Consider the following 115343-nt stretch of genomic DNA (forward strand, 5'->3'; position numbering starts at 1 on the left):
GCTTGGGGGAGCCGGCCCAGTGGAAGGCTGCGGTGGCTACGGAGGAGGTGACGGTGTGGTCGGGGTGGGTGTTGATGGCGCCGTCGCCGCCGAAGGTGATGATGACGTGAGGGCGCAGGATGCGGATGCGCTGGACGAGGTCGCCGGCTAGGTTGGAGAAGCTGGCGAACTCGAGCTGGCCGTCCTGGTAGTCGAGGACCTCGTACTTTTGGAGGCCGAGGAGTTTGCAGGAGGCGGCGAGCTCGGCGCGGCGAAGCTGGCCGAGCTCGGTGGTGGTGGTGGCGGTGCCGTGATAGGAGCCGGCGCTACCGTCGGTGAGGCAGATGAGGCTGGTTTCGATGCCACGCTGGGCCGCTAGGGCGAGAGCTCCGCCGAAGGCAAAACATTCGTCGTCGGGATGCGCTGTGATGCAGAGAAGTCTGAGTGCCACCGAAGGTCCTCCGGAAGATTGGATGCAGTAGAACAGGGGATAGAGTGTAGGGGATAGAGTGTAGAGAAAACCAAGGCCACCTAGGGTTCGTGCCGTTCTCTCTATCCTCTATCCCCTACACTCTATCCCCTGCTCTTCGAGGTCTTCGACGAAGAGGTCGCCGGATTCGATGAGGGTGTCGAGGGCGGCGTTGGGGTCGGAGGCGGCTACGGGCGCGAAGGTTTTGCGATGCAACGGGCAGGGGCCGTGTTCGCGGAGGGCCTTGCGGTGTTCGGGGGTGGCGTAGCCTTTGTGCGAGGCCAGGCCGTATTGCGGGTGGATGAGGTCTAGCTCGCGCATGAGGGCGTCGCGATGGACTTTGGCGATGACAGAGGCCGCGGCGATGGAGAGCGAGAGGGCGTCGCCGTAGAAGAGTCGGGTCTGCGCGCAGGGGTGGGTGAGCTGGGCGAGGTCGAGCAGCATGGCGTCGATGAGCAGGTGGTCGGGGGAGGTGGAGAGTTGCTGGACGGCCTGCAGCATGGCGAGGCGGGAGGCCTGGTAGATGTTGACGCGGTCGATGGTCTCGGCATCGACTTCGGCGACGGCGAAGCAGAGGGCGACTTTGCGGATCTTGCGGTCGAGTTTTTCGCGCTGCTCGCGGGTTAACTGTTTTGAGTCCTTGAGGCCCATGCGGGAGAGGGTCGCGAGCTTGACGGGGAGGATGACGGCGGCGGCGACGACGGGGCCAAAGAGGGCGCCGCGGCCGACTTCGTCGACACCTGCGATGAGGGTGTAGCCGTGGTAGCGGAGGGCCTGCTCAGCGGCGTCGGAGCAGATGAGCTGCTTGAGCATCTGCTGTTTGGCAGTGGCTTTGGTGACGCCGGCGACCTTGGGGATGTGGAAGAGAGTGGCCATCGTGTGCGCCCGTGAGCGGAATTTAAGTGTAGCGGGATCGGATGTGGATGAATTTGTCGTGAACGGGCAAGGGCTGCGTGGCGGGGAGAGCTGGAACGGGAAGGGGTTGTGCCGAAACAGGACTGACGGGCAGAGGGAGTAAGCCTGTAGTTACTGGCGAAACGCAAACTTTTGTCCTATGCTTGCTCCACCTATACCTGAGCACGTGAACTACGGATTTAGCTGGAGATGGATGCATGCGAATTGATGGAAGCTTGAGACTGCTGCTGGTCGGCATTCCGATGTTGATGGTGGTACAGGTGTTAGCTGCGCAGGATGCGACTCCGGCAGCGGCTCCCGCTGCTGCGACGGTGCAGGATGCGACTCCAGCGGCGGCTCCCGCTGCTGCGACGGCGCAAGCGGTGCCAGCTCCGCAAGCGGCGACGACCGCAGCGCCACAGGTAGCGGCGCCCGTGAAGGCGGATCCTAAGGCGGCGAAGGCCCAGGCTGCGGAAGAAAAGAAGGAAAAGAAGGCCGAAGAGGCGAAGAAAAAGATCTATACCGGACCGAATACGGTGATCGTGCTGGCGCCGACGCCGATGCTGGATGAGATAGGAACGCAGCGGTTAGATCCCGATGGCCAGCCGATGTTCAACCCGGCAGTTCGACAGCAGCGGGATAAGAAGGGGCATCCGCTGTTCGACGACAAGGGCAAGCCGGTTTTCCAGACGGCGACCGAGCTGGGATACGACGAGAAGGGGAAGAAGATCCACTTGTCCAAGGTGAAGCCGCCGAAGATGACTCCGGTGACCATCGCGCGGGGGACGTTTACCGTGGACGGAATGATCGGCAAGGCGGAGCTGAACTACACGATTCCTGACTTCAAGTACATGTACCTGTATGCGCCGGGGATTGGGACGCTGGTGGTGTCGAATGAACCGTTCGCCGGGGCCACGCTACAGAAGAACGCGTTCAATGACAAGACGCTGACCATAACGACCGGAGACCATCACCTGCAGGTCGCGTCTGATAATAATCTTCTGGGCAAGAAGCCGTTGCCGGCGTATGTGCTGCTGGACCGCACCTTCGTTCTGCCGACACCGTACCCGGTGGTGGGCTATGGCGGGTTGACGAAGGCGCCGTATGTTTGGCCGGGAAGCCATGAGAATGCGGAGTTGAAGGGCGCGTTTGTGAAGCCGCCGCCAATTCCTGTGAACCTGCAGCCGGTGTTGCTGCTGACGCCGTGCCCGGCGGGACAGATGCGGCGCGCGGCTCCTCCGGTTTTGCCGGGAGAGAAGGCTCCGCCACAACCCTGCGTGGTGATTCCTAAGGGATCCGCGACGCTATCAGGGCCTGCGGCGAAGAAGCAGGTGGCTGCGCAGACTCCGGCGGCTGCGCCAGTACCGGCTACCGCAGAAGCTGTTCCTGCACCGAATGCGGTGACGCCTTCACCGGCTCCAGCGCCACAACAGTAGAGGTAAAGTTTGAGGCAAAGAAGAGGCGACCCATCGGGTCGCCTCTTTTGCTGCGAATAGGTTGCGGAGACTACGCGGTGCGCTCGACCTCGCGCAGACGGGCGGCCTTGCCGCGCAGACCACGGAGGTAGAAGAGCTTGGAGCGGCGAACCTGGTAGGAGCGGAGCTTCTCGACCTTGTCGACGACCTTGGAGTTGTAGGGGAAGATGCGCTCGACGCCCTGGCCGAAGCTCATTTTGCGGACGGTGAAGGAGCCCTGGGGGCCCTTCTTGATGGCGATGACCATGCCTTCGAAAGCCTGGAGACGCTCTTTATCGCCTTCCTTGATCTTTACCTGAACGCGGACGAGGTCGCCGGCGGCAAATTCGGGGAGGTCGGTGCGCTGGAGCTTGTCGGCCAGCTTCTGCATGATGGGATGGATAGACATGATGGATTCCTTACGTAAAGTCGCAGGATTCAGTTTACATCAGTTTGGGCAGATTTTGAAGGCTTTTCCACACGGATTCGTGGGGGTGGCTTGCGTTTCTTGACAACGCAGAGGAGGTCGACAAGAATCTGGATACTTTCAATCTCAATTCAAGACGGAAAACTCATGGCCACCCTGGTATCTCCTGCGAAACGGATCCGGAGCGACGACATCTTCTTTCCCGCCATGTCGCTGGTTATCTTCGGCGTGGTGTTCTATGGCTTCGCGCAGAGTTATTTCCTCGCCGGCATGATGCGGGCGAAACTGCCCAACGTGCTAGTGCACATCCACGGAGCGATCTTCGTGTCGTGGATTCTGCTGCTCATCGTGCAGAACTTTCTGGTGGCGGCGCGTAAGGTGAAGTGGCACATGACGCTGGGGGTGCTGGGCCTGGTTTTGCCGCCGCTGATGATCGTATTCGGCGTCTTGACGCTCTTTGATTCGATTCGGCGAAATGCTACTGGCCTGCCACCTCAACTACTGCTGGTTGGCGATCTTGAGGAACTGATTGTGTTCGCTGTGTTGATCACATGGGCCATGATCGTCCGCCGCTCACCGGCTGCCCACAAGCGGCTGATGATCCTGGGCACGATGGGCATTCTTGGACCAGCGATCAATCGTTGGCCCTTTCCCGAAGCGATTCGCCTGCCCGCGACGATCGTGATCACCCTGGGCCTGCCGTTTATTGTGGTTGCTTACGATCTTTGGTCTATGCGCCGAGTGCAGCGGGAGACGCTCATTGGAACATCGCTAATCCTTGTGGTTGCCCTCACTCTCATTCCAGTTGTGAACCTGCCGATCTGGCAACCCGTCATCAACTGGATTCTTCGCGCGTAGCGGTCATTTTTTCCAGACTTGTCGACAAATGAAGTTAGCTTTGCGGCACGGAAGTTTTCTCTGCCTTCGCGTCCTGCGCGGACGGCGAGGGCTTTCACGGCGGGGAAACGTCTTAGGGTGCGATGGCTGGACTGCGAAACTCTTTGGAGTTGTTGGGCGTCCATTACCTGTATGAAGCAGCTGTTTGCAGTTGCGCTGATGGTGGTGGTGGTGGCGGCTCCGGCTTGCGCACAGCACGGTGGTGGTGGACATGGTGGCAGTGGTGGAGGATTCCATGGTGGCGGGTTTTCTGGTCGCGGTGGGTTCGCTGCGCCGGGTGGTTTTTCGGGGGCGGTGAGTCGGGGTGCTAGCGGCGGGAGAGTGTATGCGCCGCGGTATGGCGAGCAGAGCGGGGCGTTCGGTGGCGGTCCAGTTGTGGCGAATGCGCGGCCGTCGTTTTATCACGGCGGCTGGGAGCGGCGGCATGTGTATGGAGTGCGGTATGGGTATGGAGTTGGGGTCGGAGGTGTGGGGTATGGCGGGGCGGGTTATGGATGGCTGGGTGCGAATGATCCGGGATATGACTCGGGGTACGACTCTGGGGATGACCCTGGAAACGCTTCGGGATACGGGTCGGGGTATGGAGACGGCGGGTCGTACGATGTTGGGCCGTATCAGGATGGGTCGGGTGTAGCGGCGGAGGGGTATGGAGCGCCGGGTGGGGAGCAGGTGTCGGGTGCGGAGGAACCGCCGGTGCCGTATGCGGCGGAGGCTGCGGAGCCGGGGAGCGGAGAGGGGGCCGGTGTTGCGCCAGGTTCCTTGGTTGCACGGACTTCGCCGGATGCGCGCGGTTCGTCGGTTGCGCAGCCTTCGTTGTATGACAATGACGCCGTGACGCTGATCTTCAAGGATGGGCGGGCGCCGGAGAAGATCTACAACTATGCGATGACGCGCACGACGCTCTATGTGACCGATGCCAAGCGGCAGGAGATTCCTATCGCGGCGCTGGACCTAGCGGCTACCGAGAAAGTGAATCACGCGGCGGGCGTGCGGTTTCAGCTGCCGGTAACGCAGTAAGGGCGCTCTGTCTTCAGGACAATTTGTGTTTGCCGGCTACTTCGTATCCACCGTTGCGGGGATGGTTTTGAGGTGCCCGCTGGACGCTGGGGTACAGTCGGTTTCGCTGGAGGCGTGGGGGTGGGCGGACTTGAGGTCCTTGCTGGTGAAGTTGTAGGAGCGTAGCTTGGCGCAGGGTTGACTGGTCTGCGGGAGGAGGGCTGCGTCCGGCTTGAGAAGCGCCAGTTCCTGGGGTTGAGGCTGTAGGCCTAGCGGCTGCGTGCTGGGGTGTAGTACCAGCACATTGATGTCATTTTGCGAAGCCTTGAGTTGAAGCGAGCCGAGCCCGGGGTTGGTGAGCTTGAGGGTCGAGGGCGTGGAGGGTGCGAGCGACGGCGATTGCGAGGTTACAAGGGGGCTTGCCGGGGAGGGTGTGTCTGGAGATAGGAGCGGGCTGCGCGATTGGGCGGCGGCTGGAAGGATGCAGGCTGAGGTGAGGAGGCTGGCGGCGAGAAGACGAAGTGGCTGCATGGGCGGTCCCTCTGGTTGGGAGTTTAACGCTGCGGAGGGTTCGTTGGTGAGCGGGTTTGCAGGAATTTTTAGGGCAGATCGGGGGGTGGGCAATACCCGAGGCTAGCAAGGTACTCGCGGTCGTCGTCGGAGAGGTCGGCGGTTAGGAGGAGGTCGGGACGGTTGGCGAGGGTTTTTGCTAGCGCGGCCTGGCGGCGCCAGCGGCGGATGGCTAGATGGTCGCCGTTGCCTAAGACGTCGGGGATGGAGAGGCCGAGGAAGTCGGCTGGGCGGGTGTAGTGGGGGTAGTCGAGGATGCCGTTGGAGGAGTTGGTGGAGCGGGGTGGGAGTTGCGCGGCGTTCGGTTCGGTGGCGGCCCGGGTCCGAGAGTCCGGACCCGGGGCACCCGCGTTGGGGGCGGATGGGTCGCCTTCGCCGAAGCTTTCGTAGCGGCTGGAGTCGGCGTGGCCGAGGACGCCAGGGAGTAGGCGGACGGTGGCGTCGAGGAGGATGGCAGCGGCTAGCTCGCCGCCGGAGAGGACGTAGTCGCCGATGGAGAGCTCTTCGTCGCAGAAGAGTTGGGAGACGCGCTCGTCGACGCCTTCGTAGCGGCCGCAGAGGAGGACGACGCGATCGAGAGTGGCGAGGCGGCGGGCGGTGGACTGCGTGAAGCGCTTGCCCTGGGCGGAGAGCAGGATCACCGTCTCGCGCGCGGTGTCGCGTGTGGGCTTGGGAGTGAGGGCGAGGAATTCGAGGGCTTCGTGGATGGGTTGGGGCTTGAGGACCATGCCTTCGCCGCCGCCGAAGGGACGGTCGTCTACGGTGCGGTGACGGTCGTGGGTGAAGGTGCGGAGGTCGTGGATGTGGGCGCTGGCGAGGCCGGTGCGGAGGGCTCGGGAGACTACGCCGTGGCCAAGGATGCCCTGGTCGGGAAGGGCGCCGAAGAACTCCGGAAAGATGGTGAGGATGTCGAAGCGCATAAGAGCAGAGTGTAGAGGATAGAGTGTAGAGCGTAGAGGGTGGGTAGTGCGAGGAAGGGCCTAAGCGTTAGGGTCTTCGGAGTCGGGGGCAAACTCTTCGGGGCCGGTGAGGAGGCCTTCGGGGAGGTGCATGGTGATGCGGCGGGCGGCGATGTCGATGGTGTCGATCCAGGCGAGGACGAAGGGGACGAGGATGGGTTCGGCGCCGGGGGGCTGGTCGGCTAGTTCGATGGAGAGGAGCGGGGCGGCGTCTTCGAGGCGGGTGCGGCCGTCGGGGGCGGTCGCGAATTCCACGTCGGTGACGGTGCCGGCGGGAGTGTTGGGGGAGGCAGCGTCGTAGAGGGTGCAGCCGAGCAGGTCGCCGACGAAGAAGGTGCCGGAGTCGAGGGGTGGGAGCTGGTCGGTGGGGATGAAGAGCTGCTGGCCTGCTAGGAGTTCAGCGGCGGAGATGCTGTCGCAACCGGAGAGCTTGAGGACGACACGGCCGGCGTTCTTGCCGGTGGGGAAGAAATGCTCTTCGATGTGCAAAGGGAGGGTGTTGGGTGCAGGGGCAGAGGCATTCGCGGGCGCGAGGAGGACTTCGCGGTTGGGTGCGAAGAGGTTGGGAAGATCGCTGAGGGGGTCGGCGAGGAGTTCGCCGCGACGCCCTTGCGGGCGTAGCAGGCGAGCGATGGGAAACCAACCTGAGGTGGAGATGCCGGTCAACGCTGTGGGCCTCTGGAATAGCGCAAAAAGACTCTGGGAGCGCGGACGGGAAGAGGCATGGTGCGAAGGAGGCTAGTCGCGCTCAGGGTAATTGTTGGAGTCGTGAGGGTGGTCGGTTCGGCCGGCCTCGACGATATCGAGCGAGAAGCGGCGCTGCAGTTTCATACTGGCCGCACCAAGGATGGTACGCAGAGAGCGCGCGGTGCGACCCTGCTTTCCGATGACCTTACCAATGTCGCTGGGAGCGACGTGGAGGCGAAGTACGGTTGCGTCCTGGTCGGTAAGGACTTCGACCCGAACTGCATCGGCATCATCGACGAGGGCCCGGGTAATCTCCGTCATTAGAGCTTGCATTTCCGAGACAGCGCGATTGCTGTCGGGGACTGCGTTGGGATCAGACACACATACACCTCAAGAGAGTAGTTAACGCCGGCACTACATTGGGGAGCCGCTCTCTTCGATGGAAGGGTCTCGTCCGTTACCGCTCTGAGGTGTTGCGCGCCCGGGCTGGAAATCTGATGTATTCCGCTGCAGAGGTCTACAACTACGTCAAAACGGCAGTGTTGGCTTAGTGTGAGTTTACTGCAACACGGAGGGTGGAGGCGGTACTCTTTAGATTCTCTTAAAAACCACGGAAGTTACTGCAAGATGGTTACTTATGCCGCGTTCGTTGCTTCGGGTTCGGGTGTGGAAACGGTGGGCTGGTGCTTGGCCAGAAGCTTGCCGACGGTCTCGGAGAGCTGTGCGCCTTTGCCGGTCCAGTAGTCGATGCGGTCGCGCTTGAAGTCAACGCTAGCTGGCTCGGTGCGGGGATTGTAGGTGCCGACCACTTCAACCGAGCGGCCATTGCGGGCGCGATCCTTTTCGATGACAACGACGCGATAGTGGGGCTGCTTACGGGCGCCAACGCGCGCCAAACGAATCATCAACACAGGGTAGATCCTCTCAAAACTCGAATGTATTCAGATAGCCGTCAACGGAGCTGGACGCACCTTGTATCCAAGGTACAAATCCAGGGGTCATGATCGGCACGACCGACGGACGCGAAAGTCCGAACACCTAAGTATCGCGGATTTCAGAAGGTTTAGCAATGCTGAAATCGAATTTTTGGCATGATTTCGGTGCAAAATCTCGGGAGGGTGGGCCGAGGCTGATGCGGGGGTGGGGGCTATACAGGAAGATTCCCGGGGGATTCCCGCAGGAATCCCTGCCCAAAGGTAGCTACCGTGCAGTAGAATTCTTTGGTAACACCACCATTGAACGATTTTGTTGTAAAGAACGATTTGTAGTAACTCCCGGAAGGAGGGTCGGTGGCGACCCTGTACCGATCCTACGAAGCCATACCAGTACGTGCCGCGGTGCGCTTTCCGCTGCGTCTGGAGATAGTGCTTCGCACTGCGGATAAAGACTACCCGGGCATTACCGAAGATGTGTCGGCAAATGGGCTGCTGTTTGCTGCAAACGAGCTGCCGCCGGTCGGGACCGAAATTCGATTTGAACTGACGATGCCGGCAGCGGTGATGGGCGGAGTGAACGATGTTCTGCTTCACTGCCTGGGACGGATCGTTCGACATCAGCGGATTGCCGACAAAGAAATGGCAGCCGCAGTCATCGATGAATATTCATTTAGGGGCTGAGTTGTTATGAGTGATGAGTTGGCGGATAGCGAGGCAATGGATCACCAGGACGGCCTGTCAGGCTCGGGCGATGGCGACGAGGTCGAATCGGGTGATCAGGACTCTGCGGGTGGTATACGAGTCATCCTTGCGGATTCTCAAGCGATCTATCGCGTGGGTATGCGGAAGGTGTTTGCGCTCGAAGACGATATTCGGGTGGTGGCACAGGCAGAGACGCTGGAGAATCTTTACGCGGCACTGCAGCACTTTCCTACAGATGTTGTGTTGCTGGAAGGCCACCTGATTGCGGGAACGGTGGATGCGATTCCGGAGTTCATGCGGCGGGCGCCTCATGCGAAGTTGATTGTGCAGATTTCGTCGACGGACGAGGGCAATACTGTTGAGCTGTTTCGACGCGGGGTGCGTGGCGTTGTGCCGCGATCGATCTCTCCTGAATTGCTGGTGAGGTGCGTGCGCAAGATTGCGGCGGGCGAAACGTGGATCGATAACCAGTCGATTAGCTGGGTGATTGATGCGTATCGCGAGCAGGCGTCGATGCTGACGAATCCGAGGTCGCAGCCGCGGCTGTCGGATAAAGAGCTGGCGATCATTGCGTGTATCACGCGGGGCATGCGGAACAAGGAGATTGCGTACCAGATCGGGACGACCGAACAGGTGGTCAAGAATTATCTGCGCAAGATTTACGACAAGCTGGGGGTGGCGGATCGGCTGGAGCTGGCACTGTATTGCCTGCACCACAAGATTCTGCAGACGCATCCACAAACGACGGAGGCAGCACCCTTTGTGGATCCGGGAATTCCGCTGCGGGCGAAGCTATAAATCACTGAGCAGGATCGGAATGTTGACGGGGGCTGCTGGAAGATGACAGTACTGCAGCCGTTACGCTCGTTGAACTCGGCGCAGCGGCGCGCGTATACGGCGTGCTTCCTGGGGTGGACGCTGGATGCGTTTGATTTTTTTCTTCTGACATTTTGCCTGGACGCGATTGCTGCGACGTTTCATGTGAGTTTGGCTACTGCGGCGAAAGCGATCTTCTGGACGCTGTTGATGCGGCCGGTGGGGGCGCTGGTGTTTGGCGCGCTGGCGGAGAAGTTTGGGCGGCGGCCTACGCTGATGTTGAACGTGGTGAGTTATTCGGTGTTCGTGATGGCGTCTGCATTTGCGCCTACGTTTGGATGGTTTCTGGCGATGCGGGCGCTGTTTGGCGTTGCGATGGGAGGGGAGTGGGGCGTGGGCGCGGCGCTGGCGCTCGAGAGTTTGCCGGCAGAGGGGCGCGGATTTTTTTCGGGATTGTTGCAGGAAGGATATGTGATGGGCAGTATGCTGGCGGCGCTGGTGTACTTGCTGTTTCCTTACTTGCATGGGACGGGAATGTTCACTGCATGGCGGGTGCTGTTTCTGATTGGGGCGGTGCCATCGCTGCTGTTGCTGCTGCTGTTGCGGAAGGTGGATGAGTCGCCGGCGTGGTTGGCGCAGCGGCAGGCGGCGAAGTTGAAGGCGAAGGAGGCGAAGCGGTCGAGGGTGGTGGAGGTGTTGAAGTATCTGCCGAGCCTGTTGGCGCTGACGGTGTTGATGACTGCGTTCATGGCGTTCAGTCATGGGACGCAGGATTTGTATCCGACATTTCTGAAAGTTGATCATGGGATACGGGGAGTGGCGCTGTCGACGATTGCGATTGTGGGCAATGTGGGTGCGGTGTTTGGGGGGATATGGTTTGGGAGCTACTCGGAGCGGGTGGGGAGACGGCGGGCGATTATTACGGCGGCGCTGCTGTCGATCCCGATGATTCCTTTGTGGGCGTGGAGTCATACGGCGGTGATGCTGGCGGTGGGCGGATTCCTGATGCAGTTCATGGTGCAGGGGGCGTGGGGAGTGATCCCGGTGCACTTGAACGAGATGTCTCCGCCGGCGGTGCGGGCGATCTTTCCGGGGCTGGCGTACCAGTTGGGGAATGTGCTGTCGTCGCGGAATAGTGTGTTGCAGGCAGCGGCGGCTACGAAGTATTTTGGCGGGCGGTTCGCGCCGGTGTTGGCGATTACGGTGGTGATCGTCGCGGTAATTGTGGTGGTGGTGACGGCGCTGGGGCGCGAGGCGAAGGGCGCGGATTTGTCGACGCTGTGAGGTGAGGTGTAGCGTCTAACATCGTTGAGGGAGAAATTGTATGGATACGTCGGTTGTAGATTCGCGGAAGGCAGAATCGCGGGAGCTGGTGGCGGCTGCGCCTTATTTGATTGAGCAGGACTGGGCAGCATATACGCCGGAGCAGCACGCGATCTGGACGGAGCTGGTGACGCGGCGCATGCCCCAGCTGCGGGAGCACGCGTGCAGTGCTTATCTTGAGGGCTTCGAGCAGATTGGGCTGCAGGAGGACCGTCTGCCGGTACTGAAGAAGGTTAGCGAGCGGTTGCAGCCGCGGACGGGTTGGAATTCGACGGCGGTGAGCGGGTTTCTGCCGGCGGATGCGTTCTTCGAGATGCTGGCGGCACGGAAGTTTCCGACGACTACCTGGATTCGGAGTCGAGACGCGATGGAGTACACGCCAGAGCCGGATATTTTTCACGATGTCTTTGGGCATGTGCCGATGCATGCGCATCCGGTGTTTGCTGATTTCCTGGAGCAGTATGGGAAGGTGTGCGCAGGACTGAAGAGTGCGGAGGCGCTGGAGCAGATGGGAAGGCTGTTCTGGTTCACGGTGGAGTTTGGCGTGATCCACGAGGCCGGGAAGATCAAGGTGTATGGGAGCGGGCTGATCTCGTCGCACGGCGAATGTACGCATGTGGTGGAGCGTGGTGCGGGGCTGGAGATTCGAGAGTTTGACGTGGACCAGGTGCTGAATACGGTGGTGGACGTGAGCAAGATGCAGCCGGTGCTGTATGCGATTGAGAGCTTCGAGCAGATTTATGAGGCGGCGAAAGAAGCGGAGTCTCGGGTGGGGTGAGGGAGAGCCGCAGAGATCGCAGGCATGAGAGCGTGATAGCATTTCCGCATCGTGATTCCTAACCGTCGAGATCAATATAAGCAGCAACTCTTTGCGTTAACGCCTGAGGATGGAAAGACTGTCAGCAATCCATCTCTGCGAGATGCGATGAGAGAAACCCTTACAGACGACGATCTGACAGATGAAGATTATTGGGATTTAAGAAATTCGCTCATCGATGAAGGAAAGCTCGAAAGAGCGCGCGGCCGAGGCGGTCTAGTCCGCCGTGTACTTTCTGTCGCTGAGGTGCCAGTCGTCCCTGATTCTCTTGTTTCCGCAGCATCGGACTTGAGCGGTGCTGTTACGGCTCTCGTTCCTGTATTACTGGAGAGTTCTTTATATGAACCGTTTCAGAAAATTATCCAGACGGGCTATGTTCTTGATAACGATTTAAAGCCTTGGATATGCGAGATTACGGCAGCGCAGGGGCGGCGCAATACTGGTGGATTGTGGACTAGACCAGACGTTACGCTAATTGCGGAACAGACGTTTGTCTATTTTCCGGGAAAGCTATTCGAAGTAATTACTTTCGAAATCAAACCAGATATTGGAACGGCGATGGAAGGCGTGTATGAAGCTGCTGCTCACTCTGCATTTGCCCATAGAAGCTACCTTGCTTTTCCCGATTCGGATGAATATGAAAAAAGCCCATTGTTCGACCGTATTCGCGACGAATGCGAGAGATTCGGGCTTGGTCTCATATTGTTTGAAGACGTCGCGAACTGGGATACATACAGCTTCGAAGTGTCCGCGGAACGCAAGGATCCTGACCCAGGTTCCGTGAATGACTTCATAAAGGTGCAGATCAGCGAAAAGGGCAGGGAAGAGATACAGCGGTGGTTCAGATAGCCAGATGTTCCTTCGGACTGGGGCTTACAGGTGATTTGTTGGGGGGAGCCTCAGTTGACACGGTGAAGGGTGCGAATGTTTGACGTTGCGCGGGTGCGCGACTAACCTCGAACCATGAGTGGTTTACGCAACGCAGCTTGTTGTAGATGTCCAAGGCGGGTACTCGGACGCAGCTGCTTGTTGAACGATCAATGAGCGAAGGCTGAGCGTTATCCCGAGTGCCCACGAATTGGATCGTGGGCCTTTGTGTTTGGACTGGAGAAGATCTTGAGTGACGTGGTGAAGGCTGGTGCAGGTGTGGCGGCGAAAGAGACGAAGGCGCAGCGGTCGGAGCGGCTGAAGCTGGAGAAGAATCCGTGGGCCGCGTGGGACGAGGTGCGGACGTTTGCGCGCGAAGGTCGCGGCAGTGTGCTGCCGGAGTGGGCGGAGTTCTACTTCAAGTGGTGGGGCGTGTATACGCAGGGCGACGGCGCGGGCGTGACTGGTGGCGTGGGTGGTGTGGGCAAGGCGACTGAGTATTTCATGATGCGTATTGGTCTGCCGAATGGTCTGCTGACCGCGAAGCAGTTGCACACGATCGCGGACATCACGGAGAAGTATGCGCGCGGGGTTGCGGACATTACGACGCGGCAGAATATCCAGCTGCACTGGCTGACGATTGAGGCGCTGCCGGAGATTGTGGATGCACTGACGGCGATCGGGTTGAGTCCGAAGGGGGCTTGCGGGGACGTGGTGCGGAATGTGACGGGGTGTCCCTTGGCAGGGTTGGATGGGCATGAGTTGCTGGATGCGTCGCCGCTGGCAGTGGAGGTGGCAGAGCTGCTGACGGCGAATCCGGAGTTTTATAACCTGCCGCGCAAGTTTAAGATCAGCGTGACGGGATGCCCGATCTGGTGCAGCTATCCGGAGATTAATGATGTGGGATTGACCGGGCTGAAGCGCGTGAAGGATGGGAAGGAAGAGGTTGGGTATAGTTTGCGCGTGGGTGGCGGGCTGTCGGCTGAACCGCATCTGGCGGTGCGGTTGAATGCGTTTGTTCCACAGGATAAGGCGCTGGCCGCGGTGAAGGCGGTATGCACGATCTTCCGCGAGCAGGATGTGTTGCGCGAGAGCCGGACGCATGCGCGGTTGAAGTATTTGTTCATGCGGCATGGGTGGACGGCGGAGACGATGCTCGCGGCGATTGAGGAGAAGATTGGGTTCACGTTTGATGCTTGCGACGAGGGATCGATTGCCGAGGATGTGTATCGCGACCATGTGGGCGTGCATGCGCAGCGGCAGGAGGGGTTGAGTTATGTCGGCGTGACGGTGCTGAATGGTCGATTGGATCCGGCGCAGCTGCATGCGCTGGCGACGCTGAGTGAAGAGTATGGCGATGGGCATTTGCGCGCGACGATTGGGCAGAATATTGTGCTGGTGAATATTCCTAGTGCGAAGACGGCGGAGGTTGTCGAGAAGATTGCTGCACTGGGGTTGGAGGTGCAGCCGAATGTGTTTTATCGCGGCGCGGTGGCGTGTACGGGGACGGAGTTCTGCAAGCTGGCGATTGCGGAGACAAAGGGTTTTGCGAAGTGGTTGGTGGGAGAGATGGAAGAGCGGCTGCCGGAGTTCGATCAGCAGCTGCGGCTGCATGTGACGGGCTGCACGAATAGTTGCGGGCAGAGCTGGATTGCGGATATCGGGCTCGAGGGAAAGAAGTTGAAGAAGGATGGGAAGATGGTCGACGCGTTTTACTTCTGCGTCGGCGGCGCGGTGGGAGAGTATGCGGGGATTGCTCGGCAGATTGGGTATAGGGCTGCGGCGGAAGATTGTCCGGAGGCGATTGAGCGGCTGCTGCGCGGGTATTTGAAGGGGCGCGGAGACGGGGAGAATCTGCGCGCGTATTTCCGGCGGACGAGTGATGAAGATTTGCGCACGTTGTTGGCGGGCGGAGTTGTGGAGGCGGTGGAGAGGGATCCGTCGCCGGGGCGTGTGCCTACGAACGTTGGCTAAAGCGAAGTTGTCAGTTGTTAGTTCTCAGTTCTCAGTTGTTGAAGGGGCGGGATGAGTTTGTTTCCGATTTTTCTGAAGCTGGCGGCTCGGCCCTGCGTGGTGGTGGGGGCGGGGAATATTGCTGAGTCGAAGATTGAGAGTTTGCTGGCGGCGGAGGCTAGCGTGACGGTGATTGCGCCGGAGGCTTTGCCGCGTGTGCAGGCATGGGCGGAGGCTGGTGAGCTGCGTTGGGAGCAGAGGGAATATTGTGCGGGGGATTTGTCAGCGGCATTCCTGGTGGTGGCGGCTACGGCGACGAATGCGGTGAATCGCGCGGTGTTTGCGGAGGCTAGTGCGGCTGGGATTCTTTGTAATGCCGTGGATGACCCTCCGTTCTGCGACTTTTATTTTCCTAGTGTAGTGCGGCGGGGTGAGTTGCAGATTGCGATTTCGACGGCGGGGGAGAGTCCGACGCTGGCACAGCGGTTGCGTAAGGAGATTAACGCGCAATTGCCGCTGGACACGGGTGAATGGCTGATGGAGCTGGGGCGGCTGCGGCGCGAGGTGACGGCTGTGGAGCCAGTGGGGGATGAGCGGAAGTTGCTGCTGCATGAGTTGGCGTCGAGAGAGGTGTGTGGGTTTGATGGTTGTCCGTCGAGGATGCGGGCTCGGCAGCATGCGCGGGAGCATGGATTCGCGGCGGTCCCACCCAGGTCTGAAAATCCAGACCTGGGGCACCCGGATCGTGCGGAGGTGAAGGCATGACCGTCGCGGAGAAAGGCGTGATGTACCTGGTGGGGGCGGGGCCGGGGGATCCGGAGCTGCTGACGGTGCGGGCGCTGCGGCTGCTGGAGTCGGCTGACGTGGTGCTGCATGATGATTTGGTGCCGGCGGAGGTGTTGGCGCTGGTGCATCGGCATGCGCTGGTGACGAGCGTGGGCAAGCGTTGCGGGCGGCCGCGGATTACGCAAGCTGGGATTCATGCGCTGATGATTGAGTCGGCGCGCGCGGGACAATCTGTGGTGCGGTTGAAGAGTGGAGACCCGCTAGTGTTCGGACGCGCGGGCGAGGAGATTGCGGCGCTGCGCGCGGCGGGCGTGCGGTTTGAGGTGGTGCCGGGCGTGACGGCGGCGTTTGCTGCGGGCGCGGCGCTGGGGTTGCCGCTTACGGATCGGAGGAGTGCGAGCAAGTTGATCTTCTGCACGGGACATCATGCGGACGGGAAAGACTCGGCGCCGATATGGAGTGGGAGGCTGCCGGACGATGCGACGCTGGTGGTGTATATGCCGGGGCGGGACCTTGGGAGGATTGCGCGGGAGTTGCGGGAGGCGGGGGTGGCGGAGGATGTGGCGTGCTGCGCGATCTCGCATGCGGCGACGGCGCGGCAGAGTTTTGTGGCTGCTCGGCTGGATGGATTGGACGAGATGGAGTGTGGGCCGGCGCCGGTGGTGTTGTTGGTGGGTCGTGCGATGGCCGGGTTGGTCGAAGGTAAGGCCTCGCTTGCGGAGAAATTGCGTGTGATCGAGGAGTTGGCTGTGCGGCTTGTTTCTTCCGATGCTGAGTAGGGTTGGCTAATCGAATCTAATGCGAGGCGCAATGGTATAACGGACGCTATGTTTGGCCGAGCAGCGAAGGCGCCTGTCAGTGAAGACGATCGGCTTTGGGTAGATGAAGGGTTCGAACGCTTGTCTCGAATATTGGGGCGGAGGTGGATGCTGGAGGCTCGCGTGATGCGACCGACGGCGGAGGACTTCCCGGATCGGTTTGATGGATCGGAAGCAGCGTTGCAACTCATGTTTTTGCGGGTGGCAGGGTGCATGGGTGTTGACCCGGACAGCGTCGAACTCCAGGTGTTTTCGGACTCTGCGGAGTCAACGCTGGAATCGATTCCCTTTGCTGCGCATAGGAGTTCGTCGCCGGGTGGCGTCTATGTCGAGCCACCTAATCAAAAGAAGTTGGTGGCGGTTCATCAGCGTCAGCTTCGCGACCCGGTAGCTTTGGTTGCGGTTCTTGCACATGAACTCGGCCACGTCATTTTGCTTGGAGGGGGACTGGTCGATCGGGAGGCTGAGGACATGGAGCCACTCAACGATTTATTGACCGTGTTTCTTGGCTTCGGAATCTTCAACGCGAACGCAGCCTTTCAGTTTTCGCAATATACAAGCACGGATTCGGAAGGATGGTCTGCGCAAAGGCTGGGGTATCTTCCAGAGCGCGTTTGGGGATACGCACTTGCCAGATTTGCGATAGAACGCGGCGAAGATGATCCTGAATGGTCGAGGTTTCTGGCAACGAGCGTCCGCTCGTATTTCAAGAGCTCGATCAAGTGGCTTCGCGCAAGTACGCGGACAGGTTGAGCGCTAGTGCTTCGGCGCGGACTCGTTGAGGAGTTGGACGAGGTAGTTCTGCCAGATGGCGGCCATGGTGTGGGTGCCGTGGCCGCGGGTTTTGTCGGAGATGGGGATGAGGACGAATTTGGCGTTCGGCATTTGGTGGACCATTTTTTCCGCGATGCCTAGCTCGGGAGGGTTGATGAAGTCGTCGGCGGAGTTGATGTACATGACGGGGACTTTGATGCGGTCGAGGTGGGGGCTGGGGTCGTAGTTACGGCTGGCGTTGACGTAGTAGATGAGGTTGTTGGCGTCGGTTGTGGCGACGGTGCGGGCGAGATAGTTGTCGACGTAGGCTTCGGCCTGCTGGCGGGTGGGGAAGTTGGTCTGCATGACGAGGGGCGCGGAGCCCATGATGAGCAGCATCTCGTTGGCGGTGCGCAGGCCTTCGGTGGGTTCGGTGGTGTAGTTGCCGTCTTTCCAGGCGGGGTCGCGCTCGATGTTTTCTATGGCCATGTAGCGCATCATGCGATTGCGGCCGGCGAGTGGAACGGGGAGGCAGGCGAGGGGCATGAGGGCGTCGGCGAATTCGGGATAGGCTTCACCCCAGACGAAGCTTTGCATACAGCCCATGGAGGTGCCGAGGATGAGGCGGAGGTGGTCGACGTGGAGGCCTTCGAGGAGCATCTGGTGTTGGGAGCGAACCATGTCGTCGTAGTCATATTGCGGGAACTTCATGCGCAGGCCGTCGGAGGGTTTGGAGGATTCGCCGTGGCCGATGTCGTCGGGAAAGATGAGGAAGTATTTTGTGATGTCGAGGGGTTGGCCGGGGCCGAAGAGGATCTTGGAGAAGTTGGGGTTGAAGAGCGAGTGGGCATCGCCGCCGGTGCCGTGGAGTAGGAGGACGGCGTTGTCGACGTGGCCGCTGGTATCGCGGTGGGGCGCGCCGAGAGTGAGGTAGTGGAGTTTGAGTTGGGGGAGGGTTTCGCCACTGCCGAAGTGGAAGTCGTGCGCGATGTAGTCGCCGGGCGTGCCGGTGTAGGCGGGCGCGGGTGCGGGCGTGCTTGCGGGCGCTGACATGGTCTGCGCAGTAGCGGCAGTGGCGGCGAGGAGGGCAGCTGCGATAAGCGGCTTGAACATGGGGGCTCCGGGGTGCGGCGATGCGGATGATTTTAGCTTACGGGGATTTGGGCGGTGGGTTGGGGTTCGGGGATTTGGGGCTCGGGGGTACGGGAGGGGACTAGGCGCTGGCGCAGGCGGAGGAAGGGGAACTCGATGAGCTTGGTGGCGAGGATGCCTAACGGGATGGCGAGGATGTAGGGAAGCAGCGTGGAGGTGGCGGCGGCGAGGGAGTGGGGGACGTGGTCGACGGCCCAGTTGACGGGGCGCTCGACGCTGACGTGCCAGAGGTAGATGCCGTAGGAGTAGATGCCGATGCGGGCGATGAGGCGGTAGGGGCTGGTGTGCGTGGGCCTGCGGCGGTAGAGAAGGAGGAGGAGGGCGGCGGCGGCGTAGTCGACGAAGGTGATGAGGAAGGGCGAGGTGAGGGCGTCGGGTTCGGGATAGGCGTCGCTGTCGACGTAGAGACGCCAGAGACCTATGGCGACGATGGTGAGGAGGAGGAGGCGCTGTTGCTGGAGCTTCTGGAACCACTCGGGCCAGAAGGTGTGGATGGCGGCGAGGGCTACGCCGAGGAGTAAGCCGTCTAGGCGGGTGTGGGTGTAGAAGTAGACCGGTTGTGCGTGCGCGGAGAGGATGGCGCGCAGGGCTTCGATGGAGAGAGCGAGCGTGATGCAGGTGGTGAGGAGGGTTGTGGGCTTCCAGTGGCGCGCGGTCCAGAGTGCGAGGAGGGCGGCGAGCGCGAGGTAGAACTGCTCTTCAACAGCGAGGCTCCAGGTGTGCGCGAGGCTGGAGGGAATGTAGTTCTGGATGTTGAGAAGGTTCTGCCAGAAGAAGCTGCTGAGGGGGCGGACGTGGAAGAGCGTGGCGACTAGAAGGAAGGCGTAATAGCCGGGCCAGATTTTGAAGGCACGGCGCTTGAGGAAGCGCGGCGAGTCTACGCTGCCGGTGCGCTGCCACTCCTTCATGAGGAGGCCGCCGACGAGGAAGCCGCTGAGGACGAAGAAGACGTCGACGCCAGTCCAGCCAAAGCCCTGGATGCGGTTGAGGATGGGCGAGGTGATGAGGAGATTGTGGGGGCGGTAGTGGAAGATGAGCACCATCAGGATGGCGATTCCGCGAATGAAATCGAGTTCGATTTCACGGCGGGTGGTTCCTGGTGGTGGGGCCATAGCGAAGGATAGCATCGCGCGGGCGTGGAGTTGTGGCTCGGTGGAGGGCTTTGAAATGCAGGGGTCTCTCCACTGGGCATGACGATGAGGCCGTCATGCTTCGGTCGAGATGACGGTCGTCGTGGGAGCACGAAGAAGGGCGCGAAGGGATTGCCTTCGCGCCCCGTTGTTGCGTGGCGAAGCTAGTTGGTTTTGTCTTCCTTGGTGTCGGTTGGCGGCGGTGCGGGATGCTTGGCGAGCGGGTTGGTGATCTCGTCGAGATAGTCCTTGGTGCCGTCTACGCGAACCATGGTGGGGTAGCGTTCGCCGTCGTGGTAGTCGACGTTGACAGGGTTGATGTACTGCTCAGACTGCACGAGGAAGTGGATGGGTTCCGAGCTTTGCGGGCCACCGGTCTTCGTGGCGACGAGGGCCTGGTGGACGGCTTCTGTAGAGAAGACGAGGCCGTTGACGGCAATCAGCTTCTGGCCGGGAGCGAGCTTGGCTTTGTCGGCGGGACTGCCCCAGCGAACGTCGTAGATGGTGCCGTCGGCGCCGAGTTGTAGGCCGAGCGAGTACCAGACGAAGGGACCGGCGCCGCCGCCGCGACGACTGCCGCTGTGCATGAGAGCGGAGAGGCTGTCGGAGGGGTGATCCTGGTAGACGATCTTGTAGCCGCCGCGGGTGATGCCGTCGAAGTCGGCGTGCGGATTCACAACGTCGACGTGGTCGTGGATGAAGGTGGCCCAGTCATACTTGACGACGGTGTTGAGGTCGGCGACTAGCTCGTCGCGGTTGTAAGTGACGATGAGCGGGCCGGTGTTGCCGCCTTTGCCGAGGAAGATGTGGAGGAAGTCGGTGAGGGACTTCTGGTCGTTGGTGAGCTCGCGGATCTTGGTGTCGGCGTCGAGCCAGAAGAGCTCGCCCTCCTGGTAGTAGTCCTGACCGCGACGCCAGTTGGACCAGGCGGGACCTTCGGAGCGGAGGATACTGGCGGCGATGGCGGTGTCTTCGGTGGGACGCCACTCGCGGCCGGACTTGTAGTCGAGCTGCGCGGCGGAGAAGGCGAGCATGTCGCGGTAGGCGGCCTGGGATTTGAGGCCGGAGCGCGCGGCGAGGACGTTGCCGAGGTACTGCGTCATGCCCTCATAGACCCAGAGCAGGGAGCCTTGCTGCATCTTGGAGAAGTCGTCCTGGTAGAGGTTGTAGGGGCGGCGGTATTTTCCGTTCCAGGAGTGAGTGAATTCGTGGGAGAGGAGGTCGGATTCGCCGAGCTGTCCCTTCTGCGACTCGAACCCTTTCTCTCCTACACCGTTGTCGGAAGACTGGCCGTGCTCTAGACCCTCACCGCCGGTGAGGTCGGAGAGGGTGAGGAGGAAGTGGTAGACGTGGTAGTGGCGCGAGTCGTAGGCAGCGCCGGTCTCGCGGACGAGGTTGGAGATTTCGTCGAGGAGTTGGGGGCGGAGGTTGGAATCGTCGGGCTCGTCGGAGACTACATCGATGTAGTGCTTGGGCGAGATCTCGGGAGCCAGGGCGAACTCGTGGAAGTTCTCGCCGGCGATGACGGGGGAGTCTTCAAGCTGCTCGACGGTGGTGGGCTGAAACTGGGTGGTGCCGCCTACCTTGGCGTTGGGGTCGTAGGCGCTTGCGGGGGTGAGCGCGGTGCCGATGCCCCAGCCGGCGGGGACGGTCACGCTGGGTTGGATGGCGATATCGCGGACGGGGATGTTGGCGGGATAGAGCATGAGCTTTTCCCACTCGAGGACGGCGATTTTGTCGTCGGCGCGTGAAGTGACGATGCAGTCGAGATGGGCGTGGAGGGTGGTGACGCCCTTGGGGACTTCGACGTGGTACTCGTAGAGATTCTGATCGTCGCGACGCCAGTAGATGGGCTTGCCGTCGACGCTGAAGGCGACGCCTGTGATGTCGGAGACGGGGCCGGTGGGGCGATGGTTGCCGGGTATCCACTCTGGTGTGATGAAGGTCGCGGGACCGGGTTTGACGGGGAGATCGATCTCCGCGTGGTAGAGCTTGCGGGGAGCTTCGGTGATGTCGGCGGTGATGCGGATGGGGGTCTGGCTGAAGGCTGGAACGGTGAGGGCGATTGCGGCGGTGAGGAGCAACGGCGTACGGAGCATCGTGTGGGAAGCCTCTCTAATTCAGGTATAGAAAGGATACGCGATGAGGGCACCAGAAGACGCGGGGTCCTGCGCGGACGGCGAGGGTTAAGATCGCCGCCGCCAGTCTGGGACCAGGCCCAGGCAGTCGTTCTGTGCGGACGGCGAAAGTTAAAGCTCACGGGAGGGCGAATGGGCGTCTAACTATGGAGTCACGATTTTCTTGTGGTCCAGTCAAGTGGGTGTTGGGTCAATCCGAAACGAACTTCGAGCCGATTCCTGAGGAAGTGAAGATGAAAGAGAATATTACCAACCGCCCTGATGCTGAAGAAGCCCTCGATGCTGAACTGATCGAGAAGCACGTTAATACTGCACCGCCTGATGAGTTGAAAGACGCAAAGATTGATACGAGCGCATTGCCCAAAGGGATGCGGGAGAAAGTCGAGACCGTGGAAGTCTCAACCTTGACCCCCAAGGGGTAATGTCGCCCCAATCGAATGAGGCAGCCCTCCTGGATTAGGGAGGGCTGTTTGCATGCTCATTCTTGCTAGAGGTGAGTGCTAGGCGAGGGCCTGCTCGATGGCAGTGGTGATCTTGGGGTCGTCGGGCGGGGTGTCGGGGGCGAAGCGGGCGAGGACGTTGCCGTCGCGGCCGACGAGGAATTTTTCGAAGTTCCAGAGGAGCTCGGGGAGTTCGTTGGGTGGGGGAAAGCCGTTCTTGGCCGAGTAGTTGGTGAGGTTTTCGCGCCACGGGCCATGGGGGATGTGTGTGGGTGCGGCGGCGATGAGCGCGGCGTAGAGCGGATGCTTGTCCGGGCCGGTGACGGGGATCTTGGAGAAGAGCGGGAAGGTGACGGGGTAGTCGATGGAGCAGAACTTAGCGATCTCCTGATCGGAGCCGGGTTCCTGTCCGGCGAAGTCGTTGGCGGGAAAGCCGAGGATGACGAGGCCGCGATCTTTGTACTTCTGGTAGAGGGCCTCGAGCGCGGTGTACTGCGGGGTGAGGCCGCACTTGCTGGCGACGTTCACGATGAGGAGAACTTTGCTGGAGTAGTCGGCGAGGGTGGCGGGGGAGCCGGCGATGGTGGTGACGGGGATGGTGGCGAGGGTCGACATGGAGATAGTTTAGCGCGTGGGGATGGGTCGGATGGCTATAGTGTTTAGGGGTTGACGGAGGCGCGAGGCGATGCGGGCGAAGAACTGGAGTCGACGAGAGGTGATGAGGACGGGGGCGAGGGTTGGGATGGGCGCTGTGGCGATGGGCGCGGTGGGGAAGTTTGCGGCGGCGCAGCAGATGCCGGCGCCTCAGCCGTTGGACGATGAGGGGATTCGGCTGGTGACGACGACTGCGGACAGTGCGTGGCAAAAGGGATTGCTGTTCAAGCCGGCGTTTGGATGGGACCTGCTGAATCTGAACGTGGGGGAGGCGGTGGGGCGGCCGATGCAGGGGTTTGGCGGATGCTTCAACGAGCTGGGATGGACGTCGCTGAGCGCGTTGAGCGCGGAGGATCGCGAAAGCGTGATGCATGAGCTGTTCGATCCGCAGGCGGGGGCTCGATTTACGTATTGCCGCATGCCGATTGGGGCGAATGACTACGCGACGGAGGCGTACTCGTATGCCGAGACGTCGGGGGATTTTGAGCTGAAGCACTTCAGCATCGAGCATGATCGCGGGACGCTGGTGCCGTTTATCCAGGCAGCGCTGAAGAAGCAGCCGAAGCTGCGGCTGTGGGCTTCGCCGTGGTCGCCACCTAGTTGGATGAAACGGAATAACTTTTATGCGGAGGCCAAGGCGCGGCCGGGGCTGAAGGAGAATGGGATTCGTCCGGACCAGGTGGGGCAGGAGGGCGAGGATATGTTTCGCCTGGAGCTGCAATACCTCGAGACGTATGCGCGGTACTTTGCGAAGTTTGTGGAGGCGTATGGGGCGGAAGGGATTCACGTCGGGATGGTGATGCCGCAGAATGAATTTAATTCGGCGCAGAATTTTCCGAGCTGCACGTGGACGCCGCAGGGGCTGGCTGCGTTTCTGCGGTATCTCGGGCCGGAGATGAAGAAGATCGATGTGGATGTGTTCTTCGGAACGCTGGAGCGTGGCAATCCGAAGCTGCTGGAAGCGGTGATGAATGACAAGCAAGCGGCGCAGTGGGTGAAGGGCGTGGGCGTGCAATGGGCGGGCAAGAATGCGCTGCCGGCGATCCATCGCGAGTATCCGGAGCTGCCAATCTTTCAGTCGGAGCAGGAGTGCGGCGATGGGTCGAATAGCTGGAGCTATACGGGATACTGCTGGCAACTGATGAAGGATTATTTCCGCAATGGTGCGTGCGGGTATATGTACTGGAATATCTCGACGCCCGCGGGAGGGATGAGCACCTGGGGTTGGAATCAGAACTCTTTGGTGAGCGTGGATGAGGCGGCGAAGACGTTTCGCTATAACCACGATTACTATCTGTTGAAGCACCTGACGCACTTTGTAGACGTGGGTGCGCGGCTGGTGGAGGTGTCGGGTACGTGCGATGACGCGCTGGGGTTTTTAAATCCGGATGGGACGAGTGTGCTGCTGGTGCGCAATGAGCTGCCGCATGCGCAGCGAGTCCAGGTGCAGGTAGGGGCGCGAGCGGTGATGGTCGAGCTTCCGCCGGACTCGGTTGCAACGCTGACGATAAAGGGATGAGAGGACGGACGGCACGTAAGACGGTTGGTTTGCGATGGCCTGTTGCCAACGCGAGGATTCGTTCGTCAAATCATGGAGTGGCGTGGAAACAGGTATTGTTGAGGCTGGATGGTTTCGAGTTGGTGATCGTGTCGAAGATGGATAGTGACCGTTGGGCCGGGTGCAGGGGTGTGGCGAGTTGCGCGGCGGTGGCGCTGGTGGCGAGCGTGTTTACAGGGAGCGCGGCGGCGCAGGTGACGGCGTCCGTGTCGGTAAACCCGGTGGCGTTGGTGCGGCGGGCGGTGCAGTTGCGGCTGGAGGAAGAGAAGAGCCATCGACCGGTGCGGTATGTGCTGCGCAAGACGGACGGAAATCATGAGACGACCAAGGAGATCATCGAGACCAAAGATGGCGACGTGGCTCGTCTGGTCGCGATCAATGGTCGGCCGTTGACCGCTGAGCAGGAGCAAACGGAGATGAACCGGCTGGATTCGCTGCTCGCGCATCCGGAGATGCAGGAGCGGCGGCGCAGGAGCGAGCAGAAAGATGCTGCGCGCATCGATCAGCTGGTGGGCATGCTACCGGACTCGGAGGTTTACAAGCTGGAAGGGATGGTGAGTTGTGGCGCGGTCCAGTGTTATCGGTTGAGCTTCACGCCGAATCCAAAATTTGAGACGCCGAACATTGAGGCGGAGGTGCTGCGGGGGTTTGCGGGCGAGGTGTGGATCGAAGAGTCGCAGCAGCGGCTGGTGCGGCTCGACGCTCACCTGGTGAGGGAGGTAAGCGTCGGGTTTGGAATATTGGGGCGGCTGAATGAGGGTGGAACGCTGGAGCTGCAGCAGGAGTTTGCGGCCGATGCGCAGGAGTGGCAGCCCACAGTGCTGAAGATGAATCTTAGTGGGAAGGCGTTGCTGGTGAAGACCGTGAACATCAGGATTAATGAATTGGCGAGCGACTTTTCGCCCGTGCCGCCGGATCTGGGGTATCGCGACGCGATTGCGATGCTGAAGAAGCCGAGCACGCTTGGGACGCAGCAGTAGAGCGGGTTGGGCGGCTGATGTCGAAGGTGAGGTGGAGAGCATGCGCGGAGTTAAGCGGTGGCTTCGGTATCTTTTCGATCGGCAAGAGGGTGCGACGGATCAGCTGATTGCGCGCTGGTTGTTCTTACGTGCGATGGGGGCGATCTATTTTTCGGCGTTCCTGGCGCTGGCGTTTCAGATTCGCGGAATGATTGGGGCGCAGGGGATTCTGCCGGCGGGAGAGTACCTGGAGAAGGTGCGGACGCTGGGCGGGTTGCGGCTTTGGTATGCGCCGACCGTGCTGTGGTGGGGCAGTGGGAATCATGCGCTGATGGCGCTGGTATGGGTGGGGCTGGTGGCGTCCGTGCTGGTGGTGGCGAATGTGGCGCCGCGGATTTCGCTGGCGGTTTGCTTCGTTTGCTTCCTTAGTTTCATTGCGGTGTCGCAGGACTTTGGGCAGTACCAGTCGGATGGAATGTTGTTGGAGGCGGGGTTTCTGTCGCTGTTTGTGGCGCCGGGAGGTTGGTGGCCGGGGTGGGGAAGAAAGAGCCTGGCGATTCGCGCGGCGTGGTTGCTGCTGCTGTGGGAGTGGTTTCGGATTTACTTTGAGTCGGGCGCGGTGAAGCTGTTGAGCGGCGATCCTACCTGGCGCAACCTGACCGCGATGTACGAGTACTACCAGAATGGGCCGCTGCCAACGTGGATTGGATGGTATCTGCAGCATCTGCCGCTGTGGTTTCAGAAGGCGACCGCAGGTGCGACGCTGGGCATGGAGCTTGTGTTGGTGTGGATGGCGTTTCTGCCGCGGCGGTGGAGGATTGCTTGCTTCTGCATCGTGACGGTGTGGCAGGCGGTGGTGATTGCTACCGCGAACTATGCGTTTCTGAATTACCTGGTGCTGGTGCTGGCCGTGTTGCTGCTGGATGATGGGACACTGCGGCGGTTTGTTCCGGCGCGGTGGCGGCCTGGCATGGAGATTAAGAGTGAGCGCGCGGTTGCGGATGCCAAGCCGCTGAAGGGATTGTCGGGGTTGGGTGTCGCTGTGGCGGCAGTGCTGCTGACGTGGATTGCGTATGCGACGACGGTCGAGCTGGTGTGGATGTTTTGGAGGGGGGCACCGCTGCCGAGCTCGCCGGTGGCTGCACTGGAGCCGCTGCGGATTGCGAATCAGTATGGATTGTTCGCCGTAATGACGCCGCATCGGTATGAGATTGAGTTTCAGGGGTCGAATGATGGGAAGACGTGGACGCCGTACACGTTTCGATTCAAGCCGCAGGATGTGTCGGAGCGACCGAGGATCTATGCGCCGTATCAGCCGCGCTTTGATTGGAACCTGTGGTTCGCGTCGCTGACGACGTGGCAGAGTGCGCTGATCGTGCCGTTGACGGAGGAGCGGCTGCTGGAGGGCGATAAAGATGTGCTGGGGTTGTTTCGTGGCGACCCGTTTGCTGCGCAGCCTCCGAAGTTCGTGAGGGCGGTGTTGTGGCAGTACTGGTTCAGCACGCCGGAAGAGAAGCGGACGCAGGGAGTCTGGTGGACGCGCAAGCTGCTGGGCACGTATGCGCCGACCGTTGTTCGGCTCCCCGATGGGCGATTTGTCGAGGTGCAGGCGCCGACACTCGATGGTCCGCCTTAGGATGGATAGGCAGACGAAAGTGATCGGAGAAGTGAATGAAGGTGGGGTGGTTCTTAGCGGCGATCTTAGGGGCGGCGACGTACGCGGGGGCACAGCACTTGCCGGATGCACCCGTACCGCCGGCCAAGCCTCAGGCAGCGAGCCCGGCTGAGGCGAAGGGTGTCTGGAAGCGGTGGGGAGATTTCTATCGGGATGACTGGAATGGATCGGCTGCGAAGGCTGCCGCTGCGGCGCCGGCGGCTCCGAGGCGCGGGTTGCCATCGCCACTGGATTCCCCGCCGTTTCCGAGCGCGGACTGGTCGTATGGAGGGTCGCCGACGATTGGGGAGTCGGACGGGAATGTGTATCCGCTGCAGACCGCGATCAATGGCGCGAAGGGGCGCACGAAGATTTATGGCTGGGTGTCGCCGGGCGTGAATCTGAGTACGTCGCGCGATCGAAACGCGCCGGAGACGAACGACATTTATTCGAATCGGCTGGAGCTGCAGCAGGTGGTGGTGTACGTGGGGCGGCTGCCGGACAGCGTGCAGCGGGACCATGTTGATTGGGGATTTCATCTGACGTCGTTTTTTGGGACGGATTATCGGTCGACGACGGACCTAGGATACTTGAGCTTTCAACTGCTCGATCATGATCATCAGTATGGGTTTGATCCGGTGCTCGAGTATGTGGATGTGTACTTTCCGCATGTGGCCCAGGGGATGAATCTACGCGTGGGGCGATTTATCTCGGTGCCGGGGATTGAAGCGCAGCTAACGCCGAATAACTACATGTTCAGCCACTCGCTGCTGTACTCGGTGGACCCGTTTACGGATACGGGGGCGATTGCTACGGTGCGGTTGAATGATCAGTGGACGGTGCAGGGCGAGATCTCGGCGAGCCATGATGTGGCGCCGTGGACGCCGGATGCGAAGCCGTCGTTTACGGGGTGCGTGGACTACACGACGAAGAGCGTGAACGACAACTTCTACTTGTGCGCGAATGGGATCAACAACGGGACGTATGCGTACAACAATCTGCAGATGTACGACGGCACCTGGTATCACAAGTTCAATAAGAGCTGGCACATGGCGACTGAGGCATACGCGATGTACCAGACGGACGTGCCGAGTGTGCATGGAGTGGGTGGGCTGCCGCCGATCGTTCCGGAGAAGGGAACGAATGGAGCGAACTGCGCGCTGGGCGAGGTGAGGTGCATTGCGCCGGAGTGGGCGGCAGTGAACTACATCAACAAGGAGCTTGGGACGCACGATTATCTGTCGCTTCGGACGGATTTTCTGGACGACAAGAAAGGGCAGCGAACAGGGTATGCAGGGAAATACAGCGAGGAGACGTTCTCGTGGAATCACTGGATAGGGACGACGGTGCAGATACGGCCGGAGATTCGGTTTGACCATGCGTGGGACAACACTGCGTATGACGTGGGGACGCGCAGGAACCAGTTCACGGTGGCGACGGATGTGGTGTACCACTTTTGAGCGGTGGGATGTATTGAGAAGGTCAATGCGTGGGTTTGACCTGCAGGGGAAAGCCGGACTAGAGTTTCGCGTTGGGTGATGACGGTCACGGTGCGTGCTGTGGCTTGAGGACTTGAATGCTCTCTAGGCCTCGGCACGCGAGTGGACGTCTTGAGCCCTGAATCATGCCAACAGAGAGAGAGAGGCAGACGTACGATGACGACGCGCCGTGATTTTCTACAGAGGACCGCGATGGCTGCGGGATGTGTAATCAGCCTTCCACGCAATGCATTCGCAGGGCAGGACCCGGGCAACCTGAACTATGGCGTGCAGATTTACATGGTTCGGCGACAGGCGCCGAAGGATCTTGCGGGGGTACTCAAGGCGATCCAGCAGATTGGCTTCACGCAGATCGAGTTGTATCCGGTGGTGTATGACCATCCGGCGACGGAGCTGAAAAAGATTGTGGACGATTCGGGGCTGGGGCTGGTGTCGGCACACTTCGACTATGCCGGGTTTGAAGACAAGATTGATTACGCGAAGCAGCTGGGGGTGAAATACATGGTTTGCCCGATGCTGCCGGAGGATCAAAAGACCTCGACTGCGGGGTTTGAGAAGGCTGCGGCGGACTTCAATGCGTGGGGTCTGAAGGTGAACCAGGCGGGGATGAAGTTCGCGTTTCACAACCATTGCTACGAGTTCAAGGTGCAGGAAAACGGAATCACCGGCTGGCAAACGCTGATGCAAGCCAGTGATCCAACGCTGGTGAACCTCGAGCTGGATATCTATTGGCTTGTGCAGGCAGGCCAGAATCCCGGCGTGGTGATGAAGACGTACAAGAATCGGATCAAGCTGATTCATCTGAAGGACCGGACGGCGGGAGCGCCGACTGGATTTACGACGGGACCGGAAGGGCAGCACTTCACGGAGTTAGGGAAAGGCTCGATCGACTGGCCAAAGCTGCTGATGCAGGCCAAGTGGCAGGGGATACGGTATGCGTATCTGGACCAGGATGAGACCTCCGGCCCGGTGATGGAGAGCATGGCGGCGAGCTTTGCCTACCTGAAAGGCGTCAATATCTAGCAGCTTGAATCGGAGGACCGGAAGCGGGTTAGTAGACGCTGCCGCATGGGAGAAAGGCCGTTAGCGGTCGGCAGGTCATGAACTGTTTGGATTTGTCTAAATTATCGACAGGTTTTATGGGATGAAGCTAACCAGCGGATAAGGGAACCATAGAAGAAAGATCGGGAAGTATCGAAAATCGCCTCGGGGGGATTGACAGAAGTGTCGTAGGATATCTAACGGTGCGCCGTGTTCGAACAGCGGCCAGCCGCGGCAGGTCCGCGCGATATTTTGCGAGGTTTATGAAGCTTTTTGATGTAATGTTTGGCAGGCCGTTGGCGTCCGATGAGGCGCATAGCGCTCAGATTAGTCCAGCGGTGGGAATTCCGATTTTCGGTCTGGATGGTCTGACGAGCGCAGCATACGGGCCTGAGGCAGCAATGACGCTGCTGATTCCACTGGGGATCTGGGGAGTTCAGCACTATCTGCTGCCGATCTTTGGACTGATTCTTACACTCCTGACCATCCTTTATTTCAGCTATCGGCAGACGATTGTGGCGTATCCGAACGGCGGTGGGTCGTTCACGGTGGCAAGCGAAAACCTGGGTGATCGGGCAGGGCTGTTTGCAGCGGCGGCGCTGATGATCGACTACGTGCTGACAGCAGCGGTAGGCATCTCAGCCGGCGTAACCGCGCTGGTGAGCGCGTTCCAGGAGACCAAGTACGGGCCGCAACTGCATCAGCACCAGATGGGGATGTGCCTGGTCATCCTGGCGGCCATCGCGCTGGTGAACATGCGCGGCGTGAAGGAGACCGGCTTCGTCTTTCTGGTGCCGACAATTCTGTTTGTGGGAACGCTGCTGACGACGATCGGGGTGGGCGTGTTCGAGGCGCTTAGCACGCACGGTCATCCGATAGCGCACTCGATGCCGCCACCGCCTGTCGACAACCCGACGACCAAGCTGGCGGGATGGTTGTTGTTGTACCTGCTGCTCAAGGCGTTCTCGAGTGGATGCGCTGCCATGACGGGTGTCGAGGCGGTATCGAATGGTGTGACGGCTTTCAAGGAACCGCGCAGCAAAAATGCCAACATCACCCTGACGGTGATTATCGGGATCCTGATCATCCTGCTCTTTGGCCTGAGCTACGTGGCGCGGGCGTATGGCGTGACGGCCATGGATCCGAACGCCACGACCTATCAGAGCGTTCTCTCGATTGAAGTGGCCGCAGTGTTTGGCCGGCAGTGGTTTTACTTCCTGACCATGGGTTCCGTGCTTGCAGCACTTTCGTTCAGCGCGAATACCGCGTTTGCGGATTTTCCACGCATGGCGCGCGCCATTGCCGGCAAGGATTATCTGCCGCACGTTTTCCTGCTGCGCGGTCGCCGGCTGCTGTTCTCGCATGGCATCTATGCGTTGACCGGGCTGACAGCGCTGATCCTGATCATCTTCAGGGGCGTAACCGACTCCCTGATTCCGCTCTATGCCATTGGCGCGTTCCTGGCCTTTACGTTGAGCCAGGCCGGAATGGTGATGCACTGGCATAAGACGATGGACGCTCCACATCGGCTGATCAAGATGTTTGTCAACGGGCTGGGAGCTACGGCCACGGGCGTGACGTTATGCGTCTTGCTGTTCTCGAAGTTCCTCGAGGGCGCGTGGGTGACGGCTCTCCTGGTGCCGATCCTGATCTGGCTGATGATGGCCGTGAAGCGGCATTACACGAGGGTGCGTGCGGAGACGATTGATCCGACGCCGCTGCGGCTGACCGGTCTCGAACCTCCGATCGTTGTGATCCCGATGGCAAATTGGGACAAGGTGACCGAGAAGGCGATGCGATTTGGGATGCTGATGAGTCCGATGGTGAAGGTGGTGCACGTGGACTCGGATGACTCGGACACGCTGGGCAAGGTATGGGAAGAGATGGTGCTGATCCCGGTGCGCGCGAGCCACATGGCCGAGCCGGAGCTGGTGACGGTGAAGAGCAGCTTCCGCACGATTCTGTCGCCGCTAATGGATTATGTGCTGAAGCTGGAGGAGGACTTTCCCGGGCGGAAGATCGCCGTGCTGCTGCCCGAGTTGGTGGTGCGGCATTGGTGGGAGAACCTGCTGCATGGACAACGTGTGCAGCTGCTGAAGCTGTTGCTGCTGCTGAAGGGAAACCAGCGGATCGTGGTCGTGAATATTCCCTGGTACCTGTAGGGCAGTAAGTATTGAAAGGCTGGCGCGCCGCTCCTTGATGGGGCGGCGTTACTTTTTATGCGAGGGAGCGCAGGCGGGCTACCGCGGCGGGGATGATCGCGAGGGCGCGGTCGATCTCTGCTGCGGTGGTGAGGCGGGAGAGGGAGAGGCGCAGGCTGGAGCGGGCTTCGGCGGGGCTGAGGCCCATGGCGAGCAGGACGTGTGAGGGCTCGGTGGCTCCGGATTGGCAGGCGGCGCCGAAGCTGGCGGCGATGCCTTGCATGTCGAGCGCGATGAGTAGGGCTTCGGCGTCGACGTTGTCGAAGCGGAGGTTGGTGGTGTTGGGGGAGCGGTGTTCGGTTGAGCCGTTGACGTGGGTGTTGGGGACGGCGGCGAGCAGGCCTGCCTCGAGCTTGTCGCGGAGGGCTGCTAGCTCGCCGGGCGCGTCGGAGGCTAGCCACGACTGGGCGAGTTCGGCGGCGCGGCCGAGGGCTACGATGCCTGGGACGTTTTCTGTGCCGGCGCGGCGCTGGCGCTCCTGTGGGCCTCCGTGGAGTAGCGGCGCGACGTGGACGCCACTGCGGACGAAGAGGATGCCCGTGCCTTGCGGGGCGTACATTTTGTGTCCGGAGATGCTGAGCAGGTCGACGTTCTTTAGCGCGCCGGTGAGGTCGATGGAGAGCTTGCCGGCGGCCTGTACCGCGTCGGTGTGGAAGAGGATCGCCGGGTTGTAGGCCTTGGCGATGCGGGCTAGCTTGCCGATGGGCTGGATGGCTCCGGTTTCGTTATTGGCGAACATGATGGAGACCAGCTCGGTGTCGGGGCGCAGAGCCGCTTCGAAGGCTTCGGGGTCGATGATGCCGTTGCTGGTGGGAGCGAGATAGGTGACCTCGGCGCCGCGGCGGCGGAGGGCCTGCGCGGTATAGAGGACGGCGTGGTGCTCGATTTCGGTGGTGAGGAGGTGGGCGGGCTGGCGCTTGTCGAGGTAGGGGGTCAGGACGCCGTCTAGTGCCAGGTTGTCGCTCTCGGTGCCGCCGGAGGTGAAGACGATTTCTTTCGCGGAACAGCCGAGGAGGCGGGCGATGGAGGTGCGGGCGTGGTCGACGGCGGAGCGGGCGCGCTGGCCGGCGTGGTGTGCGGAGCTGGGATTACCGAAGGTTTCGGACCAGAAGGGACGCATGGCCTCGACCACCTCGGGAAGGACGGAGGTGGTGGCGTTGGCGTCGAGGTAGATGCGGTCCATAGGTCGATTGTATGCGGATGGGGGTGCCCCCCCTCCCCCCACCCGGTCATACCTTCTCTGTAAGTCTCACAAAACACATTGGTTAGCCTGGCAAGTGCCCTTGGGAGCTACCTGTAAAGTAGTGCAATCACTTGGGTTAAGGGCAAAAGTACCCTCATCGAAAGAACTTAGCCCGCCTGATGGTGTGGGGGGACGGAGGATGTTGGGGGACTTATTCAATTGTAGGCCGTCGGTGGGGGTAACTATGCCAAGTTGCGGAAAGAGAAATCGGCTGTGGCAGCAAGGGTTTGGCGAGGTTTGGTGGGTGGTGGGGGGTTGACATGCGGATTTTGGGGTGTTTTCGAGGGTGATTCGGTGAATTTATTTTGGTGGGGTGGGGCGCACGCTTCGCGAGCGCTGGAAGCAGGTTCCTCGCTCCGCTCGGAATGACAGAAAGAAAGGCAAGGGCAGAAGCAGGTCCCGGAGGGAATTACAGAAAAAAGGCAAGGGCTTTGACGCGGAGGGCGCCAAGTTTGCCAAGTTTCGCGACGTAGAACCATGGACGGCGGCAGTAGATTTCCGAAGGGGATGACAGAACGAAAGGCAAGGGCAAGTGCCAATACAGGGGTCTCTCCACTTCGGTCGAGATGACGGGGTCTGGGTGGCTAATGGCAAGGGTAAAAAGGACCTCACGGCTGCGCGGTGGGGCTGCGCGACCGTGAGGCTTTGGAGAAGGGGGTTACTTGATTTGTTCGATGAGCACGGCGATGTCCATGTGGCGGGCGGTATTGGGGATGTCGATGGTGCCGAGCATGAAGGGTTTGTCCAGGGTGAGGACGGACGTGCCGTCGAGGACGGACTGGCGCACGACTGGCTCGGTGACGCCGGCGATGGTGACGGGCTGGTCCAGACTCGAATCCTCGACCTTCGACCGCAGGCGGACACCATTGCCTGACACTGCGATGGTGGCGTCGAAGCTCATGCCGATGTCGAGGTAGGTGAACTGGGTTTGCACCTCGGAGCTAGGAGATGTGGCGGCAGCGCCGTTCGAATAAGTGCCCGTGGCGATTGGAATCTTGTTTCCTTCCTTCATGCTGGTGTGCTCTCCGTCGCCGAGCAGCATGGAATAGTGTTCGGTGCTAAGAGTTTTGCCGGCTTCAAGTTCTGTGAGGGTGTAGGTAACGCGGTAGGTCCTGATTGCGCGGTCGAGGTCATGGATGATCTTGTCGGCGAGGTTAAGCTGAGCGAGCGGAGCTTCGATGATGATGGCTTTTTGTGAATCGACGTAATAGATCTTTACGGTTGGGCAGAGCAAATTGCGGATGGCAACCATAACCTCAGTGCCTTGAATCTGCTGGTTCACATTGGTGAGGTAGAAGGTGCGTGTCTCGGTGGGGGCGTTGATCATCGCGACGCAGGGATTCGGCTTTGCGGCCGCTGGCAACGGGCTTGAGGAGTTGTTGTCCTGCGCCCTGGCGGCGAGGGTGAGAGGAAGAAGGCAGGCGGCGAGGACCATGAGGGATCGTGCGCCTATGCGGCGGGATTGGGTGCGAGTCATTGGGTGAAGCTCCGTTCGTTGGGTTTTTAGTTGGAAGGGTTGGAGGTTGGCTCTGCAGGGGCTGACGTGGGGGCTTCCTGCGGTTGAGACGCGGTGGTGGGCTGAAGCGCGTCGGCTACGGCGAAGGGGGCGAGAAGGCTTTTGACATAGCTCTCGACGCTTGCGTGTTCGCGGGCTTCGGCGGCGGCGCGAAGGTTGGGGGCGCGGGCGAGGTCGAGCTCGGCTAGTTGGATGGGTTGGCCGGGGCGGGTGGCGGCTTGGATCAGCTTCTCCTGCGCGGTGAGAGGCATTGGCGGTGCGGGACGGCTGGGGGCGAGGGTTTCGGCGAGGGCGATGGCTTCGGGGTCCTGCGCGGACGGCGGGAGTAAAAACCGTGCTTCCTGGAGGGGGGCATGAGACCCGAGGCTGAAGCCTCGGGGGACCTGGTTGGTGGCGGCTACTGCAGAGAATCCCTCGGCGGCTAAAGCTGGATTGCTGGGGGGCGTGGTAGGGCGAGACTGTAGTGCCGCGCCATTAAGGCTGGCGCTTGATGAAGGATCGACGATGACTGGTGTGGTCCGCGCGGTGGTGGCGGGGGCGGTGTGATGGAAGAGGGTGATGGTTATGAGAGCCAACAGGATGGTTAGAGCAGCGGCGGCTACTGGGTAGCGTCGTGCCCGCGCGAACAAAATGCGGGGGTCCTTCACTGCGCTCAGGATGACGGGGAAAGGCGAGGTGGTGGTCGGTTGAGCTGTCGTGACACTGCGGGCTTCGGCGGCCTGGGCCAGGCGGGCGGCGATGCGCTGTTCGAGGCCGGTGGGGGGCTCGGTGATGCGCAGGGCGTCGAGGACCTGGTCGATGCGGGCGTCGGGATGCGCGTTCGGATAGGTGTGGGTGGTTTGGGAATTCATGCGGAGGTTCCTTTCTCGAGCCGTTCGCGGAGGCGGGTGCGGGCTCGGAAGAGCAGGGCGCGGACGGCGGATTCGGAGCGGTGGAGGATGGTGGAGATCTCGGTGATGCTGAGCTCGTCGATGGCGGAGAGTAGCAGGGCGTGGCGCTCGGGTTTGGGGAGGCGCTCGATTTCGCGGAGGGTCGCGGTGATCTGGCGGGCGTCGGAGAGGGCCTGGTCGGCGGGGATGGAGTGGGCGACGAGGGATTCGGCGAAGGGCTCGTCTAGCTGGTCGGGACGGATGCGGCGGCGGCGATCGATGGCCAGGTTCCAGGTGATGCGGACGAGCCAGACGCGGAGGTCGCGGATGTCGGGGAGCTTCTTCTCGTGTTCAAGAACGCGGAGGAATGCGTCCTGGACGACGTCTTCGGATTCGGCGCGGTTGCGGAGGATGGAGTGGGCGACGCGGAAGAGCAGCGCGGAGTATGTCTGGACGAGCGCGGTGATGTCGGTCTCCGATGGGGCTTCTGCGGAGACAAACGCCACGTCCCACTGCCTTTCCCAGTGGCTGGGTAAATCCAACCGACCGCTCGACGCCATGTTTAACCTCTATAGGCAAAGACGGGCGAGTGCGAATTTCGCTCGGGAATATTTTTATGCTGTGGGAAAGGGGTACTGCTAGGCTGGATGTGCTTTTGGAATGGAATTTGAACCGAGGTGATCGCAATGCGTTTAAAGATGATGACGATGGGTTTGGCGCTGAGTGCTTGTTGTTTGGCAAGCGTTGGTTCCGTGGCGGCGAGCGCACAGATGAAGATGGATGAGCCGATGAAGATGGGTGCGACGTCGCCGGCGAAGGCGCTGGATGATCTGCTGAATTTGTATGAGAACGATGCGATGGGTGTGGTGAAGGCGATGCCCGCGGACAAATATAACTTTGCGCCGTCGGTGGCGATCTTTGTTCCGGGGCAGGGCGTGAAGTTCGGGACCGTGCGGACGTTTGTGCAGCAGGTAACGCATGTGGCGGAGGCGAACTACTACTTCTATTCGGCCGTGGGCGGTATGAAGCCGGACGTGGATGTGAAGGCGATTGAGACGATCACGACGAAGGATCAGGCGGTTGCCGCCTTGGCTGCGTCGTTCGCGTTTGCGCATAAGGCGATCGCGACGATCACGCCGGAGAATGCATTTGAGCCGATCAAGCCTATCGACGGCCAGAGCACGCGCGCGACGCTGGCGGCCTTTGGCGTGGCTCATGGCTACGATCACTATGGGCAGCTTGTGGAGTACCTGCGGATGAATGGGATTGTGCCGCCGGGAAGCAAGTAAGGCAGGGGATAGAGGATAGGGGATAGAGTGTAGAGAAGACGGGCTGCCTCTGCGGAGGTGGCCCGCTTTGTTTGGTTGGTGCTAGGTTGATGGGGTGAGGTGTCGGGATGGTGGATGCGGGGCGGGTGATCGCGAATCTGGAGGAGCTGCGGGCGTTGACTGCGGATGAGTCTGGGGCGCAGCGGGTGGCTTGGTCGCCGACCTGGCTGAACGCTCGGGCTTGGTTTGAGGGGAAGCTGAAGGGCATTAGCGAAGCGACGGGCGCGGAGCTTGAGGCGCATTATGATGCGGCGGGAAATCACTGGGTGACGCTGGTGGGAGCGAGTGAGCGGGCGCTGGTGGTGGGGAGTCATTTGGATTCGGTGCCGAATGGGGGATGGTTGGATGGGTGCCTGGGGGTGATGGCCGGACTGGAAGTGTTGACGCATGCGGCCGAGATGTATGCGGGGCGGCCGCCGGTAACGGTGAAGCTGGTGGATTGGGCGGACGAAGAGGGTGCGCGGTTTGGGCGGAGCTTGTTTGGGTCGGCGGCGTTTGCGGGGAAGGCTACCGTGGAGGCGGATCGCGGGCGGACGGATAAGGATGGCGTGACGCTCGAGGCTGCGCTCGCAGGGTGTGGTGTGGATGTTGAGCGGGTGGGGGAGGCCGTTCGCGAGCAGAAGAACTTGGCTGCGTACCTTGAACTGCATATTGAGCAGGGGCCGATTCTCGAGCGGCTGGGAAAGTCGCTTGCAGTGGTGCAGGGGACGAAGGGCGTGGAGCGGTGGGCGATTACGTTTCGGGGGCAGGAGGCGCATTCGGGATCGACGCCGATGGAGGTGCGGCGAGATGCGCTGGCAGCCGCTGCGAAGTTGGCCTTGGAGATTCGGCCGATTGCAAAGAAACATTCGCAGGCCGTGGCGACGATGGGGAGCGTGAAGACGTTTCCGGGGATCGTGACGGCGGTGGTGGGTCGGTGCGAGACGACGCTGGATATGCGGGATCTCGACGCAGAGGTGTTGGCGCAGATGTTGCGTGAGGCGCGCGCGGCGAGTGAGCGGTTTGCGCAGGAAGAAGGTTGCACGGTGGAGTGGGCGAAGATCTGGTCGATTGAGCCGATACCGTTTTCGGAGCCGCTGATCGCGCTGGCGGAAGAGGCGATCGTGGAGACGGTGGGGACCTGCGAGCGGCTGCCGAGTGGGCCGCTACATGATGCGGCGGAGGTTGCGCGGCTGGGAATTCCTACGGTGATGATGTTTGTGCAGAGTCTGAATGGGCTCAGCCATAATGCGGCGGAGGATACGAAGCGCGAGCACCTGGAGCAGGCGGTGGAGGCGTTCGTGCGGCTGAGCGAGAAGACGATGGAGTGGATTGCGCGGTCGTGAGATGTAGGAGCCGGCAGCGGGACTCCCACTTTTGATGCGGATGGTGCATAATCTAACCTTCATCCGACAGCCCCGGCATCCTGCAAGCCCGGATCAGGGCTGGCAGCGGATTTGAGAAGGAGATGTGCGCGTTCCCATGAGTGAGGCGACCAACTTTTTTTCGAAGGCAGGGGTATCGGCGGAGGTTGCAGAGCGGTTTGCGGATCTGCATCCGCCGCTGGAGAAGACCGCTGCGGTGACCGAGGCGCTGCGCTGTTTGTACTGCTTCGATGCGCCGTGCATGGGGGCTTGTCCGACGCATATTGATGTGCCGAAGTTCATCAAGAAGATTGCGAGTGGCAACCTCGAGGGGTCGGCGCGGACGATTCTTGAGGCGAATATTCTGGGGGCGAGCTGTTCGCGGGCTTGCCCGGTGCAGGTGCTGTGCGAGGGCGCCTGCGTGATGCATCGTTACAACAAGCAGCCGATTGAGATTGGCAGGCTGCAGCGGTTTGCGATGGACGCGCTGCATGCGTCGGGCGATCCGCTGCCGTTCACGCCGGGTGCGGACACAGGCAAGCGTGTGGCGTTGATTGGTGGTGGGCCAGCATCGCTAGCTTGCGCGGCGGAGTTGCGCAGGCGTGGGGTGCGGGCGGAGATCTTCGATGCGCGGCCGCTGCCGGGTGGTTTGAACACCTATGGCATTGCGGAGTACAAGTTGCCGCTCGCCGAGAGCCTGCGCGAGATCGACATGCTGGCTGAGCTGGGCGTGGAGTTTCACTTCGAGACGATGGTGAATGCGGCGAAGCTTGCGGAGTTGGAAGCGAGCTATGATGCGGTGTTTCTTGGCATGGGATTGGGTGCCATCCACAAGCTTGGCGTGGCGGGCGAGGAGCTTGAGGGCGTGACCAATGCACTCGATTTTATTGCGGGATACAAGAGTGGGACGCTCAAGGATGTGCCGTCGCGAGTGGCTGTGATTGGTGCGGGGAATACGGCGATCGACGCGGCGAATGCGGCGGTGCGGCTGGGCGCGAACGAGGTGCATATGGTGTATCGGCGCGGCTCGGAGCAGATGTCGGCGTTCGGGTTTGAGTATGAGCACGCGAGGAAGGAGGGTGTGCGGTTTCTGTGGCATGTGACTCCGGTGAAGGTGGTGGGCGAGAAGAAGGTGGAGGCGCTGGAGCTGGCGCAGCTGGAATCTGCTGAAGATGGTTCACTGGTGCCGAGGGCCGGTCCACACATTCTGCTGGAGGTGGACCTGGTGGTACTGGCGATCGGTCAGGCGACGCATGCGGAGTTTGTGAGCACGGCGGCCGGCAAGGATGCGGGCAAGGTGCGGCTGGAGCGTGGGCGAATCGTGATCGATCGCGAGACGGGGCAAACGTCGAACCCGAAGTTTTTTGCGGGAGGCGATTGCACCAACGGAGGACGCGAGGTGGTGGACGCAGTTGCGGATGGAAAGCGGGCGGGGATTGGGATTGCGGTGTGGTTAGAGGGTCAACATGCCAACGCTTGAAACTACGTTTGCGGGAATTAAATGTTTGAATCCGTTCTGGCTGGCCAGCGCGCCGCCGACGAATTGCGGCGAACAGATTATGCGCGCGTTCGATGCGGGGTGGGGCGGCGCGGTGTGGAAGACAATTGGCGAGCAGGTAACGAATGTGAGCTCGCGCTACTCATCGATTGATTGGAACGGGCAGAGGATGATGGGGTTCAACAATATCGAGTTGATCAGCGATCGACCGCCGGACGTGAACCTGCGCGAGATGGCGGAGGTGAAGCGCCGGTATCCGAAGCACGTGGTGATTGCGAGCCTGATGGTGGAGAGTAAGCGCGAGGTTTGGCACGAGATGGTGCAGCGCGCGGAGGATGCCGGCGTCGATGGACTTGAGTTGAATTTTGGATGCCCGCATGGGATGAGTGAACGCGGCATGGGATCGGCTGTGGGGCAGGTGCCCGAGTATTGCGAAGAGATTACGGGTTGGGTGAAGGAGAAGGCGCGCACACCGGTGATCGTGAAGTTGACGCCGAATATTGCGGACATTCGGATGCCGGCTCGTGCGGCGAGACGTGCGGGAGCAGATGCGCTGAGTGCGATCAATACGATTAATTCGATTACGGGGATTGATCTGGAGACGCTGGAGCCGCGGCCGAATGTGGATGGAAAAAGTTCGCATGGCGGGTACTGTGGGCCGGCTGTGAAGCCGATCGCGCTGAACATGGTGCAGCAGGTGATGAGCGATCCGCTGGCGGCGCTGCCGATGAGTGGCATCGGTGGAATCGGAAGCTGGCAGGATGCTGCGGAGTTCGTACTGCTGGGCGCGGGAACGGTGCAGGTGTGCACGGCGGCGATGCACTATGGGTATCGCATTGTCGAGGACATGGGCGATGGATTGCTCTCGTGGATGCGGCGCAAGGGGTATGAGACGATCGATGATTTCCGCGGACGGTCGCTGCCGAATATGCGCGACTGGAAGCATTTGAATCTGAACTTTCGTGTGGTCGCCGAAATTCACGCGGATAAGTGCATCGGGTGCCAGCTTTGCTACACGGCCTGCTGGGATGGAGCGCATCAGTGCATTCATCTTGACCGCGTAGATGGCGGGATGGAGCAGCCTGTGATGGGGACTGATCCGAGGTATGCGCAGCACGAGGCGAATCCGCACGGTAAGCCGACTCCGGCGATGGTGTTCGCGCAGTCGGTGAAGACGATTGTGACTACGCCGATTCCGAAGCTGGACCTGGATGGTGAAGGGGCGAGCAGCGCGGTCACGCCGCTACAGAGAATTCCGCGTGTGGATGTGGATGAGTGCGTGGGCTGCAATCTGTGCTCGCTGGTTTGTCCTGTGCCGGAGTGCATCACGATGGAGCGCGTTGAGACTGGACTGTGTCCTGAGACGTGGGCGGAGCGCGTTGCGAATGCGGAGAGTGCGAAGGCGTAGGGAGGGGCTATGGGAATCCTGATCAAGAATGGAACGGTGGTGAGCGCAACGGAGTCCAGGAAGCTGGATGTGCTGGTGTCTGGCGAGATGATTGCGCGCGTGGGGGTGGGGATTAATGAGAGCGGCCACGACGTGGTGGACGCGACGGGGCTGCTGGTGATGCCCGGCGGGATCGATGCGCATACACATCTGGATATGCCGTTTGGTGGGACGACGTCGGCGGACGATTACACCACCGGCACGCAGGCGGCGGCGGTGGGTGGGACGACGATGTTGATTGACTTCGCGCTGCAGAGCCAGGGTCACACCATGCGCGAGGCGTTCGATGTGTGGCGGGCGAAGTCGCGCGGAAAGGCTTGCGTGGATTACTCGCTGCACATGGCCGTGACGGATTTGGGGCCGGGCGATGGGGCGCACGGATTGCGCGAGATGGAAGAGATGGTCGCCGAGGGCATTTCGAGTTTCAAGTTGTTCATGGCGTACCCGGGCGTGTTGATGATTGACGACGGGCTGATGTTCAAAGTGATGCAGAAGGCTGCAGCGCTGAACGCTCTGTGCTGCGTGCATGCGGAGAATGGCAGCGCGATCGATGTGGTGGTGGCGCAGATGATTGCGGAGGGAAAGACGGAGCCGCACTATCACGCGCTGTCGCGGAGCCCGAAGGCTGAGGCGGAGGCTACGCATCGCGCGATTGCGTTGGCGGATATGGCAGGGGCGTCGGTGTACATCGTGCACCTGTCGAATGAGGATTCGCTGGCGGCGTTGAAGTTCATGCAGGGGCGTGGCGCGAAGGCACTGGCCGAGACTTGCATTCAATATTTGGTGCTGTCGATTGAGGACCAGATGCCGGGCGAGAGCTGGGAGGAGGCGAAGTATGTGTTCACGCCACCGCTGCGCGAGAAGTGGAATCAGGAGCCGTTGTGGGAGGCGCTGGCGGACGGATCGCTTGCGGTGGTGTCGACCGATCATTGTCCGTTTCGGTTTGCGGATCAGAAGGAGTTGGGGCGTGGAGACTTTCGCAAGATTCCGAATGGCGGGCCGGGCGTCGAGAATCGGCTGCAAATTCTTTGGCACTTCGGCGTGAATGCGGGGAAGATTTCGCCGGAGAGATTTGTCGCGTTGATGGCGACGAATCCTGCGAAGATTTTTGGCATGGAGCGGCATAAGGGCCGGATTGCCGAGGGGTTGGACGCGGATATTCTGCTGTGGGATCCGACGGCGGAGTACACGATTTCGGCGGAGACGCAGTGCATGGCGACGGACTACTCGATGTTTGAGGGGTGGAGGGTGAAGGGGAATGCAGCGAAGGTGTGGTCGCGCGGCGAACTGGTGGTCGACAACGTTGCGCAGCCGGGCAAGTTTTTGGGAGCGACGGGACGCGGACGGTTCGTGAAGCGTGAAGCCAATGGTGGAGGGATGGGTTGAGGCCGTTGGCGAACGTCACGATGGACAGCGACGAGTTTGCGGAAGAGTATGCACCGGACGCGCGGCTGTACAACGATGATCTTGCGCCGACGATGCCGGCGCAGCGCACGTGGGGGACGTACAACTACGTTGCACTTTGGTTTTCGATGTCGATGGAAGTGACGACGTACATGCTGGCGGCGAGCTTGATTGCCGGCGGCATGAACTGGAAGCAGGCTGTGGGGACGATCCTGCTGGGAAATCTAATTGTGCTGGTGCCGATGCTGCTGAATGCGCATGCGGGCGCGAAGTATGGGATTCCGTTTCCGGTGTTTGTGCGGGCGAGCTTCGGGCCGGTGGGGGCGAATATTCCGGCGATGCTGAGGGCGATTGTGGCGTGCGGGTGGTTTGGGATTCAGACATGGATTGGCGGGCAGGCGATTGCCGCTATGGTCGCGGTGCTGTGGCCTGCGACTGCGCAGATGCCGAGCGTGACGTGGGTTTGCTTCCTGGGATTCTGGGCGCTGAACATGGTGGTGGTGTGGCGCGGTGTGGAGTCCATACGCTTCCTACAGAGCTTTTCGGCGCCGCTGATGCTGGTACTCGGATTGGCGCTGCTTGGCTTCATGCTGCACAAGGCCGGCGGCTTTGGGCCGATGCTTTCGACGCCGAGCAAGTTCACGACTATGCATGGATTTCTGAAGTTTTTCTTTCCTTCGCTAACGGCGATGGTGGGGTACTGGGCTACGCTTAGCTTGAACATTCCGGACTTCACGCGGTATGCGAAGAAGCAGGAATCGCAGATTGTGGGGCAGGCAATTGGGCTGCCGGTGGCCATGGCGCTGTACTCGTTTATTGGGATTGCTGTTACATCGGCATCGACGGTGGTGTTCGGTGAGCCGATATGGAATCCGGTCACACTGCTGGGACGATTTCATGAGCCCTGGATTGCGTTTCTCGGGCTGGTGGGGCTGCTGATCGCGACGATGAATGTGAACATCGCGGCGAACGTGGTTTCGCCTTCGAATGATTTTTCGAACCTCGCGCCGAAATTGATCAGCTTTCGTACGGGCGGGATGATCACCGGTTTCCTAGGGCTTGCGATGATGCCATGGAAGCTGATGGCGACGTTTGGGAGTTATGTGTTTGGGTGGTTGGTGGGGTACTCCGGACTGCTGGGGCCGGTGGCGGGAATTATGGTGACGGATTACTTTTTGATTCGCGGGACGCGGCTGGATACGTACTCGCTCTACCGGCGGGGCGGGATATACGAGTACAGGAATGGATTGAATCCAGCGGCGATTGTTGCGCTGGTGCTGGGCGTGCTCGCAGCGCTGGTGGGTAAGTTCGTGCCGCGCGTGGCGTTTCTTTATGACTACGCATGGTTTGTCGGATTCTTCCTTTCGGGAGCAATCTATTACTTGATGATGATTGGCCATCGCACGGCGTTGGCGGAAGCGGAAGGTTTGAGATATGAGTCCTAGCGATGTGTTGGAGAAGGGCGCGGCGCTAACCTCCGATGAGGTGGTGCAGATTACGCGGGAGACGAACTATGGCACGTGGAGGTTCCAGAAGGGTTGGAACCCTATGCACATCGTCGATGCGGAAGGTTGCTACATCACCGATGCGAATGGGAAAAAGTATTTGGATTTCTCGTCGCAGCTGATGTGCATGAACCTGGGGCATAAAAATGCGGCGGTGATTGAGTCAATCAAGAAGCAGGCGGAGAATCTGGCCTATGCGATGCCTGGCTATGCAACGACGGCGCGCGCGGAGTTGAGCAAGCTGCTGCTTGAAGTGCTGCCGAAGGGGTTGAACAAATTCTTCTTTACGACTTCGGGCACGGACGCGAATGAGGCGGCGTTCAAGATTGCGCGGATGTATACGGGCAAGACGAAGGTGATTGCGCGCTATCGGAGTTATCACGGGTCGACGGCAGGAGCGATTGCGGCGACGGGTGATCCGCGGCGTTGGGCGATGGAGCCGCGCGGCAAGGGGCCGGGAATTATTTTTGGACCGGAGGTGCACTGCTACAAGTGTCCGATCAAGCATACCTATCCAGAGTGCGGCGTTGCTTGCGTGGATTATCTCGAGCACATGATTCGCAATGAGAGCGATGTGGCGGCGGTGTTGGTGGAGCCGATCGTCGGGACCAACGGCGTGATTGTGCCGCCTGAAGAGTACATGCCGAAGCTGCGCAAAGTTTGCGACGAGACGGGTGTACTGCTGATTGCCGACGAGGTGATGAGCGGATGGGGACGCGCGGGTGAGTGGTTCGCGATGAACCTTTGGGGCGTGACACCGGATATTCTGACGACCGCGAAGGGGATTACGTCGGCGTATGTGCCTTTGGGATTGTGTGCGACCAGTGAGAAGATTGGCGACTTCTTTCAGGATCATTACTTTGCCCATGGGCACACATATGAGGCGCATCCGATGACGCTGGGGCCGGCCGTGGCGACGATCAACGAGATGAAGCGGCTGAAGCTCGTGGAGCGTGCGAAGGAGCTGGAGCCGTTTGTTGCGGAGAAACTGCAGGCGTTGAAAGCCAAGCATAAGAGCGTCGGCGATGTGCGCGGAAAAGGGCTGTTCTGGGCGGTCGACCTGGTGAAGAATCAGACGACCAAGGAGCCGTTCAACACGTATACGGATAAGGTCTCGGGCAAACCGCTGCTGGTCGATCAGATTGCGGCGAAGACGCTGGCCGATGGGGTGATCATTCAGGCGTGGGTGAGTCACTTTGTGATTGCGCCGCCGCTGATCGTGGAGAAGGAAGAGATCGAGCGCGGAATTGCGACGCTGGATAAGTGGCTGCACCTTGCGGATGAGCTGGCCGATTAGGAAGTGCGGGCCTGGGATGCGGATCGCGTCCCAGGCCGTGCCTATTTCTTGAGGTGCTTGCGCAGGGCGAGGAGCTCGGCGCGGTGTTTTGGTGTGGCCTTGGGGAATGAGAGCTTGAGGCTCTTGATGGTGTCGAGGACGATGCTGGAGATGATGAGCCGCGCATTGTTCTTGTCGTCGGCCGGGACTACGTACCACGGGGCGTGCTCGGTGCTGGTGGCGTTGAGGCAATCTTCGAAGGCATCCGTGTACTGATCCCAGTACTGGCGCTCTTTCATGTCGGAGATGCTGAACTTCCAGTTCTTTTTTGTGTCGTCGATGCGCGCGAGGAAGCGCTGGCGCTGCTCTTCCTTGGAGAGATGCAGGAAGAATTTAATCGTGCGCGTGCCGTTGTTGTAGAGGTGGCGCTCCATGTCGACGATGGAGCGATAGCGGTCTTTCCAGATGTTCTTGTCGTTGCTCAACTCTTCGGAAAGACCTTCGGATTTAAGGATCTCGGGGTGGACACGGACGACGAGCACCTCCTCGTAATAAGAACGGTTGAAGATGCCGATGCGGCCGCGTTCGGGAAGCCGGAGGTAGGTGCGCCATAGAAAATCGTGCTCGAGCTCGGCGGCGCTGGGCTGCTTGAAGCTTGAAACGTCGCAACCCTGCGGGTTGATACCGCTCATGACGTGGCGGATGGCGCCATCCTTGCCGGATGCATCCATGCCCTGAAAGATGAGTAGGAGCGCATAGCGGTCGGAGCCGTAGAGGAGTTCCTGTTGATCGCTGAGCGCAGCTGTCTGTTCGCCGAGAACGGCGTGGTACTTCTTTTTGGATTTGTAGAAGGGTTCGATCTTCGTTGGTGTCTTGGTGAGTTTGATGTTGGTATCGGGATGCACTCGGAATTTGTCGGAGTCGATCGTCATGGTTTCCTTGAGGTGATTAGGTGTTTTGACTATTGGAGAATTCGCCCGTCTGATCTGAGCGACCTTTGGTCTCTACGGATCAGGATTGCAATTCTTTTGATGTACTTTAGCGTCGCACGTTCTAGGGTTTGGTGCGGAGTTCGATGCGCTTGTCATTCGCGGATACATCCCAAGGTAATCGAATAAGTTGTTGACAGTCTTTAGTTAGCGGAACATGATTGACCGCAGTTCCAACCACAAAAGAATATGACTAATCCACGATAGGAGAAATCCACCATGCGTAGATCGGGAATTCTATTTCTCACGCTTGCTTTAGGCGTGTCGATACTTGCGGTCAGGGCACAGGCGCAGTCAGTGAGGACGCGGCATGTCCGGGAAGCGGTTTCGAGCGGGGAGGCGCAGCCTGTTGGACGGCTTGCCTCGGGCCAGATCATGAATCTGAACCTGGTATTGCCGTTGAGCGATCCAACGGGCCTGAAGAGCTTTTTGAGTGACGTGTACGACCCGAGCAGCTCGTTGTTTCACAAGTTTTTGACGCCGACCGAGTTTACTGCAAAGTTCGGCCCGAGCCAGGCGCAGTATGACGCCGTGGTGCAGTTTGCGGTTAGCAACGGATTCACGGTAACGGGTGGCTCTCGCGATGCGATGGATGTCCAGGTAAGGGGACCGGTTTCCGCGGTGGAGAGCGCGTTCCACGTGCACATGGCGACGTATCAGCATCCGGCGGAGAGCCGGGAATTTTATGCTCCGGACAACGAGCCTACGACCGATCTGCCGTTTGAGTTGTGGCATATTTCGGGACTGGATAACTACTCCATTCCACACCGGCTGCTGGAGAGCCGCAGCGATTATGCCGCGGCGCATGGGATGGATGTGAAGGATGTGGTGTCGCATGCGACGACCGGATCGGGGCCGTCGGCTTCGTTCCTCGGGAGCGATATGCGCGCTGCGTATTACGGCACAGGATCGCTCACTGGCGCGGGACAGAACCTTGGGTTGTTCGAGTTCGAGGGAACAGATCTTGCGGATCTTACGACCTACTACAAGAACGTGAAGCAGACGAACAACGTGCCGGTGTCGGTGATCTCGACTGACGGAACCAGCACGTCGTGCGTGTACACGAGGGCTGGCGGTGACTGCGACGATACGGAGCAGACGCTGGACATGACGCAGGCGCTGGGTATGGCACCGGGGCTGTCGAGCCTGGTGATGTATGTGGGGTCGACGGACACGGCCATCATTGGAGCGATGACGACGCATAGCCCACTGCCGACGACCATCGGCTGCTCGTGGGGATGGACGCCGGCTGACCCTTCGACGCTGGATCCTTACTTCGAAAAGATGGCGGCGCAGGGTCAGAACTTCTTTGCGGCATCGGGCGATAGTTCAACGTGGTCGAAGAGGAACGAGGCCTGGCCTGCGGACGATGACTATGTTGTTTCTGTCGGCGGAACGGACTTGATCACGGCTAGCGCGGCTGGCCCGTGGAAGTCGGAGACGGCCTGGGCGGACAGCGGTGGCGGCATCTCGCCGGATAAAATCGCGGTTCCGTCGTGGCAGAAGTTGTCGGGCGTGATCAATTCGAGCAACAAGGGATCGACGACGTATCGCAATGGGCCGGATGTGTCGGCGAACGCGAACTTCACGTTCTATACCTGCGCGGACCAGAAGGCTTGCCAGGCCAACGAATACGGCGGCACGAGCTTCGCGGCTCCGATGTGGGCGGCATATATCGCGCTGGTGAATCAGCAGCTGGCTAGCCAGGGCAAAGGGACGATCGGGTTTATCAATCCGACCATCTATGCGCAGAATGTGACGTCGGTGTATGACACGGACTTCCACGATATTTCTAGCGGGAAGTCTGGAAGCTACTCGGCTGTTACGGGGTACGACCTGGTAACTGGATGGGGAAGTCCGAACGCTGGACTGCTGGCGGCGCTGGCACCCTAGTAGACGGTACGATGTGAGCGGCGGCCCGGTTATTGTCCGGGCCGTTGCTTGTTTGGCGAGGGAGCAGGGTCGAACTTCGCGAGGCGCTTACGAATGACGGCGCAGGCTTCGGGATTTTGATCGATCAGGATGGCGTTGCGGCCGTTGCGTAGCGCAGCTTCGCCGGTGGTGCCGGAGCCGGCGAAGAAGTCGAGGACGGTGTCGCCGGGATTGCTGTGGACGCGGACGATGCGCTCTAAAATTCCCAGAGGTTTTTGCGTGGGGTAGCCCGTTTTTTCCTTGCCGTTGGTTGGAACGATGGTGTGCCACCAGACGTCGGTGGGGGTTTTGCCGCGGGCTGCTTTCTCAGCGCCGACCAGGCCGGGCGCCATGTAGGGGATACGGTCGGAGGCGTCGAGGTGGAAGGTGTAGTGCTTGGGATCCTTGGTGTACCAGAGGATGTTGTCGTGCTTGGCAGGCCAGCGCTTCGTGGCGCGCGCGCCGTAGTCGTAGGCCCATATGATTTCGTTCTGGAAGCAGGCGCGGCCTGCACCACCAGCTTGGGCGAAAACTTCGTCGAGCATGACTTTGCAGTAGTGGACCTCGCGCGGGTCGATGTGAAAGAAGAGAGAGCCGGTGGGGGCGAGGACGCGGTGGGCCTCGATCATGCGCGGGCGGAGGAAGGCGAGGTAGTCATCGAAGATGTCGGCGTAGATGGGCGCGGAGGCTAGCGTTTCGGTGCGGTAACGGTTGCCGCCGAAGCCGGTGCGGTCACCGTCGGCGTCGCGAACGGTGCGGATGCGGGTACGTTTTTGGGTGACGCCGGTATTGAAGGGCGGGTCGATATAGATGAGCTCGACGCTGGCGTTGGGGAGCGCGCGCAGGGCGGTGAGGTTGTCGTCTTGAAGGATGCGAAGGGACGTGCTGGGCAAGGCGTGGCTCCGGAGACAAGTCTAAACTCGTTTGCGTTTGAGCAGCGGACGAGTTGGACGCACATAGTGGGGACCTCAGGGGCTAAAGCCCAAGCGGGCGGTCTTGTTTTATGGCACGACTGAACTCATGCCCCTTCGATTCTTGCTGCGGTGAGTGGCGAGTCTTGAGTTGTGGTCCGCGGACGTATAGTGGAGGGTGCGTAAGTTTGGCGGTTGAGGGAGATGTTGTATGGGCGTGACGGAGCATCGGCTGGGAGTGGTGGGCGCGGGAACGATGGGGAACGGCATTGCGCATGTGTTCGCGCGTGCGGGGTTCGATGTATCGCTGTATGAGATGAGCGAGCGGGCGATGGAGAAAGGGCTGGCGACGATTCGCACGAATCTTGACCGCGAGGCCGCCAAAGGGAAGATCGATCCGGCTGAGGCGCCGAAGATCTTTGCGCGGATTCGCCCGGTGCATCGGCCGCAGGATTTGAGTGGTTGCACGCTGGTGATCGAGGCCGCGACGGAGCGGCTGGTGGTGAAGCAGGAGATCTTTCGCGAGCTCGACGAGCTGCTGGGGCCGGAGGCGATCCTGGCGACGAATACCTCGTCGATCTCGATCACCAAGCTGGCAGCGGGCACGGGAAGAGCTGCGCAGGTGATCGGGATGCACTTCTTCAACCCGGTGCCGGTGATGGCGCTGGTGGAGGTGATTCGGGGGCTGCAGACGTCGGACGCGACGTTTGCGACCGTTCGCGAGCTGGCGCTGTCGGCTGGAAAAACGCCGGTGGAGGTGAATGATGCTGCCGGGTTTGTGAGCAACCGCGTGCTGATGCCGATGATCAACGAGGCAATCTTTGCGGTGATGGAGGGCGTAGCGACCGCTGAGGCTATCGACGAGATCTTTCGCCTAGGGATGGCGCATCCCATGGGGCCGCTGACGCTGGCGGATTTTATTGGGCTGGATGTTTGCCTGGACATTATGCGGGTGCTGGAAGACGGGATCGGCGACCCGAAGTACCGGCCGTGCCCTCTGCTGGTGCGGATGGTGGACGCTGGCTGGCTGGGACGGAAGTCGGGGCGCGGCTTTTATCAGTACCAATAATTTTGGGGAGGAACGCTTGGCGGACGAGTTGTATTTTGAGGATTTGCAGCCGGGGATGAAGATTCGCTCCATTCGCAGCTACGAGGTGACGGCGGAGGAGATCAAGCAATTTGCGGCGAAGTACGATCCGCAGCCGTTTCACCTGGACGAAGCGGCTGCCGAGAAGACGTTCTTCAAGGGGCTGGCGGCGTCTGGCTGGATGACGGCGGCGATCACGATGAGGCTACGCGTGGAGTCGATGCACGTGGCGGGTGGGATGATTGGCGCTGGTGTGGATGAGATCAAGTTTACCCAGCCGGTGCGGCCGGGGGACTGGCTGCGGACGGAGACTGAGATCCTGTCGGCGCGGCGGTCGACTTCGCGGCCTGAGATTGGGGTGGTGAAGTCGGTGACGCTGGTGTTCAACCAGCGCGACGAACTGGTGATGCGGTCGGTGGTGAACTTCATTGCGCCCTTAAGGGCGTAGTGCTCAGTTCTTAGTCGTCAGTTCTCAGTTTCCCGGGGGCGGATCGTCGTTGCTTTTCCGGAGAACTGACAACTAAGAACTGAGAACCTTCTCGAGAACTCCCGCTGGTTCCCGGGCGATTTAGTCACAGGCTGGGGGCGTATTTTTAAGTAGTGCGGATGACGGTGCTGGCATCGGGGTCGAAGGGCAATGCGACGGTAATCGCCGCGGGCTCGACGCGGATCCTTGTGGATGCGGGGATGTCGTGCCGCGAGCTGATGAAGCGGATGGCGCAGGTAGGCGAGGATCCCGAGGATCTGGACGCGATTCTCATCACGCATGAGCATTTGGATCACGTGGCGGGGCTGTCGGTGCTGGCACGGCGACTGAAGATTCCAGTGTTCTTTACCGAAGGGACGCACAGGGCGTGGGTGCGGATGCTGACGCCGCGGACCACGATGACCTATGCGAAGTGGCTGGACACCGTGCAGCGGGAGAAAGAGGCGCGCGCCGACCATGCTCCCGCGCACACGGCGCTTATGACCGAGATCGACCCGGATGCCGCGGATGATCCTATGGAGGCCGAGGCTGCCGAGCCCTGTGCAGTCGCCGAAGCCGAGAGTCCGAAGGTGAAGGCCGATCCCGCGTTTCTGCCGGCCGTGGAGTACTTCCGCGCCGGGCACGGATTTTCGATTGGCGAGATTGACGTCAACCCCTTCACCATTCCGCATGATGCGGCCGATCCCTGCGGATTTGTCTTCCATGCGCGGTCAGAGTCGATTCGGATGGCTATTGCCACTGACCTCGGCTATGTGCCGCCAAACGTGAAGATGGCGCTGCGGGGGGTGGATGTGCTGCTCCTGGAGTCCAACCACGACCTCGAGATGCTGAAGGACGGCCCCTATCCGTGGAGTGTGAAACAGCGGGTGCTGAGTCGGGTCGGGCACTTATCCAACGCGGCCTGCGCGGAGTTTCTGCTGCGCGATTACGACGGCGGCGCGCACACGATCGTCCTTGGACACCTGTCGGAGCAGAACAACCTGCCGGAGCTGGCGAAGCTGGCCGCTGAGCAGGCAATTGGCGGACGGATGACTTTGCTGGGCAATCGGGTCGTTTTGGCGGTGCAGGACAGCCCGCTGGAGCCAATCTGCCTCTGACGGCGTAAGGTTCGGAGGCGTATAGTGTGCGATCGTTGGTACCGATTTTCGCACAGGCGCAGAATCGACTAGGATAGTTGGAGCATCCATAGATTCATGGCTACACAAAATTCCCACGCTCGCGAATCTGGTCAAGAAGCCTGCAACGATCCGGTTGTGGGGGCGATTTTGTCGGGATGGCGGTACGATATCTCCGGAATCTCGCCGGATCTGCGGGTGGACTATGAGGCGCATCTGTACAACTGCGCTCACTGCCGCAAGCGCCAGAGGGTCCATCGCACCTGGGACGTGATGCTGCTGGCGATCACAACGCTTTCGTTTGCCGCGTTTCTGCTGGCCGCGATGGTAATGCACCGGGTGGAGGCGATCAGCCACATCAACAACGTGCAGCACCTTCATCTCCATGACCAAGGCATCCCCTCGCTGTTGAGGATTCCCAGCAGCATATCGATCAGCCTGGAAGCGCTGGCCATCGTCGGCGTACTGATTTCCATGATGTTGTGGACGCTGGTTACGATTACGACACCGATTCCGAGCATGGTCGCAGCCCTGTTTCGCGAGCGCATCTCGCCGGAACTGCGTGAGCGCCTGCGCAAGCAGACGGTTTGAGCTAGAACGAAGCCCGACATTGTGACCAACTCTTCCCAGACGGATGCTCCCCCTTCATCGCTGACAGATGGTTCCCCGAGCGGTGCTTTGCGGATGGAAGCAGCTGAGCTCTCTGTGCGCCGCAGATCGAGAACGCGCGTGCCGCTGTGGAGATACCCCGCAACCTATCTGCTGATGGGCATCAACCTCGCGGTGTTTGCGATGATGTTCCCGTTCGGGCCGGTGATGGGGCTGATCCATCAGCACGCGTGGGGGAGCATCCTTACGGCGCCGTTCGATGTTGATACCATGATTCGGTTTGGAGCCAGTGCGTCGCCCCTGATCCAGGCAGGGCAGTGGTGGAGACTGGTTACGGGCGCGTTTGTACACGTAACGATTCTCCACATCGCGCTCAATATGTGGTGCCTTTGGAACCTTGGGCTCTTTGGGGAGCCACTGCTAGGCAAGCGCGGATTGATTGCGGTTTACCTTCTCACAGGAACAACCGGGATGATGTTCTCTTATGCATGGAGCATCGCGTCGGGACAGGTGGCTCTCGTGGCCGGCGCCTCGGGGGCAGTGTTCGGCATCGCGGGGATCTTGATTGTGCTGTTATCCAACCGCAAGCTCCAGGTGCCGTGGGAGGAGTTGAAAAGCCTGCGTCGCCAGGTGATCTTCTTTGCGGTCGCCAACCTGGTGATTGGCATGACACCGAACATGCTGGGGATGGCGTCGCCAGGTCAACTGAAGCTGGTGCACCTGGATCTGAACATGCTGCCGCGGATCGACAACACGGCGCACGTGGGTGGGTTTCTCAGCGGCCTGGCACTCGGGTTGCCACTGTTTCCGCGCATGAACTCGGGCAGGGCGAGCTATCGGGCACGACAGACCGTGACGTTTGTGTTCGCGACCCTGCTGCTTTGTCTCTTCGGCTATGCGCTTTCGAACTTCGCTCACGGCAGATCCTAGATCGCGATGAACGTCCCGCAAGCTGAAAAAAGCCAGGCGGGTTAGCCTGGCTTTTCGCGAACAGTGAAGTTTCTCTTTAGCTGATCGAAACAGTAGCGGTAGCAGCGAACTTACGCACCATGGCGAGGAGAAGCTTGCGATCGCTCTCGTTGAGATTCGCGGAGTAGCGCTGAATCTGGGTGAGGAAGCGGATCTCGTCTTCGCTCAGCGTGACGCCGTAGGTCTCTTTGACCGGGTCTTCAGAGAAGAACTGGCTGAGCGGCATATCGAGCGATCCTGCGATCTTCTGGAGCGTTTCGAGGGAGGGAACCGTGTGCCCGTTCTCCACCCTGGAGAGGTAACAACGCAACAGCCCTGTGCGCTTCTCAATGTCCCCTTGCGACATACCGCGCTGCAGGCGGAAGTCGCGGATGGTAGCCCCGATATTGATCGGAGTCGGCTCGGATGCAGCGAACTGCTCTTCCAACGTTACTGTTTGCATATTTGCCATTGACGGTAAAGTAACTATACCAAGTGAGCGTGGCAAGCGCTAAGTGCACAATATTGCCGCACTTGTACCAATCAAGATTCGTGCCCGACACGGAACTAACAACCAGTGGTAGCCCAATGGTCTCTATACCCTATCCCATGTACATGCCGCCATTTACATCCAGGGTGTGGCCGGTGATGTAGCCGGCAGCGTCGCTGGCCAGGAAAGCGACTGCGGCGGCGATGTCGGCATCGCTGCCATACCGCCCCAGGGGAATCTCGCTGAGGATGGTCGCTTTATGGGTTTCGGGCAGAACGTCGGTCATGGCGGTCTGGATGAAGCCCGGAGCGACGGCGTTGATGGTGATGTTGCGGCTGGCGAACTCGCGTGCCAGCGACTTGGTGAGGCCGATCATGCCGGCCTTCGATGCGGCATAGTTGGCCTGGCCAGGCGAGCCTATCTCTCCCACCACGGAGGTGATGTTGATGACTCGTCCCCAACGACCTTTCATCATCGACGAAATAACGGCCTGGGTGAGCAGGAAGGCGCCGGTAAGGTTGGTGCGCAGGACGTCGTCGAAGTCGGCGAGCTTCATGCGCAGGGCGAGGCCGTCCTTGGTGATGCCGGCGTTGTTGACCAGGATGTCGACCTTGCCGAGGTCGGCGAGAACGGACTTGGCGCAGGCCTTGATGGATTCCTCGCTGGAGACGTCGAGCGCGTAGGTGCGGGCGGCGCCGCCGGCAGCGGTGATCTCGGTAGCCACGGCTTCGAGCTTGTCGGCAGATCGTGCGGCGAGGGCGACGGTTGCGCCGGACTTGGCGAGTTCGAGGGCGCAGGCGCGGCCGATGCCCTGCGATGCTCCGGTAATCAAGGCAATTCTTCCAGATAAATGGTTCAAGATTTTCTCCGACCTCAGACTGCTTTAGCTTCGCCTCTAGTTTCCCACGGTCCGCCGATTTACGACAGGAAGATAAAGGCGAACCAGATCGTTCGCCGTCACACCGAATCACAGGCTCGCGCGATATTCTTGTGCGAGTTATGAGCGACAACCAGAAGCACGCAGCTGACCACAAGCCCTCTGAGAATACAACCGAAGTTTACGCTATCCACGGAGCCGAGCCCGAGGTCCTCGCCTATGCCATGGCCAAGTACTCGCGATCGGCGCTGACCATGCGCGAGTCGCTCACCGAGATCAGCTCGCAGAAGGCGGAGCAGTTTCTCAACACCTTCTACTTCCAGTATGGACATCGCTCGATCGCCGACCTGGCGCACATTCCCTTTGCCGTCGAGAAGCTGAGCCTTCTGGCGGCCATCGCGCTGGTGGACGAGGCCCGCTGGGACGGGCAGGAGCGCTCGACGCGCTACCAGGACTTCCGCCGCTCCGGCTGGTACACGCCGCACATCGACAGCCATCACCGGGCTGATTACACACGCGCGATCGAGGCACTGTTTGCTGCGTATAACGATCTCAGCGCCGGTATGTTCGAGGCGCTCAAGGGAGTGGTTCCTCGCCCCGGTGAGATGAAGGAAGATGCTTACGCGCGCACGCTGAAGGCTCGGGCCTTCGATGCGGCGCGCTACCTGCTGCCGCTCGCGACCAATACCTCGCTGGGCCAGATCGTGAATGCGCGTACGCTCGAAACGCAGGTGTCGCGGCTGCTCTCAAGTCCTTTCGCCGAGATTCGCGAGCTCGGCGAAAGGCTGCGCAACGCCGCCATCCAGCCCGCCTGGAACGTGCTGCGTGACAAGCTGGAGGAACTCGCGGGCGAGGGTGTAGTCAATGCTGAGGCAACGGCCCAGATTCTCAACGAACTGATGCCGCCGGTGCGCACGGCTCCCACGTTGCTGAAGCATGCCGAGCCCAACGAATATCAGATCGCCAGCCGCAAGGAGCTTGCGCAGGCTGCCGTGGAGCTGATGAAGGGCGCGGACATCTACCCAGCACCAATTGTGGATCTGCTCGACGACGAAGAGCATCTCGAGGTCGAGCTGGTAACTTCGCTGCTCTACCCGAACTGCCATTACTCGTATCGCCAGCTGCGCGGAGCGGTGGGCGCGCTGGGTGAGGTGCGGCGGAATGAGCTGCTCAAGATTGGCACCGCGCACCGCGGGAAGTTCGACGAGCTGCTGCGCGCCTTCCACTCCGGCCACGGATTTCGCTTCGACATCCTGATGGACATTGGTGGCTTCCGCGATATGCATCGGCATCGCCGCTGCGTGCAACTCATCCAGGATTTCTCGGACGTGCATGGCTACGACGAGCCGATATGCCCGGGCCAGCCGACGCTTGCCGAGGCAGGCCTCGAGGTCGCTTATAAAGCTGCCATGGAGTCCGCCTTCAGCGCCTACCGAGCGCTACGCGATAGCAGCGCGCATGAGGGCGCACAAGCCGCGCAGTATCTGCTGCCGTTGAGCACGCGCTGCCGCTCCATGTTCAAGATGGACTTCGCCGAGGCGCTCTATATTTCGGAGCTGCGCTCCACCGTTGCAGGGCACTTCAGCTACCGCCGCGTGGCCTGGGAGATGTATCGCGCCATCGCCGTGCGGCATCCCGCGCTGGCTGGCTTGTTCCGCATCGAAGACGTGAACGTGCCTGCGGATCTGCTGAAGAGGTGAGGCTCAGTCTGCGGAGGTTCCTGTCTGCCCAACGGCGAACGGATTGAAGTTGGTATGCGTGTCGAACGTGTCGACGTGCTCGGCGCGCTTTAGCCAATTGACTACGAGGTAGGTCAGCGGCGTTGCGAGCACTTCGTAGGCGACCTTCAGCAGGTAGCCCTGCCAGATAATTTGGAAGATCTTGCCCGGGGTGAAGGTGCCGGCGAAAGTGATGATGATGACCAGCGTGGTGTCCACTGCCTGGCCCACCACCGTTGAGCCGACCGTCCGCGTCCACAGCCAGCGGCCTTTCGTAATCAGCTTGAGCTTGGCCATGGTGTAGGAGTTGGCGAACTCTCCGGCCCAGAAGGCGGTCAGGCTCGCGATCAAGATGCGCGGCAGGATGCCGAAGACCGTGACGAATGCCTGCTGATGCTTGAACTCCGGATCGGAGGGCAGGGCGATCACGATTGCCGAGACGGCATAAAGCAGAGCTGTGCCGAAGAATCCCAGCCAGATGGCGCGGCGCGAGGCGGCGTAACCGTAGATCTCGGTGAAGATGTCACCGAAGATGTAGGTGATGGGGAAGAGCAGCATGGCGCCCGAGGTGGAGAAGGCGAGTTGGTAGCCATGAAGTGTGAAGAGCGGTATCCGCACGACCTTTTGCGCCACGAGGTTCGAGACCAGAAGAATGACCACGAAGGTGGTTGTTAAAGCATCTAGATAGCGAAATCGGCGCATGAAGAGAGCCTACCGTACCAAGATGGGAAAGTGCCCGAAATGTCCACAGAGATTTTCGCTTTTCTTTTGCTTTTTGGCGACTGGCGGTGCTAGGATCAGACATTAGATAAATCTAATGATTCGAATTCAGTAAGACCCACTTAGGAGACCGATATCGTGGCTGATGACCGCAGCAAGGCAATTGAAACCGCCCTTTCGCAACTGGAAAAGCAATTCGGCAAAGGGTCGGTGATGCGCCTTGGCGCGAAGGAAGCCATTGGTCCCATCGCGGTGATTTCGACGGGTTCGATCTCGTTTGACGCAGCGCTAGGGGTGGGTGGTGTACCGCGTGGGCGCGTGATCGAGATCTTCGGGCCGGAAAGCTCGGGCAAGACTACCATCACGTTGCAGATCATTGCCGAGGCGCAGAAGGCCGGCGGCCTCGCAGCGTTCGTGGATGCAGAGCATGCGCTCGACCCCGCCTATGCAAAGAAGCTGGGCGTGGATATCGACAACCTGCTGATCTCGCAGCCCGACTACGGCGAGCAGGCGCTTGAGATCGTTGAGGCGCTTGTTCGCTCTGGTGCGATCGACGTGCTGGTGGTCGACTCAGTTGCGGCGCTGGTACCGAAGGCCGAGCTCGACGGCGAAATGGGCGATTCGCACATGGGGCTGCAAGCTCGCCTGATGTCACAGGCGCTCCGCAAGCTCACCGGGACGGTGTCAAAGTCGCGCACGTGCCTGATCTTCATCAACCAGATTCGCGAGAAGATTGGCGTGATGTTCGGCAATCCGGAGACGACCACTGGGGGCAAGGCGCTGAAGTTCTATTCTTCGATGCGTATCGACATTCGCCGTATCGGCGCTGTGAAGGAAGGCGACGTTGTCGTCGGCTCGCGGACCAAGGTGAAGATCGTCAAGAACAAGGTGGCGGCGCCGTTCCGCGATGCAGAGTTCGACATTCTCTATGGCGAAGGCATCTCGCGTGAAGGTGACACGCTCGACCTCGCGGTGGCCAATAATATCGTCGATAAGTCTGGCGCGTGGTACAGCTACCAGGGTGAGCGCATCGGGCAGGGACGCGAAAACGTGCGCGGCTTCCTCAAGGAAAACAAGGACACCTTCGCGCGCATCGATACGGAGCTGCGTAAGAAGCTCGGCATCAAGGCGCTGACCGATGCGGATATCCCGGAGGTTCCAGAGGCTGGTCCAGAGCTCGCGGTCGCTGCGGTGAAGGGTAAGCGCGGCTAAGAGTCGACGCTGCATAGCGGAAGGCAGCCGGCGCGCGCAGGCGCAGGCTTGGTAAGATGTTGGGGTCCCGGAGACTTCCATGAACCGTACCCTGACTTGTTTTACCTTGTTGTGTCTTGTGCTCGGCGGCGGCTTGTTTGCCTCTGCTCCCGCGCGTGGCTTGGACAATGGCGTTGCCCGCACGCCGCCGATGGGTTGGAACAGCTGGAACAAGTTCGCCTGCAAGGATGTCAACGAGACGGTCGTGCGTGCCCAGGCTGATGCCATGGTTTCCAGCGGCATGAAGACCGCGGGTTATGAGTTCATCGTCATCGATGACTGCTGGCAGGTGGGGCGCGACGCTGCGGGCAACATCCTCGCCGACCCGCAGAAATATCCTTCCGGCATCAAGGCGCTCGCCGATTACGTTCACGGCAAAGGATTGAAGTTCGGTATCTACACGGATGCGGGAACGAAGACCTGCGCGGGTCGGCCGGGTAGCATGGGCCACGAGTATCAGGACGCGCGGCAGTATGCGAACTGGGGCGTCGACTACCTCAAAGAAGATTGGTGCAACACGCTGCCCGGGCAAAGCAGCGAGGCCTCCTACACCTTGATGCGCGATGCTCTTGCTGCGACTGGGAGGCCGATTGTCTTCAATATTTGTGAGTGGGGGTCGACCAAACCATGGCTGTGGGCTGGTCCGGTTGGAAATATGTGGCGCGCCACGGGCGACATCCAGGACTGCTGGGACTGCAAGAAGAAGTGGGGCGGCAACGGCGTTCTGCAGATCATCGACCTAATGGATCCGATCTATAGCTATGCAGGTCCCGGCCATTGGAATGACGCCGACATGCTCGAGGTGGGGAATGGCGGCATGACGACGGCAGAGTATCGCGCGCACTTCAGCATGTGGGCGCTGTTCGCCGCGCCGCTAATCGCGGGCAACGACATGGCGCACATGACGCCAGAGATCGGCGGAATTCTGCTGAACAAGGATGTGATCGCGATCGATCAGGATCCGATGGGCATCCAGGGGCATCGCGTGCATAAGGATGGGGGCCTCGAGGTCTGGTCCAAGCAGCTTGCGGATGGTGGTCGGGCGGTAGTGCTGCTCAATCGCGGGGACAAGTCTGCAATGATTGCCGCGGATTGGCGCGACATCGGGTATCCTGCGACGCTGCCTGCCAACGTGCACGATTTGTGGGCGCATAAGGACCTCGCGCGGCAGACGGGGAGCTTCTCGGCCGACGTGCCGGCCAACGCAGCGGTCATGGTGCGGATCACTCCATAGCACCAGGTTGCGCGAGAATAACGAGATGGGGACGGGGTTTCCACTGACGCTTGCGGATCGGGAGTGGATCGAGCAGCGGGCGCGCGCCGCCGGGTTTGATCTTGCCGGCGTGGCAACCGTGCCGGAGTTGTCAGGCGCTCCGGCCTCCGAGGACGATCAACGCTACACGCAATGGATCGACGCCGGGTACGCCGGCGAGATGGACTACCTGAAGCGGGCCGATGACGCGGGCGAATATCTTCGCGGAGATCTGCGCCGCTCGATGCCGTGGGCACGCTCGGTGATTGTCTGCGCGGTGAACTATAACGCCGCGGCTCCGAAATCGATCGACCCCGCAGACTCGAAGGCCGGATGGATCGCTCGCTATGCGTGGAGTGGGCAGGAACAATCCGGGGAGGGTAGCGATTACCACGACGTGCTCCTGCTCCAGCTCCGTGCGCTGGAGTCGGAGTTGAAAGAGCGTTTTGGCACGGATGCCTCGATGCGCTGCTACGTGGATACGGGGCCGCTGGCGGAGCGCGCCTATGCCGCGAGCGCTGGCGTCGGTTGGATTGGCAAAAATACCTGTGTGCTGAATCAGCAGCAGGGATCGTGGTTGCTGCTCGGCGTGATTGTGACATCGCTTGAGCTGGAGCCAGACGCGTGGAGCGTGCCCGCCGCTGATCGCTGCGGCAGTTGCACACGGTGCATCGATGCTTGTCCGACCGACGCGCTGCTTAACCCAGAGACCGCCGGCGTTCGGCAGATGGATGCCACGCGCTGCATCGCGTATCTCACGATCGAGAAGAAGGGAAGCATCGCCGAGGAGCTGCGGCCGCTCATGGGGCGGCAGGTATTTGGCTGCGACATTTGCCAGGATGTCTGTCCCTGGAATCGGCGCGCGCCCGTCGCCGCGTCAGGCCTGCTTCCAGCGCGTCAGGAGTTGGTTAATCCTGCGCTGCAGTGGCTTGCGGATATGGATGGGCCGACCTTCAATCGAAACTTCCGTGGGTCGCCGCTGGAGCGCACGCGGCGCAAACGAATCCTGCGCAACGTGGCGATCGCGATGGGAAACAGTGGCGAGCGAGAGTTTCTCCCACAACTGGACGCGTGGATCGCCGGTGACGATGCGGTTCTCGCCGAGGCCGCAGCGTGGGCGGCGGATTGTCTGCGCGAGAACTCTTCTGGTTCTCGCGGGTGATTTGTCGATGATTTGTAAGACCGCGCCGCGTGACAAAGTAAACTGGTGATATGCCCTTTGAGAAAATCAGCATTGTTCCTGACAATGCGAAGAACCTTGTGGATGGTTCGCACTCCAGCGCCGAGAGTCGCGTGTCGCAAACCTCTGCAGCAACGATCGCGGCGGGCGATGAGAGGGTCGAGCCCGACCTGGCCGCTGATCGGGCGGTGCCTGTCGCTGAAAGCGGGACCTTGCAGCAGATTGTCGCGCTCGCTCACTACATGACCAAGACCGAGGTGCATACCTACGCGTTCAGCGTGGCGGCACAGGTCATCCTCTCGCTGTTTCCGTTCATCGTGCTTCTGCTCACGCTCTGCCAGCGCGTCTTTCATTCGCCCAGGATGGTCGATGTTGTCGTCCAGATGATGAACAACTTTCTGCCCAGCAATCAGGACTTCGTGATGCGCAACATGAAGATCCTTGCCGTCGCGCATACGCAGACAAGGATCTTCTCGGTCGTGATGTTGCTGATCACGACGACGGGCGTGTTCTTACCGCTGGAGGTTGCACTCAATAGCGTCTGGGGAGTGCGGACGAATCGCAATTACATTCATAATCAGATCGTTTCGCTGGCGCTGGCGACAGGGGTTGGCGTGCTTGCGATGGCCTCGATCGCACTGAGCACTGCCCAACAAGCGGTGATGAATTTCGTCTTCTTCGGTCACACGCACAACTTCTTCTTCACCTTTATTGGCGGCAGCTTTCTGCGGATATGCGCGGGGATCGCGAGCATCGGGCTCTTCTTCCTGATCTATTGGGGGCTGCCGAACCGTAAGATTCCCGCGCGCGCCGTTCTGCCAACGGCCATCATCATGGGCGTGCTGTGGGAGATTGCCAAGTATCTCTACATCCTCACGCTGCCGCACCTGGACCTTCGCTCGGTCTATGGGCCGTTCGAGGTTTCCGTGGGGTTGATGCTTTGGGCGTTTCTCAGTGGCCTGCTTCTGTTGGCGGGCGCCTATGTCTCTGCGACCCGCCAGGCTTTACGCGAAGCCTGCGTAGATGATCTGGAACGCGAGCGCCAAGAAACTGCCGGCTGATAGAGAAGTTAGAGCTTGGCGTGGAACGACTTCACGACGATGTCGTTAGCATGGCCGCCGGAGGGCAGCATCGTGAAGAGGGTCGGGCCATCCTTGCTCTGCATGCGGATGACGGCAACATCGGCAGAGCCGGAGTCGGCGGCGAGAAGCAGGTGCTCGTCAGCGGAGAAGGCTATGGTGTCCGGATGCACGCCGGTGTGCACGCTGGCCACCACGCGTCCGTCGTCGATGCTATACATCGCGGCGGAGTCGGCGCCGAAGTTGGTGACCCAGAGGCTGGAGTTGTCCTCGCTGATGACCCCGTTCGTGGGCTTGGTGCCGATGGGATAGGTGCCAAGCACTTCGTTGGTCCACGTCGAAATCTCAGAGATGCTGTCGGAGCCGAAGTTTATCGAAAAGACCTCGTTTCCATTGGGTTGGGCGGAGAGGTGTACGGGGGTCTCGCCGACATCCAGGAAGGTCAGCAGTTGATCGTGTTGCAGGGACGCATCCTGCTTGCCACGCCACGAGTCAGGCGACGCGGCCAGCCATACCACCATCACCTTGTGCGTGGATGAGCACGCCACGAAGGCCTTAGCTCCTGAAGTTGGCTCGCTCGCGGAATTGGCCACCACCGTAATATCCGTCGCGCCAGCGCATCCTGAATAGGCTTCCCGCAACTGCAGCGGATGTTCTTTCGAATCGGTGATGGAGTAGATCGAGAGGCTGCCGGCGATGCGATTGCTAACGACGAGCGTTCGATTGTCCGGCGATACCTTAGCCATGCCGGGACCTTCGCCCGTGGCGGCGACTCCGATCTGACGGCGCTTGTCCAGGTCGAGCACGCTCACCGTATTCGATGCCGAGTTCGCTACATAGCCGCGCTTGCCGTCGGGCGCGATGGCGACGAAGTATGGCGTGCGCTGTACGCCGATGGTTGCTGCAACACGGTTGGTCGTCGCGTCGATTACGGAGACGGAGTCGCTGCCGGTATTGACTGCATAGACTTCGTCGCGAACCGGATTTACTGCGAGGCCGGAAGGTTGCCGGCCCACCTGAATCACTCGATCCTGGCGCAGATATACCAAGTCAAGCACCGTCACGGTATTGCTTGTGCCGTTGGATACGTAGGCGAACTCGTGATAGTTCGCCGGATAACTCGGAAAGCGATCGCGTCCGCAGCCGAGCAATATCAAAGGCAGCAGGAGGGCAAGCGCGCGCGGAGACGCCGAGTTGAGATGAGCGACAGCGTGTCGTGCAGGCTTCATCCCCGGCTCTTGCGCCATTGCGCGACCAGCCATGCGATGTATCCAAATTGAAATAGCCATACAGCGCAATACGCGTAGACGAGATGGCGTTCCGACAGTGTGTGGAAGGGAATCATCGCACCTCCTGAAATGCTTGCGGGGTTTCATCGCCGAGGAAGCCGAGCGCGTGGGCATTGGACTGGCGCTGCCTCCGACGCTCGATGGCGTAACGCATGCCGATGAGGAAGGCTCCCCACATCGCCCAGGCCAGCATGTTCCAAAGGACGGCGGGCACCATGCTGGGATCGATGCCGGAGTTGTCTCCGCCACCGAAGACCGCGGAGGGATGCTGCGTGCGCCACCAGCGGATCGACATGAAGCAGATAGGAACGTCGATGGCGGCGAAGATCGCCAGCACCGCGGAGATGACGGCCGTCTGGCCGGTGGCAGAGAAACGCCGCACCAGCAGGTAGCTGACGTAGAGCAGCCACAGCAGGAGGTAGGTCGTCATGCGGGCGTCCCACGCCCACCAGATTCCCCAGGCGGCACGTCCCCAGAGCATGCCGGTGGCAAGGCCGATGCTCGCGTAGAGCACGGTGATTTCGGCTGAGGCGAGGGCGAAAGCGTCGGCCGCCGCAGCACGCTCCACGTTACGGTTGCGCCAATAGAGATAGAGGAACGATGCGCCGCAATTCAGATACGGAAACACAAAACTCAGGATCGTATGCGGCAGGTGATAGAAGAAGACGCGGTAGAGGTTGCCCATCGTCGCTTCCTTCGGTGCGACCATGGCGGCATAGAAGCCGTAGGCCAGGACGACGAGGGTAAGGCCGAAGTACGCCAGCGCCCACTTCGGCATCGTTCCGGGAGATTTTCGAATGTTAGTCACCATCGATGATTTTAGCTCTTTGTTGGTCTGGCGCGACGTTCAGCCACCTAATCCGCGCTAAGAATAGTCTGAAACAAGAGCACGCATGCCGTTGTGAAGACGATCACATAGGCGACTAAAACTTTGATCCATAATGTCGGCTCAAACTCACCGGTAAGCACGGCGGTGCTCGCCTGGATCATCGCCAGCAAGGCCGGCATGGAGATGGGCAGCAGCACTAGCGGGAGCAGCGTCTCGCGGTTGCGCGATCGCAGGCTGAGCGCGGCGAAGAACGTCCCGTTGACCACTAAAGCCCATGTGCCCAAAGGGAGAATGAAGAGCAGCTTCCACGTCTGGCCCAGCGGATGCAGGTTATAGAAGACCGTAAAGATGGGCGCCAGCACGATCTCCACCGCCATCACAAACAGAAAGTTCGCTAGCGCCTTGCCGACGAACAACGCCGACGCCGGCGCCGCCGAAAGCCGGTGAGCATCGAGTACGTTGTTGTGGGTCTCGCGCGCCCACGACTGGTTCAGCGCCGTCATCGCCGCAAATAACACCGCGACGCACAGCAGGCCGCCGCTGATCTGCCGGGTCATGGTTGGATAGGAGGCCGGATCAAACGCCATCGCCAACACCACGACGACCAGCAGCGCGAAGAATAGCATGCCGTTGATCGAGTCCTTGGTACGCCACTCCAGGCGGAGGTCTTTGCGCAGATGCGTGAGGACGTGTTGCGCGTAGTTCATGCGTGTCCTCCATTCGGAGCTTTGGTCAGGTCGGCGAGCGTCGCATGCGTTGCGCGCAGATAATCCGCAGGCGCGAGAAATATCTGCAGGCCGCGCTGCCCGGCCGAGATCGAGATCACGTCAAACAGCTCGATCGTCTCATCGGCAAAAGCAGGGAAGGGCTTCTTCGCAGCGAGTACGGTGACGCCACCGCGGATGTACCCGGTCAGCGGCTCAACATCTTTCAGCGAGGCAAGCTCCACCTTGCGCGTACCGGCTACCGCCGCCAGCTTCTTCAGGTCGAGTTCGGCGTCTCCCGGCACCACCGCGAACAAGTGCTCGCAATCATGGGTACGCGTCACCAGCGTTTTGAAGACCTGTTCTGGCGGGAGACCGATCTTGCGCGCCACTGAGATCGCCGTAAGATCGTCAGGATCGACTTCGTAGGTGCGAAGCTCGTAGGGAATCCCGAGCGCATCCAGCTGCCGCGCCGCGTTGGTTTTGCTCGGATGTGCGGCCTTGGTCGGACTCATCGCGGCGTCTCGATCAGCGACACGAGTCGCCCTGCGCTCAGGGTGAGCGTGCTTTGCGCGAGCGGCCGTGCCAACTCGGCCTGGTGGGTTGTCAGCAGCAGGGTCCGCGCCAGGCCGCTGCGCGAAGGCTGCGCGACATACGCTAGCAGACGCGTAATCATGCTCTGCGCCGAGCCAACGTCGAGGTTCGAAAATGGTTCATCCAGCAGCAGCAGATCCGGCTCCGACAACAGCACTCGTGCCAGCGACGCCCGCTGCCGCATACCCTGCGAGTACTCGCCGACCCGCCGCTCGTTCGCCGGGTCCAGCCCAACCTCGATCAGCGCCTGGGCAGCCTTCTCCTGCAGCACGCTCCGCCTCACAAGTTTTGTATGCAGGCTGCCAAAGTAGGTCAGGTTCTCAATCCCTGTCAGCTCGTCATACAGCATCGTCGAGTGGCTCATGTACGCCACCGCCCCGCGCTGATCTCGAGGCCGCTCGCCAAAGATAGACACCGTTCCATAACTCGGCGACTGGAGCCCGGCAATCACCTTCAGCAGGGTAGACTTGCCCGCGCCATTCTCCCCAAGCATTACAACGCTGGATCCCGCCGCCAGCGACACGGTGACCTCGCGCAGCGCCACGAAACTCCCATACAGCCGCGAAACCCGGTCCAGCGCAATCGCCGGCACTGCGGACGTCGCCGTGTTTTCAGTCGTTTCCGCTCGGAAGTCGTTCATCGTCGGCATAATCTGTCTGTGAGTATAGAACCCGCGGCGGACACCCCATGTGATCCGCGTCGCTGCGCAGACCCCGATCCTGTTGTGGAAACCAAGGTTGCAATCACTCAGAATTGGTGATAAACCTTAAACATTCCTCTCGCTTCGGCGGGTCGGATTTCATGCAGAGTGGTTGAGGGACGAGCCCTACGACGCCACGACAACCGGACAGAACACAGTACCGGTGTCAACTCTCTCCTGGATGGCGCAAGCCACGGGGTACATGAGATTCGGTGGACGCAGACCCGTATCTGAGCCTGATCTCCACGAACCTCCGTACCGAGAACCCCAGACAAGAGAGCGGCTTCCAGGACCATCACCCTTCGACCATCGGAGTCGATCAATGGTGTCTTCCTGTACGAAGTACGAGCTACGCTGCAACGAATGCGGCAAGAGCTTCGGCAATAGGCCTCTGTCTGGCTGCCCAGACTGCCTCGCGCCCCTTGAAGTCCAGTACGATCTGGAGTCGGTTCGCGGCCGCTTCACGCGCGAAACCATCGCCGCCGGTCCAGCCAACATCTGGCGTTACAAAGAGCTTCTCCCCATCCCCGAGGGCTTTCTGCCCGACCTCCCCGTCGGCTTCACGCCGCTGGTGCGTGCGAAGAATCTCGGCAAGCGCATCGGCGCCAACAACCTCTACATCAAGAACGATGCGGTGTGCTTCCCGACGCTCAGCTTCAAGGACCGCGTCGTCTCGGTCGCCCTCGCCAACGCGCAGGGCTTCGGCTTCATCACCGTCGGCTGCTCGTCTACTGGCAACCTGGCAAACTCTACCGCTGCGCAGGCCGCCCGGCTCGGCCTCAAGGCCTGCATCCTCGTGCCCGCCGATCTCGAGTACGCCAAGATCCTCAACACCCAGGTCTACGGCGCGCGCCTGGTGCGCATCGACGGCAACTACGACCACGTCAATCGCCTCTGCACCCAGATTGCGGACGAGTACAACTGGGGTTTCGTCAACGTGAACCTCCGGCCCTACTATGCCGAGGGCTCGAAGACCGTTGGCTACGAGATCGCCGAACAGCTTGGCTGGCGCCTGCCCGACAACATCGTCTGCCCAATGGCCGGCGGCTCGCTGATCCGCAAGATCCGTAAGGCCTTCAAGGAGCTCATCGCGCTTGGCCTCGTCGAGCCCAAAGACGTCCGCTTCTTCGGGGCGCAGGCTACCGGCTGCTCGCCCATCTCGCAGGCTGTCAAAAACGGTTGGGACTACATTGAGCCGCAGCGCCCCAACACCATCGCCCGCTCGCTCGCCATCGGCAATCCGGCCGACGGTCCTGCCGCCGCGAAGATGATCCAGGAGACCGGCGGCTGGGCCGAGGATGTCTCCGACGTCGAGCTCGTGTCCGGCATCCAGGAACTGGCCGAGGACGAAGGCATCTTCACCGAAACCGCCGGCGGCGTCACCACAGCGGTCACCGCGCGGCTCTACTCGCAGGGCCGCATCACCCGCGACCAGCTTACGGTTTCATGCATCACGGGCAACGGCCTCAAGACCACCGACGCGCTGGAAGGCTGCTTCGCTACCGAGCGCGCCGTGAAGCCCAAGCTGGCGGCCTTCGACGAGTACATACGCGCCGTCGATGGCCGGTTGATCAGCGACGTGGCGTTGGCAGGAGGTGCGCGTTGAGCGTAAAGATTGTTCTGCCCACCGCCCTAGCCCGCCACACCGACGGCCAGAAGTCCTTCGACTCCGAGGCCGAGAACCTGCCTGGTTTGCTCGCAGAATTCGACACGAAGTTTCCCGCGCTCGCCCAGAACGTCAAGGACGAAAACGGCAAGCTACGCCGCTTCGTCAACGTCTACGTCAACGACGAAGACATCCGCTTCCTCGGCGGCGACGCCCATCCCTTCGAAGACGGAGACGAGATCATGCTCATCCCCTCCATAGCCGGGGGGTCGTCCTCCGCGCACGGCGAGTAGCGCTCCGCGCAAGAACATGAAAGCCGCGGTGGCGCTTGCCACTGCGGCTTTTCCTTTAATACCGAATACTGGGTGCCCCATCTCCGGATTTTCGGACATGGGCTGACGGCTAGCCCCGATAGGCATCCAGCCGCCGACAGGCCTCCGCAAGCTCGTCATCCTTCTTCGCAAAGCAGAACCGCAGCAGGTTCTCGCCGGGATTCACCCCCGCAGCATCGCTCGCGAAGAACGCCGACCCCGCAACCGCCGCAATCCCCGCATCCGCCAGGAGCCGCCGCGCCTTCTGCTTCGCGTCTGCGCCGGGTATCCGCGTAGCATCTGCCAGCACGTAGTATGCGCCGGTAGGAATCGACGGCGTCAGCTCAGCCCGTTTCAGCGCTGCGCAAATCAAATCCCGCTTCGCCTGGTACTCGGCTGTCAGCCCGTTGTAGAAGCTCTGCGGCAACTGCAGCAGCCCGGCCGCAGCTCCATGTTGCAGCGGGGAAGGCGCGCAGACGTAGAGCAAATCGTGGAAGTATCCAATCGCCGGCAGCCAGCGCTCGCTCGCCGCAAGATACCCGAGCCGCCATCCCGTCACCGAGAACGTCTTCGAGAATCCCGAGATCGTAATCGTGCGTTCAGCCATTCGCGGCAGCGTGGCGATGCTGATGTGCTCAGCGCCGTCGTAGATAAAGTATTCGTACATCTCGTCGGTGAAGACGAAGAGGTCGAACTCGATCGCCACTTCGGCGATCGCCTCAAGCTCTGTCCTCGAAAAGACTTTTCCCGACGGATTCGATGGGCTATTGATGATGATCGCCCGTGTGCGCGGCGTGATGGCAGCGCGCAGCCTTTCGACGTCCAACCCGAAATCCGGCCCAGCCAAAGGTACGACGACCGGTAGGATCCGCATGCTCTTCAGCGTACTCACGTGGTAACCATAGAACGGCTCCAACACCACGCACTCATCGCCCGCATTCAGCAACGCGAGCAGGGAAGCGTACATCGCTCCCGTCGCGCCGCTGGTCACAAATACCTGTGAGTGAGGGTCTACTTTTAGATGATTGAAGCTCGAAAACTTCTGTGCAATCGCCTCACGCAGAGAAACAATGCCGTCCATGCGCGTGTAGATATTGTGACCGGAACGAATCGCAGAGATCGCGGCTTCGACCACCGGATGCGGTGGGTCGGTATCGCACACACCCTGTGCCATGTTGATGCCATCCACCTCTGTACAAGCAACGGTCATGGCGCGAATCTCTGACTGGACGAAATGCGGTGCCAGTTCACTGAGACGAAGATTGCCGGCGGGAGAGAGTGTGGGAGATCGCATAAGAGAGGCGCACATCGTGCGTGCGCCTCCTATCCTAACGAAGTTATCGGTGTCCGTGAAGCGTCAAAACTTTCCGCTAGATTACGTGGAGCAACCAGAGGATCACAACGATCAGAAGGATCGTGCCCAGGCCACCGGCCGGGTAATAACCCCAGTTGCGCGAGTAAGGGTAGCTCGGGAAGGAACCAAAGACGAGAAGCAGCAGAATGATGATGACGATGAGCACGACGTGCCTCCAGAGAGATTGACTTGCAACTTCTATGTAGATGCTCTTTCGTTTGTTTCTGTTATCCAGGCAGAAGACAGGAAAGAATTTAGCCATCCAAGCAACGCGAAGACAGTCAAACGGCTCTTACGTTTCGTTGTGGTTACAAATAATGTTCAATCCATCCTCTGGTAAGGCGGCCTTCTCATGTTCTTAATCCTGGCAGTTGTCCTCGTTCTCCTTTGGCTCGGCGGCTTTTTCATGTTTCACGTCAGCAGCTTCCTCATTCACATTCTCCTGATCTTTGCGGTGATCTCGCTGGTTATGCACTTCGTATCCGGCGGCCGGAGTGCGGCGTAGCGTAAACATGCGCCTGTATGTCATCCAATGAGAAAGGCCGAACCTGACTAGGTTCGACCTTTCTTTTCTGGATATTTTGAAGAGTTACTGGTGCGCGATGTTCTCTGACGGCTTCGGTGGAGGAATCGGCAACGCTGGGGTCTGATCCAGCGCGGCGGGCGTCTCTTCCGCAAGTTTCATCGGCCTGCTGACCAGCGCAATTTCCAGCACCTCATCCATCTGCTCAACCCAATTGAGCTTCATCTCTTTCTTGATGAGATCCGGAAGGTCCGCAAGGTCTCGCTTATTCTCAGCGGGAAGAATGGCCTCGCGAATTCCTGCCCGATGCGCTGCCAGCAGCTTCTCTTTCAGACCGCCTATCGGAAGCACCTTCCCGCGCAACGTGATTTCCCCGGTCATAGCGATGTCGCGCCGCACCTCGATCTTGGTCAGCGCGCTCGCCAGAGCGGTAGCCAGGGTGATGCCTGCGGAAGGACCATCCTTGGGAATCGCGCCCTCGGGAACATGCACGTGGATATCTACGTTGCGATAGAAGTCCCGAGGCAGCCCAAGGTGATGTGAGCGCGAGCGGATGTAAGTCAGGGCAGCCTGCGCTGACTCCTGCATCACATCGCCGAGCTGTCCGGTCGCCGTCATCTTGCCCTTGCCGTCCAGCACCTGCACTTCGGTCTGCAGAATACTTCCGCCCATCTCCGTCCATGCGAGCCCGGTGACGAGGCCGATTTCGGACTTCTCCTGCACGCCCGAATCGCGATACTTTGCCACGCCGAGCAACGTGCTCAGCGTTTCCGCCGTGACTGTCTCGACATGCTTGTCGTCGCCAACAACCTTGCGAGCAACCTTTCGGCAAATATTGCCAATCTCGCGCTCAAGGTTGCGTACGCCGGCTTCACGCGTGTAGGAACGAATGATATCGCGCAACGCATCGTCGCTAAAGCTAATCTGCGTCGCCGTTAAACCCGTCGCCTCAATCTGTTTTCTCACCAGGTATTGCTTGGCGATCTCGAGCTTCTCGAGTTCCGTGTAGCCAGTCAACCGCAAAATCTCCATGCGGTCCTGCAGCGGGCCGGGAATCGTGTGCAGCACATTTGCCGTTGCCACGAACAGCACCTGCGAAAGGTCATATTCCACGTCGAGATAGTGATCCTGGAACGTGTGATTCTGCTCGGGGTCCAAAACCTCCAGCAGCGCCGACGCAGGATCGCCGCGGAAGTCCGAAGCCATCTTGTCGATCTCATCCAGCATGATCACCGGGTTCTTCGTGCCGGCCTTCTTCATCGACTGAATGATCTGCCCCGGCAGCGCGCCAATGTATGTCCGCCGATGTCCGCGGATCTCCGCCTCATCGCGCACTCCGCCGAGCGACATCCGCACAAACTTGCGGCCAGTTGCTTTTGCAATCGACATGCCCAGCGAGGTCTTGCCCACGCCCGGAGGCCCGACGAAGCAGAGGATCGAACCCTTCGGATTTTTCACCAGCTGCCGCACCGCGAGGAACTCGAGGATGCGGTCCTTGATCTTCTCGAGGCCATAATGATCTTCGTTCAGCACGGTCTCGGCGTTCTCGATGGAGCGAATCTCCTTGGAACGCTTCTTCCACGGAACCGCCAGCAACCAGTCCAGATAATTTCTGGACACGGTTGACTCAGCCGACATCGGCGGCATCGCCTCGAGCTTCTTCAGCTCCTGCATGGCCTTTTCCTGCACCTCTTTGGTCATGCCGGCTTCTTCAATCTTCTTCTTCAGCTCGTCGAACTCGCTCTTCTCACCGCGGCCCAGCTCCTTCTGGATGGCCTTGATCTTCTCGTTGAGGTAATACTCCTTCTGCGCGCGCTCCATCTGCCGCTTCACCCGCGACTGAATGGTGCGGTCCATGTTCAGCTTCTCAATCGCGATGTCGAGGGTATCCGCGATGCGCGAGAGCCGCACCTCTGGATCGAACACCTCCAGCAACTGCTGCTTCTCTTCGATTCCCAGCGGAAGGTTCGCTGCAATCACGTCCGCGAGTTTCGCGGGCTCGTCCATGCGTAGCGCAGCGGTGGCTTCCTGATTGAGCGACTGCTGCAGCTTGCCATACTGCTCAAACAACTGGTGCACCCGCGCGACTAGTTGCTCGGTCGCCGGTGTCGCCTGTAGCTCCACGTTTGAGGTTTTCACCGTCGCAACGAAGAACCCGTCGTCGTCGTTGATCTCGCTTGCGCGGGCGCGCTCAACGCCTTCCACCAGCACCTTGATATTTCCGTCAGGCATGCGCACCGACTGCACGATGTTGCCGATCACGCCAACGGTGTAAATATCATCCGGCGTCGGCTCATCGACCGAAGCGTCGTGCTGTGTTGCGAGAAAGATGCGGCGGTCGCCGTTGAGAGCTTCCTCCAGCGCACGGACGCTCGATTCGCGCCCCACCACAAAAGGGGTCATCATGTGCGGAAAGATGACCATCTCGCGGATGGGCATCATCGGAAGCTTGCGCATAGCGCCGTTCAGGATGTCGCGTTCGTCGTTTGTCATAGGCCTCCTGATTAGACGTGCTTTGCGCGGGAACGATGCGCGGCATGCTTGTACGGAATTGTACGCGCTGGGCGGATGGCGGAGTGAAGCGAGTTTTGATCCTACTAAAGAGGGAAGTGCCTTAAGGGTAAAACGGACAGCCGAGGCTGTCCGTTGCCTGTGCAAAAACCGGTATTAACTCAGCCAGCCTTCTCCAGAACCACAGGTACCATGATCTCGCGCGTACGGACCATCTCGTCCGTGATCACGAGTTCCTTGACCTTCTTGTTGCCCGGTACGTGATACATCAGGTCGAGCATTAACTCTTCCAGAATCATGCGGAGACCGCGCGCACCCACCTTGCGATGCAGTGCCTCGCGGGCAATCTCGCTGGCAGCTTCGTCGGTCCAGGTGACCTTCACACCCTCAAAGTCAAACAGCCGCGCGTATTGCTTCAGGATCGCGTTGCGCGGACGGGTAAGAATGTCGATCAGTGCTGCCTCGTCCAGTTCATCGAGAATTCCCAGAACGGGAAGCCGTCCAACAAACTCTGGGATCAGACCGTACTTCAGCAAATCCTGCGGTTCGGCCTGGCGCAGCAACTCGGAATCACGCTGCGCCCGGATCGGCGTCACCACGTCATCTTCCTTGGCAGCTACTTCGCCGATGGCCTTGAAGCCAAGCGCCTTCTTGCCTACGCGCCGCCCAATAACCTTTTCCAATCCGACAAACGCGCCACCGCAGATAAACAGGATGTTCGTCGTATCGACGATGGTGAACTCCTGGTGCGGATGCTTGCGTCCACCCTGTGGCGGAACGTTGGCGATCGTGCCCTCGAGCAGCTTCAGCAGCGCCTGCTGCACGCCCTCGCCCGACACATCGCGGGTGATCGAAGGATTCTCATCCTTGCGCCCAATCTTATCGATCTCGTCGATGTAGATGATGCCCTGCTGTGCGCGCGCGACATCCCCATCCGCAGCCTGCAGCAGCTTCAGAATGATGTTCTCGACGTCTTCGCCGACATATCCAGCCTCGGTCAGCGTCGTCGCATCGACAATCGCAAACGGCACATCGAGCATCTTCGCCAGGGTCTGCGCGAGCAGCGTCTTACCTGACCCCGTGGGCCCCACCAGCAAGATATTCGACTTCTGCATCTCGACATCATTGCCGCGCGTCTTGTTCATCTGGATACGCTTGTAGTGGTTGTAGACTGCAACCGCCAGCTTTTTCTTGGTCTGATCCTGGCCGATTACATACTCGTCCAGAAACGCCTTGACCTCGGCTGGTTTCGGCAGGTGAGCAGGAGCCGCACCGGCCTGCGCCTCACCCTTGTCGTCTTCGAGAATGGAATTGCACACCGCGACGCATTCATCGCAGATGTACGCGCGAGGATAATCCGATGGCGAGGAGATGAGCTTGGCAACGGCGTCCTGTGATTTATGGCAAAAAGAACAGCGGAGGGACTCTTCCGCGCCACGTGAGGTCTTCATAGACAGGGTGCACTCCTTCGCGCCCGTAGAACCCAACAGGCGTCACCAACGAAATTTAGTTTACACCTGAGAACACGGCCTCAGCGAGTATTGCAGAACCACAGGATGTGCAACTCGATTCCCTGTACCAAATTGGATCACTGCTCGCGAATTTCCCTGTACCACAGGAACAAAACTGCCTCATCCCCCGCAAACTTCTGCGCGACATGAGGCTGTTTCGCTAAGTATTCGATGCTGCGATGTGACTTAAGTTTCTATGTCGTGCGGGGACGATCAATGATGTCATCGATGATCCCGTACTCCTTGGCCTGCGGTGCCGTCATGATGAAGTCGCGCTCCACATCCCGCTCAATGCGATCCAGTGGCTGACCTGTGCTAGCGCTCATCAACTTGTTGGTAAGCTCGCGAATACGAAGAATCTCGCGCGCATGGATGTCGATATCGGTAGCCTGTCCGCCCAGTCCGCCCATCGACGGCTGGTGGATCAGGATGCGCGAGTTGGGCAACGTGAACCGCTTGCCCTTCTTGCCCGCCATCAACAGGAATGCGCCCATCGACGCTGCCTGCCCTATGCAGAACGTCACCACGTCGTTCTTGATGTACTGCATCGTGTCGTAGATTGCCAGGCCGGCCGAGATCGACCCGCCGGGTGAGTTGATGTACAGCTGAATGTCCTTCTCCGGGTCCTCGCCCGAGAGAAAAAGCATTTGCGCGATGATCAGATTGGCGACGTTATCGTCAATCGGCGTGCCGAGAAAGATGATGTTGTCGCGCAGCAGACGGCTGTAAATGTCGTACGAGCGTTCGCCCCGGCTCGTCTGCTCGAGCACCATCGGTATAAGTCCCATAGCTCTTTTCCTTTGCGTCTAGTCGTGCGTGAGGTTAGGGGTTAACGTCGGGAGCGCAAGCGAAGCTACCAGTGATAGCTAGCGTTGTGTCCAGCTTAGCTCGCCAGCTTGTCGAAAAGCACGGTCCCCGTCTTTTCCCGGCGCATCTGTTCCCGAATCCGGTCAAGCGATCCATCCTCTGCCAACCGCTTGCGAAGCGCATCCACCGGCTCTCTCGACTGCAGCGAGAGCATCAGCAGCTCACGCTCCATGTCTTCGTCGGTCACGGTAATGTGCTCACGCTCGGCTACCTGATCCAGGATCAGCGACACCTTGACCTCGGTGACAGCCTGGTCGCGTTGAGCGCCGCGCAGCCGCTCGAAGTCCAGCTGCCGCATCTGCTCCGAGCTCATGCCCTGCTGCGCCAGTGCACGTAATCCGCGCTCCAGCCGCGCATCGATCTGCGCCTGCACAAACGTTTCGGGAACAGGGAACTGATACTTCGCCACCAGCTCATCGAGCATAATGTCGCGAGCCCGCGCTTCCAGCGCTTCCTTCTTGCGGCCTGCAAGGCGCTCGCGCAGCTTGGTCTCGAAGTCATTCCAATCCGAGTACGGTCCGAGCTGCTTGGCGAACTCTTCGTCGCGCTCCGGGAACGTCTTCTTCTTGATCGCCTTAACCGTCACGTCGTAGCTGACCGTCTTGCCCGCCAGCCGTGCATCGCCAAACTCCGCCGGGTAGGTCGCCTCAAACGAAAGCTCCTGCCCAACCTTGGCACCGCGCAACGCCTCGTTGAATGCTTGCAGCGTATTCTTGCCGCCGATCTCGATGAGAACGTCTTCGCCACTGATCTGCTGGCTAGGATCCTTGTCCTCAAGACCTTCCTCGCCAACCACTTGCGCGAGATCCTGGATCTTGCCCTTGAACTCAATCTCAGCCCAGTCGCCGTCCGTCAGCAGGCGATCCTCTTCCACCGGCTCAACCGTTGCGTGGTGGTCGAGTACGTTGGCCAGCTCAGCCTCGAACTCGCCCTCTTCCAGCGCTGCGTTCGGCCGCTCGACCTTGGTCGCGTCATAGCCGTCGATGTTGATCTCCGGCAGCACTTCGAACGTCGCCTTGAACTTCAGCGGCGCGCCGTCGGCGAGCAGCAGCTCGCTGATCTGCGGCTGCGAAACCGGCTGAATCTTTTGCTCCTCGAGAGCCTTGCGGAAGCGGTCGCTCACCAGCGACTCCAGGACCTCCTGGCGAACTTCCTTGGCGAACCGCGACTTGATCAGCGACGGAGGAACCTTGCCCGCGCGGAAGCCCGGAATGCGCGCCAGCTTGGTGTAGCGCTTGGTCACCTGCTGGAACGCCTTGCTGACGTCTTCGGCAGAAGCCTCAACCTCAATCGAGCGCGTCAGCTCAGGGTTCAGTGTGGGAGCGGGAGCGTGATGGTGCTCGTGACCTTCGTGGTCATGACCTGTGTGGTCGTGGTCAAGGTCATGGACTTCAACATCATGATCTTCCAGCGAGCTCGCGGTCGCGCTCGGCGTGAGGTTGTCGTCCTGAACATCAAGGGAACTGCCTGTGGGTGTATCTGTGGTGGGGGTCAAATGAGTGCCTTCCGAAGGTTTTGGCGAGGTGGCTGATTCTGATGTCGTGTGCGTTGTTGGCCGTCAGTAGAACCATCAACGCAGTTCGCCAATCCTAAGAATACGAGTGTGTAGCGCGAGGGTCAAACGTTGCGGTCAGAATCCAGCATGGATTTCCAACGCAGCCGGCGAATTGCAAGCCCAACCGCCCCATCATCGAAAAAAACGGCTACGGCGTGATTGTCGAGGCGCCCAGTTGGGAGATCTCGAGCCGCACTTTCCAACGTAGCGTCGCTCCCGGCGCCAGCGTGATCATACCTGCGTTCTCCGGGCTATCCCACTCCGGGCCAAATGGATCGTCCAGGTTGGTATTGGGCCCGATCGATACCCATGGCTTATCTGCCGGTGCGATCACGCGCATGCTCGTAATGTCGGGTGTTAGCGGAATCACGCTCAGCCGGTAATTGTAAGAAGGATCGCTGAGCTCGGCTACCGGTCCGCTCGCCACACCGGACAGAAGGTTGGTATACGTCGCACCGATCGCGGTCAGTCCCAGTTTCGTTCCCCCCTGCTTCGAGAGATCGTCGTCCTTGCCTGCGACGCTCACCATGCGTCCAGTGGGTTTACCCGACTGCTTGCTAACTTCCATGATCGTCTGCGAAGGCACACTGAGCAGGGCATTGGACCGGTCGCCGCTGGGAATCGCGAAGAAGGGATGCCAACCCACGCCGAACGGCGCCGGTTGCTGTCCGGTATTTTGCGCGGTGACGGTCAAATCGAGATCGTGAGCGGTTAGCTGAGCTTCAACCGTCACATCAACAGTAGATAGCCAATTGCCTGAAAAATCTCCCGCATGAAAGACCGCGACGACCGACTGGCCATCCGGGAGAACGTCGCTCTTCACCGTGTCGGCCGCACGCGCAAGTAACAGCCCTTCGACCGACATATTGCTCCCAGAGTTTTCCGCCGGAAAGCTCAGGCGCTTACCATTCCAGTTGGTCGACAGCATCCCCTGAGTGCTCGTGGAGGTTCCCGAAAGCCTCTGTGCCCAGGGCAGAAGCACGGCACCACCAACGGTGGTGCTCGCCGAACCATTGGCATCATCATCCTGGCCGTTAAGAAGTCCAGAAGCGCTTGCCAGCAACGGTGAAACCAGCAGCGAAACCTCTCCATGCCCGGGAATCAGCGCCGTAACCTGAAATACATTCATGCCTCGACCGGGCAGAAACGTCGCAGAGATGAGCTCGACGCCCTTTCCGATCGATGTCGCGCTGCGACTGAGGCGAATAGGATCCTGCCCGCCCGGGCCAGTCGGCATAACCTCCGCAGGAGGTTGCGGATTCACCCTCGTCTTCAGCTTCTCGAGATTCCCGTGCCCACGCTCATAGGCCGCAGCCAGGAGCGCAGCGCAAAGCAATCCAACCAGGCTCGGCGTCAGCCAGCCCCGCGTTGAAAAATGCTGACCTTCCGATGAGGATGTCCGTTGTCCTGTCTGTGGTCGTCCCAGCTTCATCTTTCTTCAATCTCCAGGCCTTGTTCTCTACCGCAAGGCCCAATAGTGCTCCCGCCCTGGGAGCCCAGGCAACAACCTGGCCTATGACACACTAAACTCACTAAACTTCCGAGAGCGAAACCCATTAAACTTCTGAGAGCGGTGTCGCCGACTACCGGCGCAACTTCCCAGATTGGAGAGACGTCCCTTAACGCCAATAGGATGGCTCAACACTTATACGCCTGATCACTACCAACGTTATCATCGACCGACGATAGCAAAACGATTACCCGGTTCCAAGGAAGACTCTTCGTGTGCCCCCAGCGGCCTGTCCCAAAACATCCCCTCCCCATTCTCGATCAGCTGCAGCAGAATATCGCCCAGTGCACCCGCTGTCCTCGCCTCATCACCTACATTCGTGGCATCGGTGAGACTCGTCGCAAATCTTACCGCGACCAGGAATACTGGGCCAAACCTGTCCCTGGATTCGGCGATCCCAATGCTCGCATCCTGATCCTTGGCCTCGCTCCTGGCGCCCACGGAGCTAACCGGACGGGCCGTCCCTTCACCGGCGACGGTTCCGGCGACTTCATGTACCCGGTCCTCCACGAGCTCGGCCTGGCAAGCAAGCCAGCTGCCACCAGCCGTGACGACGGCCTCAAGCTGCGCAAGATCTGGATTGGTTCGGTCGTCCGCTGTGCCCCTCCCGGCGACAAGCCCACGCCGCAGGAGATTCGCAACTGCTCGGCTCACCTGACAGCAGAGGTCGCCGCGCTCCCGAAGGTCCGCGTCGTCGTCTGCCTCGGCAAGATCGCATGGGACGGCTACCTCGCGCATCTGCTCAATGAGGGCGTCATCGAACGCCGATCCGCCTACACCTTCCGCCATGGAGCCGAGTACCTCTTGCCCAACAAGATCACCCTACTCGGCAGCTACCATCCCTCCCTGCGCAATACCAACACCGGCCGTCTCAACCGACCCATGTTCGCCCGGGTATTCCTCCGTGCTCTCGAATTGAGTGGTCTTGCCTAAAGCATCACTGTATATTTCGACATGTAAAACATAGAATCTGCACAAGCGGCCCTGCGAGGTTCATCTCAACTACAACCTGCGGCGCAGTGCGCGAATCATATGCTGTGAACAGAAGATTACGAGCGGTTAAACAAATAGAACGGGAGGACGATATGCGTCATAAGGAATTCTGGATTGCCCTGGGAGTGGGTGCAGCCATCGGAGGCGTTGCGGCACTGCTCTACGCCCCGCAGACTGGCACAGCCACGCGCAAGAAGTTGAAGCGCGGTCTCGAAGATCTCGGTGACACCCTCGAAGACGCCGGCGAATACCTCAAGGATCAAGCAGAGCGTCTGGGCAAAGAAGCTCAGAAGCTCATCGATGCCAGCAAGGACCAGTTCGATGACGCTGTCGACGCAGCGACCGGGGTCGTGAAATCGGCCAACAAGGCCGCCCGCTCGGCGTCGAAGCTCATCTAAATCAACTCACCATCAGATCTTGCCGACAGGAACAGAAGGCTCGCAGCCATCCGCTGCGGGCCTTCTGTTTTGCGTCCACCAACGAGAATGCGCCCCGACCGAAGGTCGGAGCGCATTCTCTTGCTTCATGCTTTTCGCAACTAGACAGTGGTAAGTGCCAGTCCGGCAGCCTTCTCTTCACCCTCAGCCGCAACCGGCCGATAGTGCAGTTGGTTGTTCTCGAGGTAGACCTCCAGGAACGCAGGCCGCTCGGCGATGAGCCCAGCGATGAGCGCTTCGGAGAGCGGATCTTCGATGAACCGCTGCAGCGCGCGCCGCAACGGCCGTGCACCGTAGCTTCGGTCCACCAGCGTCTTGTCCAGGATCCAGCGTTGCGCATCGTCGCGCACCGTCAGCGTAATGGCCTTGTGCACCAGGTTCTTGTTCAGGCCCTGCACCAGCAGGTCCATGATCTGCATCAGGTCCGAATCGCTCAGCGACGTGAACACGATGACCTCGTCCAGGCGGTTGAGGAACTCGGGGTTGAAGGTTCTCTTCACCTCGCCCATCACCATCTCCTGCATCTTCTCGAGCACAATCTCATCCTTGCTCGATTGGAAGCCCAGGCCTTCGCGCTTCATCAAATGCTTCGCGCCAATGTTCGACGTCATGATGATGATCGTGTTCTTGAAGTCGACCGTGTTGCCCAATCCGTCGGTCAACTGGCCGTCTTCAAACACCTGTAGCAGCAGGTTGAACACATCAGGATGAGCCTTCTCGACTTCGTCAAGCAGCACGACCGAGTATGGCGAACGCTTCACGCGCTCCGTTAACTGGCCGCCCTCCTCGTAGCCCACGTAGCCCGGAGGCGAGCCAATCAGCTTGCTCACCGAATGCTTCTCCATGAACTCCGACATATCGAAGCGGATCAGCGACTTTTCGCTGCCGAACAAAAATTCGGCTAACGTCCGTGCCATCTCTGTTTTGCCCACGCCTGTAGGTCCAAGGAACAGGAAGCTGCCAATGGGCCGCGCCGGATTCTTCAACCCAGCACGAGACCGCCGAATCGCCCTTGCCAGCGCCGAGATCGCCTTGCCCTGCGCGATCACCCGCTTGTGAAGCTCCTCCTCAACGCGCAACAGCTTCTGCGTCTCTTCTTCCTTGATCGACGTAATCGGAACGCCCGTCCAGCGCGACACCACGTCCTCAATATCCTCGCGCGTCACAATGCCCGAGCTCGATTCATCGAGGTGATACTTGTCGCGCAGCGCCCGTAGGTTTTCCCGCTCCTTGCGCTCTTCGTCCGAGTAAAAGCGTGCTTTCTCAAACTCGTGATTCGCAATCGCGTTCTCCATGCGGTGCACGATGAACTTGATCCGCTTCTGCACCTCGGTCAACTCTTCGGGCAGCGTCGTCTGGCGCAGCTTCACCCGCGCGCCAGCCTCGTCGATCAAATCAATCGCCTTGTCCGGCAGGAACCGATCTGGGATATACCGGCTGGAGTGCGAGACGGAGAACGTAATCGCGTCGTCGGTATAGCTGACGGCGTGGAACTTCTCGTACTTCTCCCGAATGCCCATCAAAATCTTGATGGCATCTTCTTCGTTCGGCGGCGGCACCTTTACAGCCTGGAATCGCCGCTCAAGCGACCGGTCCTTCTCAATCGACTTGCGATACTCCGCCGGCGTCGTCGCTCCGATGCACTGGATTTCGCCGCGGCTTAGAGCCGGCTTTAGAATATTAGCTGCATCCAGCGAACCCTCAGCCGATCCAGCGCCAACCAGCGTATGCAGTTCATCGATAAACACGATGCAGTTCTGGTTTTCGATCAACTCTTTCATGATCGTCTTCAACCGCTCTTCAAACTGCCCGCGATACTTCGTTCCGGCAACGATCAGCGAAAGATCAAGCGACAGCACGCGCTTCTCCGCGAGGAAGCTAGGCACCTCGCCGTCAGCAATCTTCTGCGCCAGTCCTTCAACGATTGCCGTCTTACCCACGCCCGGCTCGCCAATCAGCACTGGATTATTTTTCGTGCGCCGGCACAGGATCTGGATCACGCGCTCGACTTCGAAGTCGCGTCCAACGAGCGGATCAAGCTGCTGGTCAGTTGCCGCTTGAGTGAGGTCGCGCGAGAATTCCGCCAGCATGGATTGCTCCTGCTGCGCGGCACCGCCGCGTTGCTTGCCGCTGCCGCTTGCCGCCGCCGGCTTCTCCTGCGTCGTGCGCTGCAGCTCTTCGCGAATCGCAGCCAGTCGCAGCCCGCGCTCGGTCAAAATCTCTGCGGCGAAACACTTCTCCTCGCGCAGCAGTCCCAGCAGCAGGTGCTCGGTCCCAATATGTTTGTGGCTCAGCCGCTCGGCCTCTTCCGCCGCATACGCGAGCACGCGCTTGCACTCGTTCGAGAGCGGAAGATCGACCGAGGTCGAAACCTTCTCGCGCACGATCGTGCGTTGTTCAATCTGTTTGCGAATGGATTCTACCGAAGCATGCGACCGCAGAAAGCGGTTCGTGAGTGCCTTGTCTTCCCGAAGCAGGCCCAGTAAGAGATGTTCGGTTTCAATGTACGGCGATCCGAACTGGCTCGCCTCGTAGCGCGCGAAGAAAATCACGCGCCGCGCCTTTTCTGTATAGCGTTCGAACATACTCCCCCTTCGAACCGTCGCTCCGCGCTTGAAACCAAATCTGAAACGAGGAGCGCGGTCTGCGAATGACGATTGCGTGGCCACCGTCGCGTTCGGTTGCGACGGAGAGGACTGATTGTTGAAAAGCTCTGGAAACAACCAGCTGAGTTGACCCTAGTGTATCCGTCTCAAGCGCCTATGGAAAACGCTCCGGAACTTTCAGGAATCAAAGATTAGACGTTTCTGTGGGAAATCGGTCGCAAATTGCCCTGAAACGGCCCAGAGGCACCCGCGTGTCCCATTTCCGAACAGCCGGTATGCGCCTATGTCGCGGCCAAGCGGCCATCTAAGCCACTGCGAGTCGGCCAGCTTTTAATCGCAGCACCCGGTCGCACCGCCCCGCAAACTCCAGGTTGTGCGTCACCAGCACGCTCGCCAGCGCATTCTCCCGATGCAGCTCCTGCAGCAGCTCGAACACCCGCTCCGCCGTCGCTCCATCGAGATCCCCCGTAGGCTCGTCCGCCAGCAGCAGTTTCGGCTTCGTAATCAGCGCCCGCGCAATCGACAGCCGCTGCTGCTCCCCCCCCGACAATTCGCCCGACCGATGCTCCCCGCGATCCCCCAGCCCCACCCGCTGCAACCATCGCGCGGCTTCCTCCAACGCCACCCCCCGCCGCGCCCCTCGCGAAAGTAATGGCATGGCCACATTCTCCAGCGCTGTAAACTCCGGCAGCAGGTAATGAAACTGCCACACATAGCCAATCTCCCGATTGCGATATTCCCCCGCCTGCCGCGCATTCAGCCGCGTCACATTGGTCTCGCCGCACCACACCTCGCCCGACGTCGGACGATCTAGCGCCGCCAGTAAATGCAGCAGGGAACTCTTGCCCGCGCCACTCTCCCCCACCACCGCGACCATCTCGCCCGCCGCGACTTCCAACGAAAGATCCTCGAACAGCCGCAGCCCCACGCCGCCCGCAGCCAGCGGCGCGTACGTCTTCTCCAGCGCTACAGCTCTAAGCACCGGCGTCATTCGCGCTCCGTCAATCGCGGGCAGGGGACTGCTCATTCGGCCGCAGTCTCCCCAGCCGCGACAGGCTCAGCATGCGGCGCGATCTCTGCGCTGCTCCGCGCCTTAGGCTTCCACTCCGCGCGAAACGCCACGCCCATCCGGTTCCAAGCATTGATGTTCGCAATCGCAAACGTCAGGTCCACGAGATCCTTTTCCTGGAAGAACGCACTCACCGCGGCATACTCCTCGTCGGACACATGCGACGCATTCACATCCGTCACCGCCTCCGTCCACGCCAGCGCCGCGCGCTCTCGCGGCGTAAACGCATCCGACCCCCGCCAGTCCGCCACGGCATCGATGCGGCTGTCTGGCTCATGATGCTTATGCAGCTCGTCGCTATGCATCCCAATGCAGTACCCGCAGCCATTGAGCTGCGACGCGCGCAGATACACCAGCTCCAGCAGCACCGGCTCCAGCACAGTCTCGGTGTTAATGTAGTGTCCCAGCGAAGCCAGCGCCTCATAACCGCCCGGCGCAAGTTTTGGATATTTCAGTCTCATACGTATCGTGCCTCCATCAAATATCTAACGCGACTATTCATACCGCAGCGCCTCGGCCGGCAGCACACTCGCAGCCGAGCTCGACGGATAAATCGTCGCCAGCAAACTCATTCCCAAACTCACCCCCGCCACCACCAGCGCGTCCACCAGCCGCGGCGCGAACGGCAGGTAGTCGATCGAGTACACGCTCGCATCCAGGGCAATGAACCGATAGTGCGACCCGACGATGCTCACCACATATCCCAGTACCAGGCCCAGCACCGTTCCCACAGCCGAGATCAGCAGCCCCTGCAGCAGGAAAATCTTTCGCACCTGCTCCGCCGTCACGCCAAAGCTCATCATCACGGCAATGTCGCGCGTCTTCTCCATCACCATCATGGTCAGCGCAATCAGAATATTCAGCGCCGCCACGACCACAATCAGCGCCAGCACAATGAACGTGACATCCTGCTCCAGCTTCATGGCGCGAAACAACTCGCGATTCTGCTCCATCCAGTTGGTCGTCTGGAAGCCGGGCCCGGCCGCAGCCTCAATGGCCTTGCCCACCTGCTCGGCTTTGTACAGGTCATCGATCTTGAAGCTGATCACACTCACCAAATCCGGCTCGGAGAACAGTCGCTGCGCATCGGTCAGCCGCATAAACGCATAGCCATCGTCATACTGGTAGAAGCCGGACGAGAAAATCCCCACCACGCGAAACCGCTGATAGCGAGGCACCAATCCCAGCGGCGTCAACTCACCCTGCGGCGAGGTCACCAGCAGGGAATCGCCAACCTCGGCTCCCAGCGTCAACGCGAGTTCATGCCCAATCACCAGGGGCGGCGCCAACTGACTTCCCGCTGCAACCGTCGACGTATTTGGAGCCAGTTCCGCAGCCGATCCCTCATTCACCGACTGCAACAAGTTCCCAACCGTCGCCTCATCCGCCGGCACAATCCCCTTGATCAGCGCGCCGCCACTCCGCGCGCCCCGTGAGATCAGCACCTGTCCATAAAGTCCCGGCGCCACCGCGGTCACATGCGGTACGGCCGCTAAGCGTGCCATCAGCGGTCGCCAGTGGCTTATCCCATCGCCCGCCGTCCGCATCAGCTGCACATGCGCAGTCGAACCCACCAGCCGCTGCTGCAAATCCCGCCGCATGCCATTCGTAATCGCCAGCGCAATAATTAGCGCCGCCACGCCCGCCGCCACGCCCACCACCGAGATCACGGTTATCAACCCAACAACGGCCTGCCGCCGTCGGGCGCGAAGATAACGTGCAGCGACAAAGAGTTCGAAACGCATCAACCGCTATCTTACCTGCGAGCGTCCACCGCCCCACTTACCCTAGTTCGCCAGCACTGCCCGGTACCGCACCTGGTTCTTCTTCACCTTGTCCACGGCCTTGTTCGCATCTTTCATCGCGAACTTCTCCGTGATGGCCTTCACCTTGTGCCGCGCCGCCACATCCAGCATCTCGTGCAGATCCCGCGGGCTGCCCGACGGGCTTCCCGCAAGCGCCTTCTGGCCGCCAATCAAGCTGAACGCCGAAATCTGCATCGGCGAAGGCGACGCTCCCAGGACCACCAGCGTTCCCTTGGGCCGCAGCATCGCAATGAAGCTCTGGAAGTCCTGGTCCGCCGACACGGTACACAGAATTAAGTCCAGACTTCCCGCCGCCTTCTTGATCTCGCCATTCTCCCGGGTATTCACAAAGTTGTGCGCGCCCAGCGTACGGGCCTCGGCCTCTTTATCCTTGGAGGTCGAAAACGCCGTCACCTCGCACCCAAACGCGCGGGCGAACTGTAGCCCCATATGTCCCAGGCCGCCAATCCCAACCACGCCGACGCGCGACGACGGCCGCGCCAGCCAATTCTTCAGCGGGCTATACACCGTAATCCCCCCACACAGCAGGGGAGCCACATTCTCGCTCTCCATCCCCTCCGGCACAGGGATCGCAAACTTCGCATTTACGCGGATCGCATCTGCATACCCGCCGTTGCGCCCAATGCAGGTCGGCTGCGCCTTCGCACACAGGTGCTCATCGCCCTGCCGGCACCACTCGCAGATCCCGCAGGAGTCCGCCTGCCAGCCAATTCCCACCCGCTCGCCCAGCTTCCGATCCGTCACCTCGGAGCCCACGCCCGTCACTGTCCCCACAATCTCGTGCCCCGGAATAAACGGGTACTTGCTCAATCCCCAATCGTTATCAATCAGGTGGATATCCGAATGGCACACCCCGCAATGGGTGATCTTGACTTCAACCTCGTGCGGCCCCAACTCCCCTACCGAATACTTGTACGGTAGAAGCTGAGCCCCCGCCGCATGGGTGGCAAGTCCGCGAATCTCTGGCATGGAAGAGCTCCTTCACACTTTCAGTGCATCAATATATCGATTGCCTTTGTCGTAACCACCATAAGATGCCATGGCTGGCAATGCGCGTTTTCTAAATCTTGGCTTTCCACAATTCTAGACCGAAAACCCTGCCAAAATTTGTCAATCCACAGCTTCCTGGTCGCAGGTTTATGTCATAATTATCTAGCGCCTCTGGTCGGGACGACCCCCCACCGGTCGCATCCCTTGATAGGAGGCGCGATTTGAAAGCAAAGGGTCCGCTGGCACCCCCCGGCGGCCCTTTGTGTTTAATCCCACATCTTCCAGGCCTGTTCCAACAAGTTAGATCCGCCGAGCAGTCACGAACCACGCCGCTAATCCTTTGTGGCCGAATCTTGTCTCAATCCAGTCTCGCTCGACGGCAACAATATCCCATCCGTTGCCAGCGTTTAACGCAGCTCGCACTTCTTCCTCGCGCACCGGATGCGGGCCAAGATCGGGTCCCTCATCGCTGAAGCTCAGCACGTAAAGCGTTCCGCCCGGCTTGGTCACCGACGCCAGGCTCGCCACATATCCCGGGCGCTCGTCTGCGTTGAAGGTGTGAAACAATCCGCAATCCAGCACGGTTTCAAAGCTGCGTCCCAATCGTCCCAGTTGGAATGCATCAGCCACGGCAAAGTCAGCCTTGAGGCCACGCTCAGCGGCTTTCCGGCGAGCCATCGCCAGCGCCGTTTCAGCCACGTCAACGCCCAGTACGGACAGGCCTAGCGACGCGGCAAGAAGAGCATGCTCCCCGGTCCCGCATCCCGCATCCAGCACGGGCCCCGTAAATCCGCCCATGGAGGCCACCCGCACAAACGCTGGCTGCGGCCGACCGATATCCCACGGCGCACCAGCGCCCTGATACGACGCGTCCCAGGGAACTCCCGTCATCCGCTCATGGCTCGTCGGTTGCCGCCCACCGAACGCATCATCTACTGGTCTTCCTGCTGGCTCCGCCATCTTTGTCCCTCCCCAAAATCGTCTCACCAAGCCTTACCAGAACACCAGAGATGGCATGTGAAATTAGATCTTTACATATTCCTTATAAGGAATATATTGATCTTCATGACACGACAGGCTCATCCCGCCGACGTCTTCACCGCCATCGCCGAGCCCCGTCGCCGCCAGGTCATCGCCGTGCTCTCCGATGGCGAGGAGCACGCCGTCAACGAAATTGTCGTTCGCATGAAGATGGACCAGTCTCCGGTCTCGAAGCATCTCAGTGCACTGCACAAGGTCGGCGTCGTGACGGTCGTCAAGCGTGGACAGCACCGCATGTACCGCCTCAATGCCGAGGGCCTCAAGCCGGTCCACGACTGGGTGAAAGTCTTCGAACGCTACTGGACCCACCAGGTCGACCAGATCAAGCAGCGCGCCGAACGCAAGGCCTTAGAACGATTAATTCGCCTCGACGACGGTCCCAATAAAAAGGAGGAATAATGGCAGCCACTGTAAAGGAAGGCGTAGTGCAAGCCTTCGAGATCATCAAGGAAGAAGAGATCGCCGCCCCGATCGAGATCGTCTTCGAGACCATCTTAGAGCAGATGGGACCGCTGAACTCCACGCCCGAAAAGCCCATGCCGATGGTGCTTGAAGCGTGGCCCGGCGGCCGCTGGTATCGCGACCTCGGCAACAACACCGGCCACTTCTGGGGTACGGTGCAGGCCATTAAGGCGCCCTCGCTGCTCGAGATTTGGGGTCCGCTCTTCATGTCGAACCCCGCGGTTTCGAACCTCCAATATCGCCTCACGGAGGAAAACGGCGTCACCCGCATGCGCTTCGTACATCGCGCGATGGGCTGGATCGGTGAAAACGAGCGCGGCGTCCACGAAGGTTGGACTCACATGATCGAACGCATCCGCACAGCAGTCGCGGAGCGGAAAGGAAGGTAGCCATGTGTCCCTTCTGCATCGGTACGGCAGTATGGATTGCGGCAGGTGCCGTCACCACGGGTGGTGTCTCCGCGATCGCCATCACCAAACTCTGGAACAAAAAATCTCGCGAGCCCCAACCTACAGCCTTGACCGGCGATAGTTCCGCGCCGCCGTCGCAACGCTCTTGAACCACAAATCACATTAGCGCGAACAAGGAGGAAACAATGTCGAACACCAATGACTCGACCGGCAAGACAACCAACGAGCAGATCGCAGCGATGAAGAAGCCTCCCGTCGTCTCGGCGGACGAATGGCAGAAGTCCTGGGAAGAGCTGCTGGTCAAAGAGAAGGAGCTCACCCGCACGCGTGATGCAATGGCCGCAGCGCGACGCCGCATGCCGTGGCTCGCGGTCGAAAAGGAGTACGTCTTCGAAGGCCCGCAAGGGAAGCGCTCGCTGCTCGAACTCTTCGAAGGCCGCCGCCAACTCGTGCTCTATCGCGCCTTCTATGATTCGAACGTCTACGGCTGGCCCGACCACGCCTGCGTCGGCTGCTCGCTCGGCGCCGACCAGGTCTCGCACCTCGCCCACCTGCACGCCCGCGATACCACGCTCGCCTACGCCTCGCGCGGTTCGCAGGAAAACATCGCGAAGCTGAAACACCGCATGGGCTGGGAAAAGATCCCTTGGTACACCATCACCGACGACTGGGACAAAGACTTCAGCGTCGACCAATGGCACGGCCACAACGTTTTCTTCCGCGACGAGAACGACAAAATCTTCCGCACCTACTACGTCAACAACCGCGGCGACGAAAACATGGGCACCCTCTGGAGCTTCCTCGACGTCACGCCGTTAGGCCGCCAGGAAGATTGGGAAGACTCGCCCGAGGGCTATCCCAAAGGACCGCGCTACAAGTGGTGGCGCTGGCACGATGTCTACGGTAAGGAAGACGCCGAATTGGGCAAGGTCTTGGACAGAGCCATGGTCACGCTGGATCTGTAGCCCCGCTGGCCGCGGTCATCTCGACGCGGCTGCGTTTCTCGAAAGCTGGTTAGCGGCTGTAATTCTGCGCGTACATGTCATGCGGAAGTCCCAGGGAACGAGAGCGATGGGCCAGGGCATAGGCCGCCTCCCGGTCCATGACTCCGCCGATCGAAACCAGGAACGGAGCGTGGCCGCTGGGGGTGAAGACCACCGGCTGCAGCTCCGGATGGGAGCGTGCCAGGTCAGAGACCTTCTTCTCCGCGTCCGTTCTGCGGTTGTAAGTGAAGGTGATCACTCGCCAACCGGCGCGTGATCCAACCGCTGCGGGAAGGCTCACGGGCGGCGTATTCGCGGCGACGGTCCCGGGAGCGGCGTCGGTCGCGATTGGATTGGCCGATTGCGCCGCTGGTTGGACGGCTGGTTGCGAAACGGCAGCAGCCTGCGCTTCGTGCTGATGCTCATTCCATGCGTGCGCAACGATCCATGAGCAAAGCAGCAGGAGAAGAGCAGCGACGCCGGCGCCGATCGCGCGGGAACGAAGCGAGAAATTCTGGTCGTCTTCCCAACTGTCTTTGCGGTTCCAGCGATCGTTGCGGGCAGTTGAGCCGGCAAATCTCGCGTTTCGCTCCTCCTTGCGCAGAGGCAGAGAGCCCTGCGCTTCTGGGCGCACAGGAGGCTTGGCAGCAACACTCGCAACTTTCTGCTCGCCTATGGTCGTCGCTGCCGGAGCCGCATTCACCGGTGCCGGCGCTGGTTGCTGATTCGCACCAAACTGGCGTCCGAGAGCCGCCCTGATGTCATCCAGTCCCCATGTGCCCTCGATTCCGTTGCGGATAATCTGGCCGAAGGGCGCAGGCATGGCGGAATCGGGAATGCCCTCGACCGATTCTCGTTGAGTCAGACCCTGCAGGAGCACGGTTGCGAGATCGTGCACGTCGCGCTGCTTCAGGGCGCGGCCTTCCTCTCCCTCCGGCGCTTCGCGGATGCAGTCGCCGCGCAGCTTGACTCCACCGTCAATGGCAAAGATATTGCGCGGTTCGACGTGCTCGTGAATGAAGCCGTGGGTATGCAGTACATCGAGCGCGGCCACCAGGCTGGATGCCAGCTGGGCCACATCCTTGACATCCAGATGGCCCTGGTCAAGGACTTCGGCAAGATTCGTGTCCACCGTCTCGAAGACTGCATAGACGACCGGGCGGCCATCGAGCTCGGTCTGGCCGAAGCGCTCAAACTTGAGGAAGTTCGGATGACTCAACGCGTCTATGCAACGCCAACGGGCAAGAATGTCCTCTTCATCGAAGTGACACTCAATGAGGCGCACTACCGTCGGTTCGCCGTTGGTGCCGGCGGTGGAGTAAAACGCACTGCGGCCCTCGGGCATCAGAAGCTTCTGCAAGCGGAAAGCGCCGTCGATGGTGACGCCTTCATAGTCGGTCCATAGCTGCATATATCAAGTCCTGCGTTGGGAGTGGGTCGAGCCAGGAATACAAAAGGGTGACGTGCACGATCAAACCAGCGAGCCGCGAGTGCGTACGCAACGGCTCTTATTGTCACAGTCATTATCGCAAATAATGGCCGTGGAATTTCGGAAAGGCTCCCTGCTTGATTCCGGGAAGGAAAACGCGCCGCCCGGGAAAGTACGTTCGGCGTATTACGGGTGAACAGGACAAAATAGTAAGGCGGGCGTTGGATCCTTCCGCCCGTTCCAGCGAAGCTTTCGAAGCCTCTCAGGAAAAACGGTCGAAGTCCTCGCGCCCATGCACCGGTGCCATTCCTAGCAGTAGCAGCCCAAGAATCAGCACCGTCCCCTCCACCCTCTCCGATACTTTATGCAAGTGGTTGAAGTTCAATACCGCAGGCGCATCCGCGGGCGCCTTGGTCACATCGCCGCCCAGCGAGATCCGGTCTTTCTCCATGCGCCGAATCACCGAAAACTGGGAGTAGCTGGTCAGCACCAGCATCGCGATCACCAGCACCAGTTCTGCTCCGCGCACCGGATGCGAATCACGCTGCGTAGCCAATAAAGCCAAAGTCACCAGCAGGTAAACAATCCCCGCCGTCAGCCCGATATGGTGCAGCGCCACCAGCGATCCCCGAACCACCGATCCGGCGCTATGAGCGTCCGGTAGCGTCGAAAAGGCTACCGCTGCCACAAACCCGAAGAAAACCAGACCACCCACCCAGATGGCCAGCGCGATCAGTCGAACGATACGAAAAACTAAGGTCATGAGTCCTCATCGAGTTCGACCGATTATACCGTTGAGGTTGCGGGTGGCACACTTCCAGTCACCGCACCACGCTGCAGCGCACGCCGCAGAATCAGCTCAATCGCCGCCTTGCTCTGCGCATACTCTGCCTCGCTCACATGCCCTTGCAACCGATCTGTCTCGAGCCCGAACAGCTCTTCCTTCAGTACCTGCATCAACTGCGCCTGGTGTCCTGCAGACGTAGGCACAACCGGCAGGGAACTGGCCACTGCACTCCCTAACGGCCGCACGACATCTTGCGAAGCCGCAGCGCCAACCACCGGCGCCACCGCCGGCTTCCTCAACAAAACTCCAGCGGCTGCCACCAGCAGCAAGCCAAGTCCGCCCAGGATCCACCACTTGTACTTGGTCGAAACCGGCTCGCGCGTTCCATTCGGATCCAGCGGATTCCCGAGCCCCTTGCCCGGAGCATTGTCCACCGGCGCGCCCGCGCTGCCATCGGCCGCACCCGGTTGCCCTTGCGCGCTCTGGTCCGAACCCTGCGTGTCCCGCGGCAACTGCCCCGATCCTTCAATGCCAAAGCTCACCGCATCCCCTGCCTTCAAATTGCGCCGCAAGAAGGTCGTCGCACTCAAGTCTCCATTCGCCGGAATAAACTTCCCATCCGTCGCATCGAACTTCATGCTCTTGGGCAGACTCACGGCAAACATGTCGACCTGCCCCGCCATCTTCAGATCCACCTTCAAATTTCCCGTGTACGGAATGTGATACGCGATCTCAATCTGCGTCTCGCCCGGCTTGATCGGAAACATCACGCTGTACAGCCCCTTCTCTCCTTGTGGCGTCAAATCTTCGGCTGTCGGCATCCCGTTCGGCCCCTTCGCCGCGGTCGCCTCCACCACCGCACCCGCCGGCAGATACAAATTGAACGGCGCCTTCGAGAACTGTGTCATCGGCGGCTTCGAGGCATTCTTCACCACAAAGTCCTCGGTCACATTCAGAACCGCGCCACTTGGATCGGTCTGCGCCCGCAGCATCAGCACCTCGGTCGTCACGCCCACCACGTGCGCACCCGCGCTATACACGTCCACATTCACCGGCTGCCCTTCCGTCGCCGACTCGTAGTAGGCTGCCATATCGTGCGTCACCCGCAACAGAAACGGTCCACTCGCCGGAGCATTGATCGAAAACTGTCCTTTGGCATCCGTCTTCCCGGTCGCGAGCTCCGTCATCCCCTGCTGCAGCAAGGTGACCGTATCTCCAGCGGCCGGCTTATCGGTTGTGCGATTCGTCACCGTGCCGGTGATCGTAGCCGCCATTGCGGCGACAGGAAGCAACATCAGGAGGGCGGAAAGGCTGCGGAAAATGCGTTTATATGCGTACACAGGTCAAGGATACTTCAGATGCCGAAGCTCAATTGTGATTGCCGCCACGTTCGGTCCGTTTCATGTCTGGCAAAATATGCCGGAAAAAGTAGACGATCTTCATCCACCCACTGGTCTCGATCAAGATCAGCGCCCCCCACAGATCGCTGTGTCTTCCCTGGTAGCGTTCCTTCCAGTGCCAGATAACGACTACATAGGTGTACACAAGGAATGGAAATAAAAACAGCACGCCGAAAACCACCGGCCAAACGCGATATTCTGCAGGGAAAAATAAGGCCACAAAAAAGAACGCAGCGGATATGGTAGTCAGCCAGCCGAAGCCTCGCACCAATTCGAATCGCCTGGGCCACTTGTCGGTCATTGCACCGAATCATACGCGAAGCGCTACCCGCCCAGCGTCTCCATCTCAGTGACCACCTTCGCGGCCTCGGCTTCCAAATCCCCCCGCTGCCGCGCGTAATCTTCCTCAGGAAACTTCCCCGCCCGAAACTCAAAGTTCAAATCGCGCAGGTTGTCATACACCACGCCTTTGCGCTCCCGCAGATAGTCCAGCCGCGTCTTCTCCACGGGCGCCACCACCCGCTCCTGCGGCCAGAAAACATACGCAATGCACCCAATCACCAACACCGCCAGCGGAAGTACAGTCTGCAGATCCATCATGCCTCCAGAAACTCTCTATCCGAATCCTACGCCCCGCCTGCAACCGCGTATGTGATCAGAAATACGTTCAAGGTATAGTCTATCTCCGTCGGCACCGCCGGCCCTCGTTCGGAGGAAGTTTGGGAGGAACCATCGTTTTGCCCCCGAAATCCCGCGCCTCGTTCTTGCCAGCCCTCATCCTCATCGCCACGCTCCTCCCGCTGCCCGCCTCCGCCCAGCCCGTCCTCCACACCGACCCCCTCAATCTCACGCCCCCGGTCCGCCAATCCCTGCAGCTTTTCTACAATCTCAACTTCGACGCCGCCCTCAAGATCCAGGAACAGGTTGCCCAGCAGCATCCCGACAACCCGATGGCCTCGAACTACGTCCTCACGACCATCATCTTTCGCGAGCTCTATAACCAGGATCTCCTCGACACCACCTACTACGCGCACAACAGCTTCCTCACCGTAAAGCGCGAAGTCAATGTCCCGCAGGCCGCCCGCACCCGCATCGAGGACCTCACCAACAAGGTCCAGCACCTCACCGACGCGGAGCTCGCCGCCAACCCCAACGACGCGAACGCGCTCTTCGCCCGCGGCTACGCCAAAGGCATGCACGCCGTCTTCATCACCCTCGTCGATCACTCCTTCGTCGCCGCCGCCCGCCAGGGCCTCTCCGCCCGCAACGACTCCGAAGCCGCCCTCAAGATCGATCCCGAGTACGCCGACGCCTGGATGGCCATCGGTATCCAGCGCTTCGCCGTCGCCAGCCTTCCCAAATTCCTCCGTTTCATGGTCGGCTTCATGGGCGTCGGCGGCAGCAAGAAAGACGGTCTCGCCGACCTCCGCAAGTCCGCCGAAAACGGCACCGTCACCCCCGTCGAATCCCGCACCGTCCTCTCCCTCTTCCTTCGCCACGACGGCCAGTATCCTGCAGCCCTCGAGGTCCAGCGTGGCCTCCAGAAGGAGTACCCCCACAACTACATCTTCTGCCTCGAAGTCGCCAACCTTACCAAGGACGAAGGCCACGGCCTCGACGCCATTGCCACCTACAAGCAAGTCATCGACGAGGCTGCGAAACCCGGCTACTTCGTCGAACCTCGTCTCGAGCTCGCCTGGTTCGGCATGGCCGACACCCAGCGTGGCTACAACATGATTAAGGAAGCAGCATTCGGATACACCCAGGCGGCCCAGCAGTCCGACTCCAGCGACTGGCTCCGCAAACGCGCCGAACTAAGCGCCGGCCAGATGTATGACCTCCTTCACCAACGCGCAGACGCCATCCACATGTACCAGCAGGTGCTCCAGCCCGGCGGCGACCAGACCCAGGCCGAAGCTGCCCACAAATACCTCCAAACCCCCTACCAGGGCAAGTAGGGCCGCCCGCTAAGAGCGCATCATCCTTCACCATCGGCGAGGATGATGCGCCCACGTATCATTGCCAGTTTTCGCCGTCATCCTGAGGCGCAGCCGAATGACCCCCGCATTGGCTCTTGCTCTCGCCCGTTCTACCTAGCGAAACGTGGCAACCGTAGCGTTCTTTGCGTCAAGGCAGTCGCCTCTTCCTATCGAATCCGCAAAATGCGCGCGTCATCTCCACGCTTCACCGCGATCCGCTCATCGAAAGAGGTATTCGTGTCGCTCACGATGTACAGTGTCTCGCCAACGCGCGACTCAACCGCCACCCAGACCCCGGCAGGCAGATCGACAACGCCAGTCTTGACACGAATCTGCCGCCGCTGTGCAGACATATTCACCAGGACGAGATACACGGGGCGGTCCATCGCAGTGACGTGGGAGGGTATGTCGGCATGTGCTGCGACCACGCCAGCGAAGGGAAGGAACGAAACGAGTAGAAGGGCAAGAGTACGCATGGCAGTTTCTCCGGAAGTGAATTTCGGAGAGACCCTCTGCCATGGTTCAGAGAACCTCAACGTGTGCCCCCTATGACCACGCTTGTGGGTGAAAGTTTCAAACAGTTGCGTGATTTGCGAATCACGAATTTGCGAAACCACGAAATCAGATTCCGCTCATCACCTCTCATGGAGGAACGCCCAAACTGCGTGCCCCATGTTCTGCATTTACGATATGGTCCTCACAAAACCGCCTGCTATTCGTGCTCTTTGCGATGAGTGAATGCCAGGATGCAGTGCGAACGCTGCCGCCAACTTGTCATCCCTAAAAATAAATTGCCCCAAACCACATCAAAAACAGCCCAAAATTCGCATGTCAACCCCCCTTCCTACCCAAAACCTCACAAACCCCGCGCCACCATTGCCGATTTCGCTTTGACTCGCTTGGCATAGTTACCCCACCCCGGGGACTAAACTTTAAGTAGGACGACCAGAGCCACGGAGCAACCAGTCTCAGCCCTCATAATCTCCGATCCGGGAGGGGGGTACTTTGATACTTAACCGGCTCAGAATCATAACGTTACGCACCACACGCGCGCCACGGTGGGGGGTACTTTGGCCTCTAACCCGCGTGGTTGGCATACTTTACAAGGCAAGTATGACTAAGAGGGGGTGGGGGGGGGTACCCCACGGAACCATGGCGCGAGGATCTGCGTAAGACACATCACGCACCAGCAGGAGGTACGAGATGAACTGCACCGCATGTGGCAAAGAGCTTAGCTTCGGATCAAGAATTTTGCAGCAACTGCGGCCACGCCGTTCCGCCTCCTCCCGCACCTCCAACTCAGCCGTACGCTCCTTACCGGAACATCGTGCGTCCGCAGTATGGACGCATGCTCGGAGGCGTCTGCGCCGGTCTCGCGCAACACTTTGGCTGGGATGTCGCGCTCGTACGCGTATTGCTGGTCGTGCTTGTCTTCTTCGGTTGCGGCACGCCGATTCTTGCCTACTTCATCGCCTGGATCGTCATTCCCAACGAGCCATACTCGTTCCCAAACGATCCCTACGCTCAAACTTATGCGCAGCCCTACGCACCGCCTGCTCCAACACCCGCCGCGCCGAGCAACGGCCCCACCGCCTGATGCAGGTACGATGGTCAGGTGAGCACGACCAACACCTCGCCCCGCCCGTTCATCTACGCCGACAACCGCCTGACCTGCTCGGGCGTTGACCTTACCGATCTAGCCGACACCTACGGCACGCCGCTCTACGTCTACTCCGCCGACGCTATCCGCGAGCGCCTCGGCATGCTCCAGACAGAGTTCGCGGCGATTCCAAACACCCTTTGCTATGCGGTCAAGGCGAACTCCTCGCTAGCCATCCTCAAGCTCCTCAGCGAGCAAGACTGTGGCTTCGACATCGTCTCCGGTGGCGAACTCGAGCGCGTCCGCCGCGCCGCGCCCTCAGCCCTCAGCCGCGTCGTCTTTTCCGGCGTCGGCAAACAGGTCTGGGAGATGGACGCAGCGCTCGCCGCCGACATCCTCCTCTTCAATGTAGAGAGTGAAGCGGAGCTGGAAATCCTAAGCCAGCGCGCCAGCGCCGCGGGCAAGATAGCCAGGATCGCCCTCCGCGTAAACCCCGACGTCTTCGCCGAAACGCATCCGTACATCTCGACCGGGCTCCGCGAGCACAAGTTCGGCATCGCCATCGAACGCGCTCGCGAAGTCTACCGTCGCGCTGCCCAGCTTCCCAACCTCGAGCCAGCAGGCGTCAGCGTCCACATCGGCTCCCAGATCCGCGACGTCGAGCCCTTCGCCCAGTCGCTCCAGCGCGTCCGAAGCCTGGTCGAGGAACTCCGCGCCGACGGCCACAACATCCGATACGTCGACGGCGGAGGAGGCTTCGGCATTGAGTACGGCAACGCCGCCTTCAACCCCGCAGCAAGCGTCGCAGCCTACGCAACCGCGATCCGCTCAGCGCTTGACGGCCTCAATGCTCACCTGCTCCTCGAGCCCGGACGCTTCCTCGTCGCCCAGGCCGGCGCGCTCCTCACCCGCGTCCTCTACACCAAGCAGAACGGCACGAAGCACTTCGTCATCGCCGATGCGGCCATGAACGACCTCATCCGCCCGGCTCTCTACCAGGCTCACCACGAGATCCTCCCGGTGATCGCGGCATCTCCGGAGCACGCCCGGCCCAATCAGACCGCCGACATCGTCGGCCCGGTCTGCGAGACCGGGGACTTCTTCGCCCGTGACCGAACGCTCCCCGAGCTCCGCGCCGGAGACCTCGCGGTGCTACTCGACGCTGGCGCCTACGGCATGTCGCTCGCCTCCCACTACAACACCCGCGTTCACCCCGCAGAGGTCCTCATCGACCACGGCCAGCCACGCCTCATCCGCCGCCGGGAGACACTTGACAGCATCCTCGCTCCAGAGCTCCTGTAACCGCGCGAGCACCCCACGGCCCTACCCCCTGCGTGCTACAATTTTCTTCGACGAAGATGCGCGACATGTGCCGTTTATGGCCTGTTTTCGCACATATACGCTAACTAAAGCAGCAGAGGTTCACACATGTCTGGCCACTCAAAATGGGCGACAATCAAGCATAAGAAGGGCGCGCTGGACGCCAAGCGCGGCAAGATCTTTACCCGCCTGATCAAGGAAATCACCATCGCGGCCAAGGGCGGCGGAGGAGATCCGGACGGCAACCCGCGCCTGCGTGGCGCGATCGCCGCAGCCAAGGCCGAGAACATGCCAGCAGACAACATCAAGCGAGCCATCCAGAAGGGAACTGGCGAGCTCGAAGGAGCAGCCTACGAGGAGATCCGCTTTGAGGGCTACGGTCCCGGAGGCGTTGCGGTCATCGTCGACACCCTTTCCGATAACCGCAATCGCGCAGTCTCCGAGATTCGCTTCGCCTTCTCGAAGAACGGCGGGAACCTTGGTGAAACCGGCTCCGTTGGGTACATGTTCTCGAAGAAGGGCGTTATCGTTGTAGCGAAATCTGCGGCAGACGAAGACAAGCTTACCGAAATCGTTCTTGAAGCCGGCGCTGACGACCTCACCGATGAAGGCGAGAACTGGGAGATTCTGACCAGCCCCAAGGACTACGAGGCAGTCATGAACGCCCTCACCGCGGCCAAGATCAAGCCCGAACACGCGGAAGTGACCATGATCTCTTCCACATACACCAAGCTTGAGGGAACGCAGGCTGCCCAGATGATGCGACTGCTGGACGCTATAGACGACTTGGACGACACGCAGGCGGTCTACTCCAACTTCGATATGGATGAAGAGTCAGTTCCGGCCTAACCGAAGAAACAGTAGCAAACCGAGAGATGCGAAAGCCGCCACTCGATGGCGGCTTTCGATTGTGAGGACGAAGAGGATGACGCGGATACGAATACTGTGGATCGTGGCTGGCTTGTCGATTGCGGCTAGCAGAGCATTGGCCGCGCAGACCCCTTCGGCCGCGATACAGGCCGAGTCGCCCATCGCAGCTGTCTCCAATTCGAAGCCGTGGGAATATGGCGCGCTCATCCAGGGAGGAGTTGGCCTGGAGCAACGCACAGACTTCAGCTTCTTCATGGTTGGAGGACATATGGGGAAGGTGCTTACACCGCAAATCGGCTCAGGAAGCCTCAGGGGAAATATTGAATACTCGGTCGAGGTGTTTCCGCTCTGGCAATCGTATACGCCCAAGTTCCAGCGCATCAGCTGCACTGGAACGTCTGAGCCTGTCTGTAGCGCACCCTATACCGTAGGTGGAACATATACCGGCGTGAGCGTCACGCCTATCCAGGTGCGGTGGAACTTTACCCACGGCAAGCGGTTCATGCCTTGGATCCAGGCCGCTGGCGGCGTCGTGTGGACCAACCATAAGTACCCTGCGGTCGGGGATCTCAATCCTGACGACCCAACTCAGACCGGTCCAGCAGCCAATACAAGCGTCTGGAACTTCACACCGCAGGGCGGAATCGGTGCCCATTACTTCTTGAAGCCGCGACGCTCAGTGGACTTCAGCGTTAACGCGATACATATTTCCAGTGCCAGCCTCGGAGACAAGAATCCCGGAGTCAACGTGAGCTTGCAGATGTCGGTCGGATACACATGGTGGAAGTAATACGATGAGCAGCGAAGCCATAAACGGAAGCCCGAACACCGAGGCGATTGTTGAGTGCGTTCCTAACTTCTCCGAAGGAGCAGATCGCGAGAAGGTCGAGGAGATCGTCCGTGCGATGCGCGTGGATGGAGTGCATCTGCTGGATTACTCCCTGGATGCGGACCACAATCGGTCCGTGGTGACCATTGCTGGTTCGCCGGAAGCGGTTGTCGAAGCGGCGGTGCGGGGTGCAGGGAAGGCCGCCGAGCTGATCGATCTGACCAAGCAAAGCGGCGCTCATCCTCGGATTGGCGCTGCGGACGTGATTCCGTTTGTTCCGGTTAGCGGCGTATCCCTGGTGCAGTGCGCCATGCTGGCGCGGCAGGCAGGATTGGCGATCTGGCGGCGGTTCGGCGTACCGATCTACTTTTATGAAGCCGCCGCGTCCAGGCCGGACAGGGTGAACCTGGAAGATGTGCGGCGCGGCCAGTTTGAGGGTCTACAGCGGGATTCGCTCAAGGATACCCGGCGTCAACCTGATGTAGGCGGCCCGGAGCTCCATGCGACCGCTGGAGCCAGCGCAGTGGGAGCCCGTAAGTTTCTGATTGCCTACAACATATACCTTCCTGCCAGCGGGTCGACCGAGGCCGTCAGCCTGGCGCGCTCGATCGCCAAGGAGATCCGCGCCTCGGGAGGAGGCTTATTTGGTGTTAAGGCAATGGGTGTGATGGCGAATGGCCGTGCCCAGGTGAGCATGAATATCACGGATTTCCAAAAAACGCCGATGACACGATTACACAGCGCCGTCACCGAAATAGCTGCTCGACACGGAGTAGCGATAGCCGAAGGTGAGGTAATTGGACTTATTCCAGAGCTCGCTTATGAGCCGAATGCAGAATGGGTGCGTCAAACACCCCAGTTCGATCCGGAGGACAAGGTTTTGGAGCGGCGATTACGGCGTCCGTTGGACTGGCCATAGCGCACCGGAGCGATTTGCTAGATGCAACGATTTCAGTGAAGAATATAGCTTGCGCGGTAATGCGCAACTTTCAGGGAGTTCCCAATTGAAGACCTTTAGAAAATGGCAGCACACGACAGCGATTGCGGCCTTAGCGACGATGGCAATGGCGCCAATCGCACTACATGCCGCACAATTGAGTGGCGACGCTCGGGCTTCCATTCCGCGGGATGTGCAACAGATCATCGTGGTGGATTATCGCCAGATGCAGAACTCGCCGGCTGCAATGCAGTTGAAGGACCGGGTTCTGCCGCCTGAGTTGAAGCATCTGGAAACGGCCCTCAAGAATTCCGGCTTGCAGGTGGATCAGGACGCCGACACGCTCGCGTTTGCAGCGTTTCGGACGTCGGGGGGAGGCACTTCCGGTGGCGACGGCACTGGAACCCGCATTCTGGGTGTGGCGCAGGGCCAGTTCAACACCCAGGCCATCCTGGCCAAGTTTGCCAAAGAGAAGACCAAAGCGACCATGCTGCGTAACAACTCCATCTATCCGATGGGTTCTGGTGGGATGAGCGTAGCCTTCCTCAACCAGACTACGATGGTCTTTGGCGATCGTGAGGCGGTGCGAGCCGCGCTAGACGCCCGTGATGGACTTCAGCCTAACTTCCTTCAAAACAATGAGATGATGGCCGAAATGCCGGGTGTCGATTCTCAGGCGGTCTGGAGCATACTTGACCAGAAGGGCACCCAAACCATGATGAAGAGCGTCCTTGGCGAGGCCGCCGGTCTGGCGGACTACGATACGGTCAAAAACCGTATGAAGGATGCCAGTTACACGATGGATTTCAGCAACGGCGTTCGTTTCAACATGTCCGTCGATATGTCGGACACGATTACCGCAGCTACGGCGGCGACGATCATGAAAGGGGTCGCGCTGATGAAGAAGTCTTCCGGATCCGCTCAGGAGAAAGCAGCCGTGGATGACACGACGATCGATTCCAATGCGGGTGTGTTGACGGTGGCCTATTCATCCTCGGATAGTCAGTTCGCAGGACTGCTATCGTCTCCGCTGTTTCAGCAGGTAGTGGTCAAGTAATTCTTAATCAATGGCTTGCAATAGAAAAGGTGGCCAGATGGCCACCCTTTCTTGCCTTTTAATTGGGTAGAGATTATTGGCCCGCTGGCTTGGCCGAAGCCTTGACCTCGATATTTGGCAACTTTCCTGAGGCCAGGCAGCGCTCCATCACTGCAGCGCGAAGCCGGTTGGAAAGCTCTTCCGGAAACTCATAGGTGACGGCGCCACGATAGACGTCGATGGTCTTTCGTGTGGTGTCAACCACCACTTCACAATGGTGACAGGTTCCCAGATGCGCTTTGACTTCGGTTAGCAAGGCAGGATCGATCTGTCCATCGAAGTAGTCGGTGAGTTTTGAGAGAAATTCCGTGCAGTTCACTTTGAGGCCTCGTTGTTTTGCCGAAAGTAACGGCTGAGACGCTCGCGTAACTGCAGGCGCGCGCGTAACAGTCGGGACTTGACTGCCGGCACGCTCAATCCGAGCGCGGCGGCTGTCTCTTCGGTCGACAAGTTTTCGATGTCGCGAAGAGTGAAAACGGTTCGAAAACCTGGGGGAAGACCTGCAATTGTCTTCCGGAGGATCTCTGCGAGCTCCGATTGGGAGTAATTCTGCTCAGGATTGGGGCGCCACTCGGCGAAATCGCGGGGAATGGAACCCTCGTCGGTTTCCACATCCTGATCCATGGAAACGGTCTTTGACGTCTTGCGCTTACGGAGCCGCATCAGGCTTTCATTGACGGCAATTCGCACCAGCCAGGTGGAGAATTTCGAATTGCCCTGAAACTGGTCAAGTTTTTGAAAGGCTTTGAAGAAAACATCCTGAGTAATGTCTTCGGCGTCTTCGCGGTTCTGAGTAATATGTTGCGCTGTGCGAAAGATCTGCCGTTCATATTGCCGCACCAGCTGCTCGAACGCTGCGGTGTCGCCCGCCTTTGCCCGCTCCACCAGTGCAACATCGGGATGAATCTCTGGCTGCGGGTCGGTCGCAATCACTTCCTCAAAGGGATTGTGAGGAGCGCCGGCGATGGTTGAGGTCTCAACTGCCATAAGTAGCACCAGTTTACAGGATCACGTTTCTGATTGCCTGACATGAGCCATAGTTATCTTCAGTGGTTCCCTTGATCAGGGGTATGTGGAAGCGTGATCGGCCTGATGGACATAGAGTTAACTTGGGTGGAACGTCGGATGAAGTGGCTGGGATCGATAGGTATCGTTGTGATGGCGTTGTGCAGCGCCTTGTCTCCTGCAGTGGCGAGCGCACAAAGTGCTGGCCACAAGCCTTCAACGACGACTGCCTCCAAGAGTAAAAAAAAGACGAAACCCGCTATCCAGTCACAGAGCAAAGCTTCCGGGAAGCAGACTTACGCCACAGGCCACGGGGCAACTGGGACGCATCGGCCCGCCAGCGGCCACTCTTCCTCTCATCACCAATCCGCGCAGGTATCGGAATCGGCAAGCACTCGATTTAGGCATGTTCACGGACATGTGGCCGCAAGGGTTAGTCATCTTCCGCAGCCAACAGCGGAGAGTCGGCGACTGAACGTTGCGTTCAGTGCGTCCGCACAATTGAGGCCTATGGCTCAGCAATTAGTGACTGATCGAAGTCCGGCTGCTTATGCTGGCGTTCTCGCGTACGCCGCGTCGCATCCGGGAGAGGCGGCCGCTTCAGCGGAACTCGCGATCGGCCACGCGTACATGCTGGATCGCCGCTATGCCGATGCGGAGAATGCATTCCGGCAGGCGAGTACCCGCGGTGTCGCGCTGGACGACTATGCCAACTATCTGGAGGCTCAGGCAGCGGTCGAAGGAAGCCGTCCGCAAAATGCCATCCCGCTATTAACTCACTTTTCCGATCACCATCCGAATAGCGTGTTCGATAGTTCTGCTCCTGTCCTGCTGGCGAATGCCTATCTAGCAGGTAACGACGCGAATGGTGCTCTTCGGGTTTTGCAGCCACTCGTCGGGAGCCCAGTGGCGAACCAGGTAGATTTCCGCCTGACACTTGCCAAGGCGTATCAGGCGAACGGTGATCCTCAGAAATCGTCCAGTCTTTATCGAGGCATCTATCTCGGCGATCCGCTGAGCCCCGAGGCTGCAGCAGCGAAGTCACAACTCCTGCTTATGAATGTGCCGCTGTCTGTCGCGGAACGCAAGCAGCATGCCGATGCGATGTTCAATGCCAAGCAATTTTCCATGGCAGGGGATGAGTATCGCGCATTGCAACGAAGCAGTAACGAGCTAAGTCAGTCTGATCGCGACGCTTTGGAGATCTATGTTGCGGTTTGCAATTTGCGCCTTAAGAATCTCAGTCGTCTAGAGGTAGAACATCTTCCAGTGACTGGAGATGACAGTGCTGCCTTGAAGATGTATCTCCAATCAGAGTTAGCTCGGAATACGGGAAATGCGGATGAGCATGATGCCTTTGTGCAGCAATTGATGGCACAGTATCCTCACAGCCGTTGGCTGGAAGAGGCTCTTTATTCTGGCGGAAACATGTATTTGATTCGCCAGGATGATGCTAAGGCTATCGATAACTATCTAGCACTCGTACAACATTTCCCGAACAGCACGTATGCACCTGGTTCGCATTGGCATGCGGCGTGGCTGTGTTATCGTCAGCGGCGATATCCGGATGCCGCTCGCCTGATGGACGAACAAATCACGCAGTATCCGGCCGGCAGTCAAATCCCGGGAGCTCTTTATTGGCGCGCCCGACTCTATGAAGATGTTGAGCATAACTATGGGCAGGCGCTGAATTACTATAACCAGCTCAATAAGAGTTATGTGAACACGTATTATGCGATCCTTGCGCGAGAGCGGATCGGGCAGCTCGGCCCCCGGCCCGATGTTCCTCCCGCACCTGCTCTGGCCTCAATACCTGTGGTCGATGACCCTGAGCTCACCGATGTGCTGCCAGAGAACGATCCTCACCTGATCAAGGCAAGACTGTTGGCGAATGCGGCGCTGAACGAATACATCAGACCAGAGATTCAGCTAAGCGAGACGTCAAACCAATGGGGAGCGTTTGCCGAGGCGCAGATCTACCAAAGCTTTGGCGAAAATGCTCGTGCACTACAAGCCATGAAACGCAGCAAAATTCCGTTCCTCTCACTCCAGGTCAAAGACGTGCCGATGGCGTATTGGGAACTGCTGCTCCCCCGACCCTACTGGGCAACACTTGAGAGTGATGCGCGAGCTAATGGCGTTGACCCGTACCTGGTGGCAGCACTTATTCGACAAGAATCGGAGTTCAACCCGGGCGCAGTGAGTCGAGCGAATGCGTATGGTTTGATGCAACTGCTGCCGTCGGTGGGTAAAGAGATTTCCAAGAAAGATGGTCAGCGCCATTTCAAAACAAATGACCTGCTTGATCCCACCATCAACCTGCAATTGGGAACACAGGATCTTCGCAAATCAATTGATCGTTACGGTGGCCAGGTTGACTATGCCCTGGCTGCTTATAACGCCGGAGATACTCCGGTGCATCAGTGGATGTCAGCGAACAACTACAAGGATATTGCGGAGTGGGTAGAGTCGATCCCGTACACCGAAACCCGGGAGTATGTGCAGGCGATCGTGCGGAATCGTGAGCTGTATCGTGCGGTATACGAGAAGCACTAATCGGCGGTCACGCGCTACACTCACTCGTGCCGGAGAGCTACTACGGGATCCATGTTCGCGGCACGAATCGCTGGCAGAAGGCCAGACACGACGCCGACCAGTCCAAGAATTATGAAGGACGCGAGCATGATTCCAAACGATGCGTGCAGGATGATGTCTCCGTCATGGTTCGCAGTCTGGTACATGGCAGAATAGAGCGGCATTGGCGGGACGAGATAGGTAGTTGCGATCGACACCACAATTCCCGCTACACCTGCGAGAAAGGTCAGAACGAAGCTTTCAAGCAGGAATTGCGCAAGAATATCGCGCGGGCGGGCGCCAAGTGCTTTCATCAGCCCGATTTCACGAGTGCGTTCCGTGACGGAGACGAGCATGATGTTCATTACTCCCACACCGCCGACGGCAAGTGTCATAGCGCCGATAATTCCGAGAAGTACCTGCAAGGCGAAGGAGAAGGCGACAAGCTGTTTACCATCCTCAATCGTGTCCCATGCACTCACCGCCTTTTCGTCCAAGGGATTGAAATGATGACGCTGGGCGAGTACAGTCCGGACGGCTTGCAAGGATCGCAGATGCAACTCGGCGGTTGAGGGCTGAAAGACAATGGAGTCGGGATCGCGCTGCTGGCGAAGGGTTCGCATCGTATCAAACGGCACGAAGATATTTTCGTTATCAGGTCCGTTGTTGGACGAGTCCTGAATCTTATTGCGAAGCACACCGATGACGGTGAAGGGTTGCCCCTCCACTTGTACTACCTGACCTACAGGTGGATACCCACTGAATAGCTTTTGCGCCGCGTGCGCTCCAAAGATGATGACCTGGCGATGCTGGCTGAAGTCGTCGGCTTCGAAGAACCTGCCTTGATCAATGTCCAGGCGACGCATCCGACCGTAGGGAAGATCCACGGCCTTGGAAGAAATCGCGACAACTTTGGGTCCGTATTTAACACTGAATGTATCGTCCGTTTCGCGGGAAATTGCACTGAGGAAGGGAAGTGAATCGCGTACCGCTTCCATATCCCCATCTTTGAAATGGACCTTCTGGCCGGAGCGCTGGCCGCCTGCCTGCATGGAGGTCTGCCCTCCCCAGACCATGATGACATCATTGCCAAAACCGAGGAACCCTTCCATTACCGCGTTACTTACGGCTCTGCCGTAGCTGAGCAGAAGGACTACAGTAACGAGCCCCCAAACAATGCCAAGCATAGTCAGTCCGGAGCGCAGACGATTGCGTCGCAGAGACTCGACGGACTCGGTAAGGGCTTCACTCAGATTCATTGAAAGGCTCCTTGGCTAGTCAGTGCGGAGGCACTCGATGGGCGTAAGGTTGGCGGCGCGCAGCGCAGGATAGGTGCCTGCGGTCACGGTGATGATTGCAAGCGTGACGAGCGAAGAGATGATCGCAGTGGCCGAAATAACCGGGTGAGGAAGGAATTCCGGAAGTGGAAGCAGGCGCAACCCAACGATAATGCCGACGCCGACAAGCAGACCAAGAGCCCCGCTCACGAGGGTTATGATGGCGGATTCGACGAGAAACTGACGTCGAATATCCACGGCTGTTGCTCCAAGAGCCTTACGCACGCCGATCTCGCGTGTTCGTTCGGAGACGGCAACCAGCATGATGTTCATGACGCCGATGCCGCCCAGTGCAAGAGTAAGCAGAGCGACGGCGGCAAAGAAGATCGTCATGGCACGAAATATATTGTCAGTGAATTGAGCCCCCTCGAGCGTGTCCCACACCCAGATCGCGTCGGTATCTTTGGGATCGAAATGATGTCGATCAGCAATGATCTGACGAACCTCATGAAGCGCTGCGACGTGTACATCAGCAGAAACCGGTTGCACTACGATGTTGCTGACAATGCCGGGGAAATCACCCTTATCGTCCGGTGGGAAGTCGCGCTCCATAGCGGAGTAGGGAACGAAGAGCTGCGAATTGTCTGGCCCTGACCCGTAGCTGCCATTCTGTTGCTTGCTGGCGAGCACGCCAATGACGATATAGGGATAGCCGTTAATTGATAGCGATTGGCCGATAGCAGGCTTACCCGGGAAGAGCTGGCGATTGGATTCTGCTCCGAGGATGACGACACGCATGCCTTTGTCTTCATCTTCAGCATCCATCAGCCGGCCCTGCTCTACATGCAGGGAACGAAAGTCCTGATAGTCTGGCCAAACGCCGCGAACTGCGCGGCTGGCAGCATTCCATGGACTGACTTCACTCACGGTCCTCCGGAGTTCCGGCGAGACGTGCTTGACCAGCGGCGCTCCGTCTCGAATGGCGATCGCGTCATCGATGGTCAGCGCGACGTCCCGGCCGGCCGCATACCCGCCGTATGGCAACGCTGTTTTTCCGCCGAAGCAAATAGCAATATCAGTACCGATTGTCTTCAGATGGTTGCGCTGGTCGATGCCGAAGCCGATTCCGAGCCCGACCAGTAAAATGACTGAACTGATACCCCAGATGATTCCAAACATTGTGAGGAAGCTGCGAAGCTTGGTGGCCCACAGAGCGGAGATAGTTTGCTTGAAGATCTCAAAGAAGGGCATAGTCGTAGGTCGCTCGAAGTGCCTTGGCTTTGAGCAGATACGTATGCAGGGGGATGATGGTTCCAGCTAAGTACATGTCGGCTTGGAACGAGATACGATAAGGGAAGTATTAATTGCCCGGATGGTGAAATCGGCAGACACAGCGGACTTAAAATTGTATAAGTCTATGGCTATATTGGCATTAACTATAAGATAAATAAATACTTATAGCGCTGATGCAGTGTCCCCGAGGCAGACACAACCCTTACACATTTTTTGTGATATTCAAGAAGTGTGCGGAGGTCATCGCTCATGTCCGAACGGTTCACGATCCTCGGTGGCAAGGTCCACATCTACAGGCGTCCCAATAGCTCAAGCTGGCAGTGTGCGAGCTTCCTGGCCGGGAAGAATCGACGCACAACCACCAAAGAAGACAGCCTCTCGAAGGCAAAGGAAGTCGCAGAAGACTGGTATTTGCAACTACGCGGCAAGCTCCGCGACGGCGAGCTGAAAAGCGGAAAACTGTTCCGCGAAGCCGCGAAGTTGTACCTGCGCGAATTCGACATCATGACGCAGGGACAGCGGAGCGCGACCTATGCGCGCGGACAGCACGCACGGACAAACGGACACTTGGTGCCGTTCTTCGGCGGCATGGTTCTTCCAGATATTACCGCTGGCAAGATCAATGAATACCGTATCCATCGCCTCGAAGAGTGCAAGGTGCAGCGTGGCAAGCCGCCCGCGCATAACACCATGCACCAGGAAATCGTGACGCTGCGCCAGATCTTCAAAACGGCTCTGCGCCACGGATGGATCGATCATCTACCGGATTTGTCCGCGCCGTATCGCGCATCGGCAAAAATCTCTCATCGAGCATGGTTCTCGCCTGAAGAGTACAAGCAGCTTTACGAGGCGACGCGAAAACGCGCACATGATCCCAAGCAGCCCCGGTTTCGTTGGGAAGCGGAGCAACTTCACGACTATGTTCTGTTCTCCGCCAATACTGGCCTCCGTCCCGACGAGGCAATGCGTCTTGAGTTTCGCGATGTCACGGTGGTCGAAGACGAGGGCAGCGGCCAAACCATCCTAGAGATCGAAGTACGTGGAAAGCGAGGCGTTGGCTATTGCAAGAGCACGGCGGGTGCCGTGCATCCGTTCGAGCGGTTGAAGACCCGGACACGACCTAATGGTGGACCGGGAAGATCAGGTAATCGTACTGCATCCATAGCCAAGGGTGAGTGGCACGAGCCCGACCCTACCGATCTTCTGTTTCCGAAATGGCCACGCGATTTATTCAATGCGATTCTTGATGAAGAAAAGCTTCGCACCGATCGCGACGGTAGGCCGCGAACGGCCTATAGCCTGCGCCACACGTACATTTGCCTGCGCCTCCTCGAAGGTGCCGACATCTATCAGATCGCCAAGAACTGTCGGACAAGCGTGGAGATGATTGAGAAATACTATGCAGCCCATTTAAAGACACGACTTGATGCTTCCGCTATCAACATCATGAGGCCGCGTCCGAAGAACACGGCGACTTCGAAGAAAGGCCCTGGCCGTGTGAAAGCCGTTCACTTGGCTGAAGAGGCGTAGACCGTCGTTGCTTGCTTTATGATGGATTGTGGCCAAGTTCCCGCGGGCGTGGTGAAATCGGCAGACACAGCGGACTTAAGGAATTGAGTGCCCGCCAGGGAAACCGGCGGAGTAGAACTGCTCAAAGTCGGGGAAACCTTAACTGGCAATCCCGAGCCAAGCCCGGATATTCTCCGGGAAGGTGTAGAGACTAGATGGGCAGCACCTAACCCTCTCGCGAGGAATGGTGAAGGGATAGTCCAGACCACGAACTCGCATAGCGGGGCGGCGAAAGCCGAAGTGGTATGAAAATCCGCAGACCCTAACAGGTCGTGGGGGTTCAAGTCCCCCCGCCCGCACCAGATTTCCTTGGCCGCCAGGATGGAACCATCCTGGCCCTCGTCCTAGGGCCGAACGGCCCTTTGGACGCTGCGCCTTGGGCGCGCACTTCTTGGTCAGCTTAGTCGGCTCAGATATCCTCGTCGAAGACCGAGACAGCGCATGGGATAATCAGATGTCCGGGTACGCAGATAGGCGCGGTAGTGTTCGCAGACGGCCGAGAATCCTGGCGTGCGACTCATCTAGAGAGTGAAATTGATGGCGCGAAGCGATCTTTTGGTTGCGTTAGTTAAGGCGGGCGCGAGTGGTGACAAGAATCTCTTGCGAACCTCGACCGAAGCTCTGATCGCCGACGAGCGATCAAAGCAACATCATATTTTTGCCGAAAGACTCGGAAAAGCCCTTGCATCAAATGGTAATGGAACCAATGGTTCGCACACGTCAACGGCGCTAATGGCAAGCCCATCGAGCACAGCAGTCAATGATCTATTTGTTACGCTCACACCACAGCGGCGAATAGAAGACTTGATTTTGCCCTCCTCAGTGCGTGGTGTCTGCGAATCATTCATAGAGGAACAACGCAGAGCTGATCTCCTGCGATCGCATGCGTTAGAGCCGCGCCACCGAGTGCTAATGAGCGGTCCTCCAGGTAATGGGAAGACCACTTTAGCGGAGGCCATCGCAGAATCTCTAAACCTTCCTCTACTGGCTGTTAGATACGAGGCCGTGATTGGAAGCTTTCTTGGTGAGACCGCGTCTCGACTTCGGCGTGTCTTCGATCTTGCACGTTCAATGCCATGTGTTTTGTTTTTCGACGAATTTGATGCGATCGGTAAGGAACGCGGTGATATCCATGAAACTGGCGAAATCAAGAGAGTTGTCAGTTCGCTGTTGCTGCAGATAGACGCGTTGCCGAGCTGGACAATCGTCGTTGCAGCGACAAACCACTCAGAATTGCTGGATCGAGCAGTTTGGCGGCGATTTCAACTCAGGCTTGAATTGCCGATGCCTTCGGAACGCCAGATTAATGAATTCATCGCTCAATTTTTTTCCTTGAGAGAATCATCCCGAGATTTGGGATATTCCAGCCTACAACTAGGTCGAGCACTACGGGGTAGCAGCTTTGCAGAGACTGAAGAGTTTTGTACAAGCGTTTTGCGCCGCATTGTTCTTTCTCTTGGTGCGGAACGTCCGAAAGACATTGTGGCATCGGAACTGATACAGTGGCGAGCACGCGTCAGCGCTCCAAATTCATTGAGAAAGAGCCCCAAACGTGGCAGAAAGACCACTTCTTCCGCTTCCAACCCCTAGTCGTCAAACTAGGACTAAGCAGTCTCAACAGTCTTTTGATCCTCACGGATCGTTAATCCGTCCTTCAACCGCGCGTCAAGGCCAGCGGCTCGCACCGAAGTTCGAAAGACTTAGAGAAGTCTCGGACCAGTCTTTAGCGCAAGCCACGTTGATCCTCCAGCAAGACCCAGAAGGCCTCGCGCCTGAACGCGCTCTCGTATTCGAGGTGGCCGGGGGTCTCGATGACTTCTACGCTCAGGTCCAGCGAGTTCCTGGACTCGAATTTCTCCTTCAGGAGAATGTTGAATTTCCGCCTTCGGACGACTTCTACCTCGTTCATAAAAGGCGGGGCGAAACTCTTAGAAGTGACGCAAGCATTGGGGGAAAGTTATATCTCGCAATGCCAGACCTTGAGGCTCTTCGACAGATTCTCTCGCTTTGGGATAGGCACCAGAGGGGTGAACGGATGCCGCGCGGATTCGCTCCGTGGGGAATGCTTTTTGAATTGCTCGTTGACCTTCGAACGTGGGGACCACAGGATCGGATCCTACCTGAAACCGTTGAATACTGGAGGCATCGTTTACAGAACGACCCGATCACGCCGATTCGCTTTGAAATAGAACTATGGTTTTTCGACCAGCCCGAGAGGAGACAACGGACTGTCGCGGAGGTTGCTAGGCTTGTCCAAGCAGCTGGTGGCGAAGTCATTTCTCAGTCCGAGATCGCTGTAATCCGCTATGCGGGTGTTCTGGTGGATCTTCCAGTAGCTAGCGTGGAACAAATCCTAGACAATCCTCGATCTGGGTTGGGTGACGCAAGCGGTATTATGTATATCCAGCCCCAATCTATCGCTTCGCTTCCAAACAACGAGGACTTGCAAACAGACGAGTTGGGAGGTGAAGATATTTCATCGAGCGCAAACGACCTAGATCCGATTGTTGGTCTCCTTGACGGTATGCCGGTGGAAAATCATGTTCTGCTTCGGGATCGAATATTGGTTGATGATCCCGAAGGCTTTGGATCAAGTTCTCCCGTGGCTTCCAGATTTCACGGTACGAGCATGGCGTCCTTGATTATTCACGGGGATTTGCAGGCGCTTGAACCGCCGCTCTTGCGTCGCTTATTCATCAGGCCGGTCTTGATTTACGACGCTCAGGCTCAAGCGGAACGCACTCCTGCCAATTCGCTTCCGCTAGATATCGTGTATCAGGCAGTACGAAGAATTCTTGAAGGAGATGCCCTTGCTCCTCCAACGGCACCGAGTGTATTCGTATTCAATCTCTCGATTGGAGACGTAAATCGTCCATTTTATGGTCGGATTAGTCCATGGGCGCGACTGATCGACTGGCTATCTTTTCGCTACAAAGTCCTCTTTCTCGTCAGCGCGGGCAATATCCTTGGATGGTTACCGGTCCGTAATTACCTCGATCGGCAGGCGTTCCAGCAGGCTGACGCCCTAGAGCGCGAAAAACACATCCTTGATGCTCTGAACATGGAGAAACGAAATCGTACCCTACTTTCTCCTGCGGAAGGGTTGAATGCACTAGCAGTGGGTGCTTGGCATCGTGATGCTTACGCAAATCCCCCCACGGACTTCCAAGCGACTGATCCATTTCCCAGTGGATCTCTGCCAAATGTGAGTTCCGCTGTTGGGCTAGGCCATCTGAGGATTATCAAACCCGATCTTCTTTTTGATGGAGGGCGCGAATTAGTGCGCGCAGCTGAGGACCAAGGTCACATATGGATTGCACCGATACCTGGTGGAAGATACGCTGGCCAACTGACAGCAGCACCTGATGATCAAGGTACGGGGCGCCTCGATAGGCGCGTCCGGACGATAGGGACGAGTAACGCAACCGCACTTCTAACGCGAGCAGCAGTTCTGATCTATGAAGGGCTTGTCGATTCCGGATATGTGATACCGCCTTCACATCGCGCGGTTGTGATCAAGTCGCTCCTAATTCATGGTGCCGAATGGGGTGACACCGGAAAACGTTTGGAGGATCAGTTTGGGCCGCCAGGACGTGCGCATCTACAAAGAAGGGAAAACGTGACTCGCTTCCTGGGTTATGGCCGACCCGACATTCAACGAGTGCTCGATTGCGTAGCGGAAAGAGCAACCTTATTCGGATTTGGAGAGTTACAAGTCGATACGGAAGATATCTTCGACATTCCCTTGCCGCCTTCAATTGAGAGCACCATGCATCCGCGGCGTCTGACTATAACACTGACATGGTTGACCCCCGTCAACGCCCGACATCAAAGTTATCGAGCGGCGGCGTTAGAGGTATTTCCCGCAGGGGATGCGGAATATTCTCTCGCAGTCGGGCGTAGGGCAAGCCAGCCAACTCACCATTCGGTTGACCGCGGAACGACGTTCCACTGTATTTACGAAGGCGAAGAAGCTGTAGCTTTCTTAGACAATGGTTTTTTGCGATTGAGAGTTAGTTGCCGTACACAACTCTCGTCGATGGATGATTCAATTCCATACTCGCTAGCCGTGAGCCTCGAAACTTCGATTGGCACTGGGGTGGATATTTACCAGGAAGTTCGCCAAGCCATTGGCCTTCCCCTTATTGCTGCCGCGGTCTCGCCGTAGAATTGCAATCTAATGTGTCCTGGCGTTACTTTGGCCACGCTATTGTCACTGGCCAACATCGTGGACACCGACTCTCTCCAATATTTGTTTTACTTCCTCGCAGTCCAAACGCTGTTTTCTCGTTTGCCAACGGCGATCTTACCAAGGATAGTCCCATCATGTAGGTCGTAAATTCCCCCCAAATAGGCTGAGCGCAAGCCAAATAGAGTCTTGGATTCGCAGCAGATAGCGAGGTAATTCCCGTCCACAGACACGACCGCAGACTCCATGCGAGTCTTTCCTCCATGATGCGATGCCAGTCTTAAAGACGCCTTGTCCCATACAGATCTCGCATCTTCCGTCCGGCGCATCCCGTCGAGGAGCTCACAGAGCGGGCGCAAACGCGTCTCGCCGCTGGTTGAAAATTGTTGAGAGATTAGGACGCCTGTGATCGCACAGGTCCGCATATCTTCGGGGTGATGCTTTTCGCCGCTCCAGATGCACAGTTGTGCTTCGACAGGAGCGCAGAACTTGCCTCCAATTGAACGAATAGCGACTTCTCTCAAAAGATGTCGGCCAGATACGCTGCTCGTTTCGCATTGTGATTTTAAGGCTCGTTTGCCAGTCACCGTGCAGCTGTAAACCTCCGAGGGCAATACGCGTTTCCCGGTTGCTTGGCAGACTTCCAGCACGCCGGGTCTGACCAGACGTCCTGTGTGCTCGCACTTCTCAGCCTCGGTCACCGCAAGAAGCACACGGGTTTCAGAGCATTCCACGAACTCACTTCGATGTCCCGTTTTACCAGAAACCGACGACCGCTTTTGCTCGTCTTTGCGAAATAATCTCTCGGACAACTCGCTCATTAAGAGTTCTTCTGCCAATACATCCGATTTCGTGAACGAGCAGCTGCGAAAGTATTTCGGCTCTCCGCGCTGCCCGCTCACAGCGGAGGTCTTTAGCAATGTGCTCCCGCATGGCTTTTGGGTCACAGATGATAGTTCAACTTCGTCACTCAGCACTCGTTTTCCGCTGATGCTACAGATCACCGTATGTTCGGGTAAGCCGCGCCGACCGCTGATGCCCGATTCGACGAGCAAATGCCTTAAAACGTTCACACCGCTGACTTGGCAACGATCAAGGCAATCCGTCGGCACCCTGTGATGGGTCAGTGAACAGAGTTGGCGTTGAGGCTCCGTTTCCACCCTTCCATTCGATGGGATCGTCGTGACAGTCGATTGATAGGAGGGTGAATCGCCGAAAGAATACTTTACCGTTGATCTAACCTCGCGACAGACTGCGCCCTGAAGACCAACCAATTCGAATTGAAAACGGGGAGTGAAGTCGTCGAAGAGTTTCTGTCTCTTGCGATCGTCGCTTGCTGCCCCTCGGACCTCTTGCTCACGCCTCTCCAGATAGAACCGAGAAAACTCCGCGATGCTTTCGTCGTTTTTCGCTGCCTCTATTAATTTATCCTTATCGATTCCAACCAAGAATGGGTCTTCGAGTGTCCTCGTCAACGGTGCCTGTTCCAGGGGTCCGGTTGACGCCCGGCCCGAGATGGGTAAACATGCAATCTCTATCAAACGCTCATAACTGTCGTGAGCGGTCGTTACTCGAACCCGAAGAAGTGCGTTGCCTTCGAAACGTCGCTTGGCGCCATCGATGACGAGCGACCTTTGGACGCCGCCAAAACTCTCAAGCCAGTGGTTTACTGCGGCCTCGTTGTCGCCCTTCAGTTCGACGTCTAAATCGTTCACGTCGTGGATACCCGTCGCTGTTACGCGGCGGACCAATCCTGAAAATCCATTGGAACCGGGTGCGTAAAGTGTGCTCTTGAAGACTGTGGGAGTACCTTGGTTGAAGCGTACGACTTCTCGCCCTCCGTTCTCTTCCGCAATAAAAACACCGGCCTCGGTATGAGGCGTTAGCCGAACTCCCAAATTCCTCAGAGCCGACAGCGCAAATTCTTCCCCTTCCATTGAATGAATTGATACAGGTAGTTTCGGTGCGCGGGGGCCCGAATATTCGGCGCCGTCAGAACTCCCAAGCATCTCGTTGATCGTGGCTTCCGACCGTTCGAGTTCTGCCTTCGCTTTTTCTATACTCTCTGCTTTGAGCAGTGCTTCTCGCTCAACGTTCTTACCTGCGAGTGCTGCCAAAACTAGCTCCAATATCTGTTCTTCAAAGCTGACCGCAACATCTTCGTCTCCATCGCCAACGTCGGAGCCTTGGAGAAGAGATTCGATATCTCCGATGGCGTGGGAAGCCATCTGCAGCTTTTCCATCAAACGACCGACGATGTACTCCTCGAACGTACCCTGAAGCATAATGTTGAAGATGCTGACATGCGCGTGCTCTGAAGCTAGCCGTTGAACGCGACCGATCCTCTGTTCCACAATCATCGGATTCCAGGGCAAGTCGTAGTTCACCAGCACGTTTGCAACTTGGAGATTGACGCCCTCCGATCCAGCTTCAGTCGAAACAATCACCCTGTAGACCGGAGGGTTCTGTCTAAACCGGCTGATTGTCTCCTGATTCCGAGCGCCAGACTCACCATTGATGATCCCTACCTTCAGATCGTGCGACTCCAAAAATGCCTGGATCGTCGTCTGCGTCTCACGCCGGGTCGTGAACACGACCAATCTCCATCGATCGGGATTTTCGTTCTTCAGCTTCTTGATCAGACTCTCTAGGCCGGTCAATTTTGCACTGATCGGCATGTGATCGACAATCTCTTTCACCGTCGAGGCGAGCGATGCGGGGACTGTTCCGTTTCGAGCCATGTTGGTTAGCTGAGCAGACAGAGCATCCGGGCTGCTCGTCAACGCTTGTAGTATCGAGATTTGAGCTAGGCGATTCAGAAGCTGGATCGGTTTCGCAATCGCCTTAATGAGTTCCAACTCGGACTTCGTCGGCTTGACCCGGTGCATTTGGACGACTCGGTCGGGGAAATAAAGCTTCGCGTCCCC

At 59.4% G+C, this 115343-nt stretch carries 107 protein-coding genes and 1 riboswitch (1 of these 108 running past the window's edge); of the genes, 57 read left to right on the plus strand and 50 right to left on the minus strand.

Annotated elements, in window-relative coordinates:
* Together GSQ80_RS19085 and GSQ80_RS19090 are read right to left on the minus strand one after the other, a co-directional pair.
* Positions 1-430: PIG-L family deacetylase (locus GSQ80_RS19085; protein ID WP_174241365.1), on the minus strand; the 430-nt coding region annotated here is incomplete at its 3' end.
* 108 nt (positions 431-538) lie between these two features.
* Positions 539-1324 (minus strand): ribonuclease HII, encoded by a 786-nt coding sequence (locus GSQ80_RS19090; RefSeq protein ID WP_158789257.1) that lies wholly within the window; start codon positions 1322-1324, stop codon positions 539-541.
* A gap of 236 nt (positions 1325-1560) precedes the next feature.
* On the opposite strand from GSQ80_RS19090, the gene GSQ80_RS19095 reads away from it, so the two are divergent.
* A complete protein-coding gene (locus GSQ80_RS19095) occupies positions 1561-2778 on the plus strand; it encodes a hypothetical protein (protein WP_158789258.1) in 1218 nt (405 codons plus the stop codon).
* Between the two features lie 70 nt (positions 2779-2848).
* On the opposite strand, the gene rplS is transcribed toward GSQ80_RS19095, so the two are convergent.
* Entirely contained in the window at positions 2849-3205 is a 357-nt protein-coding gene (rplS, locus tag GSQ80_RS19100) for a 50S ribosomal protein L19 (RefSeq protein ID WP_158789259.1), read from the minus strand.
* A gap of 165 nt (positions 3206-3370) precedes the next feature.
* Here rplS and GSQ80_RS19105 point away from each other — a divergent pair, with 165 nt between their 5' ends.
* Together GSQ80_RS19105 and GSQ80_RS19110 are read left to right on the plus strand one after the other, a co-directional pair.
* Complete coding sequence (locus GSQ80_RS19105; protein ID WP_158789260.1) at positions 3371-4081, plus strand: hypothetical protein; 711 nt, start codon at positions 3371-3373, stop codon at positions 4079-4081.
* Between the two features lie 171 nt (positions 4082-4252).
* Positions 4253-5137, plus strand: a complete 885-nt coding sequence (locus GSQ80_RS19110) for a hypothetical protein (RefSeq protein WP_158789261.1) — start codon at positions 4253-4255, stop codon at positions 5135-5137.
* Positions 5138-5173: 36 nt separating this feature from the next.
* Here GSQ80_RS19110 and GSQ80_RS19115 read toward each other — a convergent pair whose 3' ends face one another.
* The 5 genes from GSQ80_RS19115 to rpsP all read right to left on the minus strand — a co-directional run bounded on the left by GSQ80_RS19115 (position 5174) and on the right by rpsP (position 8237).
* Positions 5174-5647 (minus strand): hypothetical protein, encoded by a 474-nt coding sequence (locus GSQ80_RS19115; protein ID WP_158789262.1) that lies wholly within the window; start codon positions 5645-5647, stop codon positions 5174-5176.
* 68 nt (positions 5648-5715) lie between these two features.
* Positions 5716-6606, minus strand: a complete 891-nt coding sequence (gene trmD, locus GSQ80_RS19120) for a tRNA (guanosine(37)-N1)-methyltransferase TrmD (RefSeq protein ID WP_158789263.1) — start codon at positions 6604-6606, stop codon at positions 5716-5718.
* 60 nt (positions 6607-6666) lie between these two features.
* Positions 6667-7311 (minus strand): ribosome maturation factor RimM, encoded by a 645-nt coding sequence (rimM, locus tag GSQ80_RS19125; protein WP_158789264.1) that lies wholly within the window; start codon positions 7309-7311, stop codon positions 6667-6669.
* A gap of 72 nt (positions 7312-7383) precedes the next feature.
* Entirely contained in the window at positions 7384-7713 is a 330-nt protein-coding gene (locus GSQ80_RS19130; protein ID WP_371315743.1) for a KH domain-containing protein, read from the minus strand.
* Between the two features lie 254 nt (positions 7714-7967).
* Entirely contained in the window at positions 7968-8237 is a 270-nt protein-coding gene (gene rpsP, locus GSQ80_RS19135; protein WP_158789418.1) for a 30S ribosomal protein S16, read from the minus strand.
* Positions 8238-8621: 384 nt separating this feature from the next.
* Here rpsP and GSQ80_RS19140 point away from each other — a divergent pair, with 384 nt between their 5' ends.
* From GSQ80_RS19140 to GSQ80_RS19180, 9 genes are all read left to right on the plus strand, one after another.
* Positions 8622-8948 carry a PilZ domain-containing protein gene (locus GSQ80_RS19140; RefSeq protein ID WP_158789265.1) on the plus strand — a complete coding sequence of 109 codons (327 nt, stop codon included), beginning with the start codon at positions 8622-8624 and terminating at the stop codon, positions 8946-8948.
* A 6-nt stretch (positions 8949-8954) separates the two neighbouring features.
* A complete protein-coding gene (locus GSQ80_RS19145) occupies positions 8955-9767 on the plus strand; it encodes a response regulator transcription factor (RefSeq protein WP_254059782.1) in 813 nt (270 codons plus the stop codon).
* Between the two features lie 42 nt (positions 9768-9809).
* On the plus strand, positions 9810-11069 hold the full coding sequence (locus GSQ80_RS19150) for an MFS transporter (RefSeq protein ID WP_158789266.1): 1260 nt from the start codon (positions 9810-9812) through the stop codon (positions 11067-11069).
* Positions 11070-11109: 40 nt separating this feature from the next.
* Positions 11110-11886, plus strand: coding sequence for a phenylalanine 4-monooxygenase (locus GSQ80_RS19155; RefSeq protein ID WP_158789267.1), 777 nt, complete (start codon positions 11110-11112; stop codon positions 11884-11886).
* A gap of 147 nt (positions 11887-12033) precedes the next feature.
* Complete coding sequence (locus GSQ80_RS19160) at positions 12034-12774, plus strand: hypothetical protein (protein WP_216850460.1); 741 nt, start codon at positions 12034-12036, stop codon at positions 12772-12774.
* A gap of 276 nt (positions 12775-13050) precedes the next feature.
* Entirely contained in the window at positions 13051-14766 is a 1716-nt protein-coding gene (cobG, locus tag GSQ80_RS19165; RefSeq protein ID WP_371315744.1) for a precorrin-3B synthase, read from the plus strand.
* A 51-nt stretch (positions 14767-14817) separates the two neighbouring features.
* Positions 14818-15510, plus strand: a complete 693-nt coding sequence (locus GSQ80_RS19170) for a bifunctional precorrin-2 dehydrogenase/sirohydrochlorin ferrochelatase (RefSeq protein WP_158789270.1) — start codon at positions 14818-14820, stop codon at positions 15508-15510.
* A complete protein-coding gene (gene cobA, locus GSQ80_RS19175; RefSeq protein ID WP_158789271.1) occupies positions 15507-16310 on the plus strand; it encodes a uroporphyrinogen-III C-methyltransferase in 804 nt (267 codons plus the stop codon). The genes GSQ80_RS19170 and cobA overlap by 4 nt, the downstream gene beginning before the upstream one ends.
* Before the next feature lie 147 nt (positions 16311-16457).
* Positions 16458-17102 carry a hypothetical protein gene (locus GSQ80_RS19180; RefSeq protein ID WP_158789272.1) on the plus strand — a complete coding sequence of 215 codons (645 nt, stop codon included), beginning with the start codon at positions 16458-16460 and terminating at the stop codon, positions 17100-17102.
* 3 nt (positions 17103-17105) lie between these two features.
* On the opposite strand, the gene GSQ80_RS19185 is transcribed toward GSQ80_RS19180, so the two are convergent.
* The 3 genes from GSQ80_RS19185 to GSQ80_RS19195 all read right to left on the minus strand — a co-directional run bounded on the left by GSQ80_RS19185 (position 17106) and on the right by GSQ80_RS19195 (position 21483).
* A complete protein-coding gene (locus GSQ80_RS19185; RefSeq protein WP_158789273.1) occupies positions 17106-18215 on the minus strand; it encodes an alpha/beta fold hydrolase in 1110 nt (369 codons plus the stop codon).
* 32 nt (positions 18216-18247) lie between these two features.
* Positions 18248-19366 carry an acyltransferase gene (locus GSQ80_RS19190; RefSeq protein WP_158789274.1) on the minus strand — a complete coding sequence of 373 codons (1119 nt, stop codon included), beginning with the start codon at positions 19364-19366 and terminating at the stop codon, positions 18248-18250.
* Between the two features lie 182 nt (positions 19367-19548).
* Positions 19549-21483 carry a M61 family peptidase gene (locus GSQ80_RS19195; protein WP_158789275.1) on the minus strand — a complete coding sequence of 645 codons (1935 nt, stop codon included), beginning with the start codon at positions 21481-21483 and terminating at the stop codon, positions 19549-19551.
* 272 nt (positions 21484-21755) lie between these two features.
* Here GSQ80_RS19195 and GSQ80_RS19200 point away from each other — a divergent pair, with 272 nt between their 5' ends.
* Entirely contained in the window at positions 21756-21944 is a 189-nt protein-coding gene (locus GSQ80_RS19200; RefSeq protein ID WP_158789276.1) for a hypothetical protein, read from the plus strand.
* A 78-nt stretch (positions 21945-22022) separates the two neighbouring features.
* Here GSQ80_RS19200 and GSQ80_RS19205 read toward each other — a convergent pair whose 3' ends face one another.
* Entirely contained in the window at positions 22023-22577 is a 555-nt protein-coding gene (locus tag GSQ80_RS19205; RefSeq protein ID WP_158789277.1) for a glutathione peroxidase, read from the minus strand.
* Positions 22578-22647: 70 nt separating this feature from the next.
* Between GSQ80_RS19205 and GSQ80_RS19210 the strand changes: the two genes are divergently transcribed.
* The 6 genes from GSQ80_RS19210 to GSQ80_RS19235 all read left to right on the plus strand — a co-directional run bounded on the left by GSQ80_RS19210 (position 22648) and on the right by GSQ80_RS19235 (position 31489).
* Complete coding sequence (locus GSQ80_RS19210) at positions 22648-24135, plus strand: glycoside hydrolase family 30 beta sandwich domain-containing protein (protein ID WP_254059783.1); 1488 nt, start codon at positions 22648-22650, stop codon at positions 24133-24135.
* Positions 24132-25154, plus strand: a complete 1023-nt coding sequence (locus tag GSQ80_RS19215; protein WP_158789278.1) for a hypothetical protein — start codon at positions 24132-24134, stop codon at positions 25152-25154. Before GSQ80_RS19210 ends, GSQ80_RS19215 begins: the two co-directional genes overlap by 4 nt.
* Before the next feature lie 40 nt (positions 25155-25194).
* The gene (locus tag GSQ80_RS19220; RefSeq protein WP_158789279.1) at positions 25195-26769 is read left to right on the plus strand and encodes a lipase maturation factor family protein; all 1575 of its coding nucleotides are present in this window, start codon (positions 25195-25197) and stop codon (positions 26767-26769) included.
* 35 nt (positions 26770-26804) lie between these two features.
* Positions 26805-28247 (plus strand): outer membrane beta-barrel protein, encoded by a 1443-nt coding sequence (locus GSQ80_RS19225; RefSeq protein ID WP_158789280.1) that lies wholly within the window; start codon positions 26805-26807, stop codon positions 28245-28247.
* Positions 28248-28442: 195 nt separating this feature from the next.
* Positions 28443-29309 (plus strand): sugar phosphate isomerase/epimerase, encoded by an 867-nt coding sequence (locus GSQ80_RS19230; protein ID WP_158789421.1) that lies wholly within the window; start codon positions 28443-28445, stop codon positions 29307-29309.
* A gap of 281 nt (positions 29310-29590) precedes the next feature.
* Positions 29591-31489 carry an APC family permease gene (locus tag GSQ80_RS19235; RefSeq protein ID WP_158789281.1) on the plus strand — a complete coding sequence of 633 codons (1899 nt, stop codon included), beginning with the start codon at positions 29591-29593 and terminating at the stop codon, positions 31487-31489.
* A gap of 55 nt (positions 31490-31544) precedes the next feature.
* On the opposite strand, the gene GSQ80_RS19240 is transcribed toward GSQ80_RS19235, so the two are convergent.
* The 4 genes from GSQ80_RS19240 to GSQ80_RS19255 all read right to left on the minus strand — a co-directional run bounded on the left by GSQ80_RS19240 (position 31545) and on the right by GSQ80_RS19255 (position 35716).
* Positions 31545-32711, minus strand: a complete 1167-nt coding sequence (locus GSQ80_RS19240; RefSeq protein WP_158789282.1) for a cysteine desulfurase family protein — start codon at positions 32709-32711, stop codon at positions 31545-31547.
* Between the two features lie 718 nt (positions 32712-33429).
* Positions 33430-34248, minus strand: a complete 819-nt coding sequence (locus GSQ80_RS19245; protein WP_158789283.1) for a hypothetical protein — start codon at positions 34246-34248, stop codon at positions 33430-33432.
* Between the two features lie 26 nt (positions 34249-34274).
* Entirely contained in the window at positions 34275-35138 is an 864-nt protein-coding gene (locus tag GSQ80_RS19250) for a hypothetical protein (RefSeq protein WP_158789284.1), read from the minus strand.
* Positions 35135-35716, minus strand: coding sequence for an RNA polymerase sigma factor (locus GSQ80_RS19255; RefSeq protein ID WP_158789285.1), 582 nt, complete (start codon positions 35714-35716; stop codon positions 35135-35137). Before GSQ80_RS19255 ends, GSQ80_RS19250 begins: the two co-directional genes overlap by 4 nt.
* A gap of 126 nt (positions 35717-35842) precedes the next feature.
* Between GSQ80_RS19255 and GSQ80_RS19260 the strand changes: the two genes are divergently transcribed.
* From GSQ80_RS19260 to GSQ80_RS19290, 7 genes are all read left to right on the plus strand, one after another.
* Positions 35843-36445: a DinB family protein gene (locus GSQ80_RS19260; protein ID WP_158789286.1), complete on the plus strand. Its 603-nt coding sequence runs from the start codon at positions 35843-35845 to the stop codon at positions 36443-36445.
* A 107-nt stretch (positions 36446-36552) separates the two neighbouring features.
* A complete protein-coding gene (locus GSQ80_RS19265) occupies positions 36553-37809 on the plus strand; it encodes a Zn-dependent hydrolase (protein ID WP_158789287.1) in 1257 nt (418 codons plus the stop codon).
* A gap of 136 nt (positions 37810-37945) precedes the next feature.
* Positions 37946-39307, plus strand: coding sequence for an NAD(P)-dependent oxidoreductase (locus GSQ80_RS19270; protein WP_158789288.1), 1362 nt, complete (start codon positions 37946-37948; stop codon positions 39305-39307).
* Positions 39294-40733, plus strand: a complete 1440-nt coding sequence (preA, locus tag GSQ80_RS19275) for an NAD-dependent dihydropyrimidine dehydrogenase subunit PreA (RefSeq protein ID WP_158789289.1) — start codon at positions 39294-39296, stop codon at positions 40731-40733. The genes GSQ80_RS19270 and preA overlap by 14 nt, the downstream gene beginning before the upstream one ends.
* A 9-nt stretch (positions 40734-40742) precedes the next feature.
* On the plus strand, positions 40743-42158 hold the full coding sequence (gene hydA / locus GSQ80_RS19280) for a dihydropyrimidinase (RefSeq protein WP_158789290.1): 1416 nt from the start codon (positions 40743-40745) through the stop codon (positions 42156-42158).
* Entirely contained in the window at positions 42155-43621 is a 1467-nt protein-coding gene (locus GSQ80_RS19285; RefSeq protein ID WP_254059784.1) for an NCS1 family nucleobase:cation symporter-1, read from the plus strand. Before hydA ends, GSQ80_RS19285 begins: the two co-directional genes overlap by 4 nt.
* Positions 43611-44978 carry an aspartate aminotransferase family protein gene (locus GSQ80_RS19290; protein ID WP_158789291.1) on the plus strand — a complete coding sequence of 456 codons (1368 nt, stop codon included), beginning with the start codon at positions 43611-43613 and terminating at the stop codon, positions 44976-44978. Before GSQ80_RS19285 ends, GSQ80_RS19290 begins: the two co-directional genes overlap by 11 nt.
* Positions 44979-45019: 41 nt before the next feature.
* On the opposite strand, the gene GSQ80_RS19295 is transcribed toward GSQ80_RS19290, so the two are convergent.
* Positions 45020-45889, minus strand: coding sequence for an ADP-polyphosphate phosphotransferase (locus tag GSQ80_RS19295; RefSeq protein ID WP_158789292.1), 870 nt, complete (start codon positions 45887-45889; stop codon positions 45020-45022).
* A gap of 276 nt (positions 45890-46165) precedes the next feature.
* Here GSQ80_RS19295 and GSQ80_RS19300 point away from each other — a divergent pair, with 276 nt between their 5' ends.
* On the plus strand, positions 46166-47839 hold the full coding sequence (locus tag GSQ80_RS19300) for a protease pro-enzyme activation domain-containing protein (protein WP_158789293.1): 1674 nt from the start codon (positions 46166-46168) through the stop codon (positions 47837-47839).
* Positions 47840-47868: 29 nt separating this feature from the next.
* Here GSQ80_RS19300 and GSQ80_RS19305 read toward each other — a convergent pair whose 3' ends face one another.
* The gene (locus tag GSQ80_RS19305; RefSeq protein ID WP_158789294.1) at positions 47869-48750 is read right to left on the minus strand and encodes a site-specific DNA-methyltransferase; all 882 of its coding nucleotides are present in this window, start codon (positions 48748-48750) and stop codon (positions 47869-47871) included.
* Positions 48751-48979: 229 nt separating this feature from the next.
* On the opposite strand from GSQ80_RS19305, the gene GSQ80_RS19310 reads away from it, so the two are divergent.
* The 5 genes from GSQ80_RS19310 to GSQ80_RS19330 all read left to right on the plus strand — a co-directional run bounded on the left by GSQ80_RS19310 (position 48980) and on the right by GSQ80_RS19330 (position 52996).
* Complete coding sequence (locus GSQ80_RS19310) at positions 48980-49837, plus strand: 3-hydroxybutyryl-CoA dehydrogenase (RefSeq protein ID WP_158789295.1); 858 nt, start codon at positions 48980-48982, stop codon at positions 49835-49837.
* 16 nt (positions 49838-49853) lie between these two features.
* Complete coding sequence (locus tag GSQ80_RS19315; RefSeq protein ID WP_158789296.1) at positions 49854-50303, plus strand: MaoC family dehydratase; 450 nt, start codon at positions 49854-49856, stop codon at positions 50301-50303.
* A gap of 158 nt (positions 50304-50461) precedes the next feature.
* Complete coding sequence (locus GSQ80_RS19320) at positions 50462-51439, plus strand: MBL fold metallo-hydrolase (RefSeq protein ID WP_158789297.1); 978 nt, start codon at positions 50462-50464, stop codon at positions 51437-51439.
* Positions 51440-51535: 96 nt separating this feature from the next.
* The gene (locus tag GSQ80_RS19325) at positions 51536-52048 is read left to right on the plus strand and encodes a hypothetical protein (protein ID WP_158789298.1); all 513 of its coding nucleotides are present in this window, start codon (positions 51536-51538) and stop codon (positions 52046-52048) included.
* Between the two features lie 138 nt (positions 52049-52186).
* Positions 52187-52996 (plus strand): rhomboid family intramembrane serine protease, encoded by an 810-nt coding sequence (locus GSQ80_RS19330; RefSeq protein WP_254059785.1) that lies wholly within the window; start codon positions 52187-52189, stop codon positions 52994-52996.
* A gap of 76 nt (positions 52997-53072) precedes the next feature.
* On the opposite strand, the gene GSQ80_RS19335 is transcribed toward GSQ80_RS19330, so the two are convergent.
* Together GSQ80_RS19335 and fabG are read right to left on the minus strand one after the other, a co-directional pair.
* The gene (locus tag GSQ80_RS19335; protein WP_158789299.1) at positions 53073-53486 is read right to left on the minus strand and encodes a helix-turn-helix transcriptional regulator; all 414 of its coding nucleotides are present in this window, start codon (positions 53484-53486) and stop codon (positions 53073-53075) included.
* A 130-nt stretch (positions 53487-53616) separates the two neighbouring features.
* Positions 53617-54363 (minus strand): 3-oxoacyl-[acyl-carrier-protein] reductase, encoded by a 747-nt coding sequence (gene fabG, locus GSQ80_RS19340; protein ID WP_158789300.1) that lies wholly within the window; start codon positions 54361-54363, stop codon positions 53617-53619.
* A gap of 140 nt (positions 54364-54503) precedes the next feature.
* Between fabG and GSQ80_RS19345 the strand changes: the two genes are divergently transcribed.
* Positions 54504-56081, plus strand: a complete 1578-nt coding sequence (locus GSQ80_RS19345; RefSeq protein ID WP_158789301.1) for an FAD-dependent thymidylate synthase — start codon at positions 54504-54506, stop codon at positions 56079-56081.
* Between the two features lie 3 nt (positions 56082-56084).
* Here GSQ80_RS19345 and GSQ80_RS19350 read toward each other — a convergent pair whose 3' ends face one another.
* On the minus strand, positions 56085-56801 hold the full coding sequence (locus GSQ80_RS19350; protein WP_158789302.1) for a queuosine precursor transporter: 717 nt from the start codon (positions 56799-56801) through the stop codon (positions 56085-56087).
* Between the two features lie 156 nt (positions 56802-56957).
* Between GSQ80_RS19350 and recA the strand changes: the two genes are divergently transcribed.
* From recA to GSQ80_RS19370, 4 genes are all read left to right on the plus strand, one after another.
* On the plus strand, positions 56958-58031 hold the full coding sequence (recA, locus tag GSQ80_RS19355) for a recombinase RecA (protein WP_158789303.1): 1074 nt from the start codon (positions 56958-56960) through the stop codon (positions 58029-58031).
* A 79-nt stretch (positions 58032-58110) separates the two neighbouring features.
* Positions 58111-59304: an alpha-galactosidase gene (locus GSQ80_RS19360; protein WP_216850462.1), complete on the plus strand. Its 1194-nt coding sequence runs from the start codon at positions 58111-58113 to the stop codon at positions 59302-59304.
* A gap of 7 nt (positions 59305-59311) precedes the next feature.
* A complete protein-coding gene (gene queG / locus GSQ80_RS19365) occupies positions 59312-60484 on the plus strand; it encodes a tRNA epoxyqueuosine(34) reductase QueG (RefSeq protein ID WP_254059787.1) in 1173 nt (390 codons plus the stop codon).
* 50 nt (positions 60485-60534) lie between these two features.
* Positions 60535-61563 (plus strand): YihY/virulence factor BrkB family protein, encoded by a 1029-nt coding sequence (locus GSQ80_RS19370; protein ID WP_158789304.1) that lies wholly within the window; start codon positions 60535-60537, stop codon positions 61561-61563.
* An 8-nt stretch (positions 61564-61571) separates the two neighbouring features.
* Here GSQ80_RS19370 and GSQ80_RS19375 read toward each other — a convergent pair whose 3' ends face one another.
* From GSQ80_RS19375 to GSQ80_RS19395, 5 genes are all read right to left on the minus strand, one after another.
* Complete coding sequence (locus tag GSQ80_RS19375) at positions 61572-62843, minus strand: beta-propeller fold lactonase family protein (RefSeq protein ID WP_254059788.1); 1272 nt, start codon at positions 62841-62843, stop codon at positions 61572-61574.
* Between the two features lie 79 nt (positions 62844-62922).
* Entirely contained in the window at positions 62923-63681 is a 759-nt protein-coding gene (ccsA, locus tag GSQ80_RS19380; protein ID WP_254059789.1) for a cytochrome c biogenesis protein CcsA, read from the minus strand.
* 44 nt (positions 63682-63725) lie between these two features.
* The gene (locus tag GSQ80_RS19385) at positions 63726-64406 is read right to left on the minus strand and encodes a heme exporter protein CcmB (protein ID WP_158789305.1); all 681 of its coding nucleotides are present in this window, start codon (positions 64404-64406) and stop codon (positions 63726-63728) included.
* Positions 64403-64918, minus strand: a complete 516-nt coding sequence (ybaK, locus tag GSQ80_RS19390; RefSeq protein ID WP_158789306.1) for a Cys-tRNA(Pro) deacylase — start codon at positions 64916-64918, stop codon at positions 64403-64405. Before ybaK ends, GSQ80_RS19385 begins: the two co-directional genes overlap by 4 nt.
* Positions 64915-65646, minus strand: a complete 732-nt coding sequence (locus GSQ80_RS19395) for an ATP-binding cassette domain-containing protein (protein WP_254059790.1) — start codon at positions 65644-65646, stop codon at positions 64915-64917. The genes ybaK and GSQ80_RS19395 overlap by 4 nt, the downstream gene beginning before the upstream one ends.
* A gap of 147 nt (positions 65647-65793) precedes the next feature.
* Positions 65794-65906: riboswitch (SAM riboswitch) on the plus strand.
* Positions 65907-66019: 113 nt separating this feature from the next.
* On the opposite strand from GSQ80_RS19395, the gene thrC reads away from it, so the two are divergent.
* Together thrC and GSQ80_RS19405 are read left to right on the plus strand one after the other, a co-directional pair.
* Complete coding sequence (gene thrC / locus GSQ80_RS19400; protein WP_158789307.1) at positions 66020-67303, plus strand: threonine synthase; 1284 nt, start codon at positions 66020-66022, stop codon at positions 67301-67303.
* On the plus strand, positions 67300-67596 hold the full coding sequence (locus GSQ80_RS19405; protein ID WP_158789308.1) for a MoaD/ThiS family protein: 297 nt from the start codon (positions 67300-67302) through the stop codon (positions 67594-67596). The genes thrC and GSQ80_RS19405 overlap by 4 nt, the downstream gene beginning before the upstream one ends.
* A 109-nt stretch (positions 67597-67705) precedes the next feature.
* Here the strand turns inward: GSQ80_RS19405 and GSQ80_RS19410 are convergent, their stop codons facing one another.
* A complete protein-coding gene (locus tag GSQ80_RS19410) occupies positions 67706-68908 on the minus strand; it encodes a pyridoxal phosphate-dependent aminotransferase (RefSeq protein ID WP_254059791.1) in 1203 nt (400 codons plus the stop codon).
* A gap of 76 nt (positions 68909-68984) precedes the next feature.
* On the minus strand, positions 68985-69230 hold the full coding sequence (locus GSQ80_RS19415; RefSeq protein ID WP_158789310.1) for a DUF3309 domain-containing protein: 246 nt from the start codon (positions 69228-69230) through the stop codon (positions 68985-68987).
* A 90-nt stretch (positions 69231-69320) separates the two neighbouring features.
* On the opposite strand from GSQ80_RS19415, the gene GSQ80_RS19420 reads away from it, so the two are divergent.
* Positions 69321-69473: a lmo0937 family membrane protein gene (locus GSQ80_RS19420; RefSeq protein ID WP_158789311.1), complete on the plus strand. Its 153-nt coding sequence runs from the start codon at positions 69321-69323 to the stop codon at positions 69471-69473.
* Positions 69474-69557: 84 nt separating this feature from the next.
* Here the strand turns inward: GSQ80_RS19420 and lon are convergent, their stop codons facing one another.
* From lon to GSQ80_RS19445, 5 genes are all read right to left on the minus strand, one after another.
* The gene (gene lon, locus GSQ80_RS19425) at positions 69558-71984 is read right to left on the minus strand and encodes an endopeptidase La (RefSeq protein WP_158789312.1); all 2427 of its coding nucleotides are present in this window, start codon (positions 71982-71984) and stop codon (positions 69558-69560) included.
* Between the two features lie 179 nt (positions 71985-72163).
* Complete coding sequence (clpX, locus tag GSQ80_RS19430; RefSeq protein WP_158789313.1) at positions 72164-73453, minus strand: ATP-dependent Clp protease ATP-binding subunit ClpX; 1290 nt, start codon at positions 73451-73453, stop codon at positions 72164-72166.
* A gap of 254 nt (positions 73454-73707) precedes the next feature.
* Positions 73708-74301: an ATP-dependent Clp endopeptidase proteolytic subunit ClpP gene (gene clpP, locus GSQ80_RS19435; RefSeq protein WP_158789314.1), complete on the minus strand. Its 594-nt coding sequence runs from the start codon at positions 74299-74301 to the stop codon at positions 73708-73710.
* A 95-nt stretch (positions 74302-74396) separates the two neighbouring features.
* Positions 74397-75875, minus strand: coding sequence for a trigger factor (gene tig, locus GSQ80_RS19440; protein ID WP_254059792.1), 1479 nt, complete (start codon positions 75873-75875; stop codon positions 74397-74399).
* Positions 75876-76083: 208 nt separating this feature from the next.
* The gene (locus tag GSQ80_RS19445; protein WP_158789315.1) at positions 76084-77367 is read right to left on the minus strand and encodes an aldose 1-epimerase; all 1284 of its coding nucleotides are present in this window, start codon (positions 77365-77367) and stop codon (positions 76084-76086) included.
* Between the two features lie 291 nt (positions 77368-77658).
* Here GSQ80_RS19445 and GSQ80_RS19450 point away from each other — a divergent pair, with 291 nt between their 5' ends.
* Entirely contained in the window at positions 77659-78378 is a 720-nt protein-coding gene (locus tag GSQ80_RS19450; protein ID WP_174241366.1) for a uracil-DNA glycosylase, read from the plus strand.
* Between the two features lie 152 nt (positions 78379-78530).
* Positions 78531-78836: a YtxH domain-containing protein gene (locus tag GSQ80_RS19455; RefSeq protein ID WP_158789316.1), complete on the plus strand. Its 306-nt coding sequence runs from the start codon at positions 78531-78533 to the stop codon at positions 78834-78836.
* A 140-nt stretch (positions 78837-78976) separates the two neighbouring features.
* On the opposite strand, the gene GSQ80_RS19460 is transcribed toward GSQ80_RS19455, so the two are convergent.
* The 6 genes from GSQ80_RS19460 to GSQ80_RS19485 all read right to left on the minus strand — a co-directional run bounded on the left by GSQ80_RS19460 (position 78977) and on the right by GSQ80_RS19485 (position 86326).
* Complete coding sequence (locus GSQ80_RS19460; protein ID WP_158789317.1) at positions 78977-81460, minus strand: ATP-dependent Clp protease ATP-binding subunit; 2484 nt, start codon at positions 81458-81460, stop codon at positions 78977-78979.
* A 325-nt stretch (positions 81461-81785) separates the two neighbouring features.
* Positions 81786-82508, minus strand: coding sequence for an ABC transporter ATP-binding protein (locus GSQ80_RS19465; RefSeq protein WP_254059793.1), 723 nt, complete (start codon positions 82506-82508; stop codon positions 81786-81788).
* On the minus strand, positions 82505-83011 hold the full coding sequence (locus GSQ80_RS19470) for a carboxymuconolactone decarboxylase family protein (RefSeq protein ID WP_174241367.1): 507 nt from the start codon (positions 83009-83011) through the stop codon (positions 82505-82507). Before GSQ80_RS19470 ends, GSQ80_RS19465 begins: the two co-directional genes overlap by 4 nt.
* 33 nt (positions 83012-83044) lie before the next feature.
* Positions 83045-84295, minus strand: coding sequence for an ABC transporter permease (locus GSQ80_RS19475; protein WP_158789318.1), 1251 nt, complete (start codon positions 84293-84295; stop codon positions 83045-83047).
* A 42-nt stretch (positions 84296-84337) separates the two neighbouring features.
* Complete coding sequence (locus GSQ80_RS19480) at positions 84338-85345, minus strand: NAD(P)-dependent alcohol dehydrogenase (RefSeq protein WP_158789319.1); 1008 nt, start codon at positions 85343-85345, stop codon at positions 84338-84340.
* Between the two features lie 321 nt (positions 85346-85666).
* Positions 85667-86326, minus strand: a complete 660-nt coding sequence (locus tag GSQ80_RS19485) for a class I SAM-dependent methyltransferase (protein ID WP_174241368.1) — start codon at positions 86324-86326, stop codon at positions 85667-85669.
* 105 nt (positions 86327-86431) lie between these two features.
* Between GSQ80_RS19485 and GSQ80_RS19490 the strand changes: the two genes are divergently transcribed.
* From GSQ80_RS19490 to GSQ80_RS19505, 4 genes are read left to right on the plus strand one after another with little or no spacing between them, the layout of a single operon-like run.
* Complete coding sequence (locus GSQ80_RS19490; protein ID WP_158789434.1) at positions 86432-86806, plus strand: helix-turn-helix transcriptional regulator; 375 nt, start codon at positions 86432-86434, stop codon at positions 86804-86806.
* Positions 86806-87258 carry an SRPBCC domain-containing protein gene (locus tag GSQ80_RS19495; RefSeq protein WP_158789320.1) on the plus strand — a complete coding sequence of 151 codons (453 nt, stop codon included), beginning with the start codon at positions 86806-86808 and terminating at the stop codon, positions 87256-87258. The genes GSQ80_RS19490 and GSQ80_RS19495 overlap by 1 nt, the downstream gene beginning before the upstream one ends.
* A 2-nt stretch (positions 87259-87260) precedes the next feature.
* Positions 87261-87428, plus strand: a complete 168-nt coding sequence (locus GSQ80_RS19500) for a hypothetical protein (RefSeq protein ID WP_158789321.1) — start codon at positions 87261-87263, stop codon at positions 87426-87428.
* Positions 87429-87464: 36 nt separating this feature from the next.
* Entirely contained in the window at positions 87465-88244 is a 780-nt protein-coding gene (locus tag GSQ80_RS19505) for a DUF899 family protein (protein ID WP_158789322.1), read from the plus strand.
* Between the two features lie 49 nt (positions 88245-88293).
* On the opposite strand, the gene GSQ80_RS19510 is transcribed toward GSQ80_RS19505, so the two are convergent.
* The 5 genes from GSQ80_RS19510 to GSQ80_RS19530 all read right to left on the minus strand — a co-directional run bounded on the left by GSQ80_RS19510 (position 88294) and on the right by GSQ80_RS19530 (position 92475).
* Positions 88294-89673: a hypothetical protein gene (locus GSQ80_RS19510; RefSeq protein ID WP_158789323.1), complete on the minus strand. Its 1380-nt coding sequence runs from the start codon at positions 89671-89673 to the stop codon at positions 88294-88296.
* Between the two features lie 280 nt (positions 89674-89953).
* On the minus strand, positions 89954-90454 hold the full coding sequence (locus tag GSQ80_RS19515; protein WP_158789324.1) for a DUF4149 domain-containing protein: 501 nt from the start codon (positions 90452-90454) through the stop codon (positions 89954-89956).
* Between the two features lie 23 nt (positions 90455-90477).
* Positions 90478-91818: a carboxypeptidase-like regulatory domain-containing protein gene (locus tag GSQ80_RS19520; RefSeq protein WP_158789325.1), complete on the minus strand. Its 1341-nt coding sequence runs from the start codon at positions 91816-91818 to the stop codon at positions 90478-90480.
* A 28-nt stretch (positions 91819-91846) separates the two neighbouring features.
* The gene (locus GSQ80_RS19525) at positions 91847-92179 is read right to left on the minus strand and encodes a hypothetical protein (RefSeq protein ID WP_158789326.1); all 333 of its coding nucleotides are present in this window, start codon (positions 92177-92179) and stop codon (positions 91847-91849) included.
* Between the two features lie 23 nt (positions 92180-92202).
* A complete protein-coding gene (locus tag GSQ80_RS19530) occupies positions 92203-92475 on the minus strand; it encodes a hypothetical protein (protein ID WP_158789327.1) in 273 nt (90 codons plus the stop codon).
* Between the two features lie 140 nt (positions 92476-92615).
* Between GSQ80_RS19530 and GSQ80_RS19535 the strand changes: the two genes are divergently transcribed.
* Positions 92616-93836, plus strand: a complete 1221-nt coding sequence (locus GSQ80_RS19535) for a lipopolysaccharide assembly protein LapB (protein WP_254059794.1) — start codon at positions 92616-92618, stop codon at positions 93834-93836.
* Between the two features lie 188 nt (positions 93837-94024).
* Here the strand turns inward: GSQ80_RS19535 and GSQ80_RS19540 are convergent, their stop codons facing one another.
* The gene (locus GSQ80_RS19540; RefSeq protein WP_158789328.1) at positions 94025-94333 is read right to left on the minus strand and encodes a hypothetical protein; all 309 of its coding nucleotides are present in this window, start codon (positions 94331-94333) and stop codon (positions 94025-94027) included.
* A gap of 851 nt (positions 94334-95184) precedes the next feature.
* Here GSQ80_RS19540 and GSQ80_RS19545 point away from each other — a divergent pair.
* The 6 genes from GSQ80_RS19545 (at position 95185) to GSQ80_RS19570 (ending at position 100470) form a co-directional block, all read left to right on the plus strand.
* Complete coding sequence (locus GSQ80_RS19545; RefSeq protein ID WP_254059795.1) at positions 95185-95454, plus strand: PspC domain-containing protein; 270 nt, start codon at positions 95185-95187, stop codon at positions 95452-95454.
* Between the two features lie 18 nt (positions 95455-95472).
* Entirely contained in the window at positions 95473-96759 is a 1287-nt protein-coding gene (gene lysA, locus GSQ80_RS19550; protein WP_158789329.1) for a diaminopimelate decarboxylase, read from the plus strand.
* A gap of 126 nt (positions 96760-96885) precedes the next feature.
* Entirely contained in the window at positions 96886-97626 is a 741-nt protein-coding gene (locus tag GSQ80_RS19555; RefSeq protein WP_158789330.1) for a YebC/PmpR family DNA-binding transcriptional regulator, read from the plus strand.
* A gap of 76 nt (positions 97627-97702) precedes the next feature.
* Positions 97703-98437, plus strand: coding sequence for an acyloxyacyl hydrolase (locus tag GSQ80_RS19560; protein ID WP_158789331.1), 735 nt, complete (start codon positions 97703-97705; stop codon positions 98435-98437).
* A gap of 4 nt (positions 98438-98441) precedes the next feature.
* The gene (gene ftcD, locus GSQ80_RS19565) at positions 98442-99395 is read left to right on the plus strand and encodes a glutamate formimidoyltransferase (protein ID WP_158789332.1); all 954 of its coding nucleotides are present in this window, start codon (positions 98442-98444) and stop codon (positions 99393-99395) included.
* Positions 99396-99480: 85 nt separating this feature from the next.
* Positions 99481-100470, plus strand: a complete 990-nt coding sequence (locus GSQ80_RS19570; protein WP_158789333.1) for a hypothetical protein — start codon at positions 99481-99483, stop codon at positions 100468-100470.
* 73 nt (positions 100471-100543) lie between these two features.
* Here GSQ80_RS19570 and GSQ80_RS19575 read toward each other — a convergent pair whose 3' ends face one another.
* The gene (locus GSQ80_RS19575; RefSeq protein ID WP_158789334.1) at positions 100544-100828 is read right to left on the minus strand and encodes an anti-sigma factor; all 285 of its coding nucleotides are present in this window, start codon (positions 100826-100828) and stop codon (positions 100544-100546) included.
* Complete coding sequence (locus GSQ80_RS19580) at positions 100825-101442, minus strand: sigma-70 family RNA polymerase sigma factor (protein ID WP_158789335.1); 618 nt, start codon at positions 101440-101442, stop codon at positions 100825-100827. Before GSQ80_RS19580 ends, GSQ80_RS19575 begins: the two co-directional genes overlap by 4 nt.
* Positions 101443-102024: 582 nt before the next feature.
* On the opposite strand from GSQ80_RS19580, the gene GSQ80_RS19585 reads away from it, so the two are divergent.
* Positions 102025-104070 (plus strand): transglycosylase SLT domain-containing protein, encoded by a 2046-nt coding sequence (locus GSQ80_RS19585; RefSeq protein WP_254059796.1) that lies wholly within the window; start codon positions 102025-102027, stop codon positions 104068-104070.
* Between the two features lie 20 nt (positions 104071-104090).
* On the opposite strand, the gene GSQ80_RS19590 is transcribed toward GSQ80_RS19585, so the two are convergent.
* Positions 104091-105347, minus strand: a complete 1257-nt coding sequence (locus GSQ80_RS19590) for an ABC transporter permease (protein WP_158789336.1) — start codon at positions 105345-105347, stop codon at positions 104091-104093.
* A gap of 15 nt (positions 105348-105362) precedes the next feature.
* Complete coding sequence (locus GSQ80_RS19595; RefSeq protein WP_158789337.1) at positions 105363-106616, minus strand: ABC transporter permease; 1254 nt, start codon at positions 106614-106616, stop codon at positions 105363-105365.
* Between the two features lie 291 nt (positions 106617-106907).
* On the opposite strand from GSQ80_RS19595, the gene GSQ80_RS19600 reads away from it, so the two are divergent.
* The 3 genes from GSQ80_RS19600 to GSQ80_RS19610 all read left to right on the plus strand — a co-directional run bounded on the left by GSQ80_RS19600 (position 106908) and on the right by GSQ80_RS19610 (position 112395).
* On the plus strand, positions 106908-108188 hold the full coding sequence (locus GSQ80_RS19600) for a phage integrase SAM-like domain-containing protein (protein ID WP_158789338.1): 1281 nt from the start codon (positions 106908-106910) through the stop codon (positions 108186-108188).
* Positions 108189-108764: 576 nt separating this feature from the next.
* Positions 108765-109817 carry an AAA family ATPase gene (locus GSQ80_RS19605; protein ID WP_158789339.1) on the plus strand — a complete coding sequence of 351 codons (1053 nt, stop codon included), beginning with the start codon at positions 108765-108767 and terminating at the stop codon, positions 109815-109817.
* Positions 109818-110262: 445 nt separating this feature from the next.
* The gene (locus GSQ80_RS19610) at positions 110263-112395 is read left to right on the plus strand and encodes a S8 family peptidase (RefSeq protein WP_216850465.1); all 2133 of its coding nucleotides are present in this window, start codon (positions 110263-110265) and stop codon (positions 112393-112395) included.
* An 89-nt stretch (positions 112396-112484) separates the two neighbouring features.
* Here GSQ80_RS19610 and GSQ80_RS19615 read toward each other — a convergent pair whose 3' ends face one another.
* Positions 112485-115343, minus strand: the 3' portion of a protein-coding gene (locus tag GSQ80_RS19615; protein WP_158789341.1) for a DEAD/DEAH box helicase. The gene runs 837 nt beyond the window's last position; the window shows 2859 of its 3696 coding nt (coding positions 838-3696); the start codon falls outside the window, past its right edge; it ends in the stop codon at positions 112485-112487.

It is taken from the genome of Granulicella sp. L46 (genome assembly GCF_009765785.1).
In the GTDB taxonomy this organism is placed as follows: domain Bacteria; phylum Acidobacteriota; class Terriglobia; order Terriglobales; family Acidobacteriaceae; genus Granulicella.

Excerpts from the sequence above, each read along its gene's own strand:
- GSQ80_RS19225 (WP_158789280.1), top strand. The coding sequence starts at position 26,805 with ATGAAGGTGGGGTGGTTCTTAGCGGCGATCTTAGGGGCGGCGACGTAC.
- GSQ80_RS19505 (WP_158789322.1), top strand. The coding sequence starts at position 87,465 with ATGTCGAACACCAATGACTCGACCGGCAAGACAACCAACGAGCAGATC.
- GSQ80_RS19260 (WP_158789286.1), top strand. The coding sequence starts at position 35,843 with ATGCGTTTAAAGATGATGACGATGGGTTTGGCGCTGAGTGCTTGTTGT.
- GSQ80_RS19350 (WP_158789302.1), bottom strand. The coding sequence starts at position 56,801 with ATGCGCCGATTTCGCTATCTAGATGCTTTAACAACCACCTTCGTGGTC.
- GSQ80_RS19250 (WP_158789284.1), bottom strand. The coding sequence starts at position 35,138 with ATGAATTCCCAAACCACCCACACCTATCCGAACGCGCATCCCGACGCC.
- GSQ80_RS19475 (WP_158789318.1), bottom strand. The coding sequence starts at position 84,295 with ATGCGTTTCGAACTCTTTGTCGCTGCACGTTATCTTCGCGCCCGACGG.
- GSQ80_RS19470 (WP_174241367.1), bottom strand. The coding sequence starts at position 83,011 with ATGAGACTGAAATATCCAAAACTTGCGCCGGGCGGTTATGAGGCGCTG.
- rpsP (WP_158789418.1), bottom strand. The coding sequence starts at position 8,237 with ATGATTCGTTTGGCGCGCGTTGGCGCCCGTAAGCAGCCCCACTATCGC.
- GSQ80_RS19410 (WP_254059791.1), bottom strand. The coding sequence starts at position 68,908 with ATGCGATCTCCCACACTCTCTCCCGCCGGCAATCTTCGTCTCAGTGAA.
- GSQ80_RS19495 (WP_158789320.1), top strand. The coding sequence starts at position 86,806 with ATGGCAGCCACTGTAAAGGAAGGCGTAGTGCAAGCCTTCGAGATCATC.
- GSQ80_RS19310 (WP_158789295.1), top strand. The coding sequence starts at position 48,980 with ATGGGCGTGACGGAGCATCGGCTGGGAGTGGTGGGCGCGGGAACGATG.
- GSQ80_RS19105 (WP_158789260.1), top strand. The coding sequence starts at position 3,371 with ATGGCCACCCTGGTATCTCCTGCGAAACGGATCCGGAGCGACGACATC.
- GSQ80_RS19290 (WP_158789291.1), top strand. The coding sequence starts at position 43,611 with ATGAGTCCTAGCGATGTGTTGGAGAAGGGCGCGGCGCTAACCTCCGAT.
- GSQ80_RS19170 (WP_158789270.1), top strand. The coding sequence starts at position 14,818 with ATGAGTTTGTTTCCGATTTTTCTGAAGCTGGCGGCTCGGCCCTGCGTG.
- hydA (WP_158789290.1), top strand. The coding sequence starts at position 40,743 with ATGGGAATCCTGATCAAGAATGGAACGGTGGTGAGCGCAACGGAGTCC.
- GSQ80_RS19090 (WP_158789257.1), bottom strand. The coding sequence starts at position 1,324 with ATGGCCACTCTCTTCCACATCCCCAAGGTCGCCGGCGTCACCAAAGCC.
- GSQ80_RS19370 (WP_158789304.1), top strand. The coding sequence starts at position 60,535 with ATGCCCTTTGAGAAAATCAGCATTGTTCCTGACAATGCGAAGAACCTT.
- GSQ80_RS19510 (WP_158789323.1), bottom strand. The coding sequence starts at position 89,673 with ATGCAGCTATGGACCGACTATGAAGGCGTCACCATCGACGGCGCTTTC.
- GSQ80_RS19295 (WP_158789292.1), bottom strand. The coding sequence starts at position 45,889 with ATGACGATCGACTCCGACAAATTCCGAGTGCATCCCGATACCAACATC.
- GSQ80_RS19465 (WP_254059793.1), bottom strand. The coding sequence starts at position 82,508 with ATGAGCAGTCCCCTGCCCGCGATTGACGGAGCGCGAATGACGCCGGTG.
- GSQ80_RS19455 (WP_158789316.1), top strand. The coding sequence starts at position 78,531 with ATGCGTCATAAGGAATTCTGGATTGCCCTGGGAGTGGGTGCAGCCATC.
- GSQ80_RS19590 (WP_158789336.1), bottom strand. The coding sequence starts at position 105,347 with ATGAATCTGAGTGAAGCCCTTACCGAGTCCGTCGAGTCTCTGCGACGC.
- GSQ80_RS19235 (WP_158789281.1), top strand. The coding sequence starts at position 29,591 with ATGAAGCTTTTTGATGTAATGTTTGGCAGGCCGTTGGCGTCCGATGAG.
- GSQ80_RS19610 (WP_216850465.1), top strand. The coding sequence starts at position 110,263 with ATGCCGCGCGGATTCGCTCCGTGGGGAATGCTTTTTGAATTGCTCGTT.
- GSQ80_RS19180 (WP_158789272.1), top strand. The coding sequence starts at position 16,458 with ATGCTGGAGGCTCGCGTGATGCGACCGACGGCGGAGGACTTCCCGGAT.
- GSQ80_RS19525 (WP_158789326.1), bottom strand. The coding sequence starts at position 92,179 with ATGACCGACAAGTGGCCCAGGCGATTCGAATTGGTGCGAGGCTTCGGC.
- GSQ80_RS19500 (WP_158789321.1), top strand. The coding sequence starts at position 87,261 with ATGTGTCCCTTCTGCATCGGTACGGCAGTATGGATTGCGGCAGGTGCC.
- rplS (WP_158789259.1), bottom strand. The coding sequence starts at position 3,205 with ATGTCTATCCATCCCATCATGCAGAAGCTGGCCGACAAGCTCCAGCGC.
- lon (WP_158789312.1), bottom strand. The coding sequence starts at position 71,984 with ATGACAAACGACGAACGCGACATCCTGAACGGCGCTATGCGCAAGCTT.
- clpX (WP_158789313.1), bottom strand. The coding sequence starts at position 73,453 with ATGAAGACCTCACGTGGCGCGGAAGAGTCCCTCCGCTGTTCTTTTTGC.
- thrC (WP_158789307.1), top strand. The coding sequence starts at position 66,020 with ATGGTGTCTTCCTGTACGAAGTACGAGCTACGCTGCAACGAATGCGGC.
- GSQ80_RS19230 (WP_158789421.1), top strand. The coding sequence starts at position 28,443 with ATGACGACGCGCCGTGATTTTCTACAGAGGACCGCGATGGCTGCGGGA.
- GSQ80_RS19595 (WP_158789337.1), bottom strand. The coding sequence starts at position 106,616 with ATGCCCTTCTTTGAGATCTTCAAGCAAACTATCTCCGCTCTGTGGGCC.
- GSQ80_RS19150 (WP_158789266.1), top strand. The coding sequence starts at position 9,810 with ATGACAGTACTGCAGCCGTTACGCTCGTTGAACTCGGCGCAGCGGCGC.
- GSQ80_RS19490 (WP_158789434.1), top strand. The coding sequence starts at position 86,432 with ATGACACGACAGGCTCATCCCGCCGACGTCTTCACCGCCATCGCCGAG.
- GSQ80_RS19185 (WP_158789273.1), bottom strand. The coding sequence starts at position 18,215 with ATGTTCAAGCCGCTTATCGCAGCTGCCCTCCTCGCCGCCACTGCCGCT.
- preA (WP_158789289.1), top strand. The coding sequence starts at position 39,294 with ATGCCAACGCTTGAAACTACGTTTGCGGGAATTAAATGTTTGAATCCG.
- GSQ80_RS19515 (WP_158789324.1), bottom strand. The coding sequence starts at position 90,454 with ATGACCTTAGTTTTTCGTATCGTTCGACTGATCGCGCTGGCCATCTGG.
- clpP (WP_158789314.1), bottom strand. The coding sequence starts at position 74,301 with ATGGGACTTATACCGATGGTGCTCGAGCAGACGAGCCGGGGCGAACGC.
- GSQ80_RS19600 (WP_158789338.1), top strand. The coding sequence starts at position 106,908 with ATGTCCGAACGGTTCACGATCCTCGGTGGCAAGGTCCACATCTACAGG.
- GSQ80_RS19460 (WP_158789317.1), bottom strand. The coding sequence starts at position 81,460 with ATGTTCGAACGCTATACAGAAAAGGCGCGGCGCGTGATTTTCTTCGCG.
- GSQ80_RS19115 (WP_158789262.1), bottom strand. The coding sequence starts at position 5,647 with ATGCAGCCACTTCGTCTTCTCGCCGCCAGCCTCCTCACCTCAGCCTGC.
- GSQ80_RS19190 (WP_158789274.1), bottom strand. The coding sequence starts at position 19,366 with ATGGCCCCACCACCAGGAACCACCCGCCGTGAAATCGAACTCGATTTC.
- ftcD (WP_158789332.1), top strand. The coding sequence starts at position 98,442 with ATGAGCAGCGAAGCCATAAACGGAAGCCCGAACACCGAGGCGATTGTT.
- GSQ80_RS19210 (WP_254059783.1), top strand. The coding sequence starts at position 22,648 with ATGCGGGCGAAGAACTGGAGTCGACGAGAGGTGATGAGGACGGGGGCG.
- GSQ80_RS19360 (WP_216850462.1), top strand. The coding sequence starts at position 58,111 with ATGAACCGTACCCTGACTTGTTTTACCTTGTTGTGTCTTGTGCTCGGC.
- GSQ80_RS19270 (WP_158789288.1), top strand. The coding sequence starts at position 37,946 with ATGAGTGAGGCGACCAACTTTTTTTCGAAGGCAGGGGTATCGGCGGAG.
- GSQ80_RS19195 (WP_158789275.1), bottom strand. The coding sequence starts at position 21,483 with ATGCTCCGTACGCCGTTGCTCCTCACCGCCGCAATCGCCCTCACCGTT.
- GSQ80_RS19395 (WP_254059790.1), bottom strand. The coding sequence starts at position 65,646 with ATGCCGACGATGAACGACTTCCGAGCGGAAACGACTGAAAACACGGCG.
- GSQ80_RS19375 (WP_254059788.1), bottom strand. The coding sequence starts at position 62,843 with ATGGCTGGTCGCGCAATGGCGCAAGAGCCGGGGATGAAGCCTGCACGA.
- GSQ80_RS19335 (WP_158789299.1), bottom strand. The coding sequence starts at position 53,486 with ATGGCAAATATGCAAACAGTAACGTTGGAAGAGCAGTTCGCTGCATCC.
- GSQ80_RS19255 (WP_158789285.1), bottom strand. The coding sequence starts at position 35,716 with ATGGCGTCGAGCGGTCGGTTGGATTTACCCAGCCACTGGGAAAGGCAG.
- GSQ80_RS19245 (WP_158789283.1), bottom strand. The coding sequence starts at position 34,248 with ATGACTCGCACCCAATCCCGCCGCATAGGCGCACGATCCCTCATGGTC.
- GSQ80_RS19325 (WP_158789298.1), top strand. The coding sequence starts at position 51,536 with ATGGCTACACAAAATTCCCACGCTCGCGAATCTGGTCAAGAAGCCTGC.
- GSQ80_RS19155 (WP_158789267.1), top strand. The coding sequence starts at position 11,110 with ATGGATACGTCGGTTGTAGATTCGCGGAAGGCAGAATCGCGGGAGCTG.
- GSQ80_RS19205 (WP_158789277.1), bottom strand. The coding sequence starts at position 22,577 with ATGTCGACCCTCGCCACCATCCCCGTCACCACCATCGCCGGCTCCCCC.
- GSQ80_RS19265 (WP_158789287.1), top strand. The coding sequence starts at position 36,553 with ATGGTGGATGCGGGGCGGGTGATCGCGAATCTGGAGGAGCTGCGGGCG.
- GSQ80_RS19560 (WP_158789331.1), top strand. The coding sequence starts at position 97,703 with ATGACGCGGATACGAATACTGTGGATCGTGGCTGGCTTGTCGATTGCG.
- GSQ80_RS19320 (WP_158789297.1), top strand. The coding sequence starts at position 50,462 with ATGACGGTGCTGGCATCGGGGTCGAAGGGCAATGCGACGGTAATCGCC.
- GSQ80_RS19110 (WP_158789261.1), top strand. The coding sequence starts at position 4,253 with ATGAAGCAGCTGTTTGCAGTTGCGCTGATGGTGGTGGTGGTGGCGGCT.
- GSQ80_RS19095 (WP_158789258.1), top strand. The coding sequence starts at position 1,561 with ATGCGAATTGATGGAAGCTTGAGACTGCTGCTGGTCGGCATTCCGATG.
- GSQ80_RS19385 (WP_158789305.1), bottom strand. The coding sequence starts at position 64,406 with ATGAACTACGCGCAACACGTCCTCACGCATCTGCGCAAAGACCTCCGC.
- GSQ80_RS19215 (WP_158789278.1), top strand. The coding sequence starts at position 24,132 with ATGAGAGGACGGACGGCACGTAAGACGGTTGGTTTGCGATGGCCTGTT.
- GSQ80_RS19585 (WP_254059796.1), top strand. The coding sequence starts at position 102,025 with ATGGCTCAGCAATTAGTGACTGATCGAAGTCCGGCTGCTTATGCTGGC.
- GSQ80_RS19485 (WP_174241368.1), bottom strand. The coding sequence starts at position 86,326 with ATGGCGGAGCCAGCAGGAAGACCAGTAGATGATGCGTTCGGTGGGCGG.
- GSQ80_RS19555 (WP_158789330.1), top strand. The coding sequence starts at position 96,886 with ATGTCTGGCCACTCAAAATGGGCGACAATCAAGCATAAGAAGGGCGCG.
- cobA (WP_158789271.1), top strand. The coding sequence starts at position 15,507 with ATGACCGTCGCGGAGAAAGGCGTGATGTACCTGGTGGGGGCGGGGCCG.
- GSQ80_RS19300 (WP_158789293.1), top strand. The coding sequence starts at position 46,166 with ATGCGTAGATCGGGAATTCTATTTCTCACGCTTGCTTTAGGCGTGTCG.
- GSQ80_RS19200 (WP_158789276.1), top strand. The coding sequence starts at position 21,756 with ATGAAAGAGAATATTACCAACCGCCCTGATGCTGAAGAAGCCCTCGAT.
- GSQ80_RS19605 (WP_158789339.1), top strand. The coding sequence starts at position 108,765 with ATGGCGCGAAGCGATCTTTTGGTTGCGTTAGTTAAGGCGGGCGCGAGT.
- GSQ80_RS19220 (WP_158789279.1), top strand. The coding sequence starts at position 25,195 with ATGCGCGGAGTTAAGCGGTGGCTTCGGTATCTTTTCGATCGGCAAGAG.
- GSQ80_RS19445 (WP_158789315.1), bottom strand. The coding sequence starts at position 77,367 with ATGAAGCTGGGACGACCACAGACAGGACAACGGACATCCTCATCGGAA.
- GSQ80_RS19345 (WP_158789301.1), top strand. The coding sequence starts at position 54,504 with ATGAGCGACAACCAGAAGCACGCAGCTGACCACAAGCCCTCTGAGAAT.
- GSQ80_RS19530 (WP_158789327.1), bottom strand. The coding sequence starts at position 92,475 with ATGGATCTGCAGACTGTACTTCCGCTGGCGGTGTTGGTGATTGGGTGC.
- ccsA (WP_254059789.1), bottom strand. The coding sequence starts at position 63,681 with ATGGTGACTAACATTCGAAAATCTCCCGGAACGATGCCGAAGTGGGCG.
- GSQ80_RS19145 (WP_254059782.1), top strand. The coding sequence starts at position 8,955 with ATGAGTGATGAGTTGGCGGATAGCGAGGCAATGGATCACCAGGACGGC.
- ybaK (WP_158789306.1), bottom strand. The coding sequence starts at position 64,918 with ATGAGTCCGACCAAGGCCGCACATCCGAGCAAAACCAACGCGGCGCGG.
- trmD (WP_158789263.1), bottom strand. The coding sequence starts at position 6,606 with ATGCGCTTCGACATCCTCACCATCTTTCCGGAGTTCTTCGGCGCCCTT.
- GSQ80_RS19480 (WP_158789319.1), bottom strand. The coding sequence starts at position 85,345 with ATGCCAGAGATTCGCGGACTTGCCACCCATGCGGCGGGGGCTCAGCTT.
- GSQ80_RS19240 (WP_158789282.1), bottom strand. The coding sequence starts at position 32,711 with ATGGACCGCATCTACCTCGACGCCAACGCCACCACCTCCGTCCTTCCC.
- GSQ80_RS19415 (WP_158789310.1), bottom strand. The coding sequence starts at position 69,230 with ATGGCTAAATTCTTTCCTGTCTTCTGCCTGGATAACAGAAACAAACGA.
- GSQ80_RS19420 (WP_158789311.1), top strand. The coding sequence starts at position 69,321 with ATGTTCTTAATCCTGGCAGTTGTCCTCGTTCTCCTTTGGCTCGGCGGC.
- GSQ80_RS19160 (WP_216850460.1), top strand. The coding sequence starts at position 12,034 with ATGAGAGAAACCCTTACAGACGACGATCTGACAGATGAAGATTATTGG.
- GSQ80_RS19540 (WP_158789328.1), bottom strand. The coding sequence starts at position 94,333 with ATGCGTACTCTTGCCCTTCTACTCGTTTCGTTCCTTCCCTTCGCTGGC.